A 111,332-nucleotide genomic window follows, 5' to 3' on the forward strand; every position below is an offset into this window, starting at 1 on the left:
GGCGGGGTGCCGGGGGGTTTTGATTCGATCTGCATGTGGGTGGTTGGATTTGTGGCTGGTGTGAGATATGTGGGTGCTGAGAGTAGAGCCCTCACCCCAACACTCTCCCAGAGGGCGCGGGGGGCAAGATAATCCAGAGAGAGAGAGAGAGAGAGAGAGAGAGAGAGAGAGAGACAGGCCAGAATTTTTTTACTCCCTCTCCCTCTGGGAGAGGGTTGGGGTGAGGGCCGGCGGGAAGGTATGCAAGGACTCATGCCAGTCAGGTGGCTTTGCGCAAGGTTTCGACCACCGGGGTGTTCAGCACCGAACGCAGTCCCCACCACCCCGCTGCAAGCGCCAGGGCCGCGCCGGCCAGGCTGCCGAAGACAGGCACCGTCCAGGAGCCGGTCCAGCTGAAATCGAATACAAAACGCGCCAGCCCCCAGCCCACTGCCAGCGCGACCAGCGAAGCCAGGAAGCCGGCGAGCAGGCCGACGCCCGCCAGCTCGGCGCGCTGCACCTGCCGCAGCAGCGAGGCGCGCGCGCCCACCGCGCGCATGATGGCGAACTCGCGGGCGCGCTCTTCACGCGTGGCCGTGATGGCCGCAAACAGCACCACCACGCCGGCCGCCAGCGTAAAGCCGAACAGGAATTCCACGGCGCGTATCACCTGGTCGAGCACACGCTGCACCTGGGCCAGCGTGCTGCTCATGTCGACATTGGTGATATTGGGAAACGCCTTGACGAGGGTGTTGTCAAAACTCTGGGGACGGGGCTGGCCGCTCACCGCAAGGACCGGCTCGGGCGCGCGGAAGGCGCTGATGAAGGACACCGGCACATCGGCCGGCAACTGCGCCACCGGGTACATCACAAAAAAGTTGACCCGCATCGAGCTCCAGTCGACTTTGCGCAGGCTGGTGATCTTCGCCTCGCTGAGCTGGCCGCCAATGTCAAAGCGCAGGGCGTCGCCGAGCTTCAGGCCCAGCGTTTTGGCCAGGCCCTCCTCCACGCTGATGGCGTCTTTTTCGCCCGCCGTCCACCGCCCGCCCGTCAGCTGGTTGTGCGTGGGCATCACGGCGCTGTTGGACAAATTGAACTCGCGGTCGACCAGGCGCCTGGCGCGATCGTCCTCAAAGTCATCGGGCGTCACGGCCTTGCCATTCACCGCCACCAGACGGCCGCGAATCATGGGGTACCAGTCAAACTTTTTGACGCCGCCATCGCGCAGGGCCTGCTGGAAGGCATCGCCCTGCTCGGGCTGCACGTTGATCACAAAGCGGTTGGGCGCATCAGGCGGCGTGGCCTTGCGCCAGCTGCTGATCAGGTCAGTGCGCAGCAGCACCAGCAGCATCAGCGCCAGCAATCCCACGGCCAGCGCGCTGGTCTGCACCACCGCATACACCGGGCGCGCCGACAGCTGCCGGGTGGCCAGCATCAGCCAGCGCGGCGCGGTGGCCTCGTTCACGCTGACGCGCAGCAACTTGATGGCGGCATAGCTGGCCAGCGCAAACACCAGCACAGCCCCCAGAAAGCCGCCAACCGCGATCAGCCCGAGCTTGAGGTCACTGCTGGCCGCCACCAGCAGCGCAGCAAAACCGGCCACGCCCACACCCAGCACGGCCATGGACGCCGGCTTCAGGTTGCCGACATCGCGGCGAATCACGCGCAGCGGCGGCACCTGTGCCAGCTGCAGCACCGGCGGCAAACCAAAAGCGAGCAGCAGCGTGAGGCCCATGCCCATGCCAAAAGCCACGGGCCAGAAGGTCGGCGCGGGCAATGCCGTTTCCACCAGGCCCGCCAGCAGCACCACAAACCCGTAGTGCACCGCAAACCCGATCATCACGCCGAGCGCGCTGGCCGCGAGGCCGGTCAGCGCAAACTCAAAACCATAGGCCAGGGCAATGGTGCGCTGCGACTGGCCCAGCACCCGCAGCATGGCGCAGTCGTCCAGGTGCTTGGCGGCAAAGCCGCGCGCCACGATGGCCACCGCCACGGCGCTCAGCAAGGCCGCCAGCAGCGCGACCAGATTCAGGAATTTCTCGGCACGGTCCAGCGTCTGACGCATCTCGGGGCTGCCGCTTTCCAGCGACTCCAGGCGCACGCCGCGAATGCCGGACTGCTCCGCCGGCTTCTTGATCTCGTCGCTTGCCCATTTCACGTAGGCCTTGACGGCCTTGTCGTCCCCCGCGACAGCGAAGCGGTAATTGGTTCGGCTGGCGGGCTGGATCAGGCCCGTGGCGGCCACGTCGGCCTGGTTGACCATGACGCGCGGCGAAAAGCTGATGAAGCCCGCGCCGCGGTCCGGTTCCTGCACGATGATGCGGGTCAGCTTGAAGCTGGATTCACCCATCAACAGGATTTGGCCCAGTTGCAGGCCCAGCGCGTCGAGCAGCGAGGCATCGGCCCAGGCGGTGCCGGGCGCGGGGATGTCGCGGGTGTCCTGGCCGGCGCCTTCCAGGCTGTCGGAAACTTTCATGGCGCCACGCAAAGGGTAACCCTCCGGCACGCCCTTGAACGCCACCAGCTTGGCCTGACCGCCCTCTTCATCGCGGGCTCGGCCCATGGTGGGAAAGGTCACGGTGGACACGGACTGCAGGCCCAGCGCCCGGGCCTTCGCGATGAACGCGGCGGGAGTCACGCCGTCACTGCGGACCACCGCATCCCCGCCCAGCAGTCTCCCCGCGTCACGCTGCAATCCGCCCTTGAGCCGGTCGGCAAAAAACCCCACTGCGGTCAGCGCAGCCACGGCCAGCGTGACCGCCACAATCAGCAGGCGCAACTCACCGGCCCGCAAATCGCGCAGCAGCGATCTCCAGCCGAGCTTCAGAAACAAAAAGTGCATGCGGCAACCTTACCTCAAAGCGTGCGTCCCCAGCTCAAGGCCGGGCTTTCTCGGCCTCGGTCCGGGATGAGGCGCCGGCCGGCGCATGGGCCTGCGGCAACGCATCGAGCCGCTGCTCCAGCGCACGTAGCACCGGGCCGATGTTGGCGCCCACTCTGATCTGCGGGTTGGAAAATCCGTCCTCTTTGCCCGCGTCGATCTCGCGCTGTTTGATCAACGGGACGGCACGGGCAAAGGCCTGCTCGAATGAATGGGTCTTGCGCAGCTGCTCGTCGAACATCGCCCGGCCAAAAAAAGTGAGTTCGGACAGGCGGCCGCAACCGTACGAGGTGTGGGTGGCATCCGCTGCCGTCATGACCAGCGTGTTGTCATCGGCCAGCACGTCCACCCAGCCGCCGGAGTAGCAGGCCGAGACCGCAATCACCCGGTGGCGGATGCCGGCCTTGTCCAGCGCCTCCCGCAACACGCCGGGGCTCAGGGCTTCGACCTCCAGCGGCCAGTGCGAGGCAGCCAGCTTGAAATCGCGGGCACCATGGGACGTGAGGTAGACGACCAGCACGTCCTTGTCCCGGTCCATGCGCTGCGCCAGCGCTTCAATGGCTCGCTGCAGATTGAGCGGGGTGGCCCAGGGGTGGGTCTCGGCAGTGCTGCCGTGGTTCAACAGGTGAATCACGCGGCCACCGGCGTCAAAGCGCTCGGCCAGGACGCGGCTCACCAGGGTGCTTTCGCGCAGGAAAACGTCTTCAGAGGCATAGGGGGCAAACACCAGCCCGTAGACGTCGGCCACACCGGGGCGTTCAGGCGCAATGGCGGCGAGGGTGCGTTGCCATAAGGCCTGCTGCGCCTCCAGGGTTTGCTGGGTCAGGTGAAGCCTGGGCTTGTCATCTTCCACCGCAGCTTTGCGCGCATAGTCCGGCTCCCACGCACGGGCCTCGAACTGCCACAACGTCAGGCCCGTGGTCGCGATGAGGGCCAGTGCAAACACCGCCGCACGCCAGGTCCGGCCCGCGAAACGCACAATCAGAAAAAAGCTGATGCCCAGCGACCAGGCGGTGAACGCAAGGTAAAACGCCCAATACAGCCAGGGCGCCGAGAACACCCGGCCCTTGACCCAGCCATGGACGATGGCTGCGGTCAGGCCTTCGTACAGCAAGGTGTTGGGGAGGGACGCGATCAGCCACAGCACCACGCAGGTGGCGACACCGGCCAAGCGGGGGCCATCTGCCGCTGCAGCGACGTCCGGCCTGGGCTTCGCCGGAAAGGCCCACCAGGCCAGTCCGATGAAAGCAGCCAGCGTCCACCAGCCCGACAGCCAGGCCTGCACACTGAAGCGGGCAGGCCCGTCGATCTCCATGCGCGGCGCGGCCACCTCCACCAGCAAAACCAGCAGCGTCAACAGGAACGCCTGCCACGGTGCAGGCACATGCCCGGCGACGCGGGGGGAGAGAAAAAAGGCCGCACGCAGACCCTCCTCCAGCCAGCGGCTGACGGGCAGGTAGCCGGATGAATCGGGCCTTGGGCCGCGGGCGGCGGGGGCGTCCGGAATACCCGGCAGCGTGGACTGGATGGGTTGCTCACTCATGGCGGCATCATGCCACGCCACCTTCAGGATTCAGCCACCGGCGTTCGCAGGTTGGGGCCGGCCAGCTCGGGCTGCAGATGCAGCCGCTGGGGCGTGGCATAGCAGACAAAACGCTTGTTGGTCGCACGGCCGATAGCGCACAGGCCGACCGACTGCGCCACCTGGTGCCCCATCTGGGTGATACCACTGCGAGACACCACGATAGGCACGCCCATCTGGGCCGACTTGATGACCATCTCGCTGGTGAGGCGGCCGGTCGTATAAAAAACCAGGCCTTCCAGGCCGAGAGCGGTGGGTGAAGTGCCGGGCGTGGAGTCCCCGTCTTCATCAGCCGGAGCCGCGGAACCGGCTTTGCCGGGCCGCAGGCGCAGCACCCCCTCGGGGGGCAGCGCAGTACGCGAAGCGACAAGCGTGGGGGCTCCATCTTCACCAGCCGGGGCCGCGGAACCGGCTTTGCCGGGCCGCAGGCGCAGCGCCCCCTCGGGGGGCAGCGCATTACGCGCAGCGAAAAGCGTGGGGGCCACATCTTGCATCCACATCCAGCCGGCGATCGTATCGATGGCATTGTGCCGTCCGACATCTTCCACGAACAGCAGCATGGCGGCGCGGTCGTCCGCCACCTGGAACAATGCACAGGCGTGGACTGAACCGGCGGACTTGTAGGTGGTCTCCTTCAGGCGGATGGTGTTGACCAGCTCATAGAGCTGGCCTTGCGTGATGTGCGCGTCCGCGGGCAACTCGATCTGGTCCACCTCGTCCATCAGGCCGCCAAACACACTGCCCTGGCCGCAGCCGGTGGTGACCACGCGCCGGGCGGTTTTTTCCTCGATGTCTTCAATGCCGTGGCGGGTTTTGACGGCTGCGGCGCCCACCTCCCAGTCGACGGTGATGGATTCGACGTCCTGCACCGACTTGACCAGCCGCTGGTTGCGCAGGTAGCCGAGCACCAGCCATTCAGGATGCGCGCCCAGCGTCATGAGCGTGACCAGTTCGCGTTTGTCGACGTACACCGTCAGCGATCGCTCGGCGGGAATGGAGACCTTTTGATGCTCTCCGTATTCATTGACCGCGTCGATCTCGCAGGTCAGCGGCGCCTGGGCAAGCGTCAGGCGGGGCAAAAGCAAATGTGGCTGCGGGTACATGAATGAAGACTACAACAAAAAAGCCGGTCCCTCGCGGGCCGGCTTTTCAAAGGGTATGAGATTTCAGGACTTTTTGGCGGGGTTCACCACCGCATCGGGCTGCTTGGTGCTGGGGGGGCTGGTTGCGGTGGGGGCCGGAGAATGCGCGCCCGAGGCCTCGATGGGCTTGGCCGCTTCTGGCGGCGCATAGCTAAAGGCGCCGGGATCCGCGCAGGCCGGCGCTGCCGCGGGCGGCTTGGTTTCCTTGCCTGCCGCCTTCGCGGATTTGTAATAGCTGGCCGCCACTTTGTCCTGCGCCTTGCACAGCTGGTAGGCCTCGACCTTGCCCGTCCACGCGGTCTTGGCAGCAGCCTCGGCGGCTTTGGCCTTGGCCTCGTCGTTCAGGGGCGGCAGCTTGGCCAGCGCGAGCGCAGGCACACCTGCCAGCAGACCCCAAGTCAAAAGTCGAATCAGTTTTTTCATGGCGTCCTCGCTGCTTTAAACCTGTACTGTCTGGCCGGGCGGCGCAGGCTCACTCCGCTGGCGGGGGATCTTGCCCGCTTTCACGTCGTCATACCAGTACTCGTGATGCTCCTTCGCCCAGGTCTCATCCACATAGCCGGTTCCCATGGCCTTGAACGCGCCCTGCATGCCGAGGGTGCCAATGTAGATGTGGCCGAGGAACATGCACATCATGAGCACGGTGGCCACCGCATGCACCATGTGCGCGATCTGCATGGTCGCGCGCTCGTACACCAGGCCCGGCAGCAGCTTGTCGAGGACCAGGCCCGATGACACCACCACCACACCCAGGAAAAACACACCGCCCCAGAAAATCACCTTCTCACCGGCGTTGAACCGGTTGGACGCCGGTTCCGCACCGGAGATCAGGCCACCTCCCTTGAGCAGCCAGTTCAGATCGCCTTTTTGCGGCCAGTTATCGCGCAGGAAGGTCACAAACACAATGAACAGGGACACGGCAAACACGGGGCCGGCAAAGTTGTGCAGGTTTTTAAGCGCGTAGGTCAGCCAGCCAAACAGGGTGCTGCCCAGGATCGGCAGCAGAAAAAACTTGCCGAAGGCCATCACCACACCAGACACGGCCAAAATGACAAAGGCCGTGGCGTTAGACCAGTGCGCCGCGCGTTCAAACGGCGTGAAACGCTCAATCTTTCGGCCCGTATCCGCGCCATGCGTCTTGATGGTGCCCTTGCTGAAGTAAAAAATCGCGATGGCCAGCACCACGATCAGCAGCAGCGCGCCGCCATACGGAATCAGCCAGTTGTTGCGCACCTGCCGCCAGGCTTCACCCGCGTTGGTCAGGCGCGAGCCGGGGTATTGCACAAAAGGCTGAATCAGGTTGCCGGCCTCCGGCGCTTCACTTTTGGGCAGGCTGCTGTAGCCGGTGACGCCCTGGCCGACCCGGCGCCACATGGGTGCATTGTTGCCGGGCTGGACTTTGGCGCGCTCCGCGTTGGTCTGCTTGGCATAGTTTGGATCGGCACTCGCGTCGGGTTTGACGTCAAAAATGTTCTGGCCCTGAATCCCGCCGGATGCCCCGGGTGCAGCTGACGCGGCTGGCGCTGCTGGAGCGGGAGTAACAACGCCCGAGGCCTGGGGTGGCTGGGGCGCAGGCGTCTGCGCCCCGGTCAGTCCGGCCCAGGCAAACGCCATGAAAAATACCGCCGATCGCGCGCGTTCCAGTTCCATAGAGCCTCCGCTCACTTTGCCTTGGAATATTCATTCTGGGTGTTCTGTGCACGGGCTTTCAGCCCCTGCTCCCAGCTGGTCTTGTCGCCGCGCTTCCACCCCGGTGCCGCAAACTGGTTCTCAACCCCCTGAAACGGCGCAACGTCGCTTTTCACGCCGCCCATGGATTGCGGTTTTTCGCCACAGGCTGACAATCCGGCCACGGCAGCAAGGGCTGAGAGAAGGATGAAAAAGCGTGTCATGATTTGCCTCCCGCGGGCGGCTGGCCGGCCTGTTTCGAACCGTACGCTGTTCCCCATCCCCAGACCTCGGCACCTTTGCCGCGCTGCACCACCCGGTTGCGGAAGATGTCAGCGATCACATCGCCGTCACCGGCCAGCAGGGCCTTGGTAGAGCACATCTCGGCGCAGGCCGGCAATTTGCCCTCGGCCAGGCGGTTGCGGCCATATTTTTCAAATTCGGCCTGGCTGCCGTTGACTTCCGGGCCGCCTGCGCAAAAGGTGCATTTGTCCATCTTGCCGCGCACACCAAAGGTGCCGGCCGCCGGAAACTGTGGCGCGCCGAATGGACAGGCATAGGAGCAGTAACCGCAGCCGATGCAGACATCCTTGTCGTGCAGCACCACACCTTCATCGGTGCGGTAAAAGCAGTTGACCGGGCAAACGGCCATGCACGGCGCGTCGCTGCAATGCATGCAGGCAACCGAAATGGACTTTTCGCCGGGAACGCCGTCGTTGAGCGTCACCACGCGTCGGCGGTTGACACCCCACGGCACTTCGTTCTCGTTCTTGCAGGCGGTGACGCAGCCGTTGCATTCAATGCAGCGCTCGGCGTCACAAACAAATTTCATGCGTGCCATGGCGTCTCCAGAAAAAATATTTCGATCGGAAGCTGGCGTGGGGCTCTGCCCCAGCAGGGGGCCGCGAAAGCTGGCGCGGAGGCTCCGCCCAAGCAGGGGCCGCGGAACCGGCTTTGCCGGGCCGCAGGCGCAGCAGCTCTCGAGGGGCTGGAGCCCGCGGCTCCAAGCCTGCCTACGCAGGCTTGGACGGGCGACAGAGGCGAAGCGTCTCGCGAGCCGCGGCCTGCAAGGCCTCGCGCATTACACGAAGTGAAAAGCGTGGGGGCCATATTCAAGCTCTCTCGACGTTGCAGATCGTCGTCTTGGTTTCCTGCATCATCGTCACGCTGTCGTAGCCATAGGTGGTGGCGGTGTTGATAGCCTCGCCGCGCACCACCGGGTGCGCGCCACTGGGGTAGTAGGCCAGCATGTCGGCGCCCTGCCAGCGCCCCGAAAAGTGGAAAGGCATGAACACGGTGTCCGGCCCCACCCGCTCCGTCACCAGAGCCTGCACATTCAGGCGAGCACCGGTCGGCGTGCTGACCCAGGCACGCTCACCATTGCGAATGCCTCTGTCCGCGGCGATTTTTGGATTGATTTCGACGAACATCTCCTGCTGCAACTCGGCCAGCCAGGGGTTGGAGCGGGTTTCTTCGCCGCCACCCTCATATTCAACCAGCCGGCCGGAGGTCAGGATCAGCGGGAATTTCTCGTGCACCTTGTCGGTGATGTTTTTCTGCTGGATGGTCTTGTACAGCGTCGGCATGCGCCAGAAGGCTTTCTTGTCGTCATGCGTCGGGTACTTGGCCACCAGATCGGGGCGAGTGCCGTAGAGCGGTTCGCGGTGCTGCGGAATCGCATCCGGGAAATTCCAGACCACCGCACGGGCCTTCGCATTGCCAAACACATGGCAGCCATGGTTTTTCATGGTCACGCGGATGATGCCGCCCGATGAGTCCGTTTTCCAGTTCTTGCCTTCGGCTGCGGCTTTTTCAGCCTCACTCAGCTCATCCCACCAGCCCAGCTTTTTGAGCAGCAAGTGGTCGAACTCCGGATAACCGGTGGTGATGTCGGCGCCCAGCGAGTGCGAGCCGTCTTCGGCCAGCAGGTTGACACCGTCCTTTTCCACGCCGAAGTTGGCGCGGAAATTACCGCCACCCTCCATGACATGTTTGGAGGTGTCATAGAGATTGGCGGAGCCGGGGTGTTTGAGTTCCGGCGTACCGTAGCAGGGCCATGGCAGGCCGAAATAATCCCCCGCCGTGTCGTAGCCGGTTTCCTTGTCGATGCCGCCCTTGGACTTGAGGGTCTTGACGTCAAACAGATGCATGTTGCGCATGTGCGCCTTGAGGCGCTCGGGGCTCTGCCCGGTGTACCCAATGGTCCAGCAGGTCTTGTTGATCTCGCGCAGGATGTCGTCCGGCATGGGCTCGTCCATGCCCTTGACCTTCTGCATCTTGTAGTTCTTGGAAAGCTCTTTGGCAAAGCCCAGCTTCTCGGCGAACTGGTGCATGATCATGTGATCGGTGCGGCTTTCCCACAGCGGCTCAATCACTTTCTCGCGCCACTGCAGGGAACGGTTGGAGGCCGTCACCGAGCCGCTGGTCTCAAACTGGGTTGCCGCCGGCAGCAGGTACACCGCGCGGTTCGGGTTGAGGTCTTCAGCCTTGCCCGGCATCGCCGCCATGGCCGCAGTGGCTGAAGGATAAGGGTCAATGACGACCAGCAAATCCAGCTTGTCCATGGCGCGCTTCATCTCCAGGCCACGGGTCTGGGAGTTGGGCGCATGGCCCCAGAAAAACACCCCGCGCAGGTTGGATTCCTGGTCAATGAGTTCGTTTTTCTCCATCACGCCGTCGATCCAGCGGGAGACGGTGATGCCGGGCTTGCCCATCATGGCGGGCGACGCATAACGCCCCTTGATCCATTCGAAGTCAACGCCCCAGATCTTGGCAAAGTGCTTCCACGACCCTTCCGCCAGGCCATAGTAGCCTGGCAGGGAATCGGGATTGGGCCCCACATCGGTGGCGCCCTGCACGTTGTCGTGGCCGCGGAAAATATTGGTGCCGCCGCCGGATACGCCGACATTGCCCAGTGCCAGCTGCAAAATGCAGGAGGCGCGAACGATGGCATTGCCAATGGTGTGCTGGGTCTGGCCCATGCACCAGACAATGGTGGACGGCCGGTTTTTGGCCATCGCTTCAGCGGCCATGTAGACGCGCGCTTCCGGCACGCCGCAGGCTTCCTCCACCTTGTCGGGCGTCCACTTGGCCATCACATCTTCCTTGACCTTGTCCATGCCATAGACGCGATCATTGATGTACTTCGTGTCTTCCCAGCCGTTCTTGAAGATGTGGTACAGCATGCCGAACAGGAACGGGATGTCCGAGCCCGAGCGGATGCGGATGTATTCGTCTGCCTTGGCCGCCGTGCGGGTAAAGCGCGGGTCGACCACGATCATCTTGCAGCCGGTCTCCTTGGCGTGCAGCATGTGCAGCAGGCTGACCGGATGCGCCTCGGCCGCATTGGAGCCGATGTACAACGCGCACTTGCTGTTCTGCATGTCGTTGTAGGAATTCGTCATCGCGCCGTAGCCCCAGGTGTTGGCGACGCCAGCCACCGTGGTGGAGTGGCATATACGGGCCTGGTGGTCACAGTTGTTGCTGCCCCACAAACTCACCCACTTGCGCAGCAGGTAGGCCTGTTCATTGCTGTGTTTGGAGGAGCCCACCACATACACCGAGTCAGGACCGCTGGCCTTGCGCAGCTCAAGCATGCGCGCCGTGATTTCATTGAGGGCGGTGTCCCAGCTGATGCGCTCGTACTTGCCGTTCACCAGCTTCATCGGGTAACGCAGGCGGTATTCGCCATGCCCGTGCTCGCGCACCGCAGCGCCCTTGGCACAATGGGCCCCCAGGTTGATCGGTGAATCAAACACCGGCTCCTGGCGAACCCAGATGCCGTTTTCAACCACGGCATCAATCGCACAGCCTACCGAGCAGTGGGTGCACACGGTGCGCTTGACTTCGATTTTTCCGCTGCCATCCGTGGCGCCCGGCGTGGCCGCCCCGGCCTTTTTAACCAGTGTCAGCTGCGTGGCTGCCAGGCCGACCCCCACACCCACGCCCGAGCGGCGCAGGAAGGCGCGCCGGTCCATGGTGGGGATGGCATTGGACAGGCCGCGCGAGAGGCTTTCGACAAAGCGCGCCGAACCGGCACGATGCGCCAGATTGCCCGGGGTTGCGTGAGGTTTTTTCGTGAGCAGCATGAAGCTCTCCGTGAAAAGGAAAACAGTATGAAATTAGATGCGCGTGGTTTTGTAGTAGCGCTTGACGTGCTCTGAGAGGCTGTAACCACCGCCTTTTTCAGGTGCCGGCTTGGCCTCCTGGGGCGCGGCTTGCGGTAGCTGTGCGCCCGGCAAGGCCACGATGGCTGCGGCTGCTGCACCCGTGGCGGCTGCACCGAAGAAGAAGCCCCGGCGCGAGGGCTTTGGCTGGCTGTCCTGCATCTTTGTCTCCAAGGAAGCTGCTGGCATGTATGCAACGGTTTGCATACACACTGTACGTCAGAGCGTGGAGCGCCACAACAATTTGCATCATCCAAACATGGAGATTAGGGGAAAACGATAAGCTTTCTTATCGTCCCTGCGCCCCCCTGGAGACGGCAAGTGTCTCAATTTGAGGCGGACATGGAACGGATGGGGACGGATGGGGATGGACGGCCTGGAGGCCGTCGCGGGACATGCCAATGCCCTTCAGGCGAGCATGTCAAACCCTTGCGATTCGACACTGATGAAGGCCTGGGTGAAGGCCGCGAGGGCACGGTAAAACCGGGCCTTGGGGTGTTGCATAATCGCGTCGCACATCAGGGGCACCCAGGGCTGGACATGCCGCGCAAAAAATTCGCGCTGGCGCGTCAGATTGGCAACTTCCACATCGTCACCGGCGATCAGGTAGCGCATGACCTCGCACAGGTAGGCCACATGGTCTTCTGTTTCCGGCATGGCCTCGTCACGCGCCAATCCCAGGGCGGCGATGTCGGTGCGCAGGGCCGCCAGCGGCCTTTCGTTCAGGAAGCCACTGAGGTAATGGGACCCAAAGAGATACAGCTCGGGTTTGCCCACACCACCAAAGAGGGCATCGTATTCCTGCCCGATGTCTGCCTGGCTTTGCTCGCGCGCCGCGGCGACCAGCTCTTGCCAGGAACTCTCGAGCACGGCCCCCGCCACCGGTGCTTCGGTGACGGCGACGCGGATGTTGCCGTGCAATTCGGCGGACGGCGCCGCGTAATACAGGGCCGCGAGCAGCCCGTAGACCTCCGCGCGTGCGGTTTCTTCATCCAGGCCGGAGGATACGAGTTGCGCTTGCATCATGTGTGTGTCGTCGTGTGTGTGCCGCCTAGCGGATATCGGTGATCTTGAGTTCGTTGTCCGCGGAGTAGATGTCGATGACCCGGCAGTCGCTGCACATCTTGAGGCGGTCCGCGGCCGCGCCCTGAAACATGGCGTGGCCCGCCAGCTTGCCCAGCATGGACTCGATGGCCTTGAGCGTGCCAAAGGGCTTGCCGCAGCGTATGCACTGGTAGGGGTGCGCCTCGTTGAGCACGCGTGCCTCCTTGCGCTGGGGCGTCAGCAAAAGCCGCGGCTGCAGCGTGATGGCGTCTTCCGGGCAGGTCACCGCGCATAAACCACACTGCACGCAGTTCTTTTCAATGAATTTGAGTTGCGGGCGTTCGGGGTTGTCCTGCAGCGCGCTGGCCGGGCAGGCACTCACGCAGCTCAGGCACAGGGTGCAGGTGTCGGTGTTGACGACGAGACTTCCAAACGGCGAGCCTGAGCGGGGAAGCTCAATCGCTTCAGGCACAGTGGCAGGCGCGTGGGCAATCAGGTGGTCCAGCGCCATATCCAGCGTGCTGCGTTTTTCCTGGACTACCGCAAAGCGGGCCGTGACCGCGGGCACCATGGGCCTGGCCTGCGCCAGGGTTTGCAGGCTGGCATCGAGGTCGGCGAGCGCCTGGGCATGGACGCCCGGCTGGGTGCGCACCAGCTGAAAGTGAACGCCCGCATAGCCCAAGCCGCCGAGGATGGCCTGCGCCACCCGCATCTGGTCCGCCAAGCCCTCCAGGTAAGCCGGCGCCTCTTCATCCGTGACCAGCACGGCCACCTGTTCGGCGCCAAATGCCAGAGCACTCAACCAGACATCCAGCCCCAGGCTGGCGGTATGCCACAAGGCCTGCGGAATGACGTTGGCCGGCACACCCTGCACGGTTTTCTGCAACTGCGCGGCGCGACCCAGTGCCTCGATGGCCTGCTGGCCGGCGCCCTGGCTGTGGAACAGCAGCACCGGATGCGCACCGCCGGCCCGGGCATAGGTGGCAAGAAGGGTCTTGAGGCGGACACCCTGCTCGCTGGCACGGGGATAGGCGTAAGTGAGCGCGCCGGTCGGGCAGACGGTGGTGCAGGCGCCGCAGCCTATGCACAGATTGGGATTGACGACGATCTGCTGGCGCTCTTTCTGGCTGCTAACCGCGCCGGCCGAACAGATGTCGATGCAGGCATTGCAGCCGACGGTTTCATTGCGGCTGTGGGCGCACAGCTTTTGCTTGTAGGCAAAGAACTTGGGCTTTTCAAACTCACCCACCAGGTCACGCAGCTTGACCACCGTGGCCAGCAAACCGGGCGAGACCAGCCCGGCCGAGGCATCGCATGCAAAGTAGCCCTGGGGTGGCGCATGCAGCGCGATCAGGGGTTGCCGCCCCAGATCCAGCACGAGATCAAACGCCTCGGTGACTGCCTGCGCTTCGCGGTTGAAGTCGATCGCGCCGGCGGCCTTGCAGACGGCCACGCAGTCCCGGTGCGAGGTGCATTTGCTGCTGTCCACCTGGTAGCTCAGGTCGATGGCGCCTTCGGGGCACACCGCGATGCAGGCATTGCAGCGGGTACACAGGTCGAGGTCAATCGGATTGTCTTTTGTCCATTTCGCTTCAAAAGCGCCCAGCCAGCCCTGCAGGCTCAGGCCGGTACCGCTGATGACCGGATACTTGCGCTCCTGCGCGGGAAAGCCGCCCGGCGCCGGGTCAGCGACGCCTTGCGAAAAAATCGTCACGTCCAGCGCATCGGCAACCAGCGCAGCCACCTGCTCGGCCTGGTCCAGCGGGCCGACAATCAGCAGGCGGCCGGCGCTTTTGTAGGTGACGGTCGAGACGGGTTCTGCGTCCGGCAGGTGCGCGACGGCGAGCAGCGCGGCGATCTTGGGGCTGGCGGTCGAAGCGTCCTTGCTCCAGCCGCCGGTTTCACGAATATTGACGAACCTGACCACCGAGGTCGCCCCCGCGGTCTGCTCGCCCAGCTCCGCAAAGAGGCGCTTTTCCTGGGTGCAGGCCACCACGACGTCATCACCTGACTGGACCGCCTTCTGGAACGCGCCGGCCTCGCGCCGGCACAAGGTCGAATGCCGCGTCAGATTTTCATTGAGTGCCGCGCCCACCGCCTGGGGCTGGAGGGGCATGGTCTGGTTGCAGTCGCAAATCAGTGTGGGCATGGTCTTCTGGGCGTTGGCTGGCGCCGGCGTCAGGCAATGACCCGGCCTGGCTGCGGTTGTCGGGGTTGACAGGGTCTGGCGTTGTCATGCCCGCGGTTTCTGATGACTGTGCCACGGTTTCACCATCAGGGTTATTCGCATTTTCCCGCGCTACAGCCGCCTGGATTTTTTCCGGGTCATCCTGGTCATCCTTCTCCGCCTTGTCATCCTTGTCATCCTCCTCGTCATCAAACAGCTTGAGGAATTTCGCACTGGCCATCTGCCGAAGCATGGACTCGGGTATCGGCTCGGAGATGGAATAGTCATCTATGTAGGTGTCCAGTCCATCCATCACATTGAAGTGCGGATCGGCAAACAGCTTTTTCATGGCCGCGTTCCTGACTTCAGGCCCCACCCCCTCGGCCATGAAGGGTTTGAAATCGGAGTCCTTGGTCAACAACCGCACGTCATTGAGCGACAGTTCTTTTTCCGCGGGCCCAATGGCATCGGGAGCGGAAGGTGGCGCCGCGGCCGGTGCGGATTGCGTCCCGTCTGGCGGCGGCACGATGGCGCCGGCGTTACCCCCCGGGGCCACCGCCGGCGCAGGCTCTTCGAGCGGCTTGCCCTGCAGGGCATCAGACTTGCGGCGAGCCCACCGACCCAGGAATCCCCCGCGCTCGTCAGTCATGGCCGGGCCCGTCCGGTTTCTTGTCAGTGCTCACCCGCGCGGGATTGCCGAAACGATCCTGCAAGGACTGGAAGCTTTGCGGACGCTGGCGCCGCTTGGGTTCCAGCACATGGTGCCGGTCCACAAACTCCTGCAGCCACTGCACCACGTCGGGCGGCGCGGGAACCTGCTCGACGGTTTCCTGCGCGTCCAGCCAGCGCCCCGCGTCGTGGTAGCTCAAGGTAACGGTCTGCGGTACGGCCACCGGCTCATCGGCAAGACCCGCCTCTTCCTCCATGCGCCACACCACCCAGAAGCAGGGTTGGGGTGCGGTCACATTCAGGTAATAACCCTCGGCGTCGCCCAAGAACAACTCCACCCTGAAGCCCGGGTGCAACCAGCGCTCCTCGCGGTCGTCCTTGAGCAGCAAGCGGGGTTGGTTGCCGAAAGCGTCCTCCTGCGGCACCACATCGGCCAGCACCCAGCGCCAGGGCTGCCAGCGGTTGTCGATGCGCTCCCGGCACATGACCACCGCCACCAGCAGGGTTGGACGGTGAACAGCGTCCCCCGTCTCAGGGGACTGCATCAGGAAATCAGCCATGGCCGCAGTGTACGGCGGACTCCATGAATCCCTAAGCCAACAATGCGGGATAGGGCTTGTCAGGCGCCGACAGCGGGCGCCGGTTCGCCCGCCGGTTCGCCTGGCGGGAGCTCAGGTATTTTTTGAAATCGTGATGGTCGGAAACTTGGCCGAAAAATCTTTCGCCTTGGCCGCCACGGTGATGGCCATTTTGCGCGCCACCGCCTTGTAAATGGCGGCCACATCGCCGTCGGGGTCTGCCACGACCGTGGGCCTGCCGTTGTCGGCCTGCAGGCGGATGTTGATATCCAGCGGCAGCGCGCCGAGATAGTCCATGTGGTAGTCGGCCGCCAGTCTCTTGCCGCCTTCCTCGCCAAAGATGTGCTCGGCGTGGCCGCACTGGCTGCACACATGCACCGCCATGTTTTCCACGATGCCCAGGATGGGCACACCCACCTTCTCAAACATCTTGATGCCTTTTTTGGCGTCCAGCAGTGCGATGTCCTGCGGCGTCGTGACGATCACGGCACCCGTCATGGGCACCCGCTGGGAGAGCGTGAGCTGGATGTCGCCGGTGCCGGGCGGCAGGTCGACGATCAGGTAGTCAAGGTCCTTCCAGTTGGTCTGGCGCAGCAGCTGCTCCAGCGCCTGGGTGGCCATGGGGCCGCGCCAGATCATGGCCTCGTCCTGCGCCACCAGGAAACCGATGGACATGACCTGAATGCCGTAGTTTTCCATCGGCTCCATGTTCTTGCCGTCCACACTCTCGGGCCGGCCTTCGATGCCCATCATCATGGGCTGGCTGGGGCCGTAAATGTCGGCATCGAGCAAGCCCACGCTGGCGCCTTCAGCGGCCAGCGCCAGTGCCAGGTTAACGGCGGTGGTGCTCTTGCCCACGCCGCCCTTGCCGGAGGCCACGGCAATGATGTTTTTCACGTTGGGCAGCAGTTGCACGCCGCGTTGCACGCTGTGGGCGGCGATCTTGACGGCGATATTGACCGACACGTTGTTCACGCCGGCCACCCCCTTGGTCGCAGCGATCAGCATCTTGCGGATAGCCGCCATCTGGCTCTTGGCTGGATAACCCAACTCCACGTCGAAGGACACATCGCCGTCGGTGATCTGCAGGTTTTTGAGCGCTTTTGCGCTGACAAAATCCTTGCCGGTGTTGGGGTCAAGCACGCCTTGCAGCGCGTTCAAAATTGCCGATTGTTCTACAGCCATCTGGGAAATCTCCGATTGAATTGGGGGCAGGCAGGGAGCGCTGGGGCGCGCTGCCTGGCGGTCGGGAGATTGTCGGGCATGGGACAGCCAATTGGAAAAAACCTCCAGCGAGGACGATTGCCGAGTTTTCCGGCCCCAGCCGGGGCTAGGGACCAAACGACGGTAAAAATGGACCACTCTGGCCGATTTGCAGCCGACGGTGCCCCGCCCCGACAGGCTCCCGGGCTTGAAGAGAAGTCTAAGGCAATGCGGATGAGGGCGCATCGCAAGCGCGGAGAAGCCATGACCTGACAAGGCAGCATCGGCAGGCCGGCGCCTTGATCTTGCTCAATCCACGCAGGCAGGAACAGGACCAGAATGTGTTACGGGACGGTAGTGGTGGCGGTAAAAAGATGGCTTCCCGGCCCGCCGTCCGGTGTTTGGCCTGGGGAGATTTCATGCCTGTCGACCTGGCACCCCTTCCTTCTTCTCAGTCTTCTCAGTCTTCTCAGGAGATGGTTCATGGAACTGACCTCGACCGCTTTCACACCCCAGGGCGATATCCCGCAACGCCATACCTGCGAGGGTGAGGACATCGCGCCAGCGCTGCGCTGGACCGGTGTTCCGGACGCTGCCCGCAGTCTGGTGCTGATTGTTGATGATCCGGATGCGCCCGATCCGGCTGCACCGCAGCGAACCTGGGTGCACTGGGTGCTCATCGATATTCCGCCGGCCGCACCCGGCTTGCCCGAGGGCGGCGATCCGCTGCCCGCCGGCACGCGCGCTGGCCTCAACGACTGGAGCCGCCCGGGCTATGGCGGGCCTTGCCCACCGATCGGGCGGCATCGCTATTTTTTCAAGCTCTACGCCCTCGACACGACACTGCCCGCGCTTCACCAACCAGCCAAGGCGGCTGTCGAGCACGCCATGCAGGGCCACGTGCTGGCCCGGGCCGAACTGGTCGGCACCTACCAGAAGCAGAAGGCCCGCCCCTGAACTGATTGGTGTCATCGGCGTGATCGACTGCCCCATGCCAGCAGTCGCCAGCGCGCGCAACCTTGAGCACGGCATGCGCCGCCGACCGGGCGGCGCGGTCATTCCTCTTCCGGACAAGGCGGACTTGGACCCTCGGCCGGCTCACCGGTCTCGGGGTCCAGCCATTCGGCAATGCCGATCTCGCGCTCGGCCTCTGACAAGGTGATGGCCGGCGCCAGCGTTCGCTCGTCGGCCGCATCCATGTCCTCCCGCGCCAGTTCGACCGTCTCGAACGGGCCGAACTCCTGCTTGCCGTCAGGCGTCAGCCAGTGGTAGCCGTCCGGGCGGGCCACAATCCGGTCCCGCCCGTTGTCGGCATCGGGTTCAGTCACCTCTTCAGGCACGCCAGCCCTGCGCGGAGTGCCTGCCTTGGCCTTTGCCTGGGCCGTTTTCAGCTTGGTTTGTAACCTGGTTTTTGCCGTGTGCGTCATCATCGCCTCCTTCGGTCCCGGCGGTGTCGACAGCGATGGCGTGCGTTCTGCGGTCAAGACCAGGGGACTCAAGCGTCCTGCAGAATTAATCATTGTCCCCGCTTCGCTGCCGTCGCGCCACCCGGTCAGCCGGGTGCGCCGCCCATTGCCTGGCCTTGGCGATGGCAATGCGGATGGCACGGCCTTCATCCATGCCCTCGTCAAGCAGCGCATTGGCTATTTCGATCGCCTTGACGCGTACCGGCTGCGGCAGATTGCGCATCGACACCGGATAGCGCTGCGCGGTCCAGGGCATGGCGGCGCCCTCAAACCAGCTCGAACCCGGCGCCCCTGATGACGGCGTCGCCCAGTGCCGCGCAAATGGCGTCATCCACATTGTTCAGCCAGACGAAGGTCAGGTCCTGGCGGCTTGCCTCGGGCACATCGCGCAGGTCCTTCTCGTTGCGCTGCGGCAGCAACACGGTGTGAACGCCGGCACGCTGCGCGGCCAGCACTTTCTCCTTGACGCCGCCCACCGGCAGCACCAGGCCGCGAAGGCTGATTTCGCCGGTCATGGCCACATCGTGGCGTACCACGCGGTTGGCGAACAGGGAGGCCAGGGCGATGAACATCGCCACCCCTGCGCTGGGTCCGTCCTTGGGGATCGCCCCCGCCGGCACATGCACGTGCACGTCGATGTCGTCGAAGGCGTCTGCCGGCAAGTGCAGCATGGTGGCGCAGGACTTCACCAGCGTCAGGGCCGCCTGGGCGCTTTCCTTCATCACGTCGCCAAGCTGACCGGTCAGGATCAGACGGCCCGAGCCGGCCACACGGGTTGCCTCGATGAACAGGATGTCCCCCCCGGCCGGCGTCCAGGCCAGCCCGGTGGCCACACCCGGCACACTGCTGCGCAACACAGTTTCGTGCTCAAACTTTGTGGCGCCGAGGAGCGCGTCCAGGTCGGCCGCATCGACACGCACCTGCGGCGCCGAACCATCGGCGATCTGCACCGCGGCATGGCGCATGACGCGCCCGATCTCGCGCTCGAGCTGGCGCACCCCGGCCTCACGCGTGTAGTCGGCCACAATGGCCTGCAGCGCGGCGGTCGTCAGTTCGCACTGGCCGTCGCGCAAGCCGTTGGCCTCACGCTGGCGCTGCACCAGGTAACGCTGCGCAATCTGCAGCTTTTCTTCCTGCGTGTAGCCCGGCAGGTCGATCACCTCCATGCGGTCGCGCATCGGCACGGGCACCTGGTCGATCACGTTCGCCGTGGCGATGAAGACCACGCGGCTCAGATCGAAGGGCACCCCCAGGTAATTGTCGCGGAAGGTGGCGTTCTGCTCCGGGTCCAGCACCTCGAGCAGCGCGGCCGACGGGTCGCCGTGGGCACTGGGAGACAGCTTGTCAACCTCGTCCAGCATCATCACGCAGTGGCGTGCGCCGGCCTTGCGCAGGCTCTGCACGATCATTCCCGGCATGGCGCCGATGTAGGTGCGGCGGTGGCCGCGGATCTCGGCTTCGTCATGCACGCCACCCAGCGACATCCGCACGAACGGCCGCCCCAGCGCGCGTGCAATGCTCTGGCCGAGCGAGGTCTTGCCCACACCGGGTGGCCCGACGAAACACAGGATGGGCGCGCGCCCCTGCGGGTTGAGCTTTTGCACCGCCAGAAACTCGACAATGCGCTTCTTGATGCGGTCCAGCCCGTAGTGGTCGGCTTCGAGGATGCGGCGCGCCTCGCCCAGATCGATCGGGTTGGCCGGCGGGGCCGCCCACGGCAGTTCGGTCATCCACTCCAGGTAGGTGCGCAGCATCGAATACTCGCCGGACGCATCCGGCATGCGTTGCAGGCGCCCGAGCTCCTTGCGCGCCTGGGCCTGCACATCGTCCGGCATGCCGGCTTTCGCAATGAGCTCTTCGAGGCGCACGATATCCTCGTCGTCGTCCCCGCTCTCACCGAGCTCTTTCTGGATGGCCTTGAGTTGCTCACGCAGCAGATATTTGCGCTGGTGAAGGTCAATCTGTTCCTTGGTGCGCTCGCCGATCTCCTGCGACAGGCGCAGCACCTCGATGCGGTGTTCCAGCATCTGCAACACCTTCGGCAGCCGGTCTTCCGGGCTCTCCGTCTCGAGCAGCATCTGCTTTTCGACCAGCTCGGCATCCAGCAGGCTCGCGACGATGTCCGCCAGGTGCGATGGCGAGCGCACGGACTGCAGCGTGTGGGCCAGTTCGGCCGGCGCACCCGGCAGCAGTGCCAGAATTTCCACCGCGCGGTCACGCAATTGCAGCCCCAGCGCTTCAGCTTGCGTGGAAATCACGGCCGGCTCCGGGATGGGCTGCACACGGGCGGCCAGAAACGGGTAGCCCTCGACCAGTGCCTCGATGCGAAAGCGCTCCACGCCCTGGCAGACGGCGTGCTGCAGCTGCTCGTCGGCGTCAACGTGCTGCAGCACCTTGGCGATGGTTCCCACGTCGTACAGCGCGTCGCGGCCCGGGTCGTCAATCGCCGCGTCCCGCTGCAGCACGATGCCCAGCCCGGCGCCAGTCTGGTGTGCATGCTGCACCGCCGCAACCGATTTGGCGCGCCCGACGGTGATGGGCACCAGCACATGCGGAAACAGCACGACATTGCGCATGGGAACCAGCGCAATCACCCCTTCCGGAAGGGCGGGCCGAGCAGGAACTGACGCATTCATGGTGCTTCACCCGATAAGCTGGCGGCGCGGGAAGCTCCCGCTGCACGGACTCGTAGCCGGGACACAGTCCAGTATAGGCACGTCTTTCGCGGCCGAACAACGGGCGGCCAACGCCTGCTTGATCTACATCAAGCGCCGGCAAGGCATGGGCGAAGGCTGCACGCAGCCCGGCGTGGCGCGCGGGACCGAAACGCCCCGGAAAATACCCAGTCACGGGGCGAGAACGGCAAACGCCGTCAGGCGACTTAAAATCATGGGTTAGCCCTACCAAAGCACCCACCATGTCCCAGCGCCGCCTTTTCGTCACCACCGCACTTCCCTACGCCAACGGGAATTTCCACATTGGCCACATCATGGAATACATCCAGGCCGACATCTGGGTGCGTTACCAGAGAATGCAGGGCCATGAGGTGAACTTTGTCGGCGCCGACGACGCGCATGGCGCGCCCATCATGATCGCCGCCGAAAAAGCGGGCAAAACACCCCAGCAGTTCGTGGCCGACATCGCCGCGGGCCGCAAGCCTTACCTCGACGGCTTTCACATCAGCTTTGACAACTGGCATTCGACGGACGGGCCGGAAAACCATCAGCTGGCACAGCAGATCTACCTGGACCTCAAAAAGGCCGGGCTGATCGAAACCAAAACCATCGAGCAGTTCTTCGATCCCGACAAGAACATGTTCCTGCCCGACCGCTTCATCAAGGGCCAGTGCCCCAAATGTGGCGCGAAAGACCAGTACGGCGACAACTGCGAGGTATGCGGCGCGGTCTATGCGCCGACCGACCTGATCAACCCGTATTCGGCCCTGTCGGGCGCCACGCCCGTGCTCAAGAGTTCGGAGCATTTTTTCTTCAAACTCTCCGATCCGCGCTGTGTGGCTTTTCTGGAGCGGTGGACCCAGGACGGCATGCTGCAAACGGAAGTCGCCAACAAGGTCAAGGAGTGGTTTTCGCCACGCCAAAACGCCGACGGCACCACCAGCGAAGGCCTGGACGACTGGGACATCAGCCGCGACGCGCCCTATTTCGGCATCGAGATTCCGGATGCGCCGGGCAAGTATTTCTACGTGTGGCTGGACGCACCGGTCGGCTACCTGGCCTCGCTGAAGAATCTGCTGGACAAAAAAGGGCTGGACTACGACGCCTACATGGCCGACCCGGGGCTGGAGCAGTACCACTTCATTGGCAAGGACATCATCACCTTCCACACCCTGTTCTGGCCGGCCATGCTGCATTTCAGCGGCCGCAAGACGCCGGACAACGTTTTTGTGCATGGCTTTCTGACCGTCAACAACGGCGAGAAGATGAGCAAAAGCCGCGGCACCGGGCTGGATCCGCTCAAATACCTCAATCTGGGCATGAATCCCGAATGGCTGCGCTACTACCTCGCGGCCAAGCTCAATGCCCGCAATGAAGACATCGACTTCAATCCCGAAGACTTCATGGCGCGCGTCAATGCCGACCTGGTCGGCAAATACATCAACATTGCCAGCCGTGCGGCCGGCTTTATCAGCAAGCGATTTGACGGCCGGCTTGGCGAACCATCAGCGGACGGCGACGCCCTGCTCGAAGTGCTGCGGGCTGCCGCACCGGCGATCCAGGAGCTCTATGCCGAGCGTGAGTTTGGCAAGGCCCTGCGCGAAATCATGCAGCTGGCCGATCGCGTGAACGGCTATGTGGACCAGAACAAGCCCTGGGAGCTGGCCAAGCTGCAAGGCATGGAAGTGCGGCTGCTCGACGTGTGCACGGTCTGCATCGAGGCCTTTCGCCTGCTGACCATCTACCTCAAGCCGGTGCTGCCCGCACTGGGCGCCCAGGTTGAAGGCTTCCTGAAAACCGGTGCGCTGACCTTCCGGGATGCGCAGGCCAGCCTCGGTAGCGGCCACCTGATCGGCGAGTACCAGCACCTGATGCAGCGCGTCGACGTGAAGCAGCTGGACGCACTGTTCGAGCCGCCCGCCGCCGCGCCCGAGCCGGCACAGCTCACCCCCGGCGGCGAAGCGCTGGCGGCCCCGATCACGATTGACGATTTTGCCAAGGTGGACCTGCGCATTGCGAAGATCGTCAACTGCGAGGCCGTGGAAGGCTCCACCAAGCTGCTGCGCCTGACGCTGGATGTGGGCGAAGGCAAGATGCGCAACGTTTTCAGCGGCATCGCCTCGGCCTATACGCCCGAGCAGCTGATCGGCAAGCATACGGTGGTGGTGGCCAACCTGGCGCCGCGCAAAATGAAGTTTGGTGTCAGCGAAGGCATGGTGCTGGCCGCCAGCCATGCCGATGAAAAGGCCCAGCCCGGCATTTATGTGCTGGAGCCCTTGCCCGGCGCGTCACCGGGCTTGCGCATCCGCTGATCCGGCGGTGTCCCGGGCGGCGCGGCGCGTGAGGCATCCGGCCCGCTGACAAACCGCAGCGCCGTGCCGGCGTGCCCGGCAAGCTCCGCCAGCACCGCCCCCAGCGCCTGCAGCAGCAGCGCGGAGTCACTCGTCTTGAAGGGTGCCTGCGCCACGGCGACCTTGAGCCGCAGCACCGTCCGGGGCGGCAGGCTGGGGCTCTCGGTCAGCCCGCGGGCGATCAGGCGCTGCCCGATGGCGGTCAGTTGTTCGCGCGTCACATTGCCCGGCAGGATCAACACGAAATCGCCGTCGCGATGCCGTGCCACGGTGTCGCCTTCCTGGGCCACGGCAGTGATGCAGGCGCCGGCATGCACCACCGCGCCCTGCGCGGCTTCCATACCGTATTCCTGGCGGATGTCGAGGGCGTTGCCGACGCGGATGCGCAAAACCGCCCCCGCACCCGGATGGCGCTGCTGGCGAAGAATCAGTTGCTCCAGCCGCCGCAGCAGGACCCGATGGCTGGCAACGCCAGTCAGCGGATCCACGCGGCCGAGTGCTCCCACACGCGCCTGGTTGTCGCGCCGCTCGTTGCTGCGGAAATACAGGGCAATCAGCAGCAGCAGGATTTCAAGGGCAGCGCCAATCTGCGCGCCATACTGGCGGGCGTCACTGAAGGGTACAAGGCTGAGCCTGGTCAGCAGCGGGAAGATGGACCCGCCCGCCAGGCAGATGATGGCCGCCAGCACCCACAGGCCGACGCGGGGCCTGCGCCGCGCGTACCAGCCCGCCACACCCAGGTAGCTGACCAGGCTGACCAGGTAGTAAGGCGACGGGAAGACAAAATAGGGTTTGCGGCCGGCCAACACAAAGCCCAGCGCGACCATGACACCAAGCCCCCCCATGACCAGCAACCACCTGGACAGCCAGGAGGACACATCCCGCTCCACCACGAGTTGGCGCAGCAACAGGTGCAGCAAAGCCGCGCCCAGCAGTGTCAGCGCCACCGGCGCGCGGTCGTTCCACCAGGCCGAGCCCGGCCACAAATACTCTCCGCCCAGTCCGGTCAGGGACAGCTGGCCCAACGCGACCACCAACACATAGCCTGCAAAAAAGAGATGGATCGAATCGCGCCAGGACACCGCATGGACGCCGCTCATCATGACAATCAGCAACACCAGGCCGATGTAGATGCCCAGCAGCAGGTGCCAGTCTTCGCTGTGTTCCTGAAAACTGCGTGCGTCCGACAGGGTCCAGTACACGTTGATGGGGTAGCTGTGCGCCACGCGCAGGTAAGTGGGCCGGCTTTCGCCCGGCAGCAGCAGCAGCTCAAAGGCCGGGTGCAGATGCCGCAGGGGCCAGGACATGACGGGGATCAGGTCACCCGAACGCTGCGGTTGCCATTCGCCGCCGCCGCCCGCGTGCGACGCCAGACGGTACAGCTCCACGTTGTCCATGCCGGGATACGGCACTTCCAGCACGACCCGGGTAGGCGCGGCCACGGAAGGCAGCTGGAGCCAGTACCAGAGTATGCGGCCGCCACCGGTGGGCATGATCTGCCCGATACCGACAGTTTGCCCCTCGCCCGCCTCAAACCGCGCATGGACCTGATCGATCGTCAGGTCGCCAGCAGTATCGAGCAGCACCAGCGCTTCTTTGTGGAGGCCTGACATGCCGGTGGCAGCGATTTGCGCGTGCACGGGTCGCAGCTCCACCGCTTGCAGGCCCGCAGTCTCCTGGGCAAAAACCTGCCCGTGGACCAGCAGCAGTCCGGCCAGACAGCCTGCCAGCCGCAGGATCCCTGCCAGCGATGAACGCAAAAGGCGACGCAACGGCTTACCCCCAGACAATCCCAGACAACATGGTCAATACGATGCCTTGTTGAAAACGAAGGAGGTCTGGGCACTCCACCGGAAACAACAGGCGTCACGAAGAGCCCCTGATTCGCACAGCCTCAGTCCAGGCCGCATCAACAATGTAACAATAATTTACATTTCTGACTACGGGCATATGTCACGGAATAGACTCTCTTCTCCTTCGTTCCCGACTGCACAATCAACGTTCATGCATCTACCCGTCTATCTCGCGCCGTTTCGTCCCCATTTGCTGACCGCGCTTGCCGGCTACACCCGGGAGCGGTTTTTCAAGGACGCAGGGTCCGGGCTGACGGTAGGCATCGTTGCCTTGCCGCTGGCCATGGCGTTTGCCATTGCCTCGGGACTCAAGCCCGAAGCCGGTATCTGGACGGCCATCATTGCGGGCGCCCTGATCTCCGCGCTGGGCGGCTCGGCAGTACAAATCGGCGGGCCCACCGGCGCCTTCATTGTCATTGTGTACGGCATTCTTGAGCGCTACGGCCTGGCCAATCTGCTGATTTCAACGGCCTGTGCCGGCGCGGGCGTCCGTGCGCGGCGAAGGTCAACTCCCGACCGATTTTTTGAAAACCCGACTTGAACCGTGGCAACGATGACGCTTGCATCGCGCGAGCTGACCAGTGTTCTGTTTTTTGATTGCGTCTGCACCTGTCGGCCGCATTTCACGCTGGCATCAACGCAGCTTTTCCATTTCCTGATGCCAATCACCTGGTGCAGTGTTGCATGCTTGATGGAACCAATAAAAGCGATGGATTTTGGGTCAGGGCAAGGCGCAAACCACAGTGATGCCCGCAGGTATCGCGCGGATTTGCAACGCCGCCATGGCGCAAAAGACGCGGTTTTATGTTCCAGATAGCGTGCAACGCTGCACTAGCCATTCTTCTTAGATTCTGGACAGTTGCCGGGAATAGAAACGCATCTCGCGGCGGTGACTTGGGGCCGTGACCAGGTTTTTGCACAGCAATAACCCGTCAGCTGCCTGCATGACTATTTCCCACCGAGCTTGGCCGGCCGGCGCTGCCGCACCGCGGTCAGTATCCCCCGCAGAATCTCGATGGGCGGCGGCGGGCAGCCAGGCACGGCGACATCAACAGGAATCACGTTGGCGACGCGGCCACAACTCGCGTAGCTCTCGCCGAAAATACCACCGGTGCAGCCGCAATCCCCCACCGCGACCACGAGTTTCGGCTCAGGCGTCGCGTCATAGGTGCGCCGCAACGCCTCGTCCATATGGCGCGATACCGGGCCGGTCACCAGCAGCATGTCGGCGTGGCGTGGGCTGGCGACGAACTTGATGCCCAGTCCTTCGATGTTGTAGTAAGGGTTGTTGAGCGCATGGATTTCCAGCTCGCAACCATTGCACGAGCCGGCATCGACCTCGCGGATGGTCAGCGCCTGACCGAGGATAAGCAGAATGTCGCGGTGGATGCGCTCGATCGCGGCGCGTTGGGCGTCGTCAATGCCCGGAGCCGGTTCGGTGATGATGCCGGTGCGAGTGATTTGTTTGAGAATGTGCCACATGTCAGGGATCTCTAGAGGTCGTGCCCCGAATAGCTGAGATTGAAGGACTTGTTGATCAGCGGAAAATCCGGAACGATGTTGCCGATGATGGCATGCTCGAGCACCGGCCAGTTCTGCCACGACGGGTCGTGACAGTGGCAGCGCACGATCCGGCCATCACCCCCCATCTCGAGCGCCACGAACACCTCGCCGCGCCAGCCCTCCACCCAGCCCGCCCCCATGGATGGCACAGCCGGTGGCCGCAGGCCGGCATGGGTGGCATCGCCCGGCAAGCCGGCGCAAATGGCGCGGATGAGTCTCAGCGACTCGAAACTCTCTTCGAAGCGCACCGTCACGCGCGCGGCGACATCGCCGTTGCGGTGCGTGGCCATCGCGACCTCGAACCGGTCGTAGGGCGCCCATTCATGGTCGCAGCGCAGGTCGGCCGTCTGACCGCTGGCACGCCCTGCCAGACCCGTGAGCCCGAGCTGGGCGGCGAGCTGTGGTGTCACCCGCCCGGTGGTGAGCAAGCGGTCCTGCAGGCCCGCATGTTCGTCATACACGACCTTCAGCGCGCGCACGTCCCGCTCGATGTCGTCGCACTGCTTGCGCAGGCGGTCCAGCATCGGTGGCGCGAGGTCGACCGCAACGCCTCCAGGGATCACCACGTCCATCATGAAGCGGTGGCCGAAGGCCTCTTTGGACAGGCGCTGCCAGTCCTCGCGCAGGCGCGAGAACTGTGCCAGACCGAAGGCCAGTGCCACGTCGTTGCCCAGGGCGCCAAGGTCGCCCAGGTGGTTGGCCACGCGCTCGCGCTCCAGCATCAGCGCACGCAGCCAGGTCGCCCTGGCCGGGATCTCGCTGCCCCAGGCCGACTCGAGCGCCATGCAATAGGCCCAGGCGTAGGCCACCGTCGAGTCGCCCGACACGCGGCCAGCGAGCCGGTGGCCTTCGATTGGTGTCAGTTCGGTGAAGCGGCGCTCGATGCCCTTGTGCGTGTAACCCAGATGCTCTTCCAGCCGAAGTACCTTCTCGCCGACCACCGAGAAACGGAAGTGGCCAGGCTCGATGATGCCGGCATGCACCGGACCGACGGCGATCTCGTGCACCCCGTCGCCTTCGACGCACACGAAGGGGTAATCGGCGGGCAGCGTGCCGGCGCTCAGAGCCTTCGGTTCGGCATGGTGTTGCAGCGGGGGCCATCCGGGCGACCACATGCCATGGTCCAGCCACGGGCGGTCGTCGCGGCTGCCGTCGGCATGCAGGCCCGACAGGTCGGCCATGGCGCGCTGCATCCGGCCCGCACACGGGAACGCGGACGACAGATCCGGAAAGCCCTGCATCGCGTCGTCGAGCGGCAGTTCGAGCCAGACCAACCCCTCGAATACGGCATAGGCCGCACAGGCCGCCATGGCGCCGCCGCTGGCCCGGCGGTCCACGCCCCAAACCGAAACCAGTCGCCCGCCGGTGTCCGCGACAGTGCGTGCCACGGCGCTCCAGGTGTCGCGACCGACCTGCCCGTGCCACATCGGCAGAGGTGCCGGCAGGCGTCGCAGGTCGAGTCCGAGGTTCGACAGCGCCATATGATCAGCCTCCCAGCATGGCGGCCGCCTGCCGGTACCAAGCGTTGAGATAGGGCGGGATGTACAGGCCCAGCATCAGCCCAAGCGCCAGGTGAACAAACACCGGGATCAGCGCTGGCGGATGCGCCAGAGGCTTGACGTTGGTCTCGCCGAACACCATTGGCTGGATTCGGCTGAAGACTGATGCAAATGCCAGGCCCAAAGCGATCAACAGGAACGGCGTCGCCCAGGGCTGCTCGCGCATCGCGGTCGTGACGATCAGGAACTCGCTGGCGAAGACCCCGAATGGCGGCATGCCCAGGATGGCCAGCGATCCGAGCATCAGGCCCCAGGCGACCGTCGGGCTGACCTTGATCAGCCCGCGGATGTTTTCCATGACCTGCGTACCGGCCTTCTGCGTGGCGTGGCCGACGGCAAAAAAGATCGCGGATTTGATCAGCGAATGCACCGTCATGTGCAGCAGCCCGGCGAAATTGGCGATCGGGCCGCCCATGCCGAACGCGAAAGTCATCATTCCCATGTGCTCGATGGACGAGTAGGCGAACATGCGCTTGACGTCCTTCTGCCGGATCAGGAGGAACACCGCAGCCACCACCGACAGCAGGCCGAAGCCCATCATCAGCCGGCCGGCCAGATGACTGTGCAGCGCGCCGTCCGTGAGCACCTTGCAACGCAAGATTGCATAGAGCGCCACGTTCAGCAGCAGGCCCGACAACACGGCAGACACAGGCGTAGGTCCCTCGGCATGGGCGTCCGGCAACCAGTTGTGCAGCGGCACCAGGCCGACCTTGGTGCCGTAGCCGATGAAGAGGAACGCGAACGCCAGCGTGATGATGTTCGGGTCGAGCTGACTCTTCACCGCATCGAGGTTGGTCCAGAGCAAGGCACCGGCCTCGGCGCTGATAACCTTCTCGGCCGCCATATAGAGCAGCACCGTGCCGAACAGCGCCTGGGCGATACCCACGCCACACAGGATGAAGTATTTCCACGCGGCCTCCAGGCTGGCCGCGGTGCGGTAGACGCTGACCAGCAGAACGGTGGTCAGTGTCGCGGCCTCCATCGCGACCCAGAGAATTCCCATGTTGTTGGTCGTCAGTGCCAGCAGCATCGTGAAGCTGAACAGCTGGTACATGCTGTGATAAAGGCGCAGGCGCGGCGGGGTCATCTTGCCGTGGTCGCGCTCGATGCGCATGTAGGGCCGCGAGAAGATCGAGGTGGTGAAGCCGACGAACGCGGTCAGCGAGACGAGAAAGACGTTCAGCGCATCGATGTAGAACTCATTGCCCCACACCAGCAGTGGCCCGCCGTCGATGATCTGTATCGTGAGCACGCAAGCGGCGATGAAGGTACCCAGGCTGAAGGCTACATTGACGTCGCGTGCGTTGTCGTGGTGGCCGACCAGCGCCAGCGCGAGCCCGCCGACAAGCGGGGTTGCGAGGAGGAAGGCCAGGGCAAGCAACTCAGTCATCCTTGAGTTTTTCGAGATGGCTGATGTCCAGACTGTCGAACTGCTCGCGGATCTGAAACATGAACACACCCAGGATCAGCACGCCGATCAGCACATCCAGCGCAATGCCGAGCTCCACCACCATAGGCATGCCGTAGGTGGCTGAAGTGGCGGCAAAGAACAGGCCGTTTTCCATCGCCAGGAAGCCGATCACCTGCGGCACCGCCTTCGCGCGCGTGATCATCATCAGGAAGGACAGCAGTACGCAGGCCAGTGCGATGCCCAGCGTGCCACTGGCCAGCGCCGACGAGAGCCGCGCGATCGGCATCGCGAGGTCGAAAGCGAAGATCACGACCGCAATGCCGATCAGCATGGTCGTCGGGATATTGATCAGCGTCTCGACGTCCCAGCGAATATCGAGGCGGTCGATGACCCGGTGCAGCAGGTACGGGATCAACAGCACCTTGAGCACGAAAGTCACGCCGGCCGAGATGTACAGGTGCGGCTGGTTCGTCACGTAGCCAACCACGCCGGTTGCCAGCACCAGCGTCGCGCCCTGCATCGTGAACAGGTGAATCAGCGACAGGATGCGCCGCTGCGCGATCATCGCGAACGCCAGCATCAGCAGCACCGCACCGAGCAGATTGACGAACTGGGTCAGCAAGGCGCTCATCTCAGTGCCCGTCCGGCCGCATCAAGGGCACTGGGTTGCCCCCTGGGGGGCGGCGATCGAATTGACCCTGGAGGCATCGCATCATTGCCCCAGTAGCAGTTGCACCAGCATACCGATCACCGCCAGCAGGAAGGCGGTGGCCAGGAACTCGGGTACGCGGAAGATGCGCATCTTGGCTGAAAACGCCTCCAGCACGGCAAGCAGGAAGCCGCCGATCGCGAGCTTGAACACCAGTACGGGCAGCGCCAGCAGCATGGCCAGCGGGGCCCGAGCCTCGGCCACACCCCAGGGGAAAAACAAGGCCAAACCGATGCAGGAATAGGCGAACAGCTTCAGGCTGGCCGCCCACTCGATCAACGCCAGGTGGCGGCCCGAGTATTCCAGGATGAGCGCCTCGTGGATCATCGTCAGTTCCAGGTGCGTGGCGGGGTTGTCGACCGGCACGCGCGCGTTCTCCGCCAGCGACACCATTGTGAATGCAACACCGGCAAAGGCCAGGCCAGGGTAGATCGCCAGTTCGCGATGGGCGAGCGTCTCGACGATGGTGGTGAGCGAGGTCGATTTTGAGATGAGCGATGCAGAGAACAGCACCATCAACAGCGCCGGCTCGGCCAGGAAGCCGATCAGCATCTCGCGCCGCGCACCCATGGTGCCGAAGGCAGTGCCGATGTCCATTGCGGCCAGCGAGATGAACACGCGCGCCAGCGCAAACAGGCCGACCAGCGCGATCGCATCGGCCGCCGTCGCCAGTGGCAGGTCTGTGGAGACGGTGGGGATGATCGAGCATGCCAGCACCATACAGCCAAACACCACGTAAGGTGCGATGCGAAACAGGCGCGATGCGTTGTCGGCCACCATCGATTCCTTGTTGAACAGCTTGTGCAGCATCCGGTACGGTTGCCAGAGGCTGGGCGCGGATTTGTTCTGCAGCCAGGCACGCCACTGATTGACCCAGCCAGTCAGCAACGGCGCCATCGAGATCGCGAGGATGATCTCGAGCAACTGCGACAGAAAGCCGGAAAAGGTCATGTCTGCCCCCAGGTCACTGCGCGCCCGGCTCCCGGGGGGCGCAGCACTGCATGGAACCGGCCCGGCGCTGTGCTCATGATGACCTCATCGCATCACTGCCAGCAACGTGGCGATCAGGGTCAGGAAACTGTACAGCAGGTACACCGCGATGCGCCCCTGCTGCATCAGGCCGATCAGTCGCGCCAGGTACGTGGCCAGATGGGCAATCGGTACATAGAGCCAGCGCCAGAAGTGATCCTCGACCTTGACGCGATACCGCGGCTGTTCGTCGAAGGGCGACGGCAGCTCGCGCTGCATCAGGAAAAAGGGCTCGAAAATCTGGCGAATCGGCTGGCCGAAGCCTTCCGCCGTATCCTGCATGCGGGCGTTGCCCCATGGAAAACCGCAGGCCCAAGGCAGTCCGTGACGCACGCGACCGTGATAGAACCAGCGCACCAGCAGGTAAGCCAGTGCGAAGCTGCCCAGGATGCCGAGCAGGAAAATCACCGGCCCGTAGCTCGCCTGCTCGAGACTGTTCGGCGCCAACAGCCAGCCGCCGGCCGCCACCTTGGCCCCGAGACCCGACGCGACGAGCTGCTGCGTCACTGGGTCGATCAGTTGAATGAACTGGGTCGGCAGCAGGCCGAGCGCGATGCAGCCGAGCGCCAGCCACACCATGCCCGCGATCTCCCAACGTCCGGCGTCGTGGGCACCGGCGAGCTTGCCCTCGCGCGGCTGGCCGAGGAAGATCACACCAAAGAACTTGACCATCGTGTAGCCGGCCAGTGCGGCCACCAGAGCGATCATCGCGGCGACCACCGGGATCAGCATGGTCAGCAGCGGCAACGGCAGGCTCGGCGTGAACAGAAAGCTCTGCAGCAACAGCCACTCCGACACGAAGCCGCCGAGTGGCGGCAGACCGGCGCTGGCTAGCACACCGATCAGTGTCAGCCAGCCGACCCAAGGCATGGTGCGGATCAACCCTCCCAGCTTGCCGAGGTTTCTCTCGGACGTGGCGTGCAGGACGCTGCCAGTGCCGAGGAAGAGCAGACTCTTGAAGCAGGCATGGCTTGCGACGTGATAGAGCGTCGCTGTCAGGGCCAGTGCTGCCATCGGCCTCATATCGTAGGCCGAAAAGATCAGCGTCAGGCCGATGCCGACAAAAAGCAGGCCCATGTTCTCGATCGACGAATAGGCCAGCAACCGCTTCATGTCGGTCTGCACCGCCGCGAAGACCACGCCGAACAGGGCCGTGGCCAGGCCAACGGCCAGAAGCAGCCCGCCCCACCACCACATGCGCATGTGCAGCAAGTCGAAAGACACGCGCATCAGACCGTAAATGGCCGTGTTGAGCATGACACCGCTCATCAGGGCCGACACCGGCGAGGGTGCAGCCGGGTGGGCCTCCGGCAGCCATACATGCAGAGGCAGGATGCCGGCCTTGGCGCCGAAGCCAAATACGGCGAGCAAGAAACCGACCGAAGCCCATAAGGGTGTCGGGGCCTGCGCCCGCATGTTGGCGAAGGTGTAGTCGCCGGTGTTGGCCTGCAGCACGCCGAAGCACAGCAGGATGGCGATCGCGCCGATGCGCGCCATCGTGATGTAGAGGTAGCCGGCGCTGCGCACCTCCGGGATGCGGTGGTTCGCGGTCACCAGGAAAAACGACGAGAGCGCCATCGTCTCCCACATCACCATGAACGAGTAGGCGTCGTCGGCCAGCACGACTCCCGCCATGGTGACCAGAAACACGTGGTACTCCAGGCACAACAGGCCCGGCAACGTGCCTTCGCCCTTGCGAAAGTAGCCTGCCGCGAACGTTGAGATGCCAGCCGATGTTGCGCCGATCACCATCAGGAAGTACGCGGAAAGATTGTCCAGTCGCAGATGGAATGGCAATGCCGGCAGACCGATGGGCAGCACGGCGACTTCAGGCGTGCCAAGCACCGCACCGAAAGCCAGGCCGAAAAGCGCCAGCCCGAGCAGGCCGCCGGCCGGGAAAAGCACGCGGGACACCAGGACGAGACGATGCAGGGCCATGACCCCTGCGGCCCCCACGATCAGCCAGCCCAGCATGACCACGAGCATCCAGTCGAGGATGAGCCAATGCGCGACGGGGAGCAGGCTGCTCATGAACCAGGCCGGCGCGCTACACGTCGCTTCACAGGAGGTGGTTTACCGCTTGTCAAGGCTGGCGTTGCCAAGGCCGGGGCAACATGATCAACCGGCTCGGAGTCGTTCACAGGTAACCTGCCCGGCGTGTACTGGACACCATGCTGCGCGAGGTAGCCGCGGATAAGTTGTCGCACCACCTGCGATACCGTCAGATCCTGTTGCGCGCAAAGGCGCTCCAGTGCCGCCTTCTTGTTCGGATCAATGAGCAGCGTTAGCCGCGCGGTCTTGAGCTCCATACATCCTCGGTATGACAATGCGATGGTTACATGCGTCACATCGTACATGAATGCCATGTGATCAACAAACGCCTAACGTCGCAGGTCTTTCAGCGCCAGACGAATGCGATTGAATGCCGGAAGAAGATGCGCGCGCACATCGGACTTGAATTCTTGCGGCAATGCTTCCGTGCATACGGAATGATTGAGCATCAGATCGCCTTTGCACACGAACGCCACGACATTCGTACAAGTAGCGGCGCTGACTCGCAAGATGGGAGCGTCAAAGCTTCGGGCGATCCTTTCGATGTATTGCCCAGAATCGCTGTCATCGCCGTCCAGATTAAAAACCGCGATCCCGCCGCGGCGCAATGCTGCAAAGCAGTCATCGTAGAAGCTCTGCGATGACAGCTGAGGCGGAATCCCCTCTGCCGCAAAGCCGTCTACAAGCAAGGTATCGAGCAAGTCCTCCGCTGTCCTGACGAAGTCCGCCCCGTCGCCCAAAACCACGGAGAATCGCTCGCCATCCGGTGGAACATGGAACTTGTCGCGAAGCGAGAGGACGTGCGGATTGACCTCAACCGCGGTGATTCGCGATTCCGTCAGGTAACGGTGGCAGAACTTGGCCAGCGAGCCGCCGCCCAACCCGATGATGGCGATATGCTCGGGCTGGCTCATGAACAGCAGGAATCCCATCATCAAGCGCGTGTATTCCAGGCTCAGCCAGTCCGGCTGGTCGAGAAACATCCGGCTTTGCATCTCCAGGCGGGTGAAATGCAGTGACCGGGTACCCGGTGTCTCGATCACGAAGGGCTCCGCATGCTGCAGGGCTTCGAAGGAATTGGGCATCTTTTCTGCTGAACCGGCTGTTACAGGGTTTCTCGAGGTTGCCATCCTGATGCGTCCTTGACCCTCGCCAGGTCGGGCACCAGCTGGGCCCACGCCTCAGGGGGCAGATGCGGCGGGCAATGCAACGGGCTGTGCAATAGCGTGCCTGCGAGCGCGCCCCTGCATGCAAAGGCTATGGTATTGCTGCGCTCGTGGTCATTGATGGCGGTCAGCATACGTTCCTCAAAACTTCTTTTCAGACGATCCATGCAGACTGCGGAGTCTTGGTGGTGAGAATGAAAATTCGCCACCAGAACACCATGGGGTTCAAGCAGGTCAAAGCAGTTGTCGTAGAAGGTGCGAGAGGCAAGGCACGCTGGCAGCCCATCACTGTCGAATCCGTCGACCAGAATCACGTCGTATCGGCACTGGGCTGTACGGACAAAGTCGGCCGCATCCGCCTCATGAACATGGAAGCGATGGTCGTCTTTGGGAACCTCAAATTTATCGCGCAGGGCGATGACATGGGGGTTGATTTCAATCACCTCAATTCGCGATTTGGGCAGGTACCGGTAGCAAAACTTCGCTAGCGAGCCACCACCAAGACCCACCATCGCGATACTGCCGGGACGGGGAACCAGCAGCAAAAACCCCATCATGAGTCGCGTGTACTCCAGCAACAGCAGGTCTGGCCGGCCGATCTGCATCCTGCTTTGAATGTCGCAGTCCGAGAAGTACAAAGTCTTCGAGGTCAGCGTTTCGTCGACGAATGGCCGCAGATGCTGGTGGTACTCAGGATGGTCTGGCATGGGTGGCTCGAATGAATGGGCGGAACAGCGTCGTTTCGCAAAACAGTTGACTGAACGTGTCACCTTGAATTTCGGTGACGACCAAGGTGGTCGTGCTGGTGGTCATGCACATGGCGGTGGACGGAGTCCGGATATGAATGGACCGTGCACCTCCATTCAGGCGCGGCGCAGCCGATCAGCTGCACGGCTCCTGCAGGAAAAGTTCAAGGCTTCGTTTTGAGGCGAGGTGCACCCGGGATTACCCAGCTGCATTTCTCCCCGAGGCTTGCGGGGCCGTTTCATGGCGACAGCGGTGTAGACCAAACCAGCCGAACCAGGCCGTTTGCTATGTGTGGCAGCCTCATGCCAGTCGCGAGCACTCTGGTGGTCGGCGCGATGGGCAGTGCCGTCTTGAGTTGGGCAAAGACCAGGAACGATACTTCCGATGTGGGAGCCTCGCGGTCCAATCGATCGCTCTCAACCAGCAATTTCGGCAACACATCACCCGGCGGGGTGTCGCGATCAAAGTAGATGCGTACGATTTGATCACCAGGCAGGTGAAGGCGCGCGCATTCATCGGTGCCTTGGGAGATCAGTTCCAGCGGAAGGCCCTTGAGCACTGCATGCTCTTTGACAAGGTGCTCCAGCGTCAGGCTGACAGCAGTCCTGAGCAACTCGACGTCCAGCAACTGCGCCTGGGCCCCCTCTCCTCCGAGCAGGCTGGCGAGATCTTCTCCGCGATCCGGGCCTTTATACCGAATACAGCTCAGCCCCAGATCAGTTTCTGTCTCGCAGGCACGAGCAACTTCAAATGGTTCTCGCGCCGCGTAGCAAACCGATTCCAGCCATGCGACAGCTGCGACGAAGTGGTCAAATTCATACGCAGCGTCGGGGAAACGGGCAACGAAAGGTTGCGGATCAAACACGTCATCGATTCTTCGCACAATCGGCGACGCCCAGTGAACTTCATCGCGGCGTTTCCAAACCGCACCGAATACACGGCTGAAGCCTCCCGATCGCGGCGTGTACCGCAGCAGCTTGATGTGCCGGTTCACGGGATCCGTCGGCTTGTTCGATTGCCCGGCGCTCATTGGGCAACCTCCGCGCTACGCGCTGCGGGATTCGCCTTGGGAACGGCCCGGCGGCTCATTGAGTAACCTCCGCCCTGCGCGCTGCGGTATTCGCCTTGGGAACGGCCCGGCGGCTCATGGCATTTCCCTTTGGATTTTCTTGCCGAGTGACCAGAAATCTTTCAGGAGAGGAGGTGCGGCCAATACCATGAGGAGGGTGGCCACGGGCACTGTTGCCGCAAAGCCCAAAGCCTTGAACGCCACAGCGCCGATCACGCCCCCAACAAAAAACAATCCGAGAATGGCCGCGTGGATAACCAGCTTGTCGCGATCGGCCTTCACGAAGTGCTCGATATTGGTTTCCCGCGTGCGGTTCCAGTAGATCAGTCGTCCCAGCTCAATGCCGAGATCCGTGATCACCCCCGTCATGTGTGTAGTTCTGATCTCGGCCTTGGATATTTTGGTGACGATCGCATTCTGCAGTCCCATGATGAAGCACAACAGTAGCACGGTGGACGGCACAAACAGTTCACTGAAAAGCTGAAGGTTGGCCCCCAGCAAGCCAAAGATCAGAAGCAGGACCGCTTCGAGCATGAGCGAAAGTGCGAACTCGCCATGCATCTGCCGCCGCCGCGCCCAATTAATCAGTACTGCGGTTGTTGCGGCGCCACAAAGAAATGAGGCAAGCGACGCAATTCCTGCGAAAACCAAAACAGTGTGACCCCAGACCAGGTCGTCCGCGATGGCAGACAGAATTCCGGTCATGTGAGAGGTATAGCGCTGCACCGCAAGAAACCCCCCAGCATTGATAGCGCCAGCAATACACGCAAGCATTCCGCCCAATTGGCGATTGCTCCGTCGCGTTCTGACGCGATGGGTCAGGCCGTGGAGAAAGTTTGCCGGTGTAAAAAAAACGAGCTTTGCCAGCCCGTCGACCTCGTTGCGCATAAATTGAATATAGTTTGCATTCAATTCAATTGCAATTATAATTTCATTATCATGTCATTCGATTAGGTGAATGCGGGCGCATGAGCATGAATATAGGAGCCTCAATGGAGCTAAAGACGGCGCGACTGACGGTCCTGATTGATCCGGCAAAGAAACTGGCGTTCGAGGGCTTGTGTGCAAAACAGGACGTCACCCCCTCCCAAGTCGTACGAAGGCTCATCCGCGAGTACCTGATCGAGCATGGCGTCGAATTCACGCCATCCGGGACTTCAAAATCGTCCAGAAGAGGGCGCACATCTTGAGGATCGGGGAACGGGAGAGGGCTTGCACTGCGCGGCGGCCAAGATTGATCCGATTCTGACGGTCGCGGAAAGCGCCGCGCAAGGGCTGGTAGTCCGGCTGAATATGCTGGAGCAGTTACACAAGGCCATTTGCTGCGCGGCGGCCGCTGGTGGTCGCCGGGCTCAATGCACAGCCAAAAACCGTGATGGCGCGCTCAGGTTTTCTGGAAAAGATCGAATCGCTGTAAAAAACCAGGGGCCTGGGACGCAGGGGGTTAAAAAGGATTGCTCCTGAGGGTGAGAGACTTGCTCACAGTGCTCACAGTGCTCGGAGCGCCCAGGCTGTCAGCTGCCGCGATAGGTCGAACAGCTCCAGGGGGTGCACAGCATCGGCACATGGTAGTGCTGCTTCACATCGAAGATGGCGAAACGCAGCGGCACGACTCTGTCGACGAACACGGGGTCGGCCAGGCGCGCCCCCTGGCGCTCGTAAAAGTCGCCGAGGTGAAAACTCAGCTCGTATTCGCCGACCGCCGCAGCCTCCGGCACGAGCACTGGCTGATCGGTGCGGCCGTCGGCGTTGGTCGTCACGGTCTTGACCAGCTTCCAGCTGCCGTCTTGCCCGCGCACCGAGAAGTCGATCCGCATGCCGGCACCCGGGCGGCCTGTGAAGTTGTCGAGCACATGGGTAGAAATGCCTGCCATCGTGGTTGCTCCTGAGTCCTGTTTTGTTTCAGCTGCCGCGGTAGTACGAATAGCCCCAGGGCGAGAACAGCGCCGCCAGGTGCACGCGCCGGGAAGCGTCGTGGATCGCAAAGCGCAACGGCACCTTCATGAGGAACGAAGGCTGCGGCAGCTGGGCGCCCATCTGGGCGAAGTACTCGTCGAGATGCAGCAACACCTCGTAGCGGCCGCTGCGGTAGGCGTCGCCGATCAGCAGCGGTTCGGCGGGGCGACCGCCGGCGTTGGCCCGCACAGTCTTCAGCAACTGCCAACGCTCACCGTCGAAGCGGGAGAGATCTAGCCTCAGCCCGGCGCCGGTCGCGCCGTGGAAGGTGTCGATCGCGTGGACCGTCAGCCGCGGCGACACGCCGGCCTGCGAACTGGGCGCGACAGTCAGGCCGGCGGGAACCGCGGCAGGCGCGTCTGCGGCCGCCGCGAACCCCGGTGCCAGCGCCGCGCCCCCTATCAGCAACCTGGCGCGCAGCACGCCGCGCCGCGGCATCGGGTCGGCCGGTGGCGATATCGTTTCGTCTTTCATGCCGCCATCCTGGCTTCCACCCGTAGCCGCGTGATGCAGGCGATTTGCGCCAGCGCTTCGTTGAGTTCGAGCTCGCTCTCCCGTACCAGGCGGCTTCGAAACAGGCTGAAGATCTCGGTCTTGCTGTGGCGACGCACGGCGACGATGAACGGAAAGCCGTGGCGCTCGCGGTAACGGGCATTGAGCTCGCGCAACTCGCCCATCTCACCCTGGCTCAGCGCGTTCAGCCCGGCGCTGGCCTGCTCGCCCACCGACTCACGGGTCATGGTGCCGGCCTGCGCCTCCTTGCCGGCGAGCTCGGGGTGGCCGCACAGAAAGGCGACCTGCGCGTCCCGCGGCGCAGCGCGAACAGCACCCATCATGGCCGCATGCAAGGCGTCCAGGCTGGCAAACGGCCGCGAGGCCCACGCTTTTTCAGTCACCCATGGGGAATGCTCGAAAGTTCTGCCCAGCGCGGCGACGAAGTCGTCCTGCTCCATGGCGTTGACAGCGTCGAGACCAAGCGCGAATGTCGTTTCAGTCATGGCGGTTTTCCCGTGTTGATCAGGCTTTTTGAAAGCTCGCCCTGACGGCCGCATGGGTCTTGTGGATGCGCGGGACGAACTTCAGGATCAGCAGCGTCGCGCAGATCTCGAACGCGGCCACCACGTACAGGCCGGCGGACAGCGAGCCTGTCGAGGTCTTGATGAGGCCGAGCATCCAGGGCGCACCGAAGCCAGCCAGGTTGGCCACCGAGTTGATCAGCGCCACACCGCCAGCCGCCGCCGCGCCAGACAGGAAGCGGTTGGGCATTTGCCAGAACACCGGAATGGCGCTCATGGTGCCGACGATGGCCAGCGTGAGCATTGCCAGGGTCAGCAAGGGGCTGGTCTTGAGCACCGTGGCAATCACCAGCAGCGAGGCAGACCCGAGTGCCGCCGCAATGCCGCAGTGGTAGCGTGACTCCTGCTGCTTGTCGGAATGGAATCCGTTCAGGATCATGCCCGCCGCACCGCACAGGTAGGCGCCCGCCATGATCCAGCCGACCGCCAGCGGGCTGGTGAAGCCGACTTCCTTGACCAGCGTCGGGCCGTAGAAGGTCAGTGACGAGTTCGCCGCGATGATGCAGAAATAGATAAGGATCATCAGCCAGATCTTCGAGTCCTTCAGCGAAGCCAGCATGCTGTGCTCGCGATGGCCCAGGGCCTTGGCGTCGCGCTCCAGGTCGGCGTGCACCAGATCGCATTCATGCTGCGTCAGCCACTTGGCTTGTTCGGGCTTGTCGGTCAGGTAGAACCAGGTCACGAAGCCCGCAATCACCGACGGAATGCCTTCCAGCAGAAACACCCACTGCCAGCCCTGCCAGCCGTTGACACCGTTGAAAGTGGTCATGATGAAGCCCGCCAGCGGCCCGCCGATCACGCCCGCCAGCGCCGAGGCCGACATGAACATGCCGAAAGCCTTGGCCCGGCGGTCGTTCGGGAACCAGAACGTGAGGTAGAGGATGATGCCGGGGTAAAAGCCCGCTTCAAACACGCCGAGCAGGAAGCGCAGGAAGTAAAACATCTGTGGCGTCGTCACGAACATCATCGCGATGCTGGTCAGGCCCCAGCCTATCGTGATGCGCATGATGGTTTTTTTGGCGCCGATTTTTTGCAGCAGCAGGTTGCTCGGTACTTCAAAGAACAAGTAGCCAAGGAAGAAAATGCCGGCGCCCAGGCCGTAGACCGCTTCGCTCCATTTCAGGTCGTCGAGCATGGTCAGCTTGACGAAGCCGATGTTGACGCGGTCTATCCAGGCGAGGATCCACAGCACCATCAAAAACGGGATCAGCCGCAGGAAAATTTTCTTGTACACATTGTCCAGCTCCGTCTTGGCGGGTGCTTGGGCAAGGGGTAGCGTGACGCTTGCTGTACTCATGCTTGTCTCCAATGTCGTTTGGGGTGAACCACGGGCCGGTCGGGCCCTGCGGTTTCGCTTGCACCTTCACATTCAGGCGCACAATTCACGCGCCTTGCGAGGAGCAGCCAGTCTACGGACAAGCGGTGCGCCCCGCGCACGAGGATTGCTATAAGCAGAATTGCGGAATCCGAATACCATGGAGCCCGAAGCATAAGAAAACCCACCCATGAGCAGACCCGCCGATCCCGTCGACAGCTACCTGCTGCGCGTGCTGGTGACCCTGGTGACAGAGCGCAATGTATCGCGCACCGCCATCCGGTTAAATCAGTCCCAACCTGCCATCAGCATCGCGCTTAAGAAACTGCGGGAGATTTTTGGCGATCCCTTGCTGGTGCGCGAGAAGGGCGGCATGGCACCCACCGACCGGGCGCTGGTGCTGCGCGAACACGCCCGGCGAGCGCTCGGCGAGATTGACGCGATGCGCGCCGACGCCGATCAGTTCGATCCGGCGTCAAGCACGCAGACCTTTCGCATCGGTTCGCCGGATTTCATGGCGGCGCCTTTCCTGGCCGGAGCCGTCGAGACTTTTCGGCGTCAAGCACCTCGCGCCCGGCTCATGGTGCAGCCGCTCGGGACCGACTTCGACTACGAGCGCGCGCTGGCGCAGGGTGACCTGGATGTGGTCATTGGCAACTGGCCCCAGCCGCCGCAGCAGTTGCACCTGTCGGTTCTGCTCGAAGACGAGGTGGTCTGCCTGATGAGCAGCCACGACCGGCGGGCTGCCCGCGGCCTGACCCGCGAGCAGTACCTCGCCGCGCGTCATATCGTGCCCTTGCCGTATTCGCAGGCGCAGCGCGGTGTCGTCGAAACCCATTTCACCAGCCTGCGCGTGTCGCGCGATGCCTGCGTCGTCGTGCCGTTTTTCGAACTGGCACCCTACCTGCTGGTGAACACCGACCTGGTGTTCACGACGTCGCGGCATTTTGCGGCCCACTTCGCGCGCACACTGCCGCTGACCATCTCTACGCCGCCGTTTGATTTTCCGCGCATGCGCTTTTACCAGCTCTGGCACGAGCGCTCCCAGCATTCGCCGCCGCACCGCTGGTTTCGCGACCTGCTGTCGCACGCTGCTCGCCGCGTGACGCAGGCGAATCCGCAGCCCGCTCCCACTCCCACTCCCACTCCCGGCAAGGTCAAGGGTACGAAGAACAGCTGAAGTTTTATTTGCGCACGGAATTGCTGACGCGCAGCGCCGCAGCCTCGCGCAGCACCGCTGCGGCCGCCTCGGCCAGTACCGGGCCGTCCACCTGCACCGCAGGCGAGGCATTGGCCAGAACCTCAGCGCAGCGAATCGGCAGCACCGTGTCAGCGCCCATCAGCCCAGCCATGACATCGTTGGAAGCGGCGTACACCACGCGGCCCACGCCGGCCCAATAGAGGGCGCCGCTGCACATGGCGCAGGGCTCGCCGCTGGCGTACACCGTGCTGCCGCGCAGCGTCGCCTGGCCCAGTCGCGATTCGGCCTCGCGCAGCAGCACCATTTCGGCGTGGTTGGTGGCATCGCCGCTGGTTTGTTGGGTGTTGCCGGCCACATGCAGCACCCGGCCGTCTGCCGAGACGAGAGCTGCGCCATAAGGGCTGTTACCTGCCTGGAGCGCGACCCGCGAGGCGTCGATGGCGAGTTGCATGGGCGTGAGGTCGTCGGGGGAGATGGTCATGCGGTCCTTTCCGGGGAGATGTCGTCAATCGTGGGCGCGATCAGACCATGGCGCCGGTCAACAGCAGATAGCCAGGCAGCCAGCCGGTCAGGACGCCTGTACTGATCGCCACGCAGGCCACCAGGCGAGACACCGGCTTTTGCAGCGCCAGCAGCAGGAAATACAACAGCCACAGCACGCCCCAGGCGGCCCAGGACAGGCCCAGCCAGACGTCCCAGGTGCTGACGGCGCCGCGCAGCGTATCGACAGCCACCGGCACGGCGGTGATGGCAACGAACAGGCTGAACCATCCGAGCCCACGGCCGTCGGCTCCGCTCAGGCGGTTGATGGCCACCCACAGATAGGTGAAGGAAAAAAGCAGGGACAGTGCGGCGGCCTTGATCGACGCGGCGTCGGCGTCCGCGCCGAAAGCGTACTTCAAGGCCACCAGCAGGGTCACTGCGCCGGTGAACAGGTTGATGACCCAAACTTCGCGATCGCCGAAGCGGCCAAGCATCCACAGCCCATTGAGAATGAGCACCGCGCCCACGTAAAACAGCACCAGGCCCGGCAGCATGCTAGATCCTCGCCAAGCCTACGCAGCCGGGCAGGGACCGCACCGGACACTGAAAGCCCACACGAATTACCCGGTCAGCACCCGCAATGAGGTCGGCGGCAAAGAATTTCATGGGCGCATGATAGCCCAAAATTCAAAATTGTATACAGTCTTGTGGACAACGCTTTACCCAAGCCTTGGCTTTTCGCCTGCCGCAAGGTCGGCCTTGCCCGGCGGCAACCTACCTGTTGCCGCCCAACTCCGTTTTGGGGTCGTCCACCGAGCCGGTCCTGATGACCCGCAAATCAGGATCAAAGACCGCCGTAAAAATCCGCGGGGTATTGGGATCGCTGAGATAACGCCAGTCGTAATGCGTTTCCTGCTTGAGCGAGTAAGGCGTGATCTTCATTGGCTTGCCGAGCATCTTGCGCACCTGCTCCATGCGCATGCCGGGAAGCACCTTGGCAAAGGTCCGCGGCGTCAGCACCTGGCGCAGTGCGCTCATCTTGCCGTCCGCGCCTATGGTGATCATGTAATTGACCTGGCCCTCGGGCTGGCGGTTGTATTCAAAGGTCCGTGCGCCGGGTTCGGCAGTAACACCCGGCAACGGTGTGTCGGCCATGTCGGAGGCCTCCCAGATTTTTTCGGGCTCGCCGAAACGCGCCCGGACATCGGCCTCGGTGGACACACCTTCCTCCAGTTCGGCAATGCGCTGCGGGTCGCAGCCGGCCAGCCCGAGAACAAATGACAGCAGGCCCATACAAGCAATCGTCCTTCTGGAAGTTTTAGTGGCTGGCGGCAGCGAGGGCCCCTGCGGGCCGACCGGTGAAAAGGCCACCGGAACAGGCGCGGAGACAGGTAACAATGAGCGCAAGGCAGACCCCCGGTAAAATCAGTCAACTACATGTTTTAGGCAGTTTAGACCCATGTCCTTCTTTCGCCGCCCCGACTACACCTCCGAAGTCACCCAGTTCATTGACCAGCTCAAGGCGAAGAAGCCCACACTGGAGGCCGAACAGCGGGCCGGCCGGGCCCTGCTGTGGGACAAAAAGCTGAGCCTGCAGGACGAGGCCGATTACAGCGACGCCCGTGTCCCGCAGCAGCCCTATGTGTACGGCACGAGCAATCACCCCAACGGCAAGTAATTGCCAAACAGGCTTCCGACCCCGAAAACCGGGAATAAGCAGCTCTATTTTTAGCAGCTATATTTTTTATAGCAAACCTGCCTTGTCACCCCCGGCTGCGGTTGCCGCAATATGTCCCAGAATCCTTCCCTGCCCTCTCCCCAGGATCTGCCGCCCGCAGCCGGTCAGGACCTGCCCGCCAACCTGGACCCGGACATGCCGGAAGTGATCGACCAGGTGGCGCTGGCCCGGCTCTATGGCGAGCCGCTGTTTGCGATGCCGCACGACCTGTACATCCCGCCGGATGCCCTGCAGGTGTTTCTGGAGGCATTCGAGGGCCCGCTGGACTTGCTGCTCTACCTGATCCGCAAGCAGAACTTCAATATTCTCGACATCCCGATGGCGGCGGTCACGCGCCAGTACCTCACCTATGTCGACGAGATCCGCGCCACCAACCTGGAGCTGGCGGCCGAATACCTGCTGATGGCCGCGATGCTGATCGAGATCAAGTCGCGCATGCTGTTGCCGCCCAAAAAGGTGGCCGAGGGCCAGGAAGCCGAAGACCCGCGCGCCGAGCTGGTACGCCGCCTGCTCGAGTACGAGCAGATCAAGCTGGCCGCCCACAGGCTCAACGAGGTGCCGCAATTCGGCCGCGACTTCCTGCGTGCGCAGGTCTATGTGGAGCAGTCGCTGCAGCCGCGCTTTCCCGACGTCAACGTGGTCGACCTGCAGGAGGCCTGGCGCGACATTGTCAAGCGCGCCCGCCTGGTGCAGCACCATGTCATCTCCCGGGAAGAGCTCTCGGTGCGCGAGCACATGAGCATCGTGCTGCGTAAGCTGCAGGGCCGCAAGTTCCTCGAATTTGAAGACCTGTTTGACGCCACACGCGGCATGCCGGTGCTGGTGGTGACCTTCATCGCGCTGCTCGAATTGTCCAAGGAAGGCCTGCTCGAAGTCACGCAGGCCGAAGCTTTTGCCCCGGTTTACGTGCGCCTGGCCTACACCCCCGCCTGATATTCATCCTCCATGCCTGATTCAACTGCCCCTGTGCAACATGTGTTTGATGTGCTGGTCGTCGGCAGCGGCCTGGCCGGCCTGACGGCGGCGCTGCAACTGGCCCCCACCCACCGCGTGGCCGTGCTGACCAAGCGCGCGATGAACGACGGCTCCAGCGGCTGGGCCCAGGGTGGTATTGCCGCCGTGATGGCCGAGGACGACAGCTTTGAGTCGCATGTGGACGACACCCTGGTGGCGGGCGCCGGCCTGTCGGATCCGGCCGCCACCCGTTTTGTGGTGGAAAACGCGCCGCAAACCATTGCCTGGCTGCAGGAGATGGGCGTGCCGTTCTCGCAGGAGGATGGCCAGAACGGTCGCTTGCACCTGACGCGCGAAGGCGGCCACAGCGCCCGGCGCATCGTGCATGTGACGGACGCCACCGGCGCCGCCGTGCAGCGCACGCTGATCGGGCAGGTACGCCGCACGCCCAACATCACGCTGTTTGAGAACCACACGCTGGTCGACCTGATCACCGCCCGCAAGCTGGGCCACACCTCGGCGGCTGAACCCGACCGTTGCCTCGGCCTGTATGCGCTCGATGAAGCCACCGACAAGGTCCTCACCTTCAGCGCGCCGCACACCATCCTGGCCACCGGGGGCGCCGGCAAGGTCTACCTGTACACCACCAACCCCGACACCGCCACCGGTGACGGCGTGGCGGCGGCCTGGCGTGCCGGTTGCCGCGCGGCCAACATGGAATTCATCCAGTTCCACCCCACCTGCCTGTACCACCCGCACGCCAAGTCGTTTCTGATCAGCGAGGCGGTGCGCGGCGAAGGCGGGCGCCTGCTGCTGCCCGAATCGGCGGGCGGCACGCGCTTCATGCCCCAGCACGATGCCCGCGCCGAACTGGCGCCGCGCGATGTGGTGGCGCGCGCAATCGACTTCGAGATGAAAAAGCACGGCCTTGATTGCGTGCACCTGGATATTTCACACGAGCCGCTGGCCTTCATCCTGGCGCATTTCCCCAATATCTACGCCCGCTGCCTGGAGTTCGGCATCGACATTTCGAAGCAGCCGATTCCCGTGGTGCCGGCAGCGCACTACACCTGCGGCGGCGCGCTGACCGACCTGGACGGCCGCACCGACCTGCCCGGCCTGTATGCGATTGGCGAGACGGCCTGCACCGGCCTGCACGGCGCCAACCGGCTGGCCAGCAACTCGCTGGTGGAATGCATGGTGTTTGCACGCGCCGCGGCGCAGGACATCGTTCGGACGCCACGCCCCCAGGTGCCCGCCCTGCCTGAATGGGACGACAGCCGCGTTACCGACGCCGACGAGGCCGTGGTGATTTCACACAACTGGGATGAGCTGCGCCGCTTCATGTGGGACTACGTGGGCATCGTGCGGACCAACAAACGCCTGGAGCGCGCCGCCCACCGCATCACGCTGCTGCAGGGCGAAATCCAGGAGTACTACGCGCATTTTCACGTCACGCGCGATTTGCTGGAGCTGCGCAACCTGGTGCAGGCGGCCGAACTGATTGTTCGCTCGGCCCAGGCCCGGCATGAAAGCCGCGGCCTGCATTTCAGCCGGGATTACCCGGCCATGGCGGCCACGGCAACGCCCACCATCCTCGTGCCGCCCACGGCCTGACGCCACGCGGGCATCACGCGGTGCGCGGCTCCAGGTCCGCCGCCAGCCAGCCGCGCAGGCTGTTCACAAAAGCCAGCGCCTGCACCCGCGGCAGATCCTCCAGGCGCACCACGGTTTCCGTCACACGGCCTTCGCGCAAGGCATTGGCACGCCCTACGCCTCCCAGCAATCCGCACCGCAGCGCCGGCGTGACCCAGCGGCCGTCCAGCAGCAGCGCCACATTGCCGCGTGTGCACTCGGTGATCTCGCCGTCGGCATTCCACAGCAAGGTATCGAACACGCCCGCCTGCGTGGGCGTAAAGGCGTCGTAGTGGGCACGCCGGGTGGTCTTGAAGCGCACGAATTCATCGTGCGCCTCTGCGATGGCACGGTCGGCCAGGCGCAGGCGCACGCGCGCCGGCCCGGGATCCAGCGCATGGGCCTCGGCCTGCAGCCGGCCCTGCGCATCCAGCAGCAGCCGCACGCGCCAGGCACCCTGGGCATGGGCCCGCACCAGGGCCTGCAGCGACTGCTCCACCTGAAGGGCATCCCAGGGGTAGCCGAAATGCCGGGCGGCCTGCGCCATGCGCGCCAGATGCGCGTCGGCATCACGCAGACACCCGTCCTTCAATCCCAGCGTTTCCAGCAGCGCGAACGGCGCGCTGGCACGCTGCACAAAGGCCTGCTTGTGGCGCCACTCCTGCCACTCGCCCTCGGCGCTGGCGTCCGCCGTAATGCCGCTGCCAATGCCGCAGCGCAGCGTCCCACCGCACAGGGTCACGGTGCGGATGGGCACATTGAACGTGGCCCTGATGCCGTCTTCGCCCGGCCGCACCACGCCAACGGCGCCGCAGTACACACCCCGCGCCTGCGGCTCCAGCGCGTGGATCATCTGCATGGCGCGCACCTTGGGCGCGCCGGTCACCGAGCCGCAGGGGAACAGCGCGGCAAAGACATCCGCCAGCGAACAGCCCTCGCGCGTGCGCGCCTCCACGTCCGAGGTCATCTGCCACAGCGTGGACAGCGCCTCGGTGTGGAACAGGCGCGGCACCCGCACGCTGAACGGCCGGGCGATGCGCGACAGGTCGTTGCGCAGCAGGTCCACGATCATCACGTTCTCGGCGCGCTCTTTGACCGATGTGCGCAGGGCCTCGGCCTGCGCGGCATCGTCATGCGGCAAAGCGCCGCGCCGCGCCGTCCCCTTCATGGGCCGTGTCAGGATATGGCCGCCATGCCAGTCAAAAAACAGCTCGGGGGATACCGACAGCACCTGTGCATCGCCGGTGTCCAGAAAGGCCGCATAGCCACCGGGCTGGGCCCGCTGCAGGGCGGAAAAGAGGGCGCGGGCCGCATCACCGCCCGGCTCGCCGCGCAGCGTGCCCAGCAGCGGCGCGGTGAAGTTGACCTGGTACAGCTCACCCTGGGCAATGGCGCGTTGGATGCCTGCCAGCGCCGCGTCAAAAACGGGGCGCGGGCAGGTCTCCTGCCACTGCACCTGGACGGCCGCATCCGCCGCATCCACAGCGTCCGCCGCGTCCCCGGGCCATGGCAAAGCCTCGTCGTACACCGCAAACCATGCCAGGGGCCCGTCCGCCGGATGTACGGCCAGCGCGGCATCGAAGGCGGGCGCGGCCTCGTAGCGCAGGTAACCCACGCACCAGGCGCCCTGCTGTGCAGCCTCCTGCACGGCGTCCAGCACCGCGCGCACCTGCTGCGGCTCGCGCGCCACCAGCACCTGGCGCGCCACGCCAAAGGCCTGGCGCAGACGTGGCCCGTCGGGATGGTCCGGATTGGAGAAGTCGATGAGTGCCGAAAAGGCGCCCATCAGGCCGCGCCGATGTTCGGCACCAGCGCGCCCGCCGGCTGGCCGGCCTTCAGCGCAGCGGTAAATGCCAGCATGCGGTCAATCGGCAGGCGGGCACGCAGGCCCAGCGCCGGATCAATGTGAATTTCATTGCGGCCGGTCTCCAGCACATGGGCCAGGCCCGCCAGGCTGTTCATGGCCATCCAGGGGCAGTGCGCGCAGCTCTTGCAGGTCGCGCTGTTGCCAGCCGTCGGCGCCTCGATGAAGATCTTGCCGGGGTTGAGCGTGCGCAGCTTGTGCATCATGCCGCTGTCGGTGGCAACAATGAACTCCGGGGCGTCCAGTTCGCGCGCGGCTTTCAGGATGGCCGAGGTCGAGCCCACCGCATCGGCCAGCGCCACCACATCGGCCGGTGACTCGGGATGCACCAGCACCCTGGCATTCGGGTGTTCCTTCTTGAGCGCTTCGAGCTCGAAGGCCTTGAATTCGTCGTGCACGATGCAGGTGCCGTTCCAGAACACCATGTCGGCGCCGGTCTGGCGCTGGATGTAGCCGCCCAGGTGTTTGTCGGGCGCCCACAAAATCTTGTGCCCCTTGTCTTTCAGTGCCTGCACAATGTCGAGCGCGCAGCTGGACGTGACCACCCAGTCGGCGCGCGCCTTCACGGCCGCGCTGGTGTTGGCATAGACCACCACGGTGCGGTCGGGGTGCGCGTCGCAAAAAGCGCTGAACTCGTCGACCGGGCAACCCAGGTCCAGCGAGCAGGTCGCGTCGAGGTCGGGCATCAGCACGCGCTTTTCGGGCGAAACAATCTTGGCCGTTTCGCCCATGAAGCGCACGCCCGAGACCACCAGCGTCTGCGCCGCATGGCTCTGGCCAAAGCGCGCCATCTCCAGCGAGTCGCTGACGATGCCGCCGGTTTCCTCGGCCAGGTCCTGCAGGTCGGGGTGCACGTAATAGTGCGACACCATCACCGCGTTGCGCTCCTTCAGCAGCTGGCGAATCTTGTCCTTGAGCGCGGCGCGCTGCTTGGGGCCGGGCTCGACCGGTACACGCGCCCAGGCGTGCCGGGTGTCGCACGCCGAGGCGCCCGGAACCGCCGCCGGGTGCGGCGAGTCGTATTCAACATCAATCACGGCGGTCATCGCAATTCCTTACAGATCGTGAAAGCGCATCGAGAAATCAATGGCCTTGACGTCCTTGGTCAGGCCGCCAATGGAAATCCGGTCCACTCCGGTTTCGGCCAGGCTGCGCAGGCTTTCCTGCGTCACGCCGCCGGAAATCTCCAGGCTGGCGCGCCCCTCGTTGATGCGCACCGCCTCGCGCAACTGTGCCAGGTCCATGTTGTCGAGCAGGACCATGCGGGCACCGGCATTCAGGGCCTGCTGCAACTCGGCCAGGTCTTCAACCTCGATCTGCACAAAATCAGCCTGTGCCGCCACCGCGGCCGCGCGCGCCAGCACCTGCGCAATGCCGCCGGCAGCGGCAATATGGTTTTCCTTGATCAGCACCGCGTCATACAGGCCGACCCGGTGGTTGGTGCCGCCGCCGGTGCGCACCGCGTATTTCTGCGCCAGGCGCAGGCCGGGCAATGTTTTGCGGGTGTCGACGATCTGCGCCCGCGTGCCTTGCACCACAGCGACATAGCCAGCCGTTTTGCTGGCCACCGCGCTCAGCAGCTGCAGAAAATTAAGCGCTGTGCGTTCGGCCGTCAGCAGGGCCTGCGCCCGCCCCTGTATCTCCAGCACCACCTGGTTGGCGGCGCAGCGCTCGCCGTCCCGCACATGCCAGGTCAGGCGGGCCTGGGGGTCGAGCTGCAGAATCGTCGCTTCCACCCAGGCGCTGCCGCAAATCACGGCGCTTTCGCGTGCCAGCACCTGCGCTCTGGCGCTGCGGGCCGGATCAATCAGCCCCGCCGTCAAATCGCCCGCGCCCACATCTTCGGCCAACGCAAGAATTGCGTCGGCCTTGGCTACCTCAACGATGGCCTCAGCCGAGAAATCAAATGACTTTTTCATAACCAGTTGGAATAAAGACTCGCCCAGATGGAATAAAGACTCCCCTAGACTACGGTTCAACAGACTAAATGTTACTGATATGACGGTAACAGATGCTTTATTGTCTCGCTGTTTCAAGGCCGTCATCTGATTGCCACAGATTAATCGTCACTTCTTTACTGCCATCCCATCATGTTTCGCACCCTGCTCAAATCGAAAATCCACCGCGCCAGCGTCACCCACTGCGAACTGAACTACGAAGGCTCGTGCGCGATTGACGAAGACCTGCTGGACGCTGCCAACCTGGGCGAGAACGAGCAGGTGCATATCTGGAACATCAACAACGGCGAGCGCTTCATCACCTACGCCATCCGGGCCGAGCGCGGTAGCCGCATCATCTCGGTCAATGGCTCCGCGGCCCGCCGGGCCGCCGTGGGCGATCTCGTCATCATTGCAGCCTTTGCGCAGGTGCATGAAGAGTATGTCGCCGGCTTCCAGCCCAAGCTGGTGTTTGTCGACCCCGACAACCGAATCAAGGAAGAGCGCTCGACCATTCCGGTTCAGATGTCCTGAATCCACGCATCGCCCGTCACGCATCCCGCGCGCCGCCCTGCCCGCCTGCACAAGCGCTGGCCTCCACCGTCTTTTAAACCGGAGCATCCATGGACAACACCTCGATGGTCCAGCGCAGCCTGCGGCATGTGTGGCACCCCTGCACGCAGATGAAGCTGCACGAATCGCAACCGCTGATTCCGGTGTCCAGGGCCGAAGGCGTGTGGCTCCACGACTTTGAAGGCCACCGCTACCTCGACGGCATCAGCTCCTGGTGGGTCAACCTGTTTGGCCATAACCACCCCCACATCCGGGCGGCGCTGATTGACCAGCTCGGCCGGCTCGATCACGTCATGCTGGCCGGCTTTACCCACGAGCCCGTGGTGGCGCTGTCCGAGAAGCTGGCGCAGATGACCGGACTGGGTCATGCCTTTTATGGCAGCGACGGCGCCTCGGCCACCGAGATCGCGCTGAAGATGAGCGCGCACTATTGGCGCAACACGCGGCGCCCGGGCAAATGCCGCTTTGTGGGACTGACCGGCGGCTACCACGGCGAAACCGTGGGCGCGCTGGCCGTGACCGACATCGCCATTTTCCGCGAGGCCTACGCGCCGCTGGTGCGACTGGCCGCTACCGTGCCCAGCCCCGATGCCCGTACGGCCCATCCAGGCGAAAGCGCTGTGGACGTGGCAGACCGTGCGGTTGGCGCGCTGCAGACCTGGCTCGAGCAGCACCACGCAGAAACCGCGGCCCTCATCGTGGAGCCGCTGGTGCAGTGCGCCGCTGGCATGGCCATGCACGACGCCAGCTACCTGTGCGGGGTGCGCGCCTTGTGTGACCGCTACGAGGTGCATCTGGTGGTGGACGAAATAGCCACCGGCTTTGGCCGCACCGGCACAATGTTTGCCCACCAGCAGGCTGGCATCCGGCCCGACTTCATTTGCCTCTCAAAAGGCCTGACCGGCGGTACCCTGCCGCTGTCGGCCGTGCTGACCACCGACACGGTCTACCAGGCCTTTTACGACGACGACGTGGCGCGCGGCTTTCTGCATTCGCACTCCTACACTGGCAACCCGCTAGCCTGCCGCGCCGCCTTGGCCACGCTGGAGCTGTTCGAACAAAACGATGTGCTGGCCGGCAATGTCACGGTGGCGCGCAGCCTGACCGCAGCCTTCGCGCCATTGACCGCCCATCCGCGTATCCGGAACGCCAGGCAGCTCGGCATGATCTGGGCCTGGGACGTCGCCGGTGCGCTGCCCGGCTTTTCGCGCCGCTACTACCAGCACGCGCTGGCGCAGGGTGTGCTGCTGCGGCCGATTGGCAACACGATTTACGCCATGCCGCCCTATGTGATGGACGAGGAAAACGCCGGTTTTCTGGCACGCGGCGCGCTGGCGGCCCTGCAGGCCACGCTGGCCGAAGAAGCTGCGCATGGCTGAGCGTCCGAAAATTTCCTTTTTCGTGACCGGCACCGATACCGGCGTGGGCAAGACCCTGGTCAGTGCGGCGCTGCTGCATGCACTGGCCGCGCACTACCCGCGCGTGGTCGGCATGAAGCCGGTGGCAGCAGGCACGACCTTGATGGACGGCCAGCAAGCCAACGACGACGTGCTGGCCCTGCGCGCCGCCTCCAGCTGCCGCGTCCCCCCCGAACTGGACAACCCCGTATTGCTGCCCGACGCGGTGTCGCCGCACATTGCCGCCACGCGCGCCGGCGTTCGCATCGCCATCGCCCACATCGTCGCCTGCCACCGCCAATTACTGCAGCTGGCCGACGCCGTGGTGGTGGAAGGCGCGGGCGGCTTCATGGTGCCGCTGTCGGATACGGAAACCGGCGCGGATCTGGCGCAGGCGCTGGGCTTGCCCGTGGTACTGGTGGTGGGCCTGCGCCTGGGCTGCCTCAACCACGCGCTGCTGACGGCCGCCGCCATTCGCGCACGCGGCCTCACGTTGGCGGGCTGGGTGGCCAACCATATCGACCCCGGCATGCTCGCGCAAAGCGACAACATCGCCTTTTTGCAGCACCAGCTGGCCGCACCGCTGCTGGCCAGCATTGCGTACCAGTCGCAGCCCGACCCCACAACCCTGAACCTGGAACTCCCCCTGGCATGGCAATCAACACCCCACTGACAAATTCCTGGCTTGATGAATTTCCGGCGCGCATTGCCGAGCTGGACCGCACGCATTTGCGTCGCCGGCGTCGCGTCGTCGTGCCTGAAGATGGCGCCCACCTGCAGGTTGACGGGCAGCGCATGCTGGCTTTTTGCAGCAACGATTACCTCGGCCTGGCCGGCCACCCCGCGCTGGTGCAAGCCGCCTGCGACGGTGCCCGGGCTTTCGGCGTGGGTGCGGCGGCCTCGCCACTGGTGAGCGGCCACAGCGCCGCCAACGAGGCGCTGGAAGCCGCACTGGCCCGCTTTGTCGGCCAGCCGCGCGCCCTGTATTTTTACGCTGGTTATGCCACCAACATCGGCATCGTGCCCGCGCTGGTGGGCAAGGGCGATGCGATTTTTTCAGACACGCTGAACCACGCCTGCCTGATTGACGGCGCAAGGCTGTCAAGCGCACAGATTCACCGCTACCCGCATGCCGACCTGGCCGCACTGGAGCAGGAACTCATCAGCAGCCCGGCGCGGCGCAAGCTCGTCATCAGTGACGCCGTGTTCAGCATGGACGGCGATGTGGCCGATGTGCACGCGCTGCTGGCACTGTGCGAGCGCCATGACGCCCTGCTGCTGCTCGACGACGCACACGGTTTTGGCGTGCTGGGCCCGCAGGGGCGGGGTTGCCTGGCCCACGTTGGCCTGTCTGGTGAGAATGCTTCACCGCGCGTGCTCTACATGGCCACGCTGGGCAAGGCCGCGGGCGTGGCCGGGGCGTTTGTGGCGGGCAGTGAGGCACTGGTTGAATGGCTGCTGCAAAAAACCCGCAGTTACATTTTTGCCACCGCCGCCCCTGCCTTGCTGGCCACCGCCTTGCAAACCAGCCTGCAACTGATTGAGCAGGACGAGTGGCGGCGCGAGCACCTGCAGCGCCTCATTGCCCGCTTGAGGAGCGGCCTGGCTCAAGGCCTGCAAGGCAGCTCATGGCGGCTCGGCGAGTCACCCACCGCGATTCAGCCCGTGGTGATTGGCCCCAACGACGCGGCGCTGGCCGTGATGGAAGGCCTGCGCACACGCGGACTGTGGGTCCCCGCCATTCGCCCGCCCACCGTGGCTGAGGGCACGGCCCGTTTGCGCATTGCCCTGTCGGCCGCGCACACCGAGGCCGACATTGACCGGCTGGTGCAGGCCCTGACAGAGCTGGCCAGGCCTGGCTCCACGTGAGAAATCCGGTGGGCGTCAGGGCTGGGTAAAATCAGCGGTGAAAGATGACGACCCCCAGTCGCCCTGCACAGCGCGTTTGCTCACGCACACCGAACAAACAGACACGCTGCATCACATTCATTCATGACGGTGCCTCAGTGAACACTTTCAGCACTTTCATTCATTCGGGAGCCCCACGTTCATGTCCTCTGTCTTGACCCAACCCCTCGCCTTCCACCCGCCCCGCCCCGCCGTCCAGCCACGGGAACACGGCCGCTGGAGCGTTGACGAGATTGAAGCGCTGTTCAACCTGCCGTTTCCTGAACTGATGCACCGCGCGCAAACGGTGCACCGCGAGAACTTCGACCCCACACGGGTTGAATTTGCCACGCTGCTGTCGGTGAAAACCGGCGGCTGCGCCGAAGACTGCGGCTACTGCCCGCAGGCCGCCCGCTATGACACCGGCGTGGAAGCCAGCAAGCTGATGGAACCCGCCGAAGTGCTGGCTGCCGCCCAGCGTGCACAGGCCGCCGGCGCCACGCGTTTCTGCATGGGCGCAGCCTGGCGTTCGCCCAAGGACCGCGACATTGAAAAAGTGGCCGAGCTGGTGCGCACCGTCAAGGCCCTGGGCCTGGAGACCTGCGCCACGCTGGGCATGCTGGAAGACGGCCACGCGCAGACGCTGCAAAGCGCGGGCCTCGACTACTACAACCACAACCTCGACAGCGCCCCTGATTTTTACGGCGATATCATCACCACGCGCGACTACCAGGACCGGCTAGACACACTCGCCCGCGTGCGCAGCGCCGGCGTGAAAGTCTGCTGCGGCGGCATTGTGGGCATGGGCGAAACCCGCCGCCAGCGCGCCGGCCTGGTGGCCGAACTGGCCAACCTCACGCCCTACCCTGAATCGGTCCCGATCAACAACCTGGTGAAGGTTGAAGGCACGCCGCTGGCGAACCAGGCGGACCTGGATCCGTTTGAATTTGTGCGCACCATTGCTGTGGCCCGCATCACGATGCCCACGGCGCGCGTGCGCCTGTCGGCGGGCCGGCAGCAAATGGGGGACGGCGTGCAGGCGCTGTGTTTCCTCGCGGGCGCCAACTCCATTTTTTACGGCGACAAGCTGCTCACCACCGGCAACCCCGACACCGAGGCCGACGTGACGTTGCTGGAGCGCCTGGGCATGAGCCGCTCGGCGCCGGACGTTCGCTGAGCGGGCTGGTCAGACCCCTCTAAAACGGTGGTGAAAAGCACGGGCAAGCTCGTTAGACTCTCGCTAACTTTGGACTGAACCATGACCCCAGCGAAGAACGTTTCTGCCTCGCCCCCGGCCACGCCTTATGGCACGCTGCCGCCCGCCGCCACGCCCTCGGCGCGCAAGCCGCTGAGCCTGCCGCGCCTGCGCGAGATGCATGCGCAAGGTGAAAAAATCACCATGCTGACCGCCTACGACGCAACCTTCGCAGCCGTGGCCGACGCGGCCGGCGTGGAATGCATCCTGGTCGGTGACTCGCTCGGCATGGTCTGCCAGGGCCTGACGAGCACCGTGGGCGTGACGCTGGAAACCATGCGCCACCACACCGAGTGCGTGGCCAACGGCCTGCGCCGCTCGCACGCCACGGCCTGGCTGATCGGTGACCTGCCCTTTGGCACGTACCACGAGTCGAAGGAGCTGGCCCTGCGCAGCGCCGTGGTGCTGATGCAGGCCGGCGCGCACATGGTGAAGCTCGAAGGCGGCGGCTGGACGGCCGATACCGTGCGCTTTCTGGTCGAGCGCGGCATTCCCGTCTGCGCCCACCTGGGCCTGACACCGCAAACCGTGCATGCACTGGGCGGTTACCGCGTGCAGGGCAAGACCGAGGAGGCCGCCGCCACGCTCAAGCGCGAGGCCCATGAGCTACAGGATGCCGGGGCCGCCATGCTGGTGCTGGAGATGGTGCCTGCGGCTTTGTCAGCCGCGCTCACCCAGACGCTGACGCACTGCCCCACCATCGGGATTGGTGCGGGCAACGGCACCTCGGGCCAGGTGCTGGTGCTGCATGACATGCTGGGCATGAACCTGGGCAAGATGCCCAAATTTGTACGCAACTTCATGGACGGGGCACCCAGCGTGCGCGGCGCCATGGAAGCCTTTGTCCACGCCGTGAAAGACGGCAGCTTCCCGGTCAACGCCACCCACGCGTGGTAATTCAGGTTCCGTCAAAAACAAGCAGCCGAGGAGACCTCATGCACATCGTTCACACCATCGCCGAACTGCGCGAAAAACTCGGGCCCTTCCAACGCCCGGCCTTTGTGCCCACCATGGGCAACCTGCATGACGGCCATATCGCCCTGGTCAGGCAGGCCAAGCCGCTGGGTGACGTGACGGTGTCCAGCATTTTTGTGAATCGCCTGCAGTTTGCGCCGCATGAGGATTTCGACAGCTACCCGCGCACGCTGGACACCGATGCCCAGCGCCTGGAAGCCGCGGGCTGCGATGTGCTGTTTGCACCGCGCGAGAAAGAGCTGTACCCCGAACCGCAAACCTACAAGATACACCCCGCCACGGACCTGAGCGACATCCTCGAAGGGCACTTTCGCCCCGGCTTCTTCATCGGCGTCAGCACGGTGGTGCTCAAGCTCTTTTCGTGCGTCTATGCCGGCATGCCCTCGGGCGTTGCCGCTTTCGGCAAAAAAGACTACCAGCAGGTGCTGGTGGTGCGCCGCATGGTGCAGCAGTTTGCCCTGCCGATCGAGATTCTGGCCGGCGAAACCCAGCGTGCCGCAGACGGGCTGGCGCTGTCATCGCGCAACGGCTACCTGAGCCCCGACGAGCGCATTGAAGCCGCGCAACTCTTCAAGGCCCTGAAAGCGCTCGGCGATGCCGCCCGGGCCACGCCAACGCCCGACCTCCCCGCGCTGGAAGCCCAGGCCATGCAGGCGCTGGCACGCCGCGGCTGGAAACCCGACTACCTGACCGTGCGCCGCCGCACCGACCTGCTGCCACCGCAGGGGCTGCTGGCTTCAGAGCCGCTGGTGGTATTGGGCGCGGCCAAACTGGGCAACACCCGGCTGATTGACAACCTGGAAATCTGAGCGGGCCGAAGCCAGCAGCGGATTGGCGGCGTATCGATATCCGGCAAGTAGCTTCGTCGCAGCACCCGCTCTTATCAAGCGTCTAATCCTGCGGGCTATCGTCAGAGTCAGCAGGCTGTTCCGGGGACGGCGCTGCAGGCTGCCCAGGCCGGCCGGCGAGCCATTGGTAGCCCTTCCACGCCAGCAGGGCCGAGCCCGCACCCAGCAGCCCATATCGCAGCAAGGGCAGCAAGGGCCGGCGCACGCCTGACAGCGCCAGCGACAGCAGCGAACTGACCAGGGGTGCGCGCTTAAGCAGCCCCAAGGCCAGCGGCAGGCCTTTGGCCAGGGCCAAGCCTGGCACACCGCCGATTTTGAAAAAAGTCGCCCTCTGCCGTGCTGCATCAACAGCACCGACCATCTCGGCGCGCTCCGTCGCGGCGCGCATCAGCAATAGCTGCTTTCTCAGTTCCCGTTGTGCGGTAGCGTTGGTGGCTGCGTCGCTCATGGCGTAACCCTCATGGTGCAGCTTCGCGCTGCGCGTTAGGTGCCAGGGCGGCTTCCAAGGCCTCACGGTCTTGCGTCATTTCAGCCAGCGTTGCCTGCAAAAAAGGCGGGCGTGTCGCCAGCGCACGCTGGATGCGCCACCAGAACCAGCCGCCGAAGCCGAGGTAGCTCGCCGCAAAGAACGCCAGCACCGCCACACGCTGCGCCGCGTCAACGGCCAGCACCACCATCAGCGTGAACATCAGCACGCCGACCAGGCCAAAAACCAGCAGGCCCAGCATGCTCAGCAACAGGCCAATCAGCCGCTGCAGCTCTTCTTCCAACTCCACGCCCGCCAAAGCCATGCGCGTATGCGCCATGCCCAGCACCGTGATGAGCAGCTGGCGCAGCGACGCGAAGAGGCGCGGCGGCTGGTCCACATCGAGGGCGTCTGCGCTTTGGGGTTTGGGCCGGGGGGTGTTCATGGTGGCGTCAGTCATTCAAGGGCTGCAGCGGTTTGCCATGAACCGGCTGGCGGCAGGTTGACTCATCAGACGGCTGCGGTGCTTACTTTCGGTTGACCAGCAAGCCAATCAAAAACCCGGCCGCAGCGGCGATACCAACGGCCCTCCAGGGGTGGGCATGGACATAGTCGTCGGTGAGCTTGGCCGCCTCTTTGCTCTTGAGCAGCGCCGCTTCCTGCAGCCCGGTCAGTTTTTCGGTCGCCAGCCTGAGCTTGCCGGCCGCTTTTTCACGCAGGGCCACGGCGGTTTCGCCGGTGGTCGCAGCCGCTGACTTGAGCAGGTCCTCCACGTCGGCGAGTACCACTTTCATGTCGGTGATCAGCTTGTCTTTGTTGGTGTTCTCCATGGAATGCTCCCAGGTGTTGTTGGTGAAAGTCAGATGCAGCGTGAACGGTTTTCAGTTTAGCCCAATCCAAAAGGACAAAAGGACGCAGCCCATGAATCGGTTCGGAAGCCGCCTGCCGGAGTGGGTCAGGTTACCCGGGATTGGTTGCCAGGTCAAAAAGCGGCCCACCACACAAACCGCCGGAGCGCCCGGCTCACACCGACATTCGCCTGTTTTTGATAGCGTTTTGCTCCCGTACTAATTGGGAAAATGACCTGTTGCTCTTGAAAAATAGCGCGCCAAACCCGAGCAAGCCACTCGGATGGCCGTCGACTGCTTCTGCCGTTCAGGTATAAGAACCTGTTTACGATCTAAACGGGGCCGCGTTGGGGTGTAATCGGGATGAGTGGGCCGCCCAGGTCCGCCGCATGGGCTTAATGCCCATGCAAGGGCCTGGGTGGCTCAATCGCCCGATTTCACCCCAACCCGAAGGGCAAGCGCCTTCTCGGGCGGTCTGCGGCGTTGCGGCGCTTGCCCATAGCCCAAGCTATGGGCGGCGCACCGTGCCTTGCATCCCATCCCGAGAAGGTGCTTGCGCGGCCCCGTTTAGATCGTAAACAGGTTCTAAGTATTCCCGGCATCAGCAGCACTTTTCAGGAGTTCCATCATGGCCATTCCGCACGCCCAGTCGGGGCAGCTCATTGACGTTCGTCCCCTCGCCGAAAATCTCCCGGAAGCGCAAACCATCGCACTGTTCAAGAGCGAGGGGCTTGAAGTCATGTGGCTGGTCGTGCCCGCCGGCAAAACCGTGCCTTCGCACCACGTCCAGGGTGAAATCACGCTGCAGTGCCTGGAAGGCGAGGTCAAGTTCACGGCGGGTGGAAAAACCCAGACCATGAAGGCGGGCCAGCTGCTCTGGCTGGCGGGTGGTGTAGAGCACGGCTTGACGGCCGTGCGGGACGCGTCGCTGCTGGGAACCCTGGTTTTGCGCAACAAATAAAACAGGGCGCATCGCGGGCGGCAACCGTACGGCAGCCCGCGCTCAACCAAAGCGGGCGTTATTGCAGCCGACTCAATAACGGATCAGGGGTGCGCTCAGGCCAGCTCGGTCGTCGGTCCGCGCCCCATCAGGGCGGCGACTGCTTCAGCCGGTCTAAGCTTGCCATCCAGCAGCGCCACCACGCCTTGCGCAATCGGCATGTCGACGCCCAGGCCTGCGGCGCGCTGCACCACGGTGCGGGCACAGTAAACCCCCTCGGCCACATGGCCCAGCGACTTGACCGCTTCGGTCAGCGTTTTACCCTGCGCCAGCAACAGCCCCACTTTGCGGTTGCGGCTGAGATCGCCCGTGGCCGTCAGCACCAGGTCGCCCAGGCCCGACAGGCCGGTAAAGGTTTCGGCACGGGCGCCCAAGGCCACGCCCAGCCGCGTCATTTCGGCGAGCCCGCGCGTGATCAAAGCCGCACGGGCGTTCAGCCCCAGCTGCAAGCCGTCACACAGGCCGGTGGCGATGGCCAGCACATTCTTGACAGCGCCGCCGACCTCGACACCCACGATGTCGTCACTGGTGTAAATGCGCAGCGAGGCGCCATGAAACGCGCCAACCAGTGCATCGCGCACCTCGGCATGCTCGCTCGCCGCGACCAGCGCGGTCGGCTGGCCGCGCGCCACCTCGAGCGCGAAACTCGGGCCGCTGAGTACGCCCGCTCTTAAATTGACGGCTACCTGCGCCCGTATTTCATGGACCAACAGGCCAAACGGTGAAGTTGAAGAAGACGCTAAAGAGGATGAAGAGGAGGCTGGGGAGGCGGCAGACCGGGACTCCACGGCCACCGGCGCCTCAAAACCCTTGCTCAGCCAGACCACCGGCACGCTGACCTGTTGCAGCCTTTGCAGCAAGCCGCGCGCCGCGGAAACCGGCGTGGCCAGGATGATCAGGTCCTGCCCGCTGACGGCCTCGGCCAACGATGCATCCCCACCGCCTTGCAGCAGCAGGTTGCCGGGCAGGGTGATGCCGGGCAGGTAGCGGGTGTTGGCGCGTTCGGCCTGCATGGCCTGGACCAGCGCCGCGTCGCGCGCCCATAGCGTGACCTGATGCCGGGGCGCGCCGGAGCCTGCCGCGTCCACAGCGCCTGCCGCATTGACGGCCATTGCCGTACCCCATGCGCCAGCACCGATGACGACTATTTTCATGTCCGGATGAGCAAAAAAAGCGGACGGCGGTTCAGCCGGCCCTCAAACGATGATTTGGGGTGCGGACGGCGCGGCGGCCTCGGCCTGTTGCTGCTGCTCGTACATGGCCTGGAAATTGATTTCAGCCATGTGCACGGGCGGAAAGCCGCCGCGCTGGATTACGTCGGCCACGTTGCTGCGCAGGTAGGGGTAAACAATTTGCGGGCAGGCAATGCCCAGGATGGCGCCGAGCTGGTCGGTGTGCATGTTGCGGATTTCAAAAATACCCGCCTGCTTGGCCTCGACCAAAAAGACCGTCTTGTCGGCAATCTTGGTGTGCACAGTGGCGGTCACGGTGACTTCAAACAAGCCATCAGCCACCGGCTTGGCATCCACGCCCAGCTGGATGTCGACGCCAGGCTGCTCCTGGTTCAGCAGGATTTCAGGCGAATTGGGCTGCTCCAGCGACACGTCCTTCAGGTAAACGCGCTGGATCTGGAATACGGGATCAAGGTTGGCTTCTGCCATGGTGCTCTTTCGGGTGCTTGGATAAATCGGAAGATGGGGACCTGCCCGCAGGGGGCAGACAACGGGGCATTATCTCAGGAAGAAATAAAGCCCCCACGCTCGGCACTTGCGTGTCCTCGCTGCCCCCCCGAGGGGGCGGATTTTCCTTGGGGCGGCCCGGCGGAAAATCGGGAGCCCCCACGCCCGGCACTTGCGTGTCCTCGCTGCCCCCCCGAGGGGGCGGATTTTCCTWGGGGCGGCCGGCGGAAAATCGGGGCCCCCACGCCCGGCACTTATGCGTCCTCGCTGCCCCTTGAGGGGCGGATTTTTCTGGGGCTCGACCGACCGGCTCAAACGTCAAACGCCGCCGCCATTGAGCAACGGCATCAGGCCACCCCGCCCGTCCAGGGCCACCAGCTCGTCACAACCGCCAACATGGGTGTCGCCAATGAAGATCTGCGGCACCGTACGCCGGCCGGTGATGTCCATCATTTTCTGGCGCTCGCCAGGCAGCATGTCCACACGAATCTCATCGAGTTCGGCCACGCCACGTTGTTTGAGCAGCTGTTTGGCGTGAATGCAATAGGGGCAGGTGGCCGTGGTGTATATCTTGACGGGTTGCATGGGTTCTCTGGGTCGTGCGGACCGCGCTCGCAAGGCGCAGCTATGGGAAATGGGTGGAAACCTGGGTCAAAACCCGACCACGGCCCTCTCCGGCGGCGGCGGGGCAATGAGCTGGTTCAGGCTTTCTCGAGCGGAAGGTTAGCGTCTTTCCAGGCTTTGAGCCCGCCACCCAGGGATTGAGCCTGCTCGTACCCGAGCTTTTTGGCCACGGCGACGGCACGGCCAGCACGCGCACCGCTGGAGCACACCAGGATCAGCGGCAGGGCCTTGTTTTTCACGACGCCGGGCAGCTTGCTCTCCAGTTCGCTGAAAGGCACGTTTTTGGCGCCGCCAACATGACCGGCCGCAAACTCGTCCGCCTCGCTCACATCCACCACCACCGCTTTTTCACGGTTGATCAGTTGCACGGCGCCACTGGCGCTCAGCGCGCCGGCATTCATGGCACCCGAAATCATGGGCCAAACCAGCATGCCGCCCGAGGCGAATGCTACCGAAATCAGCATCCAGTTATCGATCAGAAATTTCACTTGCTACCCTTTGTGTGTTTTTCACCAAACCAGTGATTTTAGAATGGAGGCCGGCAATTGCCCGCCAACCGCTCTTTTGCCCCTGTTTACGTCTCCCCTCCTTACCCACCCCCTACTGCCACACCATGTACAAACTCGTGCTCATCCGCCATGGCGAATCCACCTGGAACCTTGAAAACCGGTTTACCGGCTGGACTGATGTCGACCTGACGGAAACAGGCATCACGCAAGCCAAGGACGCCGGAAAACTGCTTAAAAGCGAGGGCTATGACTTTGACGTGGCCTATACCAGCGTGCTCAAGCGTGCAACCCGCACCCTCTGGCATGTGCTGGACGAGATGGACCGGACCTGGCTGCCGGTCGTGAACAGCTGGCGCCTGAACGAGCGGCATTACGGTGCACTGCAGGGGCTGAACAAGGCCGAGACCGCCAAAAAATACGGCGAAGAGCAGGTGCTGATCTGGCGCCGCAGCTACGACACCCCGCCCCCGCCGCTGGACGCCGAGGACGAGCGCAGCGAACGCGGCGACCCCCGTTATGCCAAATTGCCGCCCGAGCAGGTGCCGCTGACGGAGTGCCTGAAAGACACCGTGGCGCGGGTATTGCCCTTCTGGAATGAATCCATGGCGCCTGCCATCAAGGCCGGCAAACGCGTTGTGGTGGCGGCTCACGGCAACTCGATACGCGCGCTGGTGAAGTACCTGGACAACATCTCGGACAACGACATTGTCGGGCTCAACATCCCCAATGGCATCCCGCTGGTTTATGAACTGGACGACCAGCTCAAGCCCCTGCGCCACTACTACCTTGGCGACAGCGAAGCGGTAGCTAAAGCTGCCGCGGCCGTGGCAGCGCAAGGCAAGGGCTGATCAGACTTCATGTAAAAGTCCGGTAAAAGCTGGCAAAAACCGCACATTTTTGCCGTTTTTGCCAGCTTGGCGGCTGCGCAACATGGAACTGCTGAATGGGGCTTTTCTCCAAGGTGTATATTGCTTCTGGTACGCAGGAGCAAGGGTTCCTCAAGGCTTATTAAGGTAGTTTTATGGGTCAGAAGCTCAAAATCGCAGGCTGGATTTCAATTGGCGCGGTCGCAGGCGCCCTCACCACGGTGCAACTGCAGGCCGTTGCACGCGGTGGCCTCTCCCCTTTGCCACTGGAAGAGCTACAACAGCTGGCGGCCGTGTTTGGCATGGTCAAAACCGATTATGTGGAGCCGGTTGACGAGAAAAAGCTCATCACCGACGCCATTTCGGGCATGGTGGCCAGCCTGGATCCGCACTCCGTTTATTTCGACAAAAAGTCGTACAAGGAGTTTCGCGAGGGCACCTCGGGGCGCTTTGTGGGTGTCGGCATCGAGATCAGCCAGGAAGACGGTCTGGTCAAGGTGGTTTCCCCGATTGAAGGCTCACCCGCCGACCGCGCGGGCCTCAAACCCAACGACCTGATCACCCGGATCGATGACACGGCCGTGAAGGGCCTGTCACTCAACGACGCGGTCAAGAAAATGCGCGGCGAGCCCAAGACCAAGGTGCTGCTGACCATTTTCCGCAAGGATGAAAACCGGACATTCCCCGTCACCATCACGCGCGAGGAAATCCGTACCCAGTCAGTGCGCAGCAAGGTCATTGAGCCCGGCTACGCCTGGATCCGGTTGAGCCAGTTCCAGGAACGTACGGTGGACGATTTTGTGACCAAGCTGGAACAGATTTACAAGCAGGAGCCCAACCTCAAAGGTCTGGTGCTGGACCTGCGCAACGACCCGGGTGGCTTGCTGGATGCAGCCGTTGCGGTGTCGGCCGCCTTCCTGCCGGAGAACGTCACGGTGGTCTCGACCAATGGCCAGCTGGCGGAAAGCAAGTTCACCTACAAGGCGGCCCCGGAGTTTTACCAGCGCCGCAGCGGGGCTGATCCCCTGAAGCGCCTCCCCGCAGCCATCAAGAAGGTGCCGCTGGTGGTGCTTGTCAATGAGGGTTCTGCCTCCGCCAGCGAGATTGTGGCGGGCGCCCTCCAGGATTACAAACGCGCGACCATCATGGGCAACCAGACCTTCGGCAAGGGCTCGGTCCAGACCGTGCGTCCGCTGGGCCCCGACACCGGCATCAAGCTCACCACGGCCCGTTACTACACCCCCAGCGGCAAGTCCATCCAGGCGCGCGGCATCGTTCCCGATGTGCTGGTGGACGACACCGCCGAAGGCAGCCCGTTTGCCGCGCTGCGCACACGCGAAGCTGACCTGGAGAAGCACCTCAACAGCGGCCAGGGCTCCGAAGTCAAGGACGCCAGCCGGGAAAAAGCCCGCGAGGAAGCCTTGAAGCGACTGGAAGAAGAAGCCAAGAAGACACCAGAGCAGCGCCGCCCGCCTGAACTGGGCAGCGACAAGGATTTCCAGCTTGCGCAGGCCATCAATCAGCTCAAGGGCCGGCCGGTGCTGGTCAGCAAGACGGCGGTGGTCGAGCCCAAAAACGAGAAAAAAGAAAACTAGGCCAGTCTGTAGGCCGGTAACGATCAGGTCGTCGGCTCCCGTCCACCTGATCGGATCCACCCGTGCGCTGCCCCTGCGCCGACGCGGGTACGGACCGGCTTATGTCCCCTTTCTCCCATGAACGACGAACAGCTGCTCCGCTATTCCCGGCACATCCTGCTCGACGAACTGGGTATTGAGGGCCAGGAAAAGCTCCTGTCCGCACGCGTGCTGATTGTGGGCGCGGGCGGGCTGGGTTCTCCGGTGGCCCTGTACCTCGGCAGTGCCGGCGTGGGCCGCATCACCGTGGTCGACCATGACCGCGTGGATGCCACCAACCTGCAGCGGCAGATTGCCCACAACCTGGCCCGCATTGGTACGTTCAAGGCGGAGTCCGTGGTGCAGTCCGTGGAAGCCATCAACCCGGATGTCCAGGTCATCCCGGTCACACAGCGGGCCGAGGGCGCGCTGCTTGAGGAACTGGTCCGGGAGGCCGACCTGGTTCTCGACTGCACCGACAACTTTGCCACCCGCCATGCCATCAACCGTGCGTGTGTCAGGCACCGCAAGCCCCTGGTCTCCGGCGCGGCCATCCGCTTTGACGGGCAGGTGTCGGTCTATGACCCGCGGAGCACGCAATCACCGTGCTATGCCTGCGTGTTTCCGGAGTCGGATCTATTCGAGGAAACCCGCTGCGCCACCATGGGTGTGTTTGCCCCCCTGGTCGGCATCGTGGGGACCGTGCAGGCCGCCGAAGCCTTGAAGCTGCTCTGCGGCATCGGGCAGCCACTGACCGGGCGGCTGCTGATGCTGGATGGCCGAACCATGGAGTGGAGCGAAATGACACTGGCGCGAAACATCGCCTGCACAGTCTGTGGCGCCTCCGCTCCCGCGCCTGCGCCCACTACCACTGATTGAGCCGGGGGCCTCGATAACCGGTCCCTGCACCCAGGGTCACCCTCCACTCACCGGGTGGCCGTCGCAGCAGGCCTGGGGCCCCCATTAGGCTTGGCGGCCTGTGCCAGAACCTCGCTGCAATCGGCATCCTGACCGGGGCCTGTTTCAATCGTGGCAGCCAGCGCGAGCAGCGGGTTGATAGCGCCCAGCACCAGGGCGATACCGGCGCGACCGGCCAGCGCGCCCTTGTCCGGTCCGGCCGACGGTGACGCAAAAGTCCCACCAATCCGCAGCGGTGACCTGAGGCTCAGAATGCTGCGGTCCTTGGGCGCCGGTTCCAGGAGGATGTCCAGCGTTTCTTCGGCCAGGCTCACCCGGCCACGGCCATTGATCACCGTGTCGGTCGTATCCAGCACGATGGCCCGGCTGGTCATCAAGCCCTGGTTCACGTCAAAGGCGGCCGCAGCGCAGCGCAATTGCACATTGCGATCGCCGCGCACCAGGAACTTGATGACCTCCCCGCCATCGAGCCCCAGGAATTCGAGCAGTATGTTGCTGATCTGTCCTTTGCCCATGAGAACGGCGACATCCCCCGATGCGGACCCGAGGACTTGCGCCACAGAGGCCCCTCGACCCTGGAAGTTGAACTGTCCGCTGATTTTTCCGAAACTGCTCCTGGTTGTCTCCACTTTGGGAAACAGCTGATTCAACTGCACCGCACGCACATCCAGCCGGGCAGTGAACGCCGCAGGCGCGACGTTGGAATCAACCTTGAAGCTTCCGGCGAGCGACCCACCGGCCACGCCCAGCGAAAAAGGACTCAACTGCAAGACGCCCGCATTCAATTTGATATGGGCGCCGCCCTTGTCCAGCGGGAGCGCCTGTACATGCCGGATATTCGCCGCCGAGTAGGTCACGTCGGCATTCATGGCCTGAAGTCTGGCCAGGCTCAGGATGGTCGCGGGCAATACCTTGCGTGAAGACGCCATGGCCGGGCCCGGCGGCTCTGCCCCGGCTTGCGCTTTGGTTTCTGCTTTGGCTTTGGCTTCGGCCGCTTTGCTGGCAGCAGGCGTTGCCCCAATCATTGGCCCCAGATCCTCAAAGTCCAGCAGTTTTGACTGTAGGTTGCCGGTCAAAACGGGCACCGCTGCAGACTGGTCAAAACTGAGAGCACCGCTGAGGTCAGAGTTGCCCAATACACCCTGAATCTGGCTGGCAGTCCAGACCTTGCCATGCTTGGCCAGCTTGCCGCGCACCTTGTAGGGCGGCGTGGATGGCAGCACAACACCCRCCAATTTATACAACTCTTCGAGATTGCGGCCCTGCAGGTCGAATGTGGCGTCCATGCCTCCAAAGTCCGCGAGGTTGACAATCGAGCCTTGGGCTTTCAGGCTGGTTTTTCCGGCCAGAACATTGATCTCGATGGGGAAAGGCGCTTGCGCTTTCTCGCGCAACTGCAGCACGCCGCCTGTGCGGCCACTGGCGCTAAAGACCTCATTTTTCCATTTTCCGGCAGCTTTATAACTCAAGGGGAGCTGGCCGGCCGACTCCGGAGAGAGGGAAAATGTGGCTGCTATATTGGCGCCCTGCGCCGCAGCGCGGTATTTCAGCGTGCCCCGGTCAACCAGCAAGGACCCGATGACCGGCACGGCGCTTTCATCGGACGTGTCGCGCGAAAGCGCCCAGGTGCGCCGGCCGTCCGGTTCGATCTGCAGGCCGATCTGCGGCTCGGTCAGTGCAATCCGGGGCAGTTCGACCTTGCCAAACAGCAGCGGCCACAGCTTGATGTCAAATTCGGCAACGCTGGCCTTGAGCAAGTAGGGCTCACTGGCCCATTCAGGGTTGGCGACTTCCACGCCATCGGCCCTGACGGTGGCGGCTCGTCCCAGACGAACAGCGAGATGCTGGGTAATCTCGAAGCGGCGCCCCAACTGGTCCGATACATGACGATTGATCGGCCCGCGCAAAACATCCCACGGAAAGAAAAGCACCACCAGTACCAGAGCAACGAACAGGGCCGCAAGGCCCGCAAGCGCTCTGCGAAAAACGGCGGAGTGAAGCAACGATTTGGTCATGCATCCCGGTAGGTTTCAGGCCCGCCCAAACACCCTGTCCCCGCATTGGCCAACACGGCATCGATGCGGAACCGCGCAATTGACCTCGAGTTGGCCTCGGAAAGGCTTCATGCGCATCTTCAGGGCAGAGCCTTCACTATCGATGAGCAAGCCGGCCCAGACAGTCGGCCAGCGCGATGAAAAGCTGTGGGTGGGTACCTACAGTCTCTAAAAGATAACGAAAAGCGGGGAAGTAGGAAACATCCTACATGTGCTGAACAGAGTCACTGGCAGAATGGCCTCCGAGGCAACGATACATTAGGAAACACGGCGTGTTCACTCTTGAGGGCTTCGTCAATTTTCCGCGAACCGTGTCGCCCCACCTGGACCTGATCAGTGAGACTGAAAACCTACATCGTCGAAGACAACCCCACTATTCGGGAAAACCTGATCGGCACCCTTGAAGAACTCGCCTGCGTCAGTGCTGTGGGAACCGCAGAAACCGAAAATGAAGGGAAAGCCTGGCTCGTTGACAACAGTGACCAATGGGACCTGGCCATCGTTGATTTGTTTTTGAAGCAGGGGAGTGGCTTGGGTGTGCTGGCAGCTTGCCGCAATCGCCAGCCGGGACAGAAAGTGGTGGTGCTCAGCAATTACGCTACCACCGACATCCGGCACCGGTGTGCCCAGTTGGGCGTGGACGCGGTGTTTGACAAGTCCAACGAAATTGACGCGCTGGTGGACTATTGCCTCCAGCAGAGCGGCAGTACCGTTTGAAGTCAGTCAATCAACTTGTTCTTGAGCGCGTAGTAGGTGAGATCGCTGTTCGACGCCAGACTCATTTTTTCCATCACGCGGGTTCTGTAGGTGCTGACGGTTTTCACGCTCAGCGAAAGCGCCTTTGCAATATCGCCGGCCGTTTCCCCCTTGGCCAATTTCAGAAACACCTGGAATTCCCGTTCCGACAGTTGCTCGTGGGAGGCGACGTCGTGGGGCCGGTTCAATTGTTGCGCCAGCAGTTCTGCCACCGCCGGCGTGATGTAGCGCTTGCCAAGCGAAATGACGCGGATGGCATCCACAATTTCCGACGGATCGCATTCCTTGTTGAGGTAGCCACTGGCTCCCTGGCGAATCAGGTTGACCGCGTAGTGTTCCTCGGGGTAGCCGCTGAGGATCAGAATGCCGACGTCGGGGGCTTTGGCGCGGATCATGGCCAGCGCATCGATGCCGCTCTGGCCCGGCATGGACAAATCCATGACCAGGATGTCCAGCTCGACATTGCGAACCAGGTCAATCGCCTCGCGGCCGCTGGCGGCCTCACCGACGACACGCAGATCCACCTGGTCCGAGAAAAACTGCTTGAGTCCCGAACGCACAATGGCATGGTCATCAACAATTCCAATTTTTATCATGTCGCTGTCTTTCCATAAAGCCCGCGCGAGCAGGCAACGCAATCAACGCAATGAAAAAGATGGCCGGGCCGGACATCCGCATTGGCCTTAGTACCCATTATTGACGAATTATTCCCCGAAGTATCCAACGGAGCCAGCCGTGAAAAAATTCTCAATCCCGAAAATGGCCATCAGCCTGCCCCTGGCAGTGCTGGCCGCCGCCATCCTCATTTTCATCAATGAGGCGAGTTTTCACGAATCCACGGCGGCGGCGGCCAGCATCGAGGAGGCGCAGCAAACCCGTGAAGCCATCAACCAATTGCTGCAGCGCATGCTGGATGCAGAAACCGGCTCACGAGGCTACCTGCTGACGGGCGACCCGCGCTATCTGGAGCCCTACAACAGCGCCACGGCCGATATCAGCCAGAACCTGGATGTTCTGCGTCAGCTGTTCATCCCCTACCAGAACGAACTCACGGAATTCGGCGTCATGTCCCGGCATATTGCGCGCAAACTGGCCGAGATGGACCTGAGCGTGCGCATGCGCAAGGAAGGCAATGAAGATGCCTGGAAATTTGTCCTGACCACGGATGTCGGCAAGGAGCACATGGAGGCGATTCGTGCGCAATCGTCCAAACTGGCCGCCAGCAGCATCCGCAAGATGGAACTGGGCCAGGTCCAAATCAAGAAAACACTGCAGCTGTCGCGCATCGGCGTAGCCACCATGGCGCTGGCGGGGCTGCTGGCTTTTTACATGTACCTGCTGCAAACCAAGGCCCTGCTCGCGTCAGGCCGGCGCGAACAGGAATCCCTGCAGCGTGAGCGTGACCTGCTGGAGACGCAGGTGCGGGAGCGCACGGCCACCCTGGCAGAGCTGGCCACCCATTTGCAGAATGTGCGTGAGGATGAGCGGGGCCACCTGGCCCGGGAGCTGCACGACGAACTGGGGGCGCTTCTGACAGCCGCCAAGCTGGATGTCGCCAGGCTGCGGTCACGACTGGCGGGCAACCTGCCGGAAGCAGCAGAACGCCTGGAGCACCTGACCAGCACGCTGAACAGCGGTATTGCCCTGAAGCGCCGCATCGTTGAAGATTTGCGCCCCTCTTCGCTGTCCCATCTGGGTCTGGTGGCCTCCCTGGAGATTCTGGCGCGGGAATTCGAGGAGCGATCCGGCCTGTCCATCACCACCGACCTGGAGCCCGTGGAACTTGGCGGCTCGGCCCAGCTAACGGTGTACCGGCTGGTGCAGGAGTCGCTGACCAACATTGCCAAATATGCCGCGGCCAGCCAGGCCGAAATCAGCCTTCACAATTTCGACAGGTACATTTCCGTGGAGGTCAAGGACAACGGCAAAGGTTTCCGGGTGGAAAACGTGGGGCCCACCAGCCACGGCCTGGCGGGCATGCGCCATCGCGTGGAGGCCGCCGGCGGTCGCCTGACGGTCACCAGCGCCGAGGGAAGTGGCGCGCGAATTTCTGCCGTGCTGCCCAAGACGTTCTGACCCCGGGGCCGTGCGCATCGCGCCCAACAGTAACAAACTGTCAGCCCCCTCCTACAGTGCCTCCCCCTTGGAACTGACAGGGGTACCCGTTCACAGCCGATGAGGAAAAACCACCATCCTCTTTAACCTTGCTGCAGGGCGTTTCAAAGTTTCGACAACGAAACACTGCCCAACCCAGCTACGCAAGGAGATTGAGATGCTGCACTATTCCGTTGTTTTTTTGGTGATCGCGCTGATCGCCGCCATCTTTGGCTTCGGCGGTATCGCGGCAGGTGCCGTTGAGATTGCCAAGATTCTCTTTTTCATCTTCGCCATCATGGCTGTGGTGAGCTTTGTGATCGGCCTGATCAGGAAGAACTAGCACTAACGCGCCCTGTGGCGGTACCTGTCCCGGCACCTGTGCCGGTTCCGTTACCGCGTAAATCAGGACGCGAATTCTCCCCTCTTCACGGACCCCACTTGCATGCCGCCCTTTCCCCCAACCTCCGAAATCTCAACTCATGAAGGACCTGAAATGACCCCCAATACCCCCTCTTCCCCCACTGGCCGCGACACCATGCCCGGCGTGCGCCAGGCCTCCGATGAGCTGCTGGCCAATGCCGTCAAGGCTGTGGAGTCGACAAGGGAACATGCGAACGATGCGCTGGACAAGGCAGAAAACAAGGTGCGCGAATTGCGCGGTAGCGTGGACCCCGTTGTGGACATGCTCGCATCCAAAGCTCAAAGGCTGGCCCGTCAGAGCCTGGACCTGGCGTCCGAGGCCAAAGAGCGTGCCCAGCAATCGTTCTCCCGCGCTGCAGGTGTCACGACGCGGTATGTATCCGAGCAACCGATGCGTTCTATCCTCATTGCTGCGGCAGTCGGTGCAGCTGTGGCCCTGCTGATTTCCTCTTCACGCCATCGGAACGAACGGCGCTATTGAAAAGGCGTCATTGAGGTCACTACTGCGTGACGCCAGCGCTTACCAACCCACACCACCATCATGCTGCACCCACTTTTTTCAACCCTGATCCAAAGGCCTGACCTCATCGTGGATCATGTCTCGGCGTATGCCGCGCTGTTTCACCAGGAAGCCTCCAGCGCCGGCTCCGAGTTGCTGGTCCGGGCTGTGAACTGGGTGCTGGCAGTGCTGTTGGCCGCGGTTTTTCTGGGACTGGCGGGCGTGGCGTTGATGCTGGGGTTGATGCAGAACCACTTCCATTGGGTGCTGGTTGCCGTGCCTGGCTTTGTCCTGGTATTGCTGCTCGTTGCCATCGTCCGCGCCAAAAAACCACTCCAGAGCGAACGCTTTCCCGAATTGATGGCGCAGATCGACACTGACGCGCGTGCGTTGCGCATGGTCGCCTGAACGCCCGAAACGCCTGAAACCCTTCCGCCATGCCCACCGTCACTGCCCCCACACCGCAAGAACGCCTCGCGGCCAGCCGCCAGGCGCTTGTCCGGCACATGACGCGCGACGGCCAATCTTCACAATCTTCAGACCGGCGAAACGAGCATCCGTTCGGTGAAACCGATGAGACCCGCGCAAGTGCGGGGGGGACGTGGGCAGTGGCCAAGGGGGCGATGCGGGCCTGGTGGCGCCATCATCCCGGAAGTGCCGCTTTTGATCTGGCCCGGCCGGTGATTGGCAAATTTGCGCAAGAGCAACCCTTCAAACTCCTGGGCATCGCCGCAGGCATTGGCGCTGCCGCCGTGGTGCTGCGTCCCTGGCGCCTGGTTTCACTGGGTGGCGTGTTGCTGGCAACCCTCAAGGCGTCCCAGCTTTCAAGTGTCCTGCTTTCCATGCTGTCCGGCTCCGGGCAAGACGCAGAACCCCGGGAAAGCCATTATGAATAAGCTCGACTTTTCACCACCGCCGGGGATGGCCCGGGGCTTTCGGGCTCATGGCCACCGGGACGCTGTGCAGACCGGCGAATCCAGAGACGGTCGCAGAAGACCCCCATGATTACCGCTGGTCGATTGGCGTGGTGCGGCTGATCGGCAGGCTTTTTAACTCAGCACCGGTTCATTCAACAACTGAAGAGGAAAATAATATGAAATACGCTCGCGCAATTGCATTCGCGGCCCTGGCCGGCATCACCGTCATTGGCAGCGGCTGCGCTGTTGGGCGTGGCCAGGAGACGGCCGGAGCCTACATTGACGATGCGGCCATCACGACCGCGGTGAAGGCCAAGTTCGTGGGGGACAAGACCGTCTCAGCCATGTCCATCAGCGTTGAAACGCTCAATGGCACGGTTCAGCTGTCCGGCTTTGCCAAAACAACCGCCGAAAAAGCCCAGGCTGAAGATCTTGCCCGTGGCGTGAAGAACGTCAAGGCCGTTCGCAACGACATCGTCGTTCGTCCCTGACCGTCCCTGACCCGGTACCCGCCGCCTCCAGAAGCCTGGAGGCGGTGAGCGCTGTCAAGGGATCAACCGGAGGCAGGCGATGGAGTTTTCATCGTCTGCTTTGTTCCGCCTGCTTCCACCTGCGACCGGCCGGTGGAGGTCATGCGGCGTTTCCCCGTTAACCCGCCTTCACGGTGAGCCGGTTCTCGACCGAATTCACCCCTTTGACGGCTTTGGCAAGGGTGCCGGCTCTCTCGCGCGCAGCTTCGGTGGGGGCAGAGCCCGTCAAGGTGACAGCGCCATTTTTGGTATCAACATTGATTTTCAGAGCGCTCAGCTCGGGATCCTTGGCAAGCCCGGACGACACCGCGGCGGTGATGCTCACGTCGCTGATCTTTTCCCCGGCCTTGTCCGCTATCTGCTTGCCGGAGGCTTCAACCTCCCGGGTCGCATCTTTCATCGCCACACCGGCATTGGCCATGGCACTTTCGGTCTTGGCTTTCGCTTTCTCGGCAGCCTGTTCGGTTTTCGCAATGGCGGTGTCCAGCTGCTGGCCGGCCGTTTTGCCATCATCTTGCTTGCCGCAAGCACTCAAGGCGAAAAGAAGGACCAGCAAACTGCCTGTCAGCCTCACCCGGGGCTTGCAATGATCGGAAGATGGTTTTTTCATGGGTACTCCTGTTCGTGATCCTGTTCGTGAAGTAGGCACCAGGCACACTCAATACGCCCAGCAAGCAAATGGGACCGGATCACCGGGTCACACAGGCACAGATCAAAGGCGGGGCGACGATCCTGAGTCGTGTCTTTTTAACCTTAGCCCTGGAACCCGCCTTGTCAGGTCAGCCCCTGCCGAAGATGCCGTAGGACAAATCCAGAATCCGTCATCTGGCCCCGACTGACATCGTTCAGGAAACACTGCAATTCAGGGAACGCTTCCAAGGCTCAAGCGTGGCAAGGTCCATGCTGCTTGCGAAATGCCCGGGGATAGACAGGCGGTATGGCATGAGACCGTGAGAAAAGACCAAGTCCCGCGGCTTTCGCGCGGCTTTGCTGAAGGGCGTAGGGGCCAGGTCGCCTGCCATAGTGATACGACCACGCCTGGCCTTGCGAAACCATCCATTGGCCCAGGTCATCGCCATTCAATTGCAGCCGGGCCAGTAGCCGACCGTAGTCGTCGTGGCGCCTGCCGAAAACCGCGATGTGCTGGCCCAGGGTCCGCCGCTTGAGCGCGTCGCGGGAAATGCCACCTCCCGGCTGGCAAATTTCGGGGGCGTCAATGCCGTCCACTCGCACGCTGACGGGCTTGCCGCCATCCGCTGGCCGCACCCAGACGGTGTCGCCATCCACGACATAGGTCACCACGCCCATCCACATGGCTTGGGCCGGTGCCGACGCACGCGCGGGAACGCAACAGGCCAGCCAGACCGCCAGGGCGAGAGCCGCGAGCGCCTTCACCTCACGGATGGTCAGGCTCATTAGACTGTTACTCATGACTGTTGAATTGATGGCGCACGATTCCTTACTGATGAGTTTTTGGCCGCAATGATTGATTATTGGCAGGCACTGCGACCGCCCTGTACCTTGCCGCCGGCACCTGGGCTGGCGCCCCAAAAGACCTGACACAGCCTGGCAGCAGCTTGACCGGGTTGAAAGCTAATATACTTGAAACACTGTACAAATAACCAGCAAATCCGGCGCATCGACTCGTATTCTAGGCAGTGACCACCCAGCCTTCCAGCGTGTCGGTGTCGGGTGGCAAGCCATAACGGGGGGCACCCTGCTGCGCTGCCCACGCCGCCTGCATGAGGCACAGCACGGCATCCAGGCTGTCGCCGCTGGCATCGTCCACGAGGGCGTCCCGCTGGGCATGGCTGACCTTCAGGCGCACCCCCAGCCGGGTCTGCCCGTGCTCCAGGGCGGTGATCAGGTCCTTGCGCGCAATCAGGCGATCGGCCGTCTGCTTGGCGCGGTCGTCGCTTTTGTAGGAGCGACTGCCGAGCACCTCCCGGGCCAGCAGCCCGGGATAGCCTTCCAGCGCGACGCGGTTGACATCCCCCTCGTGCAGGCACGGAAGGTGCACGCCGGCTTCCAGCAGCCGGGGCACACCGGCATGCAGCATGTAGGCCACCGGCGGATTCACCCACTTCATGGACGGGCTGGAGCCAGCCGGCCTGTCCGCCGCACGGTGGGCAAACTTTCCCCCGACGGGGCGCGCATCGCAAAAGGCGGCGAAGGTGTCACGTATCTCCGGCCGGCTCAGGCTGGCGTAATGGCGAATCAAGGCCGGCCACTGCTCGGGCCAGCCGAGATGCACCACCAGTTCACGCGGCAGGCCGAACGGAAAATCGAAGGCCGCGATCCAGGCGCGTTCCCGGCGCAGCCATTCATCAAATTCATCCAGCGAGGCCACGCGTTCGAGACTGGCCAGCAGCACCCGCCCCTGCGATGCCGTGCCCGCAGCCATCACGATCGGCTTGCGCCGTGTGGGGCTGCTGGAAAAGTCGCAACCGATCAGCAGGCCGGACGTCATATGCTCATGAACCCACTGCCAGCAGCACCATCACGCCGGTCACGATGAAAAGCGTGCCAGGCAATCAGGCTCGGCCAATGATGGCGGCGGTCGCCATCAATTCCTCCAGCAAGGCCATCGATACCTTGCCCGATACCGAGTAAGGGTCGAGTTCCGGCTTTTCGGAATATTTCAGCAGGATGGAGTGGTTGAGCTTGAGCAGGTTGACCTGCCCCATGGTCCAGCCGCCGAAGCGGCGTTCGGAAATTTCTTCATAGTCGAGCAGCGCCACGTCCTTGTGGCGCGGGTCCCGCTGGATGTGGCCATACAGCTCGCTGACGGCCATGCGGCCGCCCTCGATGGCCTGCAGAAAAATCCCCCCACCGTAACAAAGAATGCCGGTGATGCCGCAGGTCGGGTTGTACTGGCGTGACTGGGTCAGGATGGCCTCAATCGCATCGGGACGGGTATCCAGCGCGCGACTGGCATAAAGCAAACGGACTAACATGGGATCATCCTTTCTGTGGAATCAGGGCAAGGAATTCACGGCGCAGGTTGGGGTCCTTCAGGAACACGCCGCGCATCACCGAATTGATCATCTTGCTGTCCATGTCCTTGACACCGCGCCAGGCCATGCAGTAGTGGCTGGCTTCCATCACGATCGCCAGCCCATCCGGCTGTGTTTTCTCCATGATGAGATCGGCCAGCTGCACGACGGCCTCTTCCTGAATCTGCGGGCGCCCCATCACCCACTCGGCCAGCCGCGCATATTTGGACAGGCCGATCACATTGGTGTGCTCATTGGGCATCACGCCAATCCAGATCTTGCCGATGACCGGACAAAAGTGATGCGAACAGGCGCTGCGTACGGTGATCGGCCCGACGATCATCAACTCGTTGAGGTGTTCGGCATTGGGGAATTCGGTGATGCTGGGCGGCTGCACATAGCGGCCCTTGAACACCTCGTTCAGATACATCTTGGCGACACGGCGCGCGGTGTTGTTGGTGTTGTGATCGCCGGCGGTATCGATCACCAGGCTGTCAAGTACGGTCTGCATCTTGACTTCAACTTCGTCAAGCAGCTTTTCGAGCTCGCCCGGCTCAATGAACGCGGCAATGTTGTCGTTCGCATGGAAACGCTTGCGTGCCTGATGCAGGCGCTCGCGGATCTTCACGGATACGGGCGTTCCCTCGTCGGTGGAGCCCTGGGGGTGCGTGGTGGATTTCATAAGCATGCCTGATATTACCAGCCCGTCCTGAAACAGTCTTGTCCCGAAATTTGCAAGGTTTTGAGTCTCCAACCCATAGGGCGTATGCGCAAGCAGCTATATATTTAATAGCAAAATCAGGGACTCCCGCGCGCTCCGCCACTGCCGAGGGGCAATGAGCTCAGTAACGCTGTCCGGTTATCAGCAAGGCCAGTCGCATCAGGGCATAGGCCATCCAGCCCCGCAGACGCTGGCCCAGCGGCCGCTGGCTGTAGACCGCGGGGTCGATGCGCCGGCCGTAGCTGGTAATGGCCACGCACAGGCGGTCTCTCAACGCTTCGGCAAACGCCTTGTTCTCCACCACCACGTTGGCCTCCCGGGCCAGCAGAAAACTGAGCGGATCCAGGTTGGACGAGCCCACCGTGGCCCAGTGTCCGTCCACAACGGCTACCTTGGCATGCAGAAAACTCGCCTCGTATTCATGGATTTCCACCCCTGCCGCCAACAGGGCGCCGTACACCGGCCGCGCCGCATGGTATTGCATGAAGTACTCGTAGCGTCCCTGCAGCAGCAGCGTCACGCTCACACCGCGTCTGGCCGCATTGATGAGGGCGCGGCGCAGTTTGCCGCCGGGCAGGAAATAGGCATTGGCAATGATGATTTCCTGGCGCGCCTGGCCAATCGCCTTGCGGTAAACACGCTCGATGCTGCTGCGGTTGCGCAGGTTGTCGCGCAGTATCAGCGCGGCCCGCGCGCCCGACGCGCCGGCAAACCTGAAACGTGGCCGACCGGTGAGCACTCCGTTGCCAGTGCGGCCACCGTAACCGGCAGCCTTGAATTTTTCCCATGCCGCGCTCAAGTGCCTTTGCCGTGCGCTGTAGCCTGCCTGAACGCGCCACCAGAGCAGCGCTGCGGCGTCGGCGGCATCAGCGGCCAGCGGGCCTGTCACCGCCACGGCAAAATCAAGACGCGGGGCCTGGAGCTCTCCATGGTTGGGATCGTAGAAGTCATCCAGCACATTGATGCCACCACAAAAAACCACGTGCTGGTCCACCACGCACAGCTTGCGGTGCAGCCTGCGCCAGCTGTCGGGCACCAGCAGGCCCAAGCCGCCCAGCCCGCCGAAGCCGGAAGCCAGCGGCGAGTAGACGCACCACTCCACGCCCGTTTCGCTGAATTTTTTTTGCCATTCGGCCGGCAAGGGATCGGTGCCGATGCCATCGACCAGCACCTGGACCGTCACACCGCGCCCCGCTGCCCGTGCCAGCGCCTCGGCCACCTCGGCAGCGACGCCGTGAACGTCAAAAATATAGGTTTCCAGCTGTATCCAGTTGACCGCGGCGTCAAAGGCCTTGATGAGTGCCGGAAACAAGGCCTGGGCGCCTTCGAGCAATTGCAAGGCTTCGGACTTGTGGAGTGGGGACATGGGCCGGGGAATTTCGCGTGGGGGCTTGTGAGTTTCAGATGTGGTGTGGACTGGTCAGCCCATTTAAACCGACTGCCCCGTATTTGCCAATCGGCTGGGACCCACATGCGGGCAGCGCACCCGCCTCGGCGTGAAGTAAAACAACAAAGCCGAACGCGTGGCCCGGTCCGTTTCACGCCATGAAGCGTGGCAGGAACAGGAGCGCTTCGGCGTTTGAAGGGGAAAAACAGAGATCGGCGGCGGCCCGGTACGGCAACCACTGCCAGGCTGTGTGCTCGCGCGGATGGAGGGTCACAGCGCAGGTCGCGGGCACGCACAAGCCAAACACATGCTCGGTATTGTGCGTCACCCCCGGCGCGTAGCGGTGGCGCCAGGCCGGGTAAATCTCGTAACGATTGGAGAGTACCCAGTCCCGGAATTGTGCGGGTGCGGCGGCGATGCCGGTTTCTTCCATCACCTCGCGCAGCGCCGTCTGCAGGAGCGGTTCGTCCACCGTGTCTTTGGAGCCGGTGACGCTCTGCCAGAAGCCCGGATGGTCGGCACGCTCAAGCAACAGCACATCGAGCTGCGGCGTATGAATGACGACCAGCACCGACTCCGGAATCTTGAAGCGCTTCATGGCTCCTCAAACACCGACGGCCCCCGAGGCGCAACGAGCAAGCGTGGTGACGGCATCCCCTTCAAGCAGGGGCCGCGGAACCGGCTCAGCCGGGCCGCAGGCGCAGCGGCCCCCTCGGGGGGCAGGAAGCTACGCGAAGCGAGCGACCGTGGGGGCCACATTCAAACCGGCTGCGGATTGCGCAGGCGGATATGCAGCTCGCGCAGCTGCTTTTCATCGACCGGGCTCGGTGCATGAGTCAGCAGACATTGCGCACGCTGGGTTTTCGGGAAGGCAATCACGTCACGGATCGACTCGGCTCCGGTCATCATGGTGACGATGCGGTCCAGCCCAAAGGCCAGGCCACCGTGCGGCGGCGCGCCATATTGCAGGGCGTCCAGCAGGAAGCCGAATTTCTGCTGCGCTTCTTCCGGTCCGATCTTGAGCGCGTTGAACACCTTGCTCTGCACATCAGCGCGGTGGATACGAACCGAGCCCCCGCCGAGCTCCCAGCCGTTGAGCACCATGTCGTAGGCTTTGGCAATGCAGCGGCCGGGATCGGTATCCATCCAGTCTTCGTGCCCGTCCTTGGGCGCGGTGAAGGGGTGGTGCACCGCGCTCCAGCGCTGGCCTTCTTCATCAAATTCGAACATCGGAAAGTCCACGACCCACAGCGGCTTCCAGCCGGCCGTGAACAGGCCGGTCTTTTTACCGAATTCGCTGTGGCCGACCTTCAGGCGCAGTGCGCCTATGCTGTCGTTGACGACTTTTTCCTTGTCGGCACCAAAGAAAATCAGGTCGCCGTTCTGCGCGCCGGTGCGCTTGAGGATTTCGGCAATGGCGGCGTCATGGATGTTCTTGACGATGGGGCTCTGAAGCCCTTCGCGGCCCTTGCCCGCATCGTTGACCTTGATCCAGGCCAGGCCCTTGGCGCCGTAAATCTTGACGAACTCGGTGTAGCCGTCAATCTCGCCGCGGCTCATCTCCGAGCCGCCGGGCACGCGCAGGGCGACCACGCGGCCGCCCTTGGTGGTTGCCGGCGCACTGAACACCTTGAAGTCGACATCGGCCATGACATCGGTCAGCTCGGTGAATTCGAGGTTCACCCGCAGGTCGGGCTTGTCGGAGCCGTAACGGTGCATCGCATCGTTGTAGGCCATCACCGGAAAATCGCCAAGGTCCGTATCCAGCACGGTCTTGAAAATGTTGCTAATCATGCCCTGGAACATGTCGCGGATGTCCTGCTCCCCCATGAAGGATGTCTCGATATCGATCTGCGTGAATTCGGGCTGGCGGTCGGCACGCAGGTCTTCGTCACGAAAGCACTTGGTGATCTGGTAGTAGCGGTCAAAGCCCGCCACCATCAGCAACTGCTTGAACAGCTGCGGGCTCTGCGGCAGCGCGAAGAACATGCCTTCATTGACACGGCTGGGCACGAGGTAATCGCGCGCGCCTTCAGGCGTGCTCTTGGTCAGCATCGGGGTTTCAATATCGATGAAACCATGGGAATCGAGAAACTTGCGCGTCTCCATGGCCACGCGGTAACGCAGCATGAGGTTCTTCTGCATGTAGGGGCGGCGCAAGTCCAGCACCCGGTGCGTCAGGCGCGTCGTCTCCGACAGGTTGTCGTCATCGAGCTGGAAGGGCGGCGTGACACTGGGATTGAGCACGATCAGCTCATGGCACAGCACCTCGATCTTGCCGCTTTTCAGGCTGTCGTTGGTGGTGCCCTGCGGGCGGGCGCGCACCACGCCCTTGACCTGGACGCAAAATTCATTGCGCACGTCTTCCGCGGTTTTGAACATGTCGGCACGGTCCGGGTCGCACACCACCTGCACGTAACCTTCGCGGTCGCGCAGGTCAATGAAAATCACGCCGCCGTGGTCACGCCGGCGGTTGACCCAGCCGCACAGGCTGACGGTCTGGCCCGTGAGGCTTTCGGTCACCAGACCGCAATAGTTGGAACGCATTTGGGAAGCAATAGCCATAAAAATCTCGAACTTTCAATGCCTCTGGGGCAGTTTTCGCCGTTTACAGGGGCGGGGTCAGCGGCTGGAAGGGCCTTGCGGGAACCACGACGCCCATCGAAATCACGTAAGTCAGTGCCTCGTCGACGCTCATTTTCAGCTCGATGCATTCGGACTTTTTCAGCATGACGAAGTAACCGCCCGTGGGGTTGGGGGTCGTGGGAACGTAGACGCTCACGTAGTCCCCCGGCAAATGGTTGACCACATCGCCGCCCGGAAAGCCGGTCAGGAATCCGATCGTCCAGACTCCCTCGCGCGGCCATTGCACCAGCAGGGCCTGGCGAAAGGCATTGCCGTTCTCGGAGAACAGCGTGTCCGACACCTGCTTCACGCTCGAATAGATGGACCGCACAATGGGAATGCGGTGCAGCAGCGAATTGCCCCAGTGGACCAGCTTCTTGCCAAAGAAGTTGCTGGCAATGGCGCCCATCAGCAACACAATCGCCAGCATCAAGAGCACACCGAAACCAGGAATGTGAAAGCCCAACAGCTTGTCGGGGTGCCAAGCCCCCGGCAGGATCAAGAGCGTCTGATCAAGCGTTGCAACGATCCAGTTGAGGACTGCCAAGGTAATGGCCAGAGGCACCAGCACCAGGAGTCCGGCCAGAAGCCATCGGCGAATGGAGCTCATCACGAGGCTTTGGATGACGAATCGCTGGCCGCGCTCTGGGTGGCTGGCGCTGTCGCAGGCGTAGCTGTTGCAGGGGCGCTGGCCGTTGCAGCGGCCGCGCCTGTGCCTGTATCTGCGGATTTGCTGGCTGTGCTTGCCGCCGGCGTTGACCCGCTGTCACCCGATTTGGCAGGCTGAGCCGCCTTGTCTGCGCCGCGGAAATCAGTCACGTACCAGCCCGAACCCTTGAGCTGAAAGCCGGCTGCCGTGACCTGTTTCGTGAAGCTGGCGGCCCCGCAGTGCGGGCAATCGGTCAAGGGCGCATCCGATATCTTTCGCAAGACGTCCTTGGCATGCCCGCAGGACTCGCATTTATAGGCGTAGATTGGCATAGTGCTAGAGGTTCTGTCCGGGAAATTGCGCCTGCAGAAGGCTTGCCAGCGCAAAACCTTCAATTATAGGCGTTGCCGGCAACTTCAAGGCAAACAGGCGGGGGAGACCCGCGGCGCCCGGGCCGGCGTCAAAAAATCCGGACCCGCAGCAGCAGTTGCATCACGATCAGGCCCAGCACAAAGCCCAAACCGCCATAGATCAGGCTTTGCAGCAACCTGTTGGTACGCTTTTGCTCGGCCAGCAGGGCTTCCACGTCGCGGCGGCTCGGCCCCGACGGCCCCTTGAGGTACTGGGCCAGCAGCCGCGGCAGCTCCGGCAGCAGCTTGGCATAAGCGGGGGCCTCGGCCTTGAGTTGGGCCCAAAGCTTTTCGGGCCCCACCTGCTCCACCATCCATTTTTCAAGAAAAGGCTTGGCAGTGCTCCAGAGGTCGAGTTCGGGGTCCAGTTCGCGCCCCAACCCTTCAATATTGAGCAATGTTTTTTGCAGCAGGACCAGTTGCGGCTGGATTTCCACCTGAAAACGGCGGGAGGTCTGGAACAGGCGCATCAGCACCAGACCCAGCGAGATTTCCTTGAGCGGCCGGTCGAAGTACGGCTCGCAACAGGCTCGAATGGCCGCTTCCAGTTCGTCCACACGGGTGCTGGCAGGCACCCAGCCGGACTCGAGATGCAGCTCGGCAACGCGTTTGTAGTCGCGCTGAAAGAAGGCGCTGAAGTTGTGAGCGAGGTACTCCTTGTCTACCTCTGTGAGCGTGCCCACAATGCCGAAATCCAGCGAAATATAGCGCCCGAATGTTTCCGGGGCGAGGCTGACCTGAATGTTGCCCGGATGCATGTCCGCATGAAAAAAACCATCGCGAAACACCTGGGTGAAAAAGATGGTCACACCATCGCGGGCCAGCTTCTTCATGTCCACACGGGCATCGCGCAGGCGCTGAACCTGGCTTATGGGCACCCCCTTCATGCGCTCCATCACCATGACATCGGGCATGCAGTAGTCCCAGAACATTTCCGGAATCATGACGAGGTTGAGGTCCTGCATGTTCCGGCGCAGCTGCGCCGCATTGGCGGCCTCGCGCAGCAGGTCCAGCTCGTCGTGCAGGTATTTGTCAAACTCGGCCACCACTTCGCGCGGCTTGAGACGCTTGCCATCGGCGGATGCGCCCTCCACCCAGCCGGCCATCATGTGCATGAGCGCGAGGTCTTTCTCGATCGCGGGCAGCATGTTGGGGCGCAATACCTTGACGGCCACTTCACGGCCGTCGTGCAGCGTCGCAAAATGAACCTGGGCAATCGATGCGCTGGCCACGGGTATGTGCTCAAACGTCGCGAATATGCGGTCCAGGGGCCGGGAAAACGCCTTTTCGATGATGGCCACGGCCACGGCCGATTCAAAGGGCGGCACCCGGTCCTGCAGGCGGGCCAGCTCATCGGCGATGTCGGGCGGCAGCAGGTCGCGCCGGGTGGACATCACCTGCCCAAACTTGACGAAGATAGGCCCCAGCCTTTCCAGCGCCTCGCGAAGACGGGCGCCACGGGGAGCGCTCAGGTTCCGCCCCAGCGAGACGATGCGGGTCAGCAGGCGGATCCACGGTTTTTCAAAGCTGGACAGGACCAGTTCATCGAGACCGAAACGAAGCACGGTCCAGACAATGACCCCCCCCCTGAACACCCGGGTCATGCAGAAGCCTTCGCGGCATCCGGAGAAGAACCTGGCGCTGCGGATGAAGAAGGGGATGAAGAGGAGGATGAAGGGGACGTTGAGGATGGGGCCGGGGACATCGGCGCCTGCGCCAGAAACTGCTTCAGGCCGGCCAGTAGCCGCCTTGCGGCGTCGGCGAGGGCATGCGCAGGCGCATCACCTATCAGGCGGGAGAGGTCTTCTTCGGCATCCCAACGCAGGTTTTCGGCCAGCCATGCAAACTCGGCCGCCAGTTGCACATCGCCCTCAACCTTCACCGGAGGAGGTTTGCCAGCCACCACCGACTGCATGATGACCAGGGGCGACTCGGCGGCCACCGAAAGCAGCAGGTCCGGCTGTGCTGCGGGTGGCGCACGGTCAGCCAGACCCGCAGGGGTTACGATCAAATCAAGCGCAAAAACGCCCCACCGAAGGTGAACAACACGGCCTTTTTGCCGTAACAACCGATCCTGCGCCTGTTTCTCCTGCAGCAAGACATGGTTCAGAAACAGCACCAACCGCCGCTGTCCTTCATCGACCATCCAGGCGGGTGGCTGAAAACGGCTGGCGACAGACTCGAGAAAAGAAAAAGGGGACGTGTTATTCATACGTCCCCGATTTTGCAGGATAAATCGCTTGACAAGTTAAGCCGCCTATTCATCTACCAGCCAGGGCCGCGGAACCGGCTTCGCCGGGCCGCAGGCGCAGCGCCCCCTCGGGGGGCAGCGCATTACACGAAGTGAAAAGCGTGGGGGCTTTATTGCAATGCCTGGACGCCGGCGACCAGCCAGCCACTGCCGCCGTTACGGGGCTTGGTCATGTTCCAGACTTCGCGGAAGGGGCTGGCGCCGGCGGAAGCATCCTCGCGGATCATTCCCGAGAACTCGACGCTGGCCATGTAGGTATCGCTCAGCTCCTCTATGCCCAATAGCTGCGCATTGAGCATCACGACCTCGGTCCGGTTGGCCACACCGCCGGTGTGAGATTCGCGGTCGGCCAGCTGCGCCTTGATCTGCGCCAGCATGTCGTCGGTCATCATCGCGCGCAAACTCTGAATGTCGGAACGGTCCCATGCGTCCTGCAGCGTCACGAAATTCGCCTTGCTGGCCTTGAGGAAGCCCTCGGCATCAAACCCTGCAGGGACGCCCCACGTCTGGGCGCCCAGCAAGGCCGAGCCAATCATGGAGCCCGCGGCGGGCGCGGCCGCCGCGTCCCGGTTGGCATCGAACGCCATGCCGCTGCGCTCCCAGGGTCGCGCCGAGGCGTCGTTGCCCACATTTTCGGGACTGTAGTTCCTCGGCGTGGCAGCATTGCCCGCGCCCTGGAATGCAAATGGATCCTGCGTACGTGGAGCAGCAGGACTTGCCCCGCCGCCCTTGAGCTTGCGCATGACGAAACCGATCACCACCATGATCACCAAGGCCAGCAGCGCGAACATGATGACCTGGCCAAAGGCTTCACCCAGGCCGAGCGATGAAGCCAGCCAGGCCAGGCCGAGGCCGGCAGCCAGGCCGCCCAGCATGGCACCCCACGGTTTTTTCGGAGTAGCAGGAGCTGGCGCCGCAGCAGGCGTTGCCGGTTTGGCCGCGGAGTTGGTCGCAGAAGTAGCGCCGCCCGGCGTGGCCTCACGCTGCGTGACATTGGACGATTGCCTGCCAATTGACTTGCCGCCACCCAGACGCGCAGCCTCGGCGTCCGTCCCCGGCACAGCCAGGGTGAGCGCCATTACGGCAGAAAGAATGACTGACCAAATCTTCATGACATCTCCTTGAGCAAGCTTTTCGCCTGTTTATTTAAAGTCCGTTTAACTTCTTCAACACTTCTGAAATGCTTCTTCAGCATTTGATTGCAACATGCAATGCCACTACCCCGCCGGTCAGGTTGTGATAGTCCACATGACCAAAACCACCTTTAAGCATCAGGGCTTTGAGTTCTTCCTGGCCCGGATGCATGCGAATCGACTCGGCTAGATACTGGTAGCTTGAATCGTCATTGGCCACCAGCTTGCCGAGCCTGGGCAACACCTTGAACGAATACCAGTCGTAAATCTTTTCGAGGGGTTTGGCCACCTTGGAGAACTCCAGCACCAGCAGCTTGCCGCCGGGCTTGAGCACACGGTTCATTTCGCGCAGGGCATCCTCTTTATGCGTCATGTTGCGCAAGCCAAAAGCGACGGTGACCAGGTCGAAACTGGCATCGGCAAACGGCAGGTGTTCTGCATCACAGACCAGCGTGGGCAGGTTCACCCCGGCATCCAGCAACCGGTTGCGCCCTTCCCTGAGCATCGCCTCGTTGATGTCGGTGTGGACCACCCGCCCGCTGCTGCCCACCTTGGGCGCAAACGCCAAGGCCAGGTCGCCCGTTCCGCCGGCAATGTCGAGCACCTGCTGGCCCTCCTTGACATTGGCGACCAGCACGGTGTACGCCTTCCAGGCGCGATGCAGGCCCATCGACATCAAATCGTTCATCACGTCGTATTTGGGCGCCACGGAGTCAAACACGCCGCGCACGCGTCGCGCCTTGTCCTGCTCCTCGACGGATTCAAAGCCGAAATGGGTTTTCGTCATAAAAGTGAATGCTAGGGGGCAAAGCCCCGATTGGTTGCTACAACCCTGCACCGCTTCAGGGCATTGCGAAGTTTTATCCCGGAAAAACAACAGTCCCGCACAGCCATGCGGACAGGGCTCGCCGGCCTCGGCATTCCTCAGTGATGCCCGCAGGCGTGACCCGCGGCTTCGACCATGGGGGCGTCCCTGTCCCGACCCGCAGCCTGCAGCCGCCGGTTGTAGTCGTCCCACAGGCGCTCTTGCTCGACACCCAGGTGATACAAGTAGTCCCAGGAAAAAATACCGCTTTCATGGCCATCGGAAAATACCGGCTTGACCGCGTAGTTGCCTATGGGTTCCAGCTCGACGATATTCACCTCGCGCTTGCCGGTCTGCAGCACTTCCTGGCCGGGGCCGTGGCCCTGCACTTCCGCAGACGGCGAGTACACACGCATCAGTTCAAACGGAATCCTGAATTCGGCGCCGTCCGAAAACGCGATTTCAAGAATACGGGACTGGCTGTGAACCGTCAGCGCCGTGGGAATCGGTGAACCGGCCTGGAGACCTGCCATGGTGATGCATCACTTTCTGAGTAAACCAAATCGAAACCTGCGGAGGTCGAACGCTTGTCTGGGGCAGGTGCATTGCTGAACCGGGAGCCACCGGGAAAACCGCGAGCGCTTCCTGTGCGCTTTCCTGTTCTCTACACCAGCACCCGCTCGATCCCGCCGTGGTTGGCCGCCTCGACATAAGCCGGCAGCCATTCCTTGCCCAGAATCTGGTTGGCCATTTCCACGACGATGTAATCGGCTTCAAGCAGGCCGTTTTGCAGGTCGCCTCCGTAGCGGGACAGGCCCTGCAGACAACTTGGGCAGCTGGTGAGTATCTTGACGTTTTCGCTCTCGCCCACGGCACCGGCGGCCCGCAGGCTGGCCTCGCCTTTTCGCAGTTCTTCTTCCTTGCGGAAGCGGACCTGCGTTGAAATGTCGGGGCGCGTGACACCCAGCGTGCCCGATTCGCCGCAGCAGCGCTCGTTCTTGAGGACGTTGTCACCGAGCAGCGCCTTGACGGTCTTCATCGGCTCCTGCAGCTTCATCGGGCTGTGGCAGGGGTCGTGGTACAGGTAGCCCTTGCCGGGCTGGTCCGTCCGCAACGTGATGCCTTTTTCCAGCAGGTACTCATGGATGTCGATGATGCGGCAGCCCGGGAAAATTTTCTCGAACTCGTAACCCTGCAACTGGTCATAGCAGGTGCCGCAGCTGACCACCACGGTCTTGATGTCCAGGTAATTCAGGGTATTGGCCACGCGGTGGAACAGCACCCGGTTGTCGGTAATGATTTTCTCGGCCTTGTCGTACTGGCCCGATCCGCGTTGCGGGTAGCCGCAGCACAGGTAGCCTGGCGGCAGCACGGTTTGCACGCCGGCATGCCACAGCATGGCCTGCGTGGCCAGGCCGACCTGGCTGAACAGACGCTCTGAACCGCAACCCGGGAAATAAAACACCGCTTCGGTTTCCGCCGTGGTGTTTTTCGGATTACGGATGATGGGCACGTAATCCTTGTCTTCAATGTCCAGCAGGGCACGGGCCGTCTTCTTGGGCAGGCCACCGGGCATTTTCTTGTTGATGAAGTGGATCACCTGCTCCTTGACCGGCGCCTTGCCCACCGTTGCCGGTGGCCTGGCGGTCTGCTTGCGCGCCAGGGTGCGCAGCAGGTCATTGGCCAGGCGCTGGACCTTGAAGCCCACGTCGACCATGGCGCCGCGCATGAACTTGATGGTTTGCGGATTGGTGGCGTTGAGGAAGAACATGGCGGCCGCATTACCGGGCCGGAAGGACTTCTGGCCCATCTTGCGCAGCAGGTTGCGCATGTTCATCGACACATCGCCAAAGTCGATATCCACCGGGCAGGGCGTCAGGCACTTGTGGCATACCGTGCAGTGGTCGGCCACATCCTCAAACTCTTCCCAGTGCTTGATGCTGATACCGCGCCGGGTTTGCTCCTCATACAGAAACGCTTCCACCAGCAGCGAGGTCGCCAGGATCTTGTTGCGCGGGCTGTACAGCAGGTTGGCGCGCGGCACATGCGTGGCGCACACCGGCTTGCATTTGCCGCAGCGCAGGCAGTCCTTGATGCTGTCGGCAATCGCGCCGATGTCAGACTGCTGCATGATCAGCGACTCATGCCCCATCAGGCCGAAGCTGGGCGTGTAGGCATTCGTCAAATCGGCCGGAAGCCTTTTCCCGTCCTGCGTATTCAGCTCCTGATTTCGCAGCAGCTTGCCTTTGTTGAAGCGGCCTTCGGGATCGACCTTCTGCTTGTACTCGGTGAAGGGGCGCAGTTCCTCATCGGTCAGGAAATCCAGCTTGGTGATGCCGATGCCGTGCTCGCCGGAAATCACGCCGTCGAGCGAGCGCGCCAGCACCATGATGCGCGCCACGGCTCCGTGCGCGGTCTGCAGCATTTCGTAGTCGTCGCTGTTGACCGGCAAATTGGTGTGCACATTGCCATCGCCCGCATGCATGTGCAGCGCCGCCCACACGCGGCCCTTGAGCACCCGCTTGTGAATGGCATTGCATTCTTCCAGAATGGGCAGGAATGGCGCGCCGCTGAACAGGGTCTGGAGCCTGGCCCGGATCTGCGTCTTCCAGCTGGCGCGCAGCGTATGGTCCTGCAGCTGCGGGAAAAACGCCTCAATACCGTCGAGCCAGCCGGCCCAGAGGGCCCGGACTTCGGCAATCATGGCAAGCGCCTGGCCGACCCGGTCTTCCAGCAGTTCGGCCGACGGGATGTCGTTGGCATCGTCCGATTTACCCAGAGGCAGGTTGCCCTTGAGGAAAAAGGCTTCCAGCTCGTCGCACAGCCTGATCTTGTTGCGCAGGCTCAGCTCGATATTGATGCGCTCGATGCCGTCGGTGTACTCGGCCATGCGCGGCAGCGGGATCACCACATCCTCATTGATCTTGAAGGCATTGGTGTGCCGGGAAATGGCGGCGGTGCGCTTGCGGTCCAGCCAGAATTTCTTGCGCGCGTCCGGGCTGATGGCGATAAAACCTTCACCGTGGCGCGAATTCGCAATGCGCACCACTTCCGAGGTCGCACGTGCCACCACATCGGCGTCATCGCCGGCGATGTCGCCGAACAGCACCATTTTTGGCAGGCCGCCGTGCTTCTTCGACTTGGTCGCATAGCCGACCGCTTTCAGGTAGCGGTCGTCCAGGTGCTCCAGGCCCGCCAGAATGGCGCCGCCGCGCTTTTGTTCCGCAAACATGAAATCCTTGATCTCGACGATGCTGGGAACGGCATCCTTGGCATTGCCGAAAAACTCCAGGCAGACGGTCCGGGTGTGCGCGGGCATGCGGTGCACGATCCAGCGGGCGCTGGTGATCAGGCCGTCGCAGCCTTCTTTCTGGATACCCGGCAGGCCGCTGAGGAACTTGTCGGTGACGTCCTTGCCCAGGCCTTCCTTGCGGAAAGTCTTGCCCTGAATATCCAGGCGCTCTGTGCGCACCGGCGTCTTGCCGTCGGCTTCAAAATACTTGAGCTCGAAACTCGCCATCTCGGCGTCGTGAATCTTGCCCAGGTTGTGGTCCAGCCGGGTGACTTCCAGCCACTGGGCTTGGGGCGTCACCATGCGCCAGGAGGCCAGGTTGTCCAGGGCCGTCCCCCACAGCACGGCCTTTTTGCCGCCCGCATTCATCGCAATATTGCCGCCAATGCAGGACGCTTCGGCAGACGTCGGGTCCACCGCGAACACAAAACCACCCCGCTCGGCGGCATCGGCCACGCGCTGCGTGACCACGCCGGCCTCGGTCCAGACCGTGGCCACGGGCTGCGCAATACCGGGCAGCGAGACCATTTCCACTTCGGTCATCGCCTCGAGTTTTTCGGTGTTGATGACGGCCGACTTCCAGGTCAGCGGAATCGCGCCGCCGGTGTAGCCGGTTCCGCCGCCACGCGGCACGATGGTCAGGCCCAGTTCGATACAGCCCTTGACCAGTCCGGCCATTTCCTGCTCGGAATCGGGGGTCAGCACGACAAAGGGATATTCGACGCGCCAGTCGGTGGCGTCGGTGACGTGCGAGACGCGTGACAGCCCGTCAAACTTGATGTTGTCCTTGAGCGTCAGCTTGCGCAGTTTGCGCTCGGTCTGGCGGCGCAGGCCGGCCATTTCCTCAAATGAGGCCGAAAAGCGGCTGACCGCGCTGCGGGCCGCGTCCAGCAGCTCGCCGACGATGGCGTCGCGCTGCCTGTCGGCATCGGGTGTGCGGCGCTTTCCGACTTCGGAGAGGCGATGGTGCAAGGCATCCACCAGCAGCTTGCGGCGTTTGGGGTTGTCCAGCAGGTCATCCTGCAGATAGGGGTTGCGCTGAACCACCCAGATGTCCCCGAGCACCTCATAGAGCATGCGGGCAGACCGGCCGGTGCGCCGTTCGTCGCGAAGGCGGTTCAGCAAGTCCCAGGCAGGCGCGCCCAACAGACGAATAACCACTTCACGATCGGAAAAGGATGTGTAGTTATAGGGAATTTCGCGAATGCGTGCTTCGCCGGGCTTTGCGTCATCCGCAAAAACGTTCAATTCTTGAAGGGTAGTAGGGGCGTTCATCGTGAAAATCAGCGGCTTCGGACCCACGTCCAGCGCTGTTGCCCTATGTTACCGCAGCACGGCGTTTGGCCGGGGACCCGGCCCAATGGCCTCATGGAAACCCCGCTTGTTAAGAAGGCACCAAATCGCTTAAATCGGCCTGTCACAAACAGTTCCTAGACTGACCTATTTCAATAACAGCCCAAAAAATGGGGCATCCATATCAGGAGTTTTCATGAAAACCCGTTTCTCCGCACTGGCCTTCGCTGCTTGCGCCCTTGTTGCCCCCCTGGCGAGCCAGGCGCAAACAGAGATCCAGTGGTGGCACTCCATGGTTGCCGTTAACAATGAATGGGTCAACGACCTGGCCAAGGATTTCAATGCGAGCCAGAAGGACTACCGGATCGTGGCCACCTACAAGGGCACTTACGACGAGTCGATGACCGCCGCCATCGCCGCCTTCCGCGCCGGTAACGCGCCGCACATCCTGCAGGTGTTCGAGGTAGGCACCGCCACCATGATGGCCAGCAAGGGCGCGATCGTGCCCGTAGCCAAGGTCATGAAGGATGCCGGCCTGAAATTCGACCCGACCGCTTACATATCGGCGGTCGCCGGCTACTACACGGCGCCCAATGGCCAGATGTTGAGCTTCCCGTTCAACAGCTCCACGACCATTTTTTACTACAACAAGGACGCCTTCAAGGCGGCGGGACTGGACCCGGACAAGGCGCCCTCCACCTGGCCCGAAGTCGCGCTGGCGGCTGCCAAGCTCAAGGCCTCTGGCCACAAGTGCCCCTTCACGACGGCCTGGCAGGGCTGGACCCAGCTGGAAAGCTTTTCCGCCTGGCACAACGTCGAGTTCGCCAGCAAGTCCAATGGCCTGGCCGGTATGGACGCGCGGATGAAAATCAACTCGCCGCTGCACCAGCGGCATATCGAGAACCTGTCGAGTATGTCCAAGCAGGGCCTGTTCGTCTACAAGGGCCGTGGCAATGTGCCCGAAGCGAGTTTCATTTCGGGCGAGTGCGCAATGATCAACACCTCCTCGGGTTTCTACGGCAATGTGGCCAAAAACACCAAATTCAGCTATGGCCTGGCCCCGCTGCCCTACTACCCTGACGTCCCCGGCGCACCGCAAAACACGGTGATCGGGGGTGCCAGCCTGTGGGTCATGTCGGGCAAGAAACCCGCTGAATACAAGGGGGTGGCAGCCTTCTTCAACTACATCTCCAGCCCTGAAGTGCAGTCAGCCAGTCACAAGCGTACCGGCTATCTGCCGGTCACCACGGCCGCCTACCAGCTGACAGAAAAATCCGGCTTCTACAAGGAAAAACCGGGCACCGATGTCGCTGTGACACAGATGATTCGCAAGGTCACCGACAAGAGCCGCGGTATCCGCCTGGGCAACTACGTACAGGTTCGCGCGATCGAGGATGAAGAGCTTGAGCAGGTCTGGAGCGGCAAGAAATCAGCCAAGGAAGCCCTTGATGCCATTGTGAAACGCGGCAACGAGCAGCTTGAGCGCTTCGAGAAAGCCAACAAGCCCTGACATCCCCGGCGCCGGCCGCAGGCCTGCGCCACGGCTAAACCCGCAATCCCCCGCCTGCCCGGTTGCCGGCGGGCGGATTGTTTACCTTGAATAAGCCCATGGAAAAACGCGTCTTGTTCCGCTCAAGCTGGCTGCCATGGCTGCTGCTGACTCCCCAGGTCATCGTGATCAGCGTGTTTTTCTTCTGGCCCGCAGCGCAGGCGCTGCTGCAATCATTCCAGCTACAGGATGCCTTTGGGAGTTCCACGGAATGGGTCGGTCTGGCCAACTTTGACAACCTGTTCAACGATCCGGGTTACCTGGCCTCATTCAAAACCACCGCAGTATTTTCCGTGCTGGTTGCGGTGCTCGGCATCTCTTTGTCGCTGACGCTGGCGATCTTTGCAGACCGCATCCTCAAGGGTGCGCTGTTTTACAAAACCTTGCTGGTCGTCCCTTATGCAGTGGCCCCTGCCGTGGCTGGTGTGCTGTGGGTGTTCATGTTTTCTCCGGCGCTGGGCGTGGTCGCCTATGCACTGGACCAGGTGGGCATCAACTGGAACCACCTGCTCGATTCCGGCCACGCGATGACGCTGATCGTGATGGCCGCCGTGTGGAAGCAGATTTCCTACAATTTCCTGTTCTTCCTGGCCGGCCTGCAGTCGATTCCAAAATCGCTGATCGAGGCCGCCGCCATCGATGGCGCCCGGCCCTGGCGGCGTTTCTGGACGATTCAATTTCCGCTGCTCTCGCCCACCACCTTCTTCCTGCTGGTGATCAACATGGTGTACGCATTCTTCGACACGTTTGCCATCGTCGACGCCACCACCCATGGCGGCCCCGGCCAGGACACATCCATCCTGGTCTACAAGGTCTACTACGATGGCTTCAAGGGCATGGACCTGGGCGGTTCAGCGGCGCAGTCGGTGGTCTTGATGCTGATCGTGATTGCCCTGACGGTGGTGCAGTTCCGGTATGTTGAAAAGAAAGTGGTGTACTGATGTTCCTGCCCATCATGAGTTCAGCCTCGGCTGCTGCTCCGCAATTTCGGCAGGAGTGCCCTCATGGTTGAGCGCCGCGCCACCCTGGGGCTGCTTGCCCATGCAGTGATGATCCTGGGCGTTTTGATTGTCGCTTTTCCGCTCTACCTGGCTTTCGTGGCGTCCACCCATACCGCGCAGGAAATCGTGCAGGCCCCGATGCCCTTATTGCCGGGCAGCCATTTCTGGGACACCTACCGCGCCGCGCTTTTTGGCCGCGATACCGGAACGGGTTCCACCGCGCCTGTCGCCCGCATGATGTGGGTCAGCCTGGTGACGGCGCTGGTCATCACCTTCGGCAAGATCGCGATCTCGCTGCTGTCGGCCTTTGCCATTGTCTACTTCCGCTTTCCCCTCAAAAATTTCTTTTTCTGGGCGATTTTTGTGACCCTGATGCTGCCCGTGGAAGTGAGGATAGGCCCCACCTACAAGGTAGTTTCCGATCTGGGCATGCTCAACAGTTACGCGGGCCTCACCATTCCGCTGATTGCGTCCGCCACGGCGACTTTCCTGTTCCGCCAGTTTTTTCTGATGGTGCCCGATGAACTGGTAGAGGCCGCGCGCATGGACGGCGCGGGCCCGATGCGCTTTTTCAAGGACATCCTGCTGCCGCTATCCAAAACATCAATGGCCGCGCTGTTCGTGATCCAGTTCATCTACGGCTGGAACCAGTACCTCTGGCCCCTGCTGGCCACCACCAGTGAAGACATGTACCCCGTCGTGATCGGCATCAAGCGCATGATCGCCGGCGGTGACGCCGCCAATGAATGGAACGTGGTCATGGCCACAGCCATTCTGGCCATGCTGCCGCCCGCCTTCGTGGTGGTGCTGATGCAGAAGTGGTTTGTCAAGGGCCTGGTGGATACCGAGAAATAAGCAGAAAACACAAAAACGACACGAACGACAAAAATGACAAAAAAAGACAACCAGCAGGCGCAACACCCATGGCATCCATCTCGCTGAACAACGTCATCAAGCGCTACGGCGCCGGCAAGAGCGCCGTGCAGGTCCTGCACGGCGTGAATGCCGAAATCGCAGACCGCGAATTCATCGTCATCGTCGGCCCGTCCGGCTGCGGCAAATCAACGCTGCTGCGCATGGTCGCAGGCCTTGAGGAAATCAGTGAGGGACAGATCGCCATCGGCGGCAAGGTGGTCAATGACCTGGAGCCTGCCGAGCGCGACATTGCCATGGTGTTCCAGAACTACGCGCTCTACCCGCACATGAGCGTGTTCGACAACATGGCGTACGGCCTGAAGATCGCGAAAATTCCGAAGAATGACATCAAGACCCGCGTCGACAAGGCCGCCGGAATCCTCGAACTCGGCCACCTGCTGGACCGCAAACCCCGCGAACTCTCAGGCGGGCAGCGCCAGCGCGTAGCCATGGGCCGCGCCATCGTGCGCCAGCCCCAGGTGTTTTTGTTCGACGAGCCGCTTTCCAACCTCGACGCCAAGCTGCGCGTGCAGACGCGGCTGGAGATCCAGAAGCTGCACCGCGAGCTCGGCATCACCGCGCTGTTCGTCACGCATGACCAGGTGGAGGCGATGACACTGGCGCAGCGCATGATCGTGATGAACGCGGGCCGCATGGAGCAGTTCGGCACCCCCGAAGAGGTCTATAACCGCCCCGCCACCACCTTTGTGGCGAGCTTCATGGGCTCGCCGCCGATGAACCTCCTCAAGCACGCCCCCAACGCTGACTTCGGTGGCAAGCCCGGCACCCTTCTGGGTATCCGCCCCGAGCACCTGCAAATCGGCCCGACCGGCTGGGCGGTGCAGGTTGACACCCTTGAAATGCTGGGCGCCGAGCGTTTGGTGTACTGCCGCATGGGTGACGAGTTCCTGATCGTACGCACCGATGAGAGCCTGTCGTCCGCACCCGAAATCGGCGCCACCATTCATGTGACGCCACGCACTGACCGTTTGCACTGGTTTGACGCCGGGACAGGGAAACGTTTGCTATGAACAACGGGTCGCCACACGAAGTAGCGAGCAGTGGGGTTTCCGCTTCCTGGCCCTATCCGCGCTGGATCGCGCATCGCGGCGCCGGCAAACTGGCGCCTGAAAACACGCTGGCGTCGTTCAGGCTGGGGGCCAGCCACGGCTACCGCATGTTCGAGTGCGATGTGAAGCTGAGTGCCGACGGCGTGCCGTTTTTGCTGCACGACACCACGCTGGAGCGCACCACCAACGGCCGGGGCGTGGCCGGCGAGCAACCCTGGGAAGCACTGTCCGAGCTCGACGCGGGCAGTTGGCACTCACCTGCTTTTGCCGGTGAAGCCTTGCCCACGTTCGACAGCATTGCGCGCTACTGCCTCGACAACAGTTATTTTTTGAATATCGAGATCAAACCCACGCCGGGAGTCGAAAGCCGCACCGGCACCGTGGTGGCCAATGAAGCGGCCCGACTGTGGCAGAGCACTGCCATCCCTCCCTTGCTCACGTCGTTCCAACCTGCGGCGCTGGAGGCGGCGCGGGCTGCCCAGCCCCGGCTGCCACGCGGCCTGCTGCTCGACGAGCTACCCGAAAACTGGCTGGAGACGGCGACAAAGCTGCAATGCGTGGCCATCGTCTGCAATCAAAAGCTCTGGAACGCAGATACGGTGGCACAGGCCCAAAAAGCCGGCTTCAGGACGCTCAGCTACACCGTCAATGACGAAATCAGCGCCCGCCGGCTGATCGAATTGGGCACCGACGGCATCATCACTGACCGGGTGGATGCCTTCCGGCCCGATTCGTAAACCGCGCGGGGGACCTCTAGAGATTCCCTCAGGCCTTCCAGCCACGCAGCAGGACCCACTGGCACAGCGCCGCAACCACCACCAGCGCGGCATAGGTCAGCATCTTTCCGTCGTGGCCGAAGATCAGCAGCCCGGCCACCAGGACAGCCATGTTTGCTACAAAAACAATAGCCAACTGAGTCCAAATTGCTTGAGCCAGCGGTCTTTTTGATTTAAAAAATCCGGAAAAAAGACGGGGCAGGAGCACCAGCAGCACAGCGACAAACGCGGCCGGCGCCATGAAATTGAGCAAGTGGTTGGTCAGCAGGTAAGCGGTCATGGCGGTGGCGGTCTAAGTCACGGGCAAGCCCTGAAAACAGCCTCCAAAAGACTGTGAAGGGTGATTGATCCAGGCCAAATGACCCTCCCGCGCTTCAATTTTATAATCAGGAGATGTCAGTCTGGGCCCTGGGGCTAAACCATACCACCGCACCGCTCGATTTGCGCGGGCGATTCGCCTATGCCCTGGACCAAATCGAGCCCACGCTGCGCGGCTTGCGCGAGTCGCTGGCCCGCCAGCCCGAGGCCACCCTGCTCTCGACCTGCAACCGGACCGAGATTTATTGCGCGGGCGATCACAACGATCTGGAACACACGCTGGAGTGGCTGGCGCACAACGGTGGCGTCTCGCCTGCCCTGCTGCGTTCGCACGCCTACACCCTGCAGGACGACCAGGCAGCCCGCCACGCTTTCCGCGTCGCCAGTGGGCTCGACTCCATGGTGCTCGGCGAGCCGCAGATTCTGGGCCAGCTGAAAGACGCGGTGCGTGCCGCGGAGGACGCGGGCGCCATGGGCAGCACGCTGCACCAGCTGTTCCAGCGCTCCTTCGCCGTCGCCAAGGAAGTACGCACCAGCACGGAGATTGGCGCGCACAGCATCAGCATGGCCGCCGCCAGCGTGCGGCTGGCTGGCCAGCTGTTTGAAAACCTGGGCGACATCAAGGTGCTGTTCGTCGGCGCCGGTGAAATGATCGACCTGGCAGCCACCCACTTTGCCGCCAAAAACCCCAGGTCCATGGCGATTGCCAACCGCACGCTGGAGCGCGGCGAAAAGCTCGCCAGCCGCTTCGGTGCCGAAGTCATGCGTCTGGCCGATCTGCCCAGCCGCCTGCACGAGTTTGACGCGGTGATCAGCTGCACGGCAAGCACCCTGCCCATCATTGGCCTGGGCGCCGTGGAACGTGCGGTCAAGCTGCGCAAACACCGCCCCATGTTCATGGTCGACCTGGCCGTGCCGCGCGACATCGAACCCGAGGTCAAGGCCCTGCCCGACATCTACCTTTACACCGTGGACGACTTGGCGCACGTCGTCCAGACTGGCAAGGACAACCGCCAGGCGGCTGTGGCCCAGGCCGAGGTCATCATTGATGCCGGCGTGCAGAACTTCATGCACTGGCTGGGCCAACGCCGCACGGTGCCCTTGATCCAGCAGCTCAATGCGCAAACCGACGAGTGGCGCGCTGCGGAAATTACCCGGGCCAAAAAACTGCTGGCCAAAGGCGAGCCGATGGATGCCGTGCTGGATGCGCTGACGCGCGGCCTCACACAGAAAATGCTGCACGGCGCGCTGGCCGAATTGCACGCGGGTGACGCCGCCAGCCGCGAGGTCACGGCGAACACGGTGTCCAGGCTGTTTTTGCGCGGGCAACTGCCCAAAGAACACAAAGAGCGTTAGCGCCGGCCTTCCGCGCCGCCGCAGCCGCCAGAACGGCTGCTTTCCTGCCGGCGGCTTCGCCGGTGTGCTCTCCCTGATTTTTCGCCGCTCCGGCCTTCGACTCAATGAAACCCTTTCTCCGCCAAACCCTGGACCGTCAGCTGCTGCGCCTGCATGAACTGGACTCCCTGCTGTCCGCCAGCGACGTCGTGAGCGACCTGGACCGTTTTCGCGCCCTGACCCGGGAGCATGCCGAAGCCAGCGTGGTGGCCGAGCAATACACCCGGCTCACCAGCCGCGAGGCCGACCTGGTCAGTGCCGAGGGCATGCTGGTGGAAGCCAAAGACGACCCCGAAATGGCCACCATGGCCGAAGAGGAAATCGCTGCCGCCAAGCTGGATATCGCCCGGCTCGATGAAGCCCTGCAGCTCATGCTGATCCCCAAAGACCCGGACGACGCGCGGGCGGCCTTTATTGAAATCCGCGCCGGCACGGGCGGTGACGAGTCGGCGCTGTTCGCCGGCGATCTCTTTCGCATGTACACGCGCTTTGCCGAGCGCAACCGCTGGCAGGTCGAGATCATCAGCGAATCATCCAGCGAACTGGGCGGCTACAAGGAGGTGGTGTTGCGCGTGGACGGACCCACCGATGCCACGGGCGTGGGCGTGTACGGCAAGCTGCGGTTTGAGTCGGGCGGCCACCGCGTGCAGCGCGTGCCGGCCACCGAGACCCAGGGCCGCATCCACACCAGCGCCTGCACCGTAGCAGTGATGCCGGAGCCCGATGAGGCCGTGGCCATCCAGATCAACCCGGCTGACCTGCGCATTGACACCTACCGCGCCAGCGGCGCCGGCGGCCAGCATATCAACAAGACCGACTCGGCCGTGCGCATCACGCACATCCCGACCGGCATCGTCGCCGAATGCCAGGAGGGCCGCAGCCAGCACAGCAACAAGGCCCAGGCGCTCAAGGTGCTGACCGCCCGCATCCATGAAAAAGACCGCGCCGAGCGCGCCGCCAAGGACGCGGCACTGCGCAAGGGCCTGGTCGGCACGGGCGACCGCAGCGACCGCATCCGCACTTACAACTTCCCGCAAGGCCGCCTGACCGACCATCGCATCAATCTGACGCTGTACAAGCTGCTGGCCATCATGGAAGGCGATTTGGGCGATGTCATCACGGCACTGCAGGTGGCGCGCGGCGCCGAACAGCTGGCCGAGCTGGAAACCGCCAGCAACGGCTTCTAGATGGCCAATTTCCGCTTTTTACATACCCAATCGGGCTCGGGCCCAATTTTTATCTACGCCAGCGGCTATTCTTTTTATAGCAAATGCAGGGCCACCCCATGAGCCAACCAATACACCAGCCCACCTGCGCCCAAGCCTTGGGTGCCGCCCAGGCACTGGGGCTGGATCGGCTGGACGCCCAGCTGCTGCTGCTGCACGCGCTGGGCAAGCCTGCTACGGCCAGGGCCTGGCTGCTGGCGCATGACACCGATGAGTTGACGAAAGGGGTCGCCGGGCGCTTGCGGGCATTCAGCCTGCGCCGGGCAAGCGGTGAGCCGCTGGCCTACATCGTCGGCAGCAAGGAGTTTTTTGGCCTGGACCTGCAGGTCGACGCCCGAGTGCTGGTGCCCCGCCCGGACACCGAAACGCTGGTGCATTGGTCGCTGGAGGTGCTGCAGGCGCCCGCCATGCCGGCACGGCCGCAAATTCTTGACCTGGGCACCGGCAGTGGCGCCATTGCGCTGGCCATCGCCCACAGCCTGCAAGCGTCCGGCCGGGAGGCCCGGGTGGTTGCCGTGGACGCGAGTGCCGGCGCGCTGGCAGTGGCCCGTGAAAACGCCCGACGCCTCCAGCTGGAGCTCGAGTTCTGGGAGAGCGACTGGCTGACAGAAGTTAGTGAACACTTTCACCTGATCGCCAGCAATCCGCCTTACATCGCCAGCGCCGACCCGCATCTGGTGGCATTGGCGCATGAGCCTTTGCCGGCGCTGGCAGCGGGTACAGACGGGCTGGAAGATATCCGGAAAATTGTGACGCAGACGCCGGGACACCTGGAGCCCGGCGGCTGGCTCCTGCTGGAGCACGGCTATGACCAGGCCGCTGCGGTACGCGGTCTCCTCGCTGAGCAGGGCTTTTCGCAGGTCCAGAGCCGGCCGGACCTGGCCGGCATCGAGCGCTGCTCGGGCGGCCAATGGCCAGGCTAAGTATCCCGCGCGGAGGCCGTAGGTCCAGACGGGCGGATAGCGCCCAGCACCCAGTTTCAAACAGCGGGATAATCAGGTTCTTCAGACCGTTGAATTCTGATTCCCGGATTCCATATATTAAAGAACGGCCCGGCGGAAAACCTCTGTTTTTCGACCCTGCACGGGCCCTTAGCGCCCATTCCAAAGGATTTCACCATGAGCACCAGCGACACCACCCAGCAACGCATTGACCAGATCGTCAAATCCAGCGACGTCGTCCTGTTTATGAAAGGCACGGCCCAGTTCCCGATGTGCGGCTTTTCAGGCCGCGCCATCCAGGTGCTGAAAGCCTGCGGGGTGAACAAACCTGTGACGATCAACGTGCTGGAAGACGAGGAAATCCGTCACGGCATCAAGGAATACAGCAACTGGCCCACCATTCCCCAGCTGTATGTGAAGGGCGAGTTCATTGGCGGTTCGGACATCATGATGGAGATGTACCAGAACGGCGAACTCCAGCAGGTACTGGGCACAACCGCCGCCTGAGACCTTTCAACGCCGTCCGGCGTAGTCCCGATAGCGCGTCACATAGCGTCCACGGCGCGCCCGGTTAGCGCGTGTAGCCTTCACAGGCGCCCGCGTTCACAGCCCCCTTGCATTCGCGCTTCAGCCGGGCCACGCGCTGGCTGACCGTCTCTTCAGATCCCGGCATGAACTTGACCTTGCTGCCCCGGGCTGGGGGTTTGGCCGCTTTTTTGCTGGATTTGGCTTTTTCAGGCGTATTTCCGGTTTGTGCAGGCTCTGCAGGCTGGGCGTGCGCCGCACCCTGCACCAGCGCCGCGACGACCAGGACGGTCTGTGCCGCCCAGACAACGGACTTCTTCATTTCCTCTCCCTCTTCCTGATTTTCTAGTGTTCTTGATCTTCTCGTCTTCTTGATGCGGTTCTATACCGCTTGCAGCTTTTAAAGCTTATTGCAGCCGGGGGTCACTATGGTTTTCGTCATCAGGCGGGGCGTCCGCCGGCAACCTGAACCCCTCGCTGGCCCAAGCGCCCAAATCGATGTTTTTGCAGCGCTCGCTGCAAAAGGGCCGGAAGGGATTGCTCGGTGCATAGATGCTTTGACCGCCGCAACCGGGACATATCACCCGCTTGACGGGTATCGGGTCTTCATTCATAGCTGACATGACCTCAAACGGTTCTGCAAAAATCAACCGGTCAGGAGCAAAGCGTCAACTCAAACGTCGAATCATCCGTGCTCGCATGCAGCCGATCATCGCTCTCGTGGCGCATCAGGCGTACCGACACAATCAGGCGATTGCCGCTGATTTCGGGAATCAGCCCCTTTGCAGGGTCGATGCGCAGGCGCAGCAGCTGGAAGGTGCGTCCCTGCGGTAGCGTCTGCTGATATTGCCCCCCCGGCGCCACCACTTTTTGCGGTGCACCCGAGTCGCGCAAAAGTGTCAACAGCACGCGTATGGATTCAGCCAGCGGTACGAGCGGCGCCACCCAGCGCTGCAAATCGTGCTGGCGCGTGGCAGAGCCCAGATGCTGCCATGCATAGTAGGCTGGCAAATCAAACTCGCAGGTTCCGCCCGGAATACCAACACGGCTGCGTATGCTCATGAGCCAGTCGTTCTCGGTCAACGAATGCCCTGCCTTGCCTGGAAGATTGTTCAGGGCAGCAAAGCAGCCCTCAAGCTGCCCCGTGACTTCATCGAGCACCGCTTCGGAAATGGCCGGGTTGCCGCGGTAGCCGTTGAGAACATGTTTCTGCTTTTCAAGGTCCTTGAGCACATCGGTTTTCAAATCCGCCCGGGCGCCCACATCCATGATTTCGAATATGGTCGTGATGGCATAGTGATGATCCGTCGGGCTCTCCCGCTCCACCAGTTCACCCAGGCGGCGGAACAGGTGCTCCAGGCGCAAATAGGTGCGTATGCGTTCGTTAAAAGGATACTCGTAAAGAATCACAGCGCTATTTTCGTCAACTTCATTGGGGATGCTAGTCTGCCCATCATAGCCCGAAGCGGCTCGCCAGCTGCCTGACCTGCAAGCCAAGGGCCTCAAGGGACAGGCTGTCGTTGTATAGACAGATGTCGGCTGCCGCGAGCCGCTGCGCGCGGCTGGCCTGGCCAGCGATAATCTTTTCAACGACATCACGCGTCCAGCCGCTGCGGCCCATTTCTCGGGCCACAACCCGGGCTATCTGGGTGGCTTCGCTGCAGTCCACCACCAGAACCCGGTCCAGCTGCTGCCGCCAGCGCCCCGACTCCACCAGCAAGGGAATGTCAAAGACGATGCATGAACTGCCTGCCCGCACCGCCTCTTCGTACTGCCGCAGGGTTTCCTGACTCACCAGGGGATGAATGATGGCTTCCAGCTGCTGCTTGACTGCCGGGTCGTTGAAGGCAAGCTGGCGCATCCGGTCACGGTCCATGGCCCCTTCGGCTGTGATGGCAGCGCCTCCAAACCGATGGAGGATTTCATGGATGGCAGCGCCCCCGGGCGCCGTCACCTGGCGGGCGATGGCGTCTGCATCGACCAGCGTCGCGCCCCTGGCCACCAGCAGACGGCCCACCGTACTCTTGCCGCTGCCTATGCCGCCAGTCAGTCCGATGCGCTGGGCTGCGAAGGGCATGGCATCACAAGCCCACAAACTGCAGAATCGATTGAGGCCCGAACACCATGGCGGTAAATCCCGCACCTGCCAGGAAAGGACCAAATGGCACGTAACCGCCCTCGCGCAGTCCACTGGAAAACTTCAGCGCAATGCCGATGACGGCGCCAATGACGGAAGCCATCAGGATCATCGGGATCAGCGCCTGCCAGCCAAACCAGGCGCCCAGTGCCGCAAACAATTTGAAATCTCCGTAACCCATGCCTTCTTTTCCGGTCACCAGCTTGAAAGCCCAGTACACCAGCCACAGGGAGAGATAGCCGGCGACCGCACCCCACAGGGCGGAGTACAGATTGACGGCCGGATTCCACTGCAGCGCCGCCACAATCAGTCCGGCCCACAGCAAGGGCAAGGTGATGTCGTCCGGCAGCAAGGTCGTGTCCCAGTCAATCAGCGCCAGCACCAGGAGCGCCGCCGAGAATCCGCACCAGACCAGCGCAGCCAGCGACCAGCCCCAACGCCACGCGCAAAAGAAGAACAGGGCGCCGGTCACCGCCTCCACGATGGGATAGCGCACGCCGTAGGGCGTCCCGCACACGGCGCACTTCCCCCTGAGGAACAGGTAGCTCGCCACCGGGATGTTCTCATACCAGCGTATGACATGGCCGCAGTTGGAGCAGCGCGATCGCGGTGCCAGCAAATTGAATTTCTCTCCGGGCTCCACTGGGTTTCCGGCCAGGTCGGCACATTCCTGCGCCCATTGCCGCTCCATCATTTTGGGCAGGCGATAGATGACGACGTTCAGGAAGCTGCCAATGAGCAGACCAAAAAATCCGGCCAGCAGGGCATCGATCTCCGGCCCTAAACCCAGTCCCAATCCCGTCGTCATTAAACGACTTGGCCCAGCTTGAAAATAGGCAGGTACATGGAAACCACAATGCCACCGATCAATGTGCCCAAGAACACAATGATGATGGGCTCCATCAGACTGGACAGGCCGGCTACCATTTCATCAACTTCCGCCTCATAAAAATCGGCGGCCTTGCCCAGCATGTGGTCGACCGAGCCGGACTCCTCGCCAATGGAGCACATCTGCAGCACCATGGTGGGAAACAGGTTGGCATTGCCCATAGCCGCCGTCAGGCTGGTACCCGTCGATACTTCCTGCTGGATTTTTTCGGTGGCATCGGCATAGAGGGAATTACCCGATGCGCCCCCCACGGAATCCAGGGCCTCCACCAGCGGCACACCGGCCGCAAACATGGTCGAGAGGGTACGGGTCCAGCGGGCAATGCAGGACTTTTCAATGAGGGGCCCAAACACAGGCACCTTGAGCAGGAGCCGGTCCATGAACTTCTGCATTTTTTCATTGCGCTTCCAGGCCTGCATGAAAAAATACAAGGAGCCGCCGATACCGCCAAAAATCAGCCACCAGTAAGACACAAAGAATTCACTGACGGCAATCACGAACAGCGTGGGTGCCGGCAAATCCCCCCCGAACGAGGTAAACACTTCCTTGAAGGCAGGGATCACGAAAATCATGATTACCGCCACCACTACAAAGGCCACCACCACCACCGAAATGGGGTACATCAGGGCGGACTTGATTTTTGACTTGATGGCCTCGGTCTTTTCCATGTAGACCGCCAGGCGGTCCAGCAAGGACTCCAGAATACCGGCGGCTTCACCCGCCTCGACAAGGTTGCAATACAGCGCATTGAAATACAGCGGGTATTTGCGAAACGCAGCGCTCAGCGAGGTACCGGTTTCCACATCGGTGCGCACATCGTTGAGCAGTTTGGTCACACTGCCGTTGGGATTGCCGCGACCCACGATGTCAAATGACTGCAAAAGGGGCACGCCAGCCTTCATCATCGTGGCGAGCTGTCGGGTAAAGATGGCAATATCCTTGGGCTTGATGGCCTTGCCCGAGCGCATGCTGCGTTTCTTGATTTTGGTGGGCAACACACCCTGCCGGCGCAAGGAAGACTTGACCTGGTTCTCGCCAGAGGCACGGATCTCGCCACGGACCGGTTTACCCCCCCGGTCCTTGCCCTCCCACTCGAAAACAAATTCCTTGACGCCTTTGGATACTGCAGTTGCCATGATGTTTTCTCGTTGTATGGACGGCCTCAGGCCATCCCGTCGCCACAGTCACTCACCAGTGTGTTCAACTTTGCACTCCCATTAAACATTGGTGCAACCCAAAACCTCTTCCAGGGAGGTCGTGCCGAGTTTAACTTTAGACAGACCGGATTGGCGCAAACTCCTGACACCCTCAGCTTCTGCCTGCGCCGCAATCTCGAGGGCGCTGCCGTCGCGCAACACTATCCGCTGGATCTCCTCGGAAATAGGCATGACCTGGTAAATGCCGACGCGCCCCTTGTAACCGTTTGTACACATGGAGCAGCCCACCGGGCGATAAGGCGTCCAGGAGCCATCGACTTCCTCCTCCTTGAATCCCGCCTCCAGCAGCGTTTCGCGCGGAATATCGGCGGGGGCCTTGCAGCTGACGCACAGGCGCCGCGCCAGCCGCTGCGCCGTGATCAGGATCACGCTGGATGCAATATTGAACGGCGCAATGCCCATGTTGCGCATGCGCGTCAAGGTAGTGGGCGCGTCATTGGTGTGCAGCGTTGACATCACCATGTGGCCGGTCTGGGCCGCCTTGATCGCAATATCGGCCGTTTCGATGTCGCGTATCTCACCCACCATGATGATGTCCGGATCCTGGCGCAAAAAGGCCTTGAGCGCGACTGAAAAAGTCATGCCCGCCTTGTCGTTCATGCTGACCTGGTTAACGCCCGGCAAGGTGATCTCGGCGGGGTCTTCAGCGGTGGCAATGTTGACGCCCGGCTTGTTCAGGATATTCAGACAGGTGTAGAGCGACACCGTCTTGCCGGAGCCGGTAGGACCGGTCACCAGCACCATGCCGTAAGGCCGCTGTATGGCCGCCAGCAAACGCTCCTTCTCGACCGGCTCGTAGCCCAGGGCGTCAATGCCCAGTTTGGCACTGCTCGGGTCCAGGATACGGATCACGACTTTTTCGCCGTACATGGTGGGCAGGGTGCTGACCCGAAAATCGATCACGCGATCCGGGCCGATCTTGAGCTTCATCTTGCCGTCCTGCGGCACCCGCTTTTCCGAGATGTCCAGCTTGGAGATCACCTTGATACGTGCCGCAAGTTTTTCCTTGATGGCCACGGGTGGCGACGCGATTTCGCGCAATTCGCCGTCTATCCGGAAACGGACACGGTAGGTGTGCTCGAACGGCTCAAAGTGCAAATCAGAAGCCCGCATGCTGAAGGCATCGAGCAGCATCTTCTGGAGAAATTTGACGACCGGTGCATCCTCGACTTCAGAGACGCTGGCATCGTTGTCCTCAGCGGCTCCCGAATCCACCGTGGATTCATCGAATTCGAAATCATCGCCAATGATGCTTTCCATGGCCTCGGCAGCCGTGGTACTCGACGCCTCCACCAGTTTGGACAGCTTGTCGTACTCGGCGATCACCCAGTCCACACCCATCTGGGTGGAAAACTTGATCTTTTCCGCCGCTTCCTGGTCGGAGGGATCTGCCGTTGCGACAATCAGGCGGTTATTGCGCTTGCTCAGCACGACAATGCGGTAAGTCGTGCAAATCTTGGTATCGAGCAGGCCCTTGGGCAGGCGCAGAACGTCGATGGCCTCCAGATCCAGCAGGGGCGCAGCGAACGCAGTAGACATGATGTGCGCCAGATCAATGGCGGACACTGCCCCCGAGCCGGTCAACTCGGCAATGAAACTGGTACGCCCGCTTTGCGCCTTGCGAAAGATGTCTTCAGCGGCCTTCTGGCCCAGCTTGCCTGCCACCACCAATGCCCGGCCCAATCCGGGCAATGCCAAGACGGGTGGTTCGTTGATAGCGGTATCGACAGCGGCCATGAATCTTTGAAATTAGCCCAAATGGGTATCATCGTCGATAGATAACACGGTGTAAATCGAAAACGCCCCCGCCCCGCCCCCAGGCGTCGGAACTGTGCGGAGAAACGCACACTCTATGTATGCATACTCTATAAAAACAGAAAAGAATCTGGTCGGGGTGAGAGGATTCGAACCTCCGGCCTCTACGTCCCGAACGTAGCGCTCTACCAGGCTAAGCTACACCCCGCCTTGACAACCGTCAGGAGCGCCTCTGCAGCAGTTGCGATGCCAGTTGCCCCAAAGCATTACTGTAAGGGTTTTGGGGCAATGCTTGCAAGGCATCCAGCGCACGCTGGGCCTCCGCGGCGGCCGCGTCCCGTGTTGCCTGCAGGGCTCCCGTCTGTTGCACGATGGCAATGATTTGCGGCATCTGGTCCGTTCCGCCTGTTTCAATGGCCCGGCGAATCACGGCACGCTCAAGTTCGGTGCATCGCTGCATCGCAATGATGAGCGGCAACGTCGTCTTGCCTTCGCGCAGGTCGTCCCCCAGGTTTTTCCCCATTTCCGACACGTCGCCGTCATAGTCCAGCACATCGTCAATCACCTGGAAAGCGGTACCCAATGCCTGGCCATAATCCGCGCAGCTTTGCTCCACCGCCAGCGAAGACTGAGCCAGCAACGCCGCCAGACGGGCGCTGGCCTCGAACAGCTTGGCCGTCTTGGAACGGATGACCCGCAGGTAACCGTCCTCCGACAGCGTCGCGTCATGCATGTTCATGAGCTGCAGCACCTCGCCTTCGGCAATCACATTGGTGGCTTCCGCGAGCGTCTGCATGACGCGCATGTCGCCGGCCTCCACCATCATCTGAAAGGCGCGTGAATATAAAAAATCCCCCACGAGCACGCTTGCAGGGTTACCGAAGGCCTCGTTGGCCGTGGCACGGCCGCGGCGCAATGTGGACTCATCCACCACGTCATCGTGCAGCAAGGTGGCGGTATGAATGAACTCCACCACCGCCGCCAGGTTGTAGCGCTGGTCGCCGCGATAGCCCAGGGCGCCGCACATCAGAAGCAGCAGGGCGGGCCGCAGGCGCTTGCCACCGGCCGCCACGATATATTGGGACACTTGGCTGACCAGCGGCACGTCCGACTCCAGCCGGCGTTCGATCACTGCGTCCATTCCACGCATGTCGTCGGCAATCAGGGCAAGGGCGGCGGCGGTGCTTGAGGAATTGGCAGACAAAAGGCGGTCCAGACGTTAAGTTTGGGCAGATTATAGAAAGCGACCCCATCCATAGCACAGGCGGTGCACTGGAGAATGCCTTAAAACTGCCCGCCTGGCCATTTTTAGCCGGCCGTGCTAGAATATCGGGCTCTGTGGAAATTCGTCCGCAGAACTCAATTTACGAGGTCTCACATGTACGCGGTCATAAAAACCGGTGGCAAACAATACAAGGTTGCTGCTGGAGAAAAAATTAAAGTAGAACAGATTGCTGCGGACGTAGGCCAAGAGATCGTTATTGACCAGGTATTGGCTGTCGGAGAAGGCAGTGCAATCAAGGTTGGTACGCCCTTGGTGTCCGGCGCGACTGTCACAGTCACAGTGCTGTCTCATGGCAGGCACGACAAAGTGCGCATTTTCAAAATGCGCCGTCGCAAGCACTACCAAAAACGCCAGGGTCACCGGCAAAACTTCACCGAACTGCAAATCGGCGCCATCGTCGGTTAAGCAGGGAAGTACCAGGAGTAACGAAAAATGGCACAGAAAAAAGGCGGCGGCTCTACGCGAAACGGGCGCGATTCGCAGCCCAAAATGCTGGGCGTCAAGAAATTTGGCGGCGAAGTGATCAATGCAGGCAGCATCATCGTGCGCCAGCGTGGCACCAAGTTCCACCCAGGCGTCAATGTCGGCATCGGCAAGGACCATACCCTGTTTGCGCTTGTTGACGGTGCGGTATCGTTTTCCGTCAAGGGTGCACTGAACAAGCACACTGTGAATGTGACCCCGGCCTGAGCTGATCACTTCGATAAGTCACTTCGACTGAAGCGAAGCCCCGACCTGTCGGGGCTTTTTTGTTTGTAAACTACCTTTCAGCTTCTCCAGTCTTCCGCCCTACCCGAGCACCCGCACATCATGAAATTTGTTGACGAAGCCTTTATTGACATTGCCGCTGGCGATGGCGGGAGCGGCTGCGTTTCCTTCCGCCACGAGAAATACAAGGAATTCGGCGGCCCGAACGGCGGTGATGGCGGTCGCGGCGGCCATGTGTACGCGGTCGCAGACGTCAACCTGAACACGCTGGTGGACTTCCGGTTTTCGCGTCGCCATGAAGCCCGCAATGGCGAGCACGGCATGGGCTCCGACATGTTCGGCGCCAAGGGGGACGACATCATCCTCAAAATGCCCGTGGGGACCATCCTGACCGACGCCGAGACCGGTGAAGTGCTTTACGAACTGCTGGTGCCGGGTGAGCAGGTATTGATCGCCAAGGGCGGCGATGGCGGTTTCGGCAACCTGCGGTTCAAAAGCTCTACCAACCGCGCGCCACGCAGCAAGACGCCCGGCTGGCCCGGGGAGCGCAAAAGCCTGAAGCTCGAACTGAAGGTACTGGCCGACGTCGGCCTGCTCGGCATGCCCAATGCGGGCAAGTCGACCTTTATTTCGGCCGTCTCCAACGCCAGACCGCGCATTGCCGACTACCCTTTCACCACCCTGCACCCCAACCTGGGTGTGGTGCGCGTCGGCCCCGAGCAAAGCTTTGTGGTGGCCGACCTGCCCGGCCTGATCGAGGGCGCCTCCGAAGGTGCGGGCCTGGGACACCTGTTTTTGCGCCACCTGCAACGCACACGCCTGCTGCTGCACATCGTCGATCTGGCGCCTTTTGACGAAGGCGTGGACCCGGTCGCCCAGGCCAAAGCCATTGTGGGCGAGCTGAAAAAATACGATGAAGCGCTGTACGAAAAGCCGCGCTGGCTGGTGCTTAACAAGCTCGACATGGTGGACGCCGACAAGCGCGCCGCGGTCGTGAAGGATTTCGTCAAGCGCTTCAAGTTCAAGGGTCCGGTGTTCGAGATCTCGGCACTGACGCGCGAAGGCTGCGAGCACCTCGTCAAGACGATTTACCAGCACGTCCAGGGTGTGCAAAAAAGTGAGCAGGCCGTGGAAGAGGTCGATCCGCGCTTTGCCGAACTGCCGCCCGAGCCACCCCAGCCGCCCGTTTCCAGCTGATCCGCGTGCAATTGCCTGGCAGCAATTGCTATATAAATCATAGCTGTTCACCCACCTTCTTTGGGTTAAAACCTCAAAACGTACTCAACATGCAAGATAAAACAGGCTCTCCTGTTCTACGCAACGCCAGACGCATTGTGGTCAAGGTGGGCTCCAGCCTGGTAACCAACGAGGGCCGTGGACTCGATGCGGATGCCATCGGCCTGTGGTGCGAACAGCTGGCAGCGCTGGTCAAGGATGGACGCGAAGTCATCATGGTGAGCAGCGGCGCCATTGCCGAAGGCATGAAGCGGCTGGGCTGGACCGCCCGGCCCAAAGCCATCCACGAGTTGCAGGCCGCCGCCGCGGTAGGCCAGATGGGGCTGGCCCAAGTGTATGAGAGCAAGTTGCGGGAGAACGGCATCGGTAGCGCGCAGGTCCTGCTCACGCATGCCGACCTGGCCGATCGCGAACGCTACCTCAACGCGCGCTCCACCCTGCTGGCCCTGCTGCAGCTCGGCGTGGTGCCGGTCATCAATGAGAACGACACCGTCGTCAACGACGAGATCAAGTTTGGCGACAACGACACCCTCGGTGCGCTGGTGGCCAACCTCGTCGAAGCCGACGCACTGGTTATCCTGACCGACCAGAAGGGACTCTACACCGCCGATCCGCGAAAGGACCCGACCGCCCGGTTTGTGCACGAGGCGAAAGCCGGTGATGCCGCGCTGGAGGCCATGGCCGGCGGTGCCGGCTCGAGCATTGGCAAGGGCGGCATGATCACGAAAATCCTGGCGGCCAAACGCGCGGCCGGCTCTGGCGCTTCGACCGTCATTGCCTGGGGCCGCGAGCCGCAGGCCCTGATCCGGCTGACACAAGGCGAGGCCATCGGTACGCTGCTGGTGGCGCAGACCCAGAAGATGCAGGCCCGCAAGCAATGGATGGCCGATCACCTGCAAATGCGCGGCTCGGTCACCGTGGATGCGGGCGCTGTCGGCAAGGTGCGCGACGAAGGCAAGAGCCTGCTGCCGATTGGCATGACAAGGGTGGACGGTGATTTTTCCCGTGGCGACGTGATTGCCATCAGGGATACCGAAGGCGCAGAAATTGCGCGGGGCCTGGCCAACTATTCGAGTTCGGAGGCGCGGCTGATTTGCCGCAAGGCGTCGTCGGAATTCGAAAAGCTTCTGGGCTACACCGGCGAACCTGAAATGGTCCACCGGACCAACCTCGTGCTCACGCGGTAGCTACCCGGAAGGCAGAGCACC

The 111,332-nt window shown here is 62.7% G+C and carries 111 protein-coding genes, 1 tRNA gene and 2 pseudogenes; 40 read left to right on the top strand and 74 right to left on the bottom strand.

Going from position 1 to position 111,332, the window contains the following annotated elements; genetic code table 11:
* Positions 1-259: 259 nt before the first annotated feature.
* The 14 genes from AC1DUB_RS04780 to apbC all read right to left on the bottom strand — a co-directional run bounded on the left by AC1DUB_RS04780 (position 260) and on the right by apbC (position 17,061).
* Positions 260-2,821, bottom strand: coding sequence for an ABC transporter permease (locus AC1DUB_RS04780; RefSeq protein ID WP_477728539.1), 2,562 nt, complete (start codon positions 2,819-2,821; stop codon positions 260-262).
* A gap of 34 nt (positions 2,822-2,855) precedes the next feature.
* Entirely contained in the window at positions 2,856-4,403 is a 1,548-nt protein-coding gene (locus AC1DUB_RS04785; RefSeq protein WP_477728540.1) for a C13 family peptidase, read from the bottom strand.
* Positions 4,404-4,426: 23 nt separating this feature from the next.
* On the bottom strand, positions 4,427-5,545 hold the full coding sequence (locus AC1DUB_RS04790; protein ID WP_477728541.1) for a formate dehydrogenase accessory sulfurtransferase FdhD: 1,119 nt from the start codon (positions 5,543-5,545) through the stop codon (positions 4,427-4,429).
* Positions 5,546-5,608: 63 nt separating this feature from the next.
* Positions 5,609-6,007 (bottom strand): hypothetical protein, encoded by a 399-nt coding sequence (locus AC1DUB_RS04795; RefSeq protein ID WP_477728542.1) that lies wholly within the window; start codon positions 6,005-6,007, stop codon positions 5,609-5,611.
* A 15-nt stretch (positions 6,008-6,022) separates the two neighbouring features.
* Complete coding sequence (locus AC1DUB_RS04800) at positions 6,023-7,198, bottom strand: formate dehydrogenase subunit gamma (RefSeq protein ID WP_477728711.1); 1,176 nt, start codon at positions 7,196-7,198, stop codon at positions 6,023-6,025.
* A gap of 47 nt (positions 7,199-7,245) precedes the next feature.
* Positions 7,246-7,476 carry a hypothetical protein gene (locus AC1DUB_RS04805; RefSeq protein ID WP_477728543.1) on the bottom strand — a complete coding sequence of 77 codons (231 nt, stop codon included), beginning with the start codon at positions 7,474-7,476 and terminating at the stop codon, positions 7,246-7,248.
* Positions 7,473-8,093 (bottom strand): formate dehydrogenase FDH3 subunit beta, encoded by a 621-nt coding sequence (fdh3B, locus tag AC1DUB_RS04810; RefSeq protein WP_477719883.1) that lies wholly within the window; start codon positions 8,091-8,093, stop codon positions 7,473-7,475. Before fdh3B ends, AC1DUB_RS04805 begins: the two co-directional genes overlap by 4 nt.
* Before the next feature lie 271 nt (positions 8,094-8,364).
* Complete coding sequence (locus tag AC1DUB_RS04815; RefSeq protein ID WP_477728544.1) at positions 8,365-11,340, bottom strand: formate dehydrogenase subunit alpha; 2,976 nt, start codon at positions 11,338-11,340, stop codon at positions 8,365-8,367.
* Positions 11,341-11,373: 33 nt separating this feature from the next.
* Positions 11,374-11,580 (bottom strand): formate dehydrogenase, encoded by a 207-nt coding sequence (locus AC1DUB_RS04820; protein WP_477719885.1) that lies wholly within the window; start codon positions 11,578-11,580, stop codon positions 11,374-11,376.
* Positions 11,581-11,826: 246 nt separating this feature from the next.
* The gene (locus AC1DUB_RS04825) at positions 11,827-12,444 is read right to left on the bottom strand and encodes a TorD/DmsD family molecular chaperone (protein ID WP_477728545.1); all 618 of its coding nucleotides are present in this window, start codon (positions 12,442-12,444) and stop codon (positions 11,827-11,829) included.
* A 25-nt stretch (positions 12,445-12,469) separates the two neighbouring features.
* Entirely contained in the window at positions 12,470-14,611 is a 2,142-nt protein-coding gene (locus AC1DUB_RS04830; protein ID WP_477728546.1) for a 4Fe-4S binding protein, read from the bottom strand.
* Positions 14,538-15,278, bottom strand: coding sequence for a DUF3306 domain-containing protein (locus tag AC1DUB_RS04835; RefSeq protein ID WP_477728547.1), 741 nt, complete (start codon positions 15,276-15,278; stop codon positions 14,538-14,540). Before AC1DUB_RS04835 ends, AC1DUB_RS04830 begins: the two co-directional genes overlap by 74 nt.
* Entirely contained in the window at positions 15,271-15,843 is a 573-nt protein-coding gene (locus AC1DUB_RS04840) for a DUF3305 domain-containing protein (protein WP_477728712.1), read from the bottom strand. The genes AC1DUB_RS04835 and AC1DUB_RS04840 overlap by 8 nt, the downstream gene beginning before the upstream one ends.
* 126 nt (positions 15,844-15,969) lie before the next feature.
* Complete coding sequence (apbC, locus tag AC1DUB_RS04845) at positions 15,970-17,061, bottom strand: iron-sulfur cluster carrier protein ApbC (RefSeq protein ID WP_477728548.1); 1,092 nt, start codon at positions 17,059-17,061, stop codon at positions 15,970-15,972.
* A gap of 501 nt (positions 17,062-17,562) precedes the next feature.
* Between apbC and AC1DUB_RS04850 the strand changes: the two genes are divergently transcribed.
* Positions 17,563-18,036 (top strand): YbhB/YbcL family Raf kinase inhibitor-like protein, encoded by a 474-nt coding sequence (locus tag AC1DUB_RS04850; RefSeq protein WP_477728549.1) that lies wholly within the window; start codon positions 17,563-17,565, stop codon positions 18,034-18,036.
* Between the two features lie 98 nt (positions 18,037-18,134).
* On the opposite strand, the gene AC1DUB_RS04855 is transcribed toward AC1DUB_RS04850, so the two are convergent.
* Genes AC1DUB_RS04855 through lon form a run of 3 tightly spaced genes read right to left on the bottom strand, consistent with a single transcriptional unit; the run spans position 18,135 to position 21,181 of the window.
* A complete protein-coding gene (locus AC1DUB_RS04855; protein WP_477728550.1) occupies positions 18,135-18,563 on the bottom strand; it encodes a hypothetical protein in 429 nt (142 codons plus the stop codon).
* Positions 18,564-18,591: 28 nt separating this feature from the next.
* Positions 18,592-18,801, bottom strand: a complete 210-nt coding sequence (locus AC1DUB_RS04860) for a DUF2188 domain-containing protein (RefSeq protein ID WP_477728551.1) — start codon at positions 18,799-18,801, stop codon at positions 18,592-18,594.
* Positions 18,802-18,811: 10 nt separating this feature from the next.
* Positions 18,812-21,181 (bottom strand): endopeptidase La, encoded by a 2,370-nt coding sequence (gene lon / locus AC1DUB_RS04865; protein WP_477728552.1) that lies wholly within the window; start codon positions 21,179-21,181, stop codon positions 18,812-18,814.
* A 281-nt stretch (positions 21,182-21,462) separates the two neighbouring features.
* On the opposite strand from lon, the gene metG reads away from it, so the two are divergent.
* Entirely contained in the window at positions 21,463-23,532 is a 2,070-nt protein-coding gene (metG, locus tag AC1DUB_RS04870) for a methionine--tRNA ligase (protein WP_477728553.1), read from the top strand.
* Here the strand turns inward: metG and AC1DUB_RS04875 are convergent.
* Positions 23,481-25,343 carry a sensor domain-containing diguanylate cyclase gene (locus AC1DUB_RS04875; protein ID WP_477728554.1) on the bottom strand — a complete coding sequence of 621 codons (1,863 nt, stop codon included), beginning with the start codon at positions 25,341-25,343 and terminating at the stop codon, positions 23,481-23,483. The two genes, metG and AC1DUB_RS04875, sit on opposite strands and share 52 nt — an antisense overlap.
* A 232-nt stretch (positions 25,344-25,575) precedes the next feature.
* On the opposite strand from AC1DUB_RS04875, the pseudogene AC1DUB_RS04880 reads away from it, so the two are divergent.
* Positions 25,576-25,905, top strand: a pseudogene (locus AC1DUB_RS04880) (SulP family inorganic anion transporter); the annotation flags it as partial.
* Positions 25,906-26,372: 467 nt separating this feature from the next.
* Here the strand turns inward: AC1DUB_RS04880 and AC1DUB_RS04885 are convergent.
* From AC1DUB_RS04885 to AC1DUB_RS04935, 11 genes and pseudogenes are all read right to left on the bottom strand, one after another.
* A complete protein-coding gene (locus AC1DUB_RS04885; protein ID WP_477728555.1) occupies positions 26,373-26,906 on the bottom strand; it encodes an NADH-quinone oxidoreductase subunit B family protein in 534 nt (177 codons plus the stop codon).
* Between the two features lie 11 nt (positions 26,907-26,917).
* The gene (locus AC1DUB_RS04890) at positions 26,918-28,468 is read right to left on the bottom strand and encodes a hydrogenase large subunit (RefSeq protein ID WP_477728556.1); all 1,551 of its coding nucleotides are present in this window, start codon (positions 28,466-28,468) and stop codon (positions 26,918-26,920) included.
* A gap of 4 nt (positions 28,469-28,472) precedes the next feature.
* The gene (locus AC1DUB_RS04895; RefSeq protein ID WP_477728557.1) at positions 28,473-29,936 is read right to left on the bottom strand and encodes a hydrogenase 4 subunit F; all 1,464 of its coding nucleotides are present in this window, start codon (positions 29,934-29,936) and stop codon (positions 28,473-28,475) included.
* Positions 29,929-30,588, bottom strand: coding sequence for a formate hydrogenlyase (locus AC1DUB_RS04900; RefSeq protein WP_477728558.1), 660 nt, complete (start codon positions 30,586-30,588; stop codon positions 29,929-29,931). Before AC1DUB_RS04900 ends, AC1DUB_RS04895 begins: the two co-directional genes overlap by 8 nt.
* 81 nt (positions 30,589-30,669) lie before the next feature.
* On the bottom strand, positions 30,670-31,617 hold the full coding sequence (locus tag AC1DUB_RS04905; RefSeq protein ID WP_477728559.1) for a respiratory chain complex I subunit 1 family protein: 948 nt from the start codon (positions 31,615-31,617) through the stop codon (positions 30,670-30,672).
* Between the two features lie 84 nt (positions 31,618-31,701).
* A complete protein-coding gene (gene hyfB / locus AC1DUB_RS04910; protein ID WP_477728560.1) occupies positions 31,702-33,726 on the bottom strand; it encodes a hydrogenase 4 subunit B in 2,025 nt (674 codons plus the stop codon).
* 128 nt (positions 33,727-33,854) lie between these two features.
* Positions 33,855-34,004: pseudogene (locus AC1DUB_RS04915) on the bottom strand (ribbon-helix-helix protein, CopG family); the annotation flags it as partial.
* A 72-nt stretch (positions 34,005-34,076) separates the two neighbouring features.
* Entirely contained in the window at positions 34,077-34,832 is a 756-nt protein-coding gene (locus tag AC1DUB_RS04920; protein WP_477728561.1) for a spermine/spermidine synthase domain-containing protein, read from the bottom strand.
* Positions 34,833-34,852: 20 nt separating this feature from the next.
* On the bottom strand, positions 34,853-35,620 hold the full coding sequence (locus AC1DUB_RS04925) for a fused MFS/spermidine synthase (protein ID WP_477728562.1): 768 nt from the start codon (positions 35,618-35,620) through the stop codon (positions 34,853-34,855).
* Between the two features lie 278 nt (positions 35,621-35,898).
* Positions 35,899-36,690: a hypothetical protein gene (locus AC1DUB_RS04930; protein ID WP_477728563.1), complete on the bottom strand. Its 792-nt coding sequence runs from the start codon at positions 36,688-36,690 to the stop codon at positions 35,899-35,901.
* Positions 36,691-36,804: 114 nt separating this feature from the next.
* Positions 36,805-37,617, bottom strand: coding sequence for a YoaK family protein (locus AC1DUB_RS04935; RefSeq protein ID WP_477719947.1), 813 nt, complete (start codon positions 37,615-37,617; stop codon positions 36,805-36,807).
* A 104-nt stretch (positions 37,618-37,721) separates the two neighbouring features.
* On the opposite strand from AC1DUB_RS04935, the gene AC1DUB_RS04940 reads away from it, so the two are divergent.
* Both AC1DUB_RS04940 and AC1DUB_RS04945 read left to right on the top strand, forming a co-directional pair.
* The gene (locus tag AC1DUB_RS04940) at positions 37,722-37,919 is read left to right on the top strand and encodes a CopG family transcriptional regulator (protein ID WP_477719904.1); all 198 of its coding nucleotides are present in this window, start codon (positions 37,722-37,724) and stop codon (positions 37,917-37,919) included.
* Positions 37,858-38,193: a hypothetical protein gene (locus tag AC1DUB_RS04945; RefSeq protein WP_477728719.1), complete on the top strand. Its 336-nt coding sequence runs from the start codon at positions 37,858-37,860 to the stop codon at positions 38,191-38,193. The genes AC1DUB_RS04940 and AC1DUB_RS04945 overlap by 62 nt, the downstream gene beginning before the upstream one ends.
* Before the next feature lie 50 nt (positions 38,194-38,243).
* On the opposite strand, the gene uraH is transcribed toward AC1DUB_RS04945, so the two are convergent.
* Genes uraH through AC1DUB_RS04965 form a run of 4 tightly spaced genes read right to left on the bottom strand, consistent with a single transcriptional unit; the run spans position 38,244 to position 41,058 of the window.
* Complete coding sequence (gene uraH, locus AC1DUB_RS04950) at positions 38,244-38,603, bottom strand: hydroxyisourate hydrolase (RefSeq protein WP_477728564.1); 360 nt, start codon at positions 38,601-38,603, stop codon at positions 38,244-38,246.
* Positions 38,604-38,631: 28 nt separating this feature from the next.
* Positions 38,632-39,159 carry a hydroxyisourate hydrolase gene (locus AC1DUB_RS04955; RefSeq protein ID WP_477728565.1) on the bottom strand — a complete coding sequence of 176 codons (528 nt, stop codon included), beginning with the start codon at positions 39,157-39,159 and terminating at the stop codon, positions 38,632-38,634.
* Positions 39,156-39,683, bottom strand: coding sequence for a 2-oxo-4-hydroxy-4-carboxy-5-ureidoimidazoline decarboxylase (gene uraD / locus AC1DUB_RS04960; RefSeq protein WP_477728566.1), 528 nt, complete (start codon positions 39,681-39,683; stop codon positions 39,156-39,158). Before uraD ends, AC1DUB_RS04955 begins: the two co-directional genes overlap by 4 nt.
* A 19-nt stretch (positions 39,684-39,702) precedes the next feature.
* The gene (locus tag AC1DUB_RS04965) at positions 39,703-41,058 is read right to left on the bottom strand and encodes an MFS transporter (protein ID WP_477728567.1); all 1,356 of its coding nucleotides are present in this window, start codon (positions 41,056-41,058) and stop codon (positions 39,703-39,705) included.
* A 208-nt stretch (positions 41,059-41,266) separates the two neighbouring features.
* Here AC1DUB_RS04965 and AC1DUB_RS04970 point away from each other — a divergent pair, with 208 nt between their 5' ends.
* Positions 41,267-42,256 carry a LysR family transcriptional regulator gene (locus AC1DUB_RS04970; protein ID WP_477728568.1) on the top strand — a complete coding sequence of 330 codons (990 nt, stop codon included), beginning with the start codon at positions 41,267-41,269 and terminating at the stop codon, positions 42,254-42,256.
* 4 nt (positions 42,257-42,260) lie between these two features.
* Here AC1DUB_RS04970 and AC1DUB_RS04975 read toward each other — a convergent pair whose 3' ends face one another.
* The 3 genes from AC1DUB_RS04975 to AC1DUB_RS04985 all read right to left on the bottom strand — a co-directional run bounded on the left by AC1DUB_RS04975 (position 42,261) and on the right by AC1DUB_RS04985 (position 44,053).
* Positions 42,261-42,758: a nucleoside deaminase gene (locus AC1DUB_RS04975; RefSeq protein ID WP_477728569.1), complete on the bottom strand. Its 498-nt coding sequence runs from the start codon at positions 42,756-42,758 to the stop codon at positions 42,261-42,263.
* Positions 42,759-42,798: 40 nt separating this feature from the next.
* Entirely contained in the window at positions 42,799-43,314 is a 516-nt protein-coding gene (locus AC1DUB_RS04980) for an AmiS/UreI family transporter (RefSeq protein ID WP_477728570.1), read from the bottom strand.
* A 220-nt stretch (positions 43,315-43,534) separates the two neighbouring features.
* Positions 43,535-44,053 (bottom strand): outer membrane protein assembly factor BamE, encoded by a 519-nt coding sequence (locus tag AC1DUB_RS04985; protein WP_477728571.1) that lies wholly within the window; start codon positions 44,051-44,053, stop codon positions 43,535-43,537.
* A 166-nt stretch (positions 44,054-44,219) separates the two neighbouring features.
* Here AC1DUB_RS04985 and AC1DUB_RS04990 point away from each other — a divergent pair, with 166 nt between their 5' ends.
* From AC1DUB_RS04990 to nadB, 3 genes are all read left to right on the top strand, one after another.
* The gene (locus tag AC1DUB_RS04990) at positions 44,220-44,438 is read left to right on the top strand and encodes a DUF3460 family protein (RefSeq protein WP_011481865.1); all 219 of its coding nucleotides are present in this window, start codon (positions 44,220-44,222) and stop codon (positions 44,436-44,438) included.
* A gap of 111 nt (positions 44,439-44,549) precedes the next feature.
* Positions 44,550-45,431, top strand: coding sequence for a segregation and condensation protein A (locus tag AC1DUB_RS04995; RefSeq protein ID WP_477728572.1), 882 nt, complete (start codon positions 44,550-44,552; stop codon positions 45,429-45,431).
* 12 nt (positions 45,432-45,443) lie between these two features.
* Positions 45,444-47,069, top strand: coding sequence for an L-aspartate oxidase (gene nadB, locus AC1DUB_RS05000; RefSeq protein ID WP_477728573.1), 1,626 nt, complete (start codon positions 45,444-45,446; stop codon positions 47,067-47,069).
* Positions 47,070-47,082: 13 nt separating this feature from the next.
* Here nadB and pabB read toward each other — a convergent pair whose 3' ends face one another.
* The 3 genes from pabB to nadC are packed head-to-tail and all read right to left on the bottom strand — an operon-like array spanning position 47,083 to position 50,870.
* On the bottom strand, positions 47,083-48,873 hold the full coding sequence (gene pabB / locus AC1DUB_RS05005; RefSeq protein WP_477728574.1) for an aminodeoxychorismate synthase component I: 1,791 nt from the start codon (positions 48,871-48,873) through the stop codon (positions 47,083-47,085).
* Positions 48,873-49,997 (bottom strand): quinolinate synthase NadA, encoded by a 1,125-nt coding sequence (gene nadA, locus AC1DUB_RS05010; RefSeq protein WP_477728575.1) that lies wholly within the window; start codon positions 49,995-49,997, stop codon positions 48,873-48,875. Before nadA ends, pabB begins: the two co-directional genes overlap by 1 nt.
* A 9-nt stretch (positions 49,998-50,006) precedes the next feature.
* On the bottom strand, positions 50,007-50,870 hold the full coding sequence (gene nadC, locus AC1DUB_RS05015) for a carboxylating nicotinate-nucleotide diphosphorylase (protein WP_477728576.1): 864 nt from the start codon (positions 50,868-50,870) through the stop codon (positions 50,007-50,009).
* A 171-nt stretch (positions 50,871-51,041) separates the two neighbouring features.
* Between nadC and panD the strand changes: the two genes are divergently transcribed.
* The 7 genes from panD (at position 51,042) to panC (ending at position 57,784) form a co-directional block, all read left to right on the top strand.
* Positions 51,042-51,422: an aspartate 1-decarboxylase gene (panD, locus tag AC1DUB_RS05020; protein WP_477719920.1), complete on the top strand. Its 381-nt coding sequence runs from the start codon at positions 51,042-51,044 to the stop codon at positions 51,420-51,422.
* Between the two features lie 89 nt (positions 51,423-51,511).
* Positions 51,512-52,840 carry an adenosylmethionine--8-amino-7-oxononanoate transaminase gene (locus AC1DUB_RS05025; protein ID WP_477728577.1) on the top strand — a complete coding sequence of 443 codons (1,329 nt, stop codon included), beginning with the start codon at positions 51,512-51,514 and terminating at the stop codon, positions 52,838-52,840.
* Complete coding sequence (gene bioD, locus AC1DUB_RS05030) at positions 52,833-53,531, top strand: dethiobiotin synthase (RefSeq protein ID WP_477728578.1); 699 nt, start codon at positions 52,833-52,835, stop codon at positions 53,529-53,531. Before AC1DUB_RS05025 ends, bioD begins: the two co-directional genes overlap by 8 nt.
* Complete coding sequence (gene bioF, locus AC1DUB_RS05035) at positions 53,510-54,727, top strand: 8-amino-7-oxononanoate synthase (protein WP_477728579.1); 1,218 nt, start codon at positions 53,510-53,512, stop codon at positions 54,725-54,727. Before bioD ends, bioF begins: the two co-directional genes overlap by 22 nt.
* A 181-nt stretch (positions 54,728-54,908) precedes the next feature.
* A complete protein-coding gene (gene bioB, locus AC1DUB_RS05040) occupies positions 54,909-55,922 on the top strand; it encodes a biotin synthase BioB (protein WP_477728580.1) in 1,014 nt (337 codons plus the stop codon).
* 81 nt (positions 55,923-56,003) lie between these two features.
* Positions 56,004-56,897, top strand: coding sequence for a 3-methyl-2-oxobutanoate hydroxymethyltransferase (gene panB, locus AC1DUB_RS05045; protein ID WP_477728581.1), 894 nt, complete (start codon positions 56,004-56,006; stop codon positions 56,895-56,897).
* A gap of 38 nt (positions 56,898-56,935) precedes the next feature.
* On the top strand, positions 56,936-57,784 hold the full coding sequence (gene panC, locus AC1DUB_RS05050; RefSeq protein ID WP_477728582.1) for a pantoate--beta-alanine ligase: 849 nt from the start codon (positions 56,936-56,938) through the stop codon (positions 57,782-57,784).
* A gap of 82 nt (positions 57,785-57,866) precedes the next feature.
* On the opposite strand, the gene AC1DUB_RS05055 is transcribed toward panC, so the two are convergent.
* The 3 genes from AC1DUB_RS05055 to AC1DUB_RS05065 form a co-directional block, all read right to left on the bottom strand.
* Positions 57,867-58,271, bottom strand: a complete 405-nt coding sequence (locus AC1DUB_RS05055) for a hypothetical protein (RefSeq protein ID WP_477728583.1) — start codon at positions 58,269-58,271, stop codon at positions 57,867-57,869.
* A 10-nt stretch (positions 58,272-58,281) separates the two neighbouring features.
* Positions 58,282-58,749, bottom strand: a complete 468-nt coding sequence (locus tag AC1DUB_RS05060; protein ID WP_477728584.1) for a phage holin family protein — start codon at positions 58,747-58,749, stop codon at positions 58,282-58,284.
* A gap of 67 nt (positions 58,750-58,816) precedes the next feature.
* Positions 58,817-59,119, bottom strand: coding sequence for an ElaB/YgaM/YqjD family protein (locus AC1DUB_RS05065; protein ID WP_477719929.1), 303 nt, complete (start codon positions 59,117-59,119; stop codon positions 58,817-58,819).
* A gap of 646 nt (positions 59,120-59,765) precedes the next feature.
* Here AC1DUB_RS05065 and AC1DUB_RS05070 point away from each other — a divergent pair.
* Positions 59,766-60,098 carry a cupin domain-containing protein gene (locus tag AC1DUB_RS05070; RefSeq protein ID WP_477719930.1) on the top strand — a complete coding sequence of 111 codons (333 nt, stop codon included), beginning with the start codon at positions 59,766-59,768 and terminating at the stop codon, positions 60,096-60,098.
* A gap of 95 nt (positions 60,099-60,193) precedes the next feature.
* Here the strand turns inward: AC1DUB_RS05070 and AC1DUB_RS05075 are convergent, their stop codons facing one another.
* From AC1DUB_RS05075 to AC1DUB_RS05090, 4 genes are all read right to left on the bottom strand, one after another.
* Positions 60,194-61,291, bottom strand: a complete 1,098-nt coding sequence (locus tag AC1DUB_RS05075; RefSeq protein WP_477728585.1) for an NAD(P)H-dependent glycerol-3-phosphate dehydrogenase — start codon at positions 61,289-61,291, stop codon at positions 60,194-60,196.
* 42 nt (positions 61,292-61,333) lie between these two features.
* Complete coding sequence (secB, locus tag AC1DUB_RS05080; protein WP_477728586.1) at positions 61,334-61,798, bottom strand: protein-export chaperone SecB; 465 nt, start codon at positions 61,796-61,798, stop codon at positions 61,334-61,336.
* Between the two features lie 336 nt (positions 61,799-62,134).
* Complete coding sequence (gene grxC, locus AC1DUB_RS05085) at positions 62,135-62,401, bottom strand: glutaredoxin 3 (protein ID WP_477719933.1); 267 nt, start codon at positions 62,399-62,401, stop codon at positions 62,135-62,137.
* A gap of 116 nt (positions 62,402-62,517) precedes the next feature.
* Complete coding sequence (locus AC1DUB_RS05090) at positions 62,518-62,928, bottom strand: rhodanese-like domain-containing protein (protein WP_477728587.1); 411 nt, start codon at positions 62,926-62,928, stop codon at positions 62,518-62,520.
* Positions 62,929-63,053: 125 nt separating this feature from the next.
* Here AC1DUB_RS05090 and gpmA point away from each other — a divergent pair, with 125 nt between their 5' ends.
* The 3 genes from gpmA to AC1DUB_RS05105 all read left to right on the top strand — a co-directional run bounded on the left by gpmA (position 63,054) and on the right by AC1DUB_RS05105 (position 66,307).
* Complete coding sequence (gene gpmA / locus AC1DUB_RS05095) at positions 63,054-63,797, top strand: 2,3-diphosphoglycerate-dependent phosphoglycerate mutase (protein WP_477728588.1); 744 nt, start codon at positions 63,054-63,056, stop codon at positions 63,795-63,797.
* A 173-nt stretch (positions 63,798-63,970) separates the two neighbouring features.
* Positions 63,971-65,410 carry a S41 family peptidase gene (locus AC1DUB_RS05100; RefSeq protein WP_477719936.1) on the top strand — a complete coding sequence of 480 codons (1,440 nt, stop codon included), beginning with the start codon at positions 63,971-63,973 and terminating at the stop codon, positions 65,408-65,410.
* A gap of 117 nt (positions 65,411-65,527) precedes the next feature.
* Positions 65,528-66,307: a HesA/MoeB/ThiF family protein gene (locus tag AC1DUB_RS05105; RefSeq protein ID WP_477728589.1), complete on the top strand. Its 780-nt coding sequence runs from the start codon at positions 65,528-65,530 to the stop codon at positions 66,305-66,307.
* Positions 66,308-66,354: 47 nt separating this feature from the next.
* Here the strand turns inward: AC1DUB_RS05105 and AC1DUB_RS05110 are convergent, their stop codons facing one another.
* The gene (locus tag AC1DUB_RS05110; RefSeq protein WP_477728590.1) at positions 66,355-68,361 is read right to left on the bottom strand and encodes an AsmA family protein; all 2,007 of its coding nucleotides are present in this window, start codon (positions 68,359-68,361) and stop codon (positions 66,355-66,357) included.
* A 375-nt stretch (positions 68,362-68,736) separates the two neighbouring features.
* Here AC1DUB_RS05110 and AC1DUB_RS05115 point away from each other — a divergent pair, with 375 nt between their 5' ends.
* Entirely contained in the window at positions 68,737-69,117 is a 381-nt protein-coding gene (locus AC1DUB_RS05115) for a response regulator (RefSeq protein WP_477728591.1), read from the top strand.
* A gap of 2 nt (positions 69,118-69,119) precedes the next feature.
* Here AC1DUB_RS05115 and AC1DUB_RS05120 read toward each other — a convergent pair whose 3' ends face one another.
* Positions 69,120-69,752 (bottom strand): response regulator, encoded by a 633-nt coding sequence (locus AC1DUB_RS05120; RefSeq protein WP_011481839.1) that lies wholly within the window; start codon positions 69,750-69,752, stop codon positions 69,120-69,122.
* Between the two features lie 139 nt (positions 69,753-69,891).
* Between AC1DUB_RS05120 and AC1DUB_RS05125 the strand changes: the two genes are divergently transcribed.
* From AC1DUB_RS05125 to AC1DUB_RS05150, 6 genes are all read left to right on the top strand, one after another.
* Positions 69,892-71,232 (top strand): sensor histidine kinase, encoded by a 1,341-nt coding sequence (locus tag AC1DUB_RS05125; protein ID WP_477728592.1) that lies wholly within the window; start codon positions 69,892-69,894, stop codon positions 71,230-71,232.
* 196 nt (positions 71,233-71,428) lie between these two features.
* On the top strand, positions 71,429-71,593 hold the full coding sequence (locus tag AC1DUB_RS05130) for a DUF1328 domain-containing protein (RefSeq protein ID WP_477719941.1): 165 nt from the start codon (positions 71,429-71,431) through the stop codon (positions 71,591-71,593).
* Positions 71,594-71,746: 153 nt separating this feature from the next.
* Positions 71,747-72,154: a glycine zipper domain-containing protein gene (locus AC1DUB_RS05135; RefSeq protein WP_477719942.1), complete on the top strand. Its 408-nt coding sequence runs from the start codon at positions 71,747-71,749 to the stop codon at positions 72,152-72,154.
* A gap of 60 nt (positions 72,155-72,214) precedes the next feature.
* A complete protein-coding gene (locus tag AC1DUB_RS05140) occupies positions 72,215-72,580 on the top strand; it encodes a hypothetical protein (RefSeq protein ID WP_477728593.1) in 366 nt (121 codons plus the stop codon).
* Positions 72,581-72,609: 29 nt separating this feature from the next.
* Positions 72,610-73,068 carry a hypothetical protein gene (locus tag AC1DUB_RS05145; protein ID WP_477728594.1) on the top strand — a complete coding sequence of 153 codons (459 nt, stop codon included), beginning with the start codon at positions 72,610-72,612 and terminating at the stop codon, positions 73,066-73,068.
* Positions 73,069-73,265: 197 nt separating this feature from the next.
* Positions 73,266-73,580 (top strand): BON domain-containing protein, encoded by a 315-nt coding sequence (locus tag AC1DUB_RS05150; protein WP_477719948.1) that lies wholly within the window; start codon positions 73,266-73,268, stop codon positions 73,578-73,580.
* A gap of 157 nt (positions 73,581-73,737) precedes the next feature.
* On the opposite strand, the gene AC1DUB_RS05155 is transcribed toward AC1DUB_RS05150, so the two are convergent.
* The 16 genes from AC1DUB_RS05155 to AC1DUB_RS05230 all read right to left on the bottom strand — a co-directional run bounded on the left by AC1DUB_RS05155 (position 73,738) and on the right by AC1DUB_RS05230 (position 91,163).
* The gene (locus AC1DUB_RS05155) at positions 73,738-74,229 is read right to left on the bottom strand and encodes a BON domain-containing protein (RefSeq protein WP_477728595.1); all 492 of its coding nucleotides are present in this window, start codon (positions 74,227-74,229) and stop codon (positions 73,738-73,740) included.
* A 272-nt stretch (positions 74,230-74,501) separates the two neighbouring features.
* Positions 74,502-75,050: a thermonuclease family protein gene (locus tag AC1DUB_RS05160; protein WP_477728596.1), complete on the bottom strand. Its 549-nt coding sequence runs from the start codon at positions 75,048-75,050 to the stop codon at positions 74,502-74,504.
* Positions 75,051-75,270: 220 nt separating this feature from the next.
* Positions 75,271-76,089 (bottom strand): DUF429 domain-containing protein, encoded by an 819-nt coding sequence (locus AC1DUB_RS05165; protein WP_477717771.1) that lies wholly within the window; start codon positions 76,087-76,089, stop codon positions 75,271-75,273.
* Between the two features lie 64 nt (positions 76,090-76,153).
* Positions 76,154-76,576 carry a BLUF domain-containing protein gene (locus AC1DUB_RS05170; protein WP_011481828.1) on the bottom strand — a complete coding sequence of 141 codons (423 nt, stop codon included), beginning with the start codon at positions 76,574-76,576 and terminating at the stop codon, positions 76,154-76,156.
* A gap of 4 nt (positions 76,577-76,580) precedes the next feature.
* Positions 76,581-77,303, bottom strand: coding sequence for a GTP cyclohydrolase I (gene folE / locus AC1DUB_RS05175; RefSeq protein ID WP_477717770.1), 723 nt, complete (start codon positions 77,301-77,303; stop codon positions 76,581-76,583).
* Between the two features lie 154 nt (positions 77,304-77,457).
* Positions 77,458-78,702, bottom strand: coding sequence for a cardiolipin synthase ClsB (clsB, locus tag AC1DUB_RS05180; RefSeq protein WP_477728597.1), 1,245 nt, complete (start codon positions 78,700-78,702; stop codon positions 77,458-77,460).
* 172 nt (positions 78,703-78,874) lie between these two features.
* Entirely contained in the window at positions 78,875-79,321 is a 447-nt protein-coding gene (gene nudB / locus AC1DUB_RS05185) for a dihydroneopterin triphosphate diphosphatase (RefSeq protein ID WP_477728598.1), read from the bottom strand.
* 161 nt (positions 79,322-79,482) lie between these two features.
* Complete coding sequence (gene aspS / locus AC1DUB_RS05190; RefSeq protein WP_477728599.1) at positions 79,483-81,288, bottom strand: aspartate--tRNA ligase; 1,806 nt, start codon at positions 81,286-81,288, stop codon at positions 79,483-79,485.
* 43 nt (positions 81,289-81,331) lie between these two features.
* The gene (locus tag AC1DUB_RS05195; protein ID WP_477717766.1) at positions 81,332-81,958 is read right to left on the bottom strand and encodes a DUF502 domain-containing protein; all 627 of its coding nucleotides are present in this window, start codon (positions 81,956-81,958) and stop codon (positions 81,332-81,334) included.
* A complete protein-coding gene (locus AC1DUB_RS05200) occupies positions 81,958-82,329 on the bottom strand; it encodes an FmdB family zinc ribbon protein (RefSeq protein WP_477728600.1) in 372 nt (123 codons plus the stop codon). Before AC1DUB_RS05200 ends, AC1DUB_RS05195 begins: the two co-directional genes overlap by 1 nt.
* Positions 82,330-82,457: 128 nt before the next feature.
* Entirely contained in the window at positions 82,458-84,011 is a 1,554-nt protein-coding gene (ubiB, locus tag AC1DUB_RS05205; protein ID WP_477728601.1) for a ubiquinone biosynthesis regulatory protein kinase UbiB, read from the bottom strand.
* Complete coding sequence (locus tag AC1DUB_RS05210; protein ID WP_477728602.1) at positions 84,008-84,619, bottom strand: hypothetical protein; 612 nt, start codon at positions 84,617-84,619, stop codon at positions 84,008-84,010. Before AC1DUB_RS05210 ends, ubiB begins: the two co-directional genes overlap by 4 nt.
* A 149-nt stretch (positions 84,620-84,768) precedes the next feature.
* Positions 84,769-85,770, bottom strand: a complete 1,002-nt coding sequence (locus tag AC1DUB_RS05215) for a Tim44 domain-containing protein (RefSeq protein ID WP_477728603.1) — start codon at positions 85,768-85,770, stop codon at positions 84,769-84,771.
* A gap of 76 nt (positions 85,771-85,846) precedes the next feature.
* Entirely contained in the window at positions 85,847-86,578 is a 732-nt protein-coding gene (gene ubiE / locus AC1DUB_RS05220) for a bifunctional demethylmenaquinone methyltransferase/2-methoxy-6-polyprenyl-1,4-benzoquinol methylase UbiE (RefSeq protein WP_477728604.1), read from the bottom strand.
* A 137-nt stretch (positions 86,579-86,715) separates the two neighbouring features.
* Entirely contained in the window at positions 86,716-87,129 is a 414-nt protein-coding gene (locus AC1DUB_RS05225; RefSeq protein WP_477717760.1) for a gamma-butyrobetaine hydroxylase family protein, read from the bottom strand.
* Between the two features lie 131 nt (positions 87,130-87,260).
* The gene (locus AC1DUB_RS05230; protein ID WP_477728605.1) at positions 87,261-91,163 is read right to left on the bottom strand and encodes a DUF3683 domain-containing protein; all 3,903 of its coding nucleotides are present in this window, start codon (positions 91,161-91,163) and stop codon (positions 87,261-87,263) included.
* A gap of 214 nt (positions 91,164-91,377) precedes the next feature.
* Between AC1DUB_RS05230 and ugpB the strand changes: the two genes are divergently transcribed.
* The 5 genes from ugpB to ugpQ all read left to right on the top strand — a co-directional run bounded on the left by ugpB (position 91,378) and on the right by ugpQ (position 96,453).
* Positions 91,378-92,691, top strand: coding sequence for a sn-glycerol-3-phosphate ABC transporter substrate-binding protein UgpB (gene ugpB / locus AC1DUB_RS05235; protein ID WP_477728606.1), 1,314 nt, complete (start codon positions 91,378-91,380; stop codon positions 92,689-92,691).
* Between the two features lie 98 nt (positions 92,692-92,789).
* Positions 92,790-93,671, top strand: coding sequence for a sn-glycerol-3-phosphate ABC transporter permease UgpA (gene ugpA, locus AC1DUB_RS05240; protein WP_477728607.1), 882 nt, complete (start codon positions 92,790-92,792; stop codon positions 93,669-93,671).
* 63 nt (positions 93,672-93,734) lie between these two features.
* Complete coding sequence (gene ugpE, locus AC1DUB_RS05245; RefSeq protein WP_477728608.1) at positions 93,735-94,586, top strand: sn-glycerol-3-phosphate ABC transporter permease UgpE; 852 nt, start codon at positions 93,735-93,737, stop codon at positions 94,584-94,586.
* 68 nt (positions 94,587-94,654) lie between these two features.
* Positions 94,655-95,677, top strand: a complete 1,023-nt coding sequence (locus AC1DUB_RS05250; protein WP_477728609.1) for a sn-glycerol-3-phosphate import ATP-binding protein UgpC — start codon at positions 94,655-94,657, stop codon at positions 95,675-95,677.
* Positions 95,674-96,453, top strand: coding sequence for a glycerophosphodiester phosphodiesterase (gene ugpQ, locus AC1DUB_RS05255; RefSeq protein ID WP_477728610.1), 780 nt, complete (start codon positions 95,674-95,676; stop codon positions 96,451-96,453). The genes AC1DUB_RS05250 and ugpQ overlap by 4 nt, the downstream gene beginning before the upstream one ends.
* 28 nt (positions 96,454-96,481) lie before the next feature.
* On the opposite strand, the gene AC1DUB_RS05260 is transcribed toward ugpQ, so the two are convergent.
* A complete protein-coding gene (locus tag AC1DUB_RS05260; RefSeq protein WP_477728611.1) occupies positions 96,482-96,772 on the bottom strand; it encodes a hypothetical protein in 291 nt (96 codons plus the stop codon).
* Positions 96,773-96,885: 113 nt separating this feature from the next.
* Here AC1DUB_RS05260 and hemA point away from each other — a divergent pair, with 113 nt between their 5' ends.
* The 4 genes from hemA (at position 96,886) to grxD (ending at position 100,879) form a co-directional block, all read left to right on the top strand.
* Positions 96,886-98,166 (top strand): glutamyl-tRNA reductase, encoded by a 1,281-nt coding sequence (gene hemA, locus AC1DUB_RS05265; protein ID WP_477728612.1) that lies wholly within the window; start codon positions 96,886-96,888, stop codon positions 98,164-98,166.
* Positions 98,167-98,270: 104 nt separating this feature from the next.
* Positions 98,271-99,392 (top strand): peptide chain release factor 1, encoded by a 1,122-nt coding sequence (gene prfA, locus AC1DUB_RS05270; RefSeq protein WP_477728613.1) that lies wholly within the window; start codon positions 98,271-98,273, stop codon positions 99,390-99,392.
* A gap of 98 nt (positions 99,393-99,490) precedes the next feature.
* Positions 99,491-100,354 carry a peptide chain release factor N(5)-glutamine methyltransferase gene (gene prmC, locus AC1DUB_RS05275; RefSeq protein WP_477728614.1) on the top strand — a complete coding sequence of 288 codons (864 nt, stop codon included), beginning with the start codon at positions 99,491-99,493 and terminating at the stop codon, positions 100,352-100,354.
* 195 nt (positions 100,355-100,549) lie between these two features.
* Positions 100,550-100,879 carry a Grx4 family monothiol glutaredoxin gene (gene grxD, locus AC1DUB_RS05280; protein WP_477728615.1) on the top strand — a complete coding sequence of 110 codons (330 nt, stop codon included), beginning with the start codon at positions 100,550-100,552 and terminating at the stop codon, positions 100,877-100,879.
* 64 nt (positions 100,880-100,943) lie between these two features.
* Here the strand turns inward: grxD and AC1DUB_RS05285 are convergent, their stop codons facing one another.
* The 9 genes from AC1DUB_RS05285 to AC1DUB_RS05325 form a co-directional block, all read right to left on the bottom strand.
* Positions 100,944-101,219 (bottom strand): hypothetical protein, encoded by a 276-nt coding sequence (locus tag AC1DUB_RS05285; RefSeq protein ID WP_477728616.1) that lies wholly within the window; start codon positions 101,217-101,219, stop codon positions 100,944-100,946.
* 85 nt (positions 101,220-101,304) lie between these two features.
* Positions 101,305-101,511, bottom strand: coding sequence for a DNA gyrase inhibitor YacG (locus tag AC1DUB_RS05290; protein ID WP_477728713.1), 207 nt, complete (start codon positions 101,509-101,511; stop codon positions 101,305-101,307).
* A gap of 40 nt (positions 101,512-101,551) precedes the next feature.
* On the bottom strand, positions 101,552-102,307 hold the full coding sequence (gene zapD / locus AC1DUB_RS05295; protein WP_011481803.1) for a cell division protein ZapD: 756 nt from the start codon (positions 102,305-102,307) through the stop codon (positions 101,552-101,554).
* Positions 102,308-102,350: 43 nt separating this feature from the next.
* Complete coding sequence (gene coaE / locus AC1DUB_RS05300; RefSeq protein ID WP_477728617.1) at positions 102,351-102,974, bottom strand: dephospho-CoA kinase; 624 nt, start codon at positions 102,972-102,974, stop codon at positions 102,351-102,353.
* 4 nt (positions 102,975-102,978) lie between these two features.
* Positions 102,979-103,842: a prepilin peptidase gene (locus AC1DUB_RS05305; RefSeq protein WP_477728618.1), complete on the bottom strand. Its 864-nt coding sequence runs from the start codon at positions 103,840-103,842 to the stop codon at positions 102,979-102,981.
* Complete coding sequence (locus tag AC1DUB_RS05310; protein WP_477728619.1) at positions 103,842-105,059, bottom strand: type II secretion system F family protein; 1,218 nt, start codon at positions 105,057-105,059, stop codon at positions 103,842-103,844. Before AC1DUB_RS05310 ends, AC1DUB_RS05305 begins: the two co-directional genes overlap by 1 nt.
* Before the next feature lie 81 nt (positions 105,060-105,140).
* Positions 105,141-106,877, bottom strand: a complete 1,737-nt coding sequence (pilB, locus tag AC1DUB_RS05315) for a type IV-A pilus assembly ATPase PilB (RefSeq protein ID WP_477728620.1) — start codon at positions 106,875-106,877, stop codon at positions 105,141-105,143.
* Positions 106,878-107,026: 149 nt separating this feature from the next.
* Positions 107,027-107,103 (bottom strand) — tRNA-Pro (locus AC1DUB_RS05320).
* Between the two features lie 12 nt (positions 107,104-107,115).
* Positions 107,116-108,099 carry a polyprenyl synthetase family protein gene (locus tag AC1DUB_RS05325; protein WP_477728621.1) on the bottom strand — a complete coding sequence of 328 codons (984 nt, stop codon included), beginning with the start codon at positions 108,097-108,099 and terminating at the stop codon, positions 107,116-107,118.
* A gap of 174 nt (positions 108,100-108,273) precedes the next feature.
* Between AC1DUB_RS05325 and rplU the strand changes: the two genes are divergently transcribed.
* From rplU to proB, 4 genes are all read left to right on the top strand, one after another.
* Entirely contained in the window at positions 108,274-108,585 is a 312-nt protein-coding gene (rplU, locus tag AC1DUB_RS05330) for a 50S ribosomal protein L21 (protein ID WP_011481797.1), read from the top strand.
* Between the two features lie 27 nt (positions 108,586-108,612).
* Complete coding sequence (gene rpmA / locus AC1DUB_RS05335; protein ID WP_011481796.1) at positions 108,613-108,870, top strand: 50S ribosomal protein L27; 258 nt, start codon at positions 108,613-108,615, stop codon at positions 108,868-108,870.
* Between the two features lie 120 nt (positions 108,871-108,990).
* Positions 108,991-110,085: an Obg family GTPase CgtA gene (gene cgtA, locus AC1DUB_RS05340; protein WP_477717741.1), complete on the top strand. Its 1,095-nt coding sequence runs from the start codon at positions 108,991-108,993 to the stop codon at positions 110,083-110,085.
* Between the two features lie 89 nt (positions 110,086-110,174).
* A complete protein-coding gene (proB, locus tag AC1DUB_RS05345) occupies positions 110,175-111,311 on the top strand; it encodes a glutamate 5-kinase (protein WP_477717740.1) in 1,137 nt (378 codons plus the stop codon).
* Positions 111,312-111,332 lie beyond the last annotated feature (21 nt).

The sequence above is a fragment of the Polaromonas sp. P4_F9 genome, from assembly GCF_056401235.1.

Excerpts from the sequence above, each read along its gene's own strand:
- AC1DUB_RS04780 (WP_477728539.1), bottom strand. The coding sequence starts at position 2,821 with ATGCACTTTTTGTTTCTGAAGCTCGGCTGGAGATCGCTGCTGCGCGAT.
- AC1DUB_RS04785 (WP_477728540.1), bottom strand. The coding sequence starts at position 4,403 with ATGAGTGAGCAACCCATCCAGTCCACGCTGCCGGGTATTCCGGACGCC.
- AC1DUB_RS04790 (WP_477728541.1), bottom strand. The coding sequence starts at position 5,545 with ATGTACCCGCAGCCACATTTGCTTTTGCCCCGCCTGACGCTTGCCCAG.
- AC1DUB_RS04795 (WP_477728542.1), bottom strand. The coding sequence starts at position 6,007 with ATGAAAAAACTGATTCGACTTTTGACTTGGGGTCTGCTGGCAGGTGTG.
- AC1DUB_RS04800 (WP_477728711.1), bottom strand. The coding sequence starts at position 7,198 with ATGGCGTTTGCCTGGGCCGGACTGACCGGGGCGCAGACGCCTGCGCCC.
- AC1DUB_RS04805 (WP_477728543.1), bottom strand. The coding sequence starts at position 7,476 with ATGACACGCTTTTTCATCCTTCTCTCAGCCCTTGCTGCCGTGGCCGGA.
- fdh3B (WP_477719883.1), bottom strand. The coding sequence starts at position 8,093 with ATGGCACGCATGAAATTTGTTTGTGACGCCGAGCGCTGCATTGAATGC.
- AC1DUB_RS04815 (WP_477728544.1), bottom strand. The coding sequence starts at position 11,340 with ATGCTGCTCACGAAAAAACCTCACGCAACCCCGGGCAATCTGGCGCAT.
- AC1DUB_RS04820 (WP_477719885.1), bottom strand. The coding sequence starts at position 11,580 with ATGCAGGACAGCCAGCCAAAGCCCTCGCGCCGGGGCTTCTTCTTCGGT.
- AC1DUB_RS04825 (WP_477728545.1), bottom strand. The coding sequence starts at position 12,444 with ATGATGCAAGCGCAACTCGTATCCTCCGGCCTGGATGAAGAAACCGCA.
- AC1DUB_RS04830 (WP_477728546.1), bottom strand. The coding sequence starts at position 14,611 with ATGCCCACACTGATTTGCGACTGCAACCAGACCATGCCCCTCCAGCCC.
- AC1DUB_RS04835 (WP_477728547.1), bottom strand. The coding sequence starts at position 15,278 with ATGACTGACGAGCGCGGGGGATTCCTGGGTCGGTGGGCTCGCCGCAAG.
- AC1DUB_RS04840 (WP_477728712.1), bottom strand. The coding sequence starts at position 15,843 with ATGCAGTCCCCTGAGACGGGGGACGCTGTTCACCGTCCAACCCTGCTG.
- apbC (WP_477728548.1), bottom strand. The coding sequence starts at position 17,061 with ATGGCTGTAGAACAATCGGCAATTTTGAACGCGCTGCAAGGCGTGCTT.
- AC1DUB_RS04850 (WP_477728549.1), top strand. The coding sequence starts at position 17,563 with ATGGAACTGACCTCGACCGCTTTCACACCCCAGGGCGATATCCCGCAA.
- AC1DUB_RS04860 (WP_477728551.1), bottom strand. The coding sequence starts at position 18,801 with ATGCCCTGGACCGCGCAGCGCTATCCGGTGTCGATGCGCAATCTGCCG.
- lon (WP_477728552.1), bottom strand. The coding sequence starts at position 21,181 with ATGAATGCGTCAGTTCCTGCTCGGCCCGCCCTTCCGGAAGGGGTGATT.
- metG (WP_477728553.1), top strand. The coding sequence starts at position 21,463 with ATGTCCCAGCGCCGCCTTTTCGTCACCACCGCACTTCCCTACGCCAAC.
- AC1DUB_RS04885 (WP_477728555.1), bottom strand. The coding sequence starts at position 26,906 with ATGTGGCACATTCTCAAACAAATCACTCGCACCGGCATCATCACCGAA.
- AC1DUB_RS04890 (WP_477728556.1), bottom strand. The coding sequence starts at position 28,468 with ATGGCGCTGTCGAACCTCGGACTCGACCTGCGACGCCTGCCGGCACCT.
- AC1DUB_RS04895 (WP_477728557.1), bottom strand. The coding sequence starts at position 29,936 with ATGACTGAGTTGCTTGCCCTGGCCTTCCTCCTCGCAACCCCGCTTGTC.
- AC1DUB_RS04900 (WP_477728558.1), bottom strand. The coding sequence starts at position 30,588 with ATGAGCGCCTTGCTGACCCAGTTCGTCAATCTGCTCGGTGCGGTGCTG.
- AC1DUB_RS04905 (WP_477728559.1), bottom strand. The coding sequence starts at position 31,617 with ATGACCTTTTCCGGCTTTCTGTCGCAGTTGCTCGAGATCATCCTCGCG.
- hyfB (WP_477728560.1), bottom strand. The coding sequence starts at position 33,726 with ATGAGCAGCCTGCTCCCCGTCGCGCATTGGCTCATCCTCGACTGGATG.
- AC1DUB_RS04920 (WP_477728561.1), bottom strand. The coding sequence starts at position 34,832 with ATGCCCAATTCCTTCGAAGCCCTGCAGCATGCGGAGCCCTTCGTGATC.
- AC1DUB_RS04925 (WP_477728562.1), bottom strand. The coding sequence starts at position 35,620 with ATGCCAGACCATCCTGAGTACCACCAGCATCTGCGGCCATTCGTCGAC.
- AC1DUB_RS04930 (WP_477728563.1), bottom strand. The coding sequence starts at position 36,690 with ATGAGCGCCGGGCAATCGAACAAGCCGACGGATCCCGTGAACCGGCAC.
- AC1DUB_RS04935 (WP_477719947.1), bottom strand. The coding sequence starts at position 37,617 with ATGCGCAACGAGGTCGACGGGCTGGCAAAGCTCGTTTTTTTTACACCG.
- AC1DUB_RS04940 (WP_477719904.1), top strand. The coding sequence starts at position 37,722 with ATGGAGCTAAAGACGGCGCGACTGACGGTCCTGATTGATCCGGCAAAG.
- AC1DUB_RS04945 (WP_477728719.1), top strand. The coding sequence starts at position 37,858 with ATGGCGTCGAATTCACGCCATCCGGGACTTCAAAATCGTCCAGAAGAG.
- uraH (WP_477728564.1), bottom strand. The coding sequence starts at position 38,603 with ATGGCAGGCATTTCTACCCATGTGCTCGACAACTTCACAGGCCGCCCG.
- AC1DUB_RS04955 (WP_477728565.1), bottom strand. The coding sequence starts at position 39,159 with ATGAAAGACGAAACGATATCGCCACCGGCCGACCCGATGCCGCGGCGC.
- uraD (WP_477728566.1), bottom strand. The coding sequence starts at position 39,683 with ATGACTGAAACGACATTCGCGCTTGGTCTCGACGCTGTCAACGCCATG.
- AC1DUB_RS04965 (WP_477728567.1), bottom strand. The coding sequence starts at position 41,058 with ATGAGTACAGCAAGCGTCACGCTACCCCTTGCCCAAGCACCCGCCAAG.
- AC1DUB_RS04970 (WP_477728568.1), top strand. The coding sequence starts at position 41,267 with ATGAGCAGACCCGCCGATCCCGTCGACAGCTACCTGCTGCGCGTGCTG.
- AC1DUB_RS04975 (WP_477728569.1), bottom strand. The coding sequence starts at position 42,758 with ATGACCATCTCCCCCGACGACCTCACGCCCATGCAACTCGCCATCGAC.
- AC1DUB_RS04980 (WP_477728570.1), bottom strand. The coding sequence starts at position 43,314 with ATGCTGCCGGGCCTGGTGCTGTTTTACGTGGGCGCGGTGCTCATTCTC.
- AC1DUB_RS04985 (WP_477728571.1), bottom strand. The coding sequence starts at position 44,053 with ATGGGCCTGCTGTCATTTGTTCTCGGGCTGGCCGGCTGCGACCCGCAG.
- AC1DUB_RS04990 (WP_011481865.1), top strand. The coding sequence starts at position 44,220 with ATGTCCTTCTTTCGCCGCCCCGACTACACCTCCGAAGTCACCCAGTTC.
- AC1DUB_RS04995 (WP_477728572.1), top strand. The coding sequence starts at position 44,550 with ATGTCCCAGAATCCTTCCCTGCCCTCTCCCCAGGATCTGCCGCCCGCA.
- nadB (WP_477728573.1), top strand. The coding sequence starts at position 45,444 with ATGCCTGATTCAACTGCCCCTGTGCAACATGTGTTTGATGTGCTGGTC.
- pabB (WP_477728574.1), bottom strand. The coding sequence starts at position 48,873 with ATGGGCGCCTTTTCGGCACTCATCGACTTCTCCAATCCGGACCATCCC.
- nadA (WP_477728575.1), bottom strand. The coding sequence starts at position 49,997 with ATGACCGCCGTGATTGATGTTGAATACGACTCGCCGCACCCGGCGGCG.
- nadC (WP_477728576.1), bottom strand. The coding sequence starts at position 50,870 with ATGAAAAAGTCATTTGATTTCTCGGCTGAGGCCATCGTTGAGGTAGCC.
- panD (WP_477719920.1), top strand. The coding sequence starts at position 51,042 with ATGTTTCGCACCCTGCTCAAATCGAAAATCCACCGCGCCAGCGTCACC.
- AC1DUB_RS05025 (WP_477728577.1), top strand. The coding sequence starts at position 51,512 with ATGGACAACACCTCGATGGTCCAGCGCAGCCTGCGGCATGTGTGGCAC.
- bioD (WP_477728578.1), top strand. The coding sequence starts at position 52,833 with ATGGCTGAGCGTCCGAAAATTTCCTTTTTCGTGACCGGCACCGATACC.
- bioF (WP_477728579.1), top strand. The coding sequence starts at position 53,510 with ATGGCAATCAACACCCCACTGACAAATTCCTGGCTTGATGAATTTCCG.
- bioB (WP_477728580.1), top strand. The coding sequence starts at position 54,909 with ATGTCCTCTGTCTTGACCCAACCCCTCGCCTTCCACCCGCCCCGCCCC.
- panB (WP_477728581.1), top strand. The coding sequence starts at position 56,004 with ATGACCCCAGCGAAGAACGTTTCTGCCTCGCCCCCGGCCACGCCTTAT.
- panC (WP_477728582.1), top strand. The coding sequence starts at position 56,936 with ATGCACATCGTTCACACCATCGCCGAACTGCGCGAAAAACTCGGGCCC.
- AC1DUB_RS05055 (WP_477728583.1), bottom strand. The coding sequence starts at position 58,271 with ATGAGCGACGCAGCCACCAACGCTACCGCACAACGGGAACTGAGAAAG.
- AC1DUB_RS05060 (WP_477728584.1), bottom strand. The coding sequence starts at position 58,749 with ATGACTGACGCCACCATGAACACCCCCCGGCCCAAACCCCAAAGCGCA.
- AC1DUB_RS05065 (WP_477719929.1), bottom strand. The coding sequence starts at position 59,119 with ATGGAGAACACCAACAAAGACAAGCTGATCACCGACATGAAAGTGGTA.
- AC1DUB_RS05070 (WP_477719930.1), top strand. The coding sequence starts at position 59,766 with ATGGCCATTCCGCACGCCCAGTCGGGGCAGCTCATTGACGTTCGTCCC.
- AC1DUB_RS05075 (WP_477728585.1), bottom strand. The coding sequence starts at position 61,291 with ATGAAAATAGTCGTCATCGGTGCTGGCGCATGGGGTACGGCAATGGCC.
- secB (WP_477728586.1), bottom strand. The coding sequence starts at position 61,798 with ATGGCAGAAGCCAACCTTGATCCCGTATTCCAGATCCAGCGCGTTTAC.
- grxC (WP_477719933.1), bottom strand. The coding sequence starts at position 62,401 with ATGCAACCCGTCAAGATATACACCACGGCCACCTGCCCCTATTGCATT.
- gpmA (WP_477728588.1), top strand. The coding sequence starts at position 63,054 with ATGTACAAACTCGTGCTCATCCGCCATGGCGAATCCACCTGGAACCTT.
- AC1DUB_RS05100 (WP_477719936.1), top strand. The coding sequence starts at position 63,971 with ATGGGTCAGAAGCTCAAAATCGCAGGCTGGATTTCAATTGGCGCGGTC.
- AC1DUB_RS05105 (WP_477728589.1), top strand. The coding sequence starts at position 65,528 with ATGAACGACGAACAGCTGCTCCGCTATTCCCGGCACATCCTGCTCGAC.
- AC1DUB_RS05120 (WP_011481839.1), bottom strand. The coding sequence starts at position 69,752 with ATGATAAAAATTGGAATTGTTGATGACCATGCCATTGTGCGTTCGGGA.
- AC1DUB_RS05130 (WP_477719941.1), top strand. The coding sequence starts at position 71,429 with ATGCTGCACTATTCCGTTGTTTTTTTGGTGATCGCGCTGATCGCCGCC.
- AC1DUB_RS05135 (WP_477719942.1), top strand. The coding sequence starts at position 71,747 with ATGACCCCCAATACCCCCTCTTCCCCCACTGGCCGCGACACCATGCCC.
- AC1DUB_RS05140 (WP_477728593.1), top strand. The coding sequence starts at position 72,215 with ATGCTGCACCCACTTTTTTCAACCCTGATCCAAAGGCCTGACCTCATC.
- AC1DUB_RS05145 (WP_477728594.1), top strand. The coding sequence starts at position 72,610 with ATGCCCACCGTCACTGCCCCCACACCGCAAGAACGCCTCGCGGCCAGC.
- AC1DUB_RS05150 (WP_477719948.1), top strand. The coding sequence starts at position 73,266 with ATGAAATACGCTCGCGCAATTGCATTCGCGGCCCTGGCCGGCATCACC.
- AC1DUB_RS05155 (WP_477728595.1), bottom strand. The coding sequence starts at position 74,229 with ATGAAAAAACCATCTTCCGATCATTGCAAGCCCCGGGTGAGGCTGACA.
- AC1DUB_RS05160 (WP_477728596.1), bottom strand. The coding sequence starts at position 75,050 with ATGAGTAACAGTCTAATGAGCCTGACCATCCGTGAGGTGAAGGCGCTC.
- AC1DUB_RS05165 (WP_477717771.1), bottom strand. The coding sequence starts at position 76,089 with ATGACGTCCGGCCTGCTGATCGGTTGCGACTTTTCCAGCAGCCCCACA.
- AC1DUB_RS05170 (WP_011481828.1), bottom strand. The coding sequence starts at position 76,576 with ATGTTAGTCCGTTTGCTTTATGCCAGTCGCGCGCTGGATACCCGTCCC.
- folE (WP_477717770.1), bottom strand. The coding sequence starts at position 77,303 with ATGCTTATGAAATCCACCACGCACCCCCAGGGCTCCACCGACGAGGGA.
- clsB (WP_477728597.1), bottom strand. The coding sequence starts at position 78,702 with ATGTCCCCACTCCACAAGTCCGAAGCCTTGCAATTGCTCGAAGGCGCC.
- nudB (WP_477728598.1), bottom strand. The coding sequence starts at position 79,321 with ATGAAGCGCTTCAAGATTCCGGAGTCGGTGCTGGTCGTCATTCATACG.
- aspS (WP_477728599.1), bottom strand. The coding sequence starts at position 81,288 with ATGGCTATTGCTTCCCAAATGCGTTCCAACTATTGCGGTCTGGTGACC.
- AC1DUB_RS05195 (WP_477717766.1), bottom strand. The coding sequence starts at position 81,958 with ATGAGCTCCATTCGCCGATGGCTTCTGGCCGGACTCCTGGTGCTGGTG.
- AC1DUB_RS05200 (WP_477728600.1), bottom strand. The coding sequence starts at position 82,329 with ATGCCAATCTACGCCTATAAATGCGAGTCCTGCGGGCATGCCAAGGAC.
- ubiB (WP_477728601.1), bottom strand. The coding sequence starts at position 84,011 with ATGACCCGGGTGTTCAGGGGGGGGGTCATTGTCTGGACCGTGCTTCGT.
- AC1DUB_RS05210 (WP_477728602.1), bottom strand. The coding sequence starts at position 84,619 with ATGAATAACACGTCCCCTTTTTCTTTTCTCGAGTCTGTCGCCAGCCGT.
- AC1DUB_RS05215 (WP_477728603.1), bottom strand. The coding sequence starts at position 85,770 with ATGAAGATTTGGTCAGTCATTCTTTCTGCCGTAATGGCGCTCACCCTG.
- ubiE (WP_477728604.1), bottom strand. The coding sequence starts at position 86,578 with ATGACGAAAACCCATTTCGGCTTTGAATCCGTCGAGGAGCAGGACAAG.
- AC1DUB_RS05225 (WP_477717760.1), bottom strand. The coding sequence starts at position 87,129 with ATGGCAGGTCTCCAGGCCGGTTCACCGATTCCCACGGCGCTGACGGTT.
- AC1DUB_RS05230 (WP_477728605.1), bottom strand. The coding sequence starts at position 91,163 with ATGAACGCCCCTACTACCCTTCAAGAATTGAACGTTTTTGCGGATGAC.
- ugpB (WP_477728606.1), top strand. The coding sequence starts at position 91,378 with ATGAAAACCCGTTTCTCCGCACTGGCCTTCGCTGCTTGCGCCCTTGTT.
- ugpA (WP_477728607.1), top strand. The coding sequence starts at position 92,790 with ATGGAAAAACGCGTCTTGTTCCGCTCAAGCTGGCTGCCATGGCTGCTG.
- ugpE (WP_477728608.1), top strand. The coding sequence starts at position 93,735 with ATGGTTGAGCGCCGCGCCACCCTGGGGCTGCTTGCCCATGCAGTGATG.
- AC1DUB_RS05250 (WP_477728609.1), top strand. The coding sequence starts at position 94,655 with ATGGCATCCATCTCGCTGAACAACGTCATCAAGCGCTACGGCGCCGGC.
- ugpQ (WP_477728610.1), top strand. The coding sequence starts at position 95,674 with ATGAACAACGGGTCGCCACACGAAGTAGCGAGCAGTGGGGTTTCCGCT.
- AC1DUB_RS05260 (WP_477728611.1), bottom strand. The coding sequence starts at position 96,772 with ATGACCGCTTACCTGCTGACCAACCACTTGCTCAATTTCATGGCGCCG.
- hemA (WP_477728612.1), top strand. The coding sequence starts at position 96,886 with ATGTCAGTCTGGGCCCTGGGGCTAAACCATACCACCGCACCGCTCGAT.
- prfA (WP_477728613.1), top strand. The coding sequence starts at position 98,271 with ATGAAACCCTTTCTCCGCCAAACCCTGGACCGTCAGCTGCTGCGCCTG.
- prmC (WP_477728614.1), top strand. The coding sequence starts at position 99,491 with ATGAGCCAACCAATACACCAGCCCACCTGCGCCCAAGCCTTGGGTGCC.
- grxD (WP_477728615.1), top strand. The coding sequence starts at position 100,550 with ATGAGCACCAGCGACACCACCCAGCAACGCATTGACCAGATCGTCAAA.
- AC1DUB_RS05285 (WP_477728616.1), bottom strand. The coding sequence starts at position 101,219 with ATGAAGAAGTCCGTTGTCTGGGCGGCACAGACCGTCCTGGTCGTCGCG.
- AC1DUB_RS05290 (WP_477728713.1), bottom strand. The coding sequence starts at position 101,511 with ATGAATGAAGACCCGATACCCGTCAAGCGGGTGATATGTCCCGGTTGC.
- coaE (WP_477728617.1), bottom strand. The coding sequence starts at position 102,974 with ATGCCCTTCGCAGCCCAGCGCATCGGACTGACTGGCGGCATAGGCAGC.
- AC1DUB_RS05305 (WP_477728618.1), bottom strand. The coding sequence starts at position 103,842 with ATGACGACGGGATTGGGACTGGGTTTAGGGCCGGAGATCGATGCCCTG.
- AC1DUB_RS05310 (WP_477728619.1), bottom strand. The coding sequence starts at position 105,059 with ATGGCAACTGCAGTATCCAAAGGCGTCAAGGAATTTGTTTTCGAGTGG.
- pilB (WP_477728620.1), bottom strand. The coding sequence starts at position 106,877 with ATGGCCGCTGTCGATACCGCTATCAACGAACCACCCGTCTTGGCATTG.
- rplU (WP_011481797.1), top strand. The coding sequence starts at position 108,274 with ATGTACGCGGTCATAAAAACCGGTGGCAAACAATACAAGGTTGCTGCT.
- rpmA (WP_011481796.1), top strand. The coding sequence starts at position 108,613 with ATGGCACAGAAAAAAGGCGGCGGCTCTACGCGAAACGGGCGCGATTCG.
- cgtA (WP_477717741.1), top strand. The coding sequence starts at position 108,991 with ATGAAATTTGTTGACGAAGCCTTTATTGACATTGCCGCTGGCGATGGC.
- proB (WP_477717740.1), top strand. The coding sequence starts at position 110,175 with ATGCAAGATAAAACAGGCTCTCCTGTTCTACGCAACGCCAGACGCATT.